The organism is Micromonospora sp. D93 (genome assembly GCF_018070365.1).
In the GTDB taxonomy this organism is placed as follows: Bacteria; Actinomycetota; Actinomycetes; order Mycobacteriales; family Micromonosporaceae; genus Micromonospora; species Micromonospora ureilytica.
The window spans coordinates 1-113955 of the sequence record NZ_JAGPXW010000007.1; the positions used below are offsets into that span (position 1 = coordinate 1).

Sequence of the window (113955 nt, forward strand, 5' to 3'; positions counted from 1 at the left end):
CGCTTACTGCTGTTGACTTGCCCTCTTATGCCACGATTGTCGGGACAGAAAGTGCAAGATCGGCGGCGGGCTTGGGGCGGGGTGGGCAGCACTGCTGTGAGCGTGATGTCTGTGGGTCATCGTGATGACTCACAGACATCACGCTCAATTGGGCAAGACCTGCGGCGCTGACCGGCCGATCGACGTCGCTCAGGACCGGAGGACATGCAGCTGGGACTGATGCTTCGGCAGGTGCACCCGCATGTGCAGGTCCAGGGTGCGGGACCAGGGCAGCGGCTCGTCGACGATGAGGTCGAAGCCCTCGCGTAGGTGCGTCGCGACAGGGGTCTCGGCCGCCAGGCCGAGCTGGTCGACCAGCCCGCACAGCCGATCGCTGGTGCCGTGCAGCAGCGCGGTCAGGCCACGCAGACCACCCTGCTCGGCGGCGAGCGCGTCGAGCTGCGGACGGTGCATGTCCTCTTCCAACTCGTAGTAGGCGAACGGCGACCCGGCCAGCAGCGCCTCGGTGGCCTGGATCATCAGCTCGTCGTTGGCGACCAGGTGCGCGACGATCTGCTCGGCGCTGAGCTGCCCCTCCGGAGCCGGACCGAACCCGCCGGCGTCGACCTCCGCGAACAGGGCACCGTAGGCCCGCCGCAATCCCCCGCTCTCCATCCCCCCAGTCAACCCGCCCCAACGGGAGTTAGCGGCGGGATTGGCGGGAGCGGAGGTAGTCGCTGACCACGTACTCGCCCAGGTCGTCGGTGTCCGGGGTGAACATGCGGCCCCGGCTGCGGCGGGCCACCGCGTCCACGAAGCGCCGCAGACCCGGGTCGTCGCCGAGCATGAACAGGTTGAGCGTGGCACCGTAGCGGCTCAGCCGGTCCACCTCGCGGACCGTCGCCTCGATCGTCTCCGGCAGCGGCGGCCAGTGGAACAGCGCCTCCCCGTCGTCCGGGTCCAGGTGGGCGGTCGGCTCGCCGTCGGTGACCACCAGCACGATCGGCTCGGCGTCCGGGTGTCGGCGCAGGTGCCGGCCCGCCAACCGCAGCGCGTGCTGGAGGTTGGTGCCCTGCTCCATGTCCGGCTCCACGGCCGCCAACTCCTGCTGGGTGAGCGTCATCGCCTCCCGGCCGAAGCCCACGATCTGCAGGGCGTCCTGCGGGAAGCGCGTCTCCATCAGGTGTGCCAGCGCCAGCGCCGTCTGCTTCATCGGCCCCCAACGACCCTGCGAGATCATCGAGTACGACAGGTCGACGCAGAGCACCACCGCGGCCGAGGCCCGTTTCTCGGTCTCCACCACCTCGAAGTCGTCCACCGCGAGCTGCACGGGAACCGTCGGCCCGGCCCGACTGACCGCCCGGGTCAACGTCCGGACCACGTCCAACGGTTGCTCATCGCCGTACTGCCAGGGCCTGGAAGCGCCGCTGACCTCGCCCGCCGCACCGGCCGAGCGGAGGTCGTGCTGGCCGCGCGGCCCGGCCGTCAGATCGGCGAAGACCCGCCGCAGCGCGGTCCCACCGAGCCGGCGCAGCGCCTTCGGGCTCAGCGTGAGCCCCTCCGCGTCCCGGCTCACCCAACCCTGGCGGCGCAGCTCCCGCTCCAGATCGCGCAGTCGGCGTACGTCGTCGGCCGCGTCCCGGCCCAGCGTGCGCGCCACCGCGTCGACGTCCACGTCGTCGAGGGTCGCCCCCGGGTGTTCCTGGTCGAGCTGGTCCAGCAGGTCGTCCAGCTCGCCGATCTCACCCAACGCGCCGGCCGCGTCGGCGTAGTCCAGCGGCTGGTCGCCGCGGACCCGCTCGCCCCGCCCCCAACGCAGATCGGGTCGCAGCGCCCGCAGGTTCGCGTCGAGCGCGGACATCTCGCCCGCGAGGCGGTCGCCGAGCGACTGCTGCATGAGGCCGGCCAGCTCGGCGCGTTGCCGGTCGGAGAGCGAGTTCATCAGCCGCTCACCGGCCGCCGCTCGGCGGGCCAGCACGTCGATCAACTCGTCGACGGTCTCCGGCTTCTCCGGGAAGAAGTCGCCGTGTCGGCGCATGAACTCGGCGAACGCGTCGGTGGTGTCCTCCGCGCGACCGTGCCGGGCCAGCAGGTCGTTCAGGTCGCCCATCATCTCGGCGAGCCGCTGCTGGGCGGCCGGGTCGGCGGAGGCGCGCACCGCGTCGCGCAGTCCGGCGAAGCGCTGACCGAGCACGTCGTCGCGGAGTTGGTCGAGGATCTGCTGGTACGAACGGCGGGCGTCGTCGCTGGCCCACTGGTAGCCGGACAGCTCCTCCACCGCCCGTGCGGTCGAGCGGGGCAGATTGTCCAGCACCGACTCGGCGAACCGCGCGGCGTCGTCGTCGCGACCCCGCAGCTGGTCCCGCTCGGCGGCGAGGGCCTGGTCGAGGAGGGCCTGGGCCCTGGTCACGGCGCCGTCCAGGTCACCCCTGCGCATCGCCTCCCGGCGCAGCCGCCGGGCCCGGGCGGCCAGGTCGTCCAGGCCACCCCGTCCCTGCGGGCCACGGCGCAACAGGTCGCGCAGCGCCTCCCGCAGGCTGCCGCCGGCCAGCACCTCGGCACCGACCGCGTCCACCGCCTCGCGCACGTCGTACGGGGGTGCGAGCGGGTCGGGCCCGCCGTTCCACTGCCCGTAACGGAACCGGTTGCCGGCCACTGTCAGCCCCGGCCGCCGTAGACGGTGCGCCCCGAGTCGGTGACGTCCTTGCCGAGCCGGCGGGTCAGGTGCAGCCCCTCCAGCACGAACTCGACGGCGGCGGCAGCCTCCTCCGAGGTCGGCGCGTCGCCCAGGTCGAGCCGGTCCAGGACCTTCGCCAACCCGGGTACGGTGCCGACCTGGCGCAGCAACTCGGTGGCGCTGACCAACTCGCCGGTCTCGATCGCGGCGCCGTCCTCGACCAGGGCGGTGAACCCGGACAGGTCCAGCCCGGCGAGATGGGCTCGGAACGTCTCGGCGGTCGCGGTGCGCAGCAGATGCGCGAGGATCTCGGTCTCCCGGCCCTCCTCGCCGCTCTCGAACTCGACCTTGCCGCGCAGTGTGCTGGTCACCGACACCGCGTCACCGACGCGGGCAACGGCGGCCTCGGGGCGCCCCTCCGGGGTGTCCGAGGCGGCGAGCAGGCCGGCGCGACGCAGCGCGGCACCGGCGACCGTTTCGGCGGCGGCGATGGCGAAGCGGGCGGAGACACCGGAGCGCGGGTCCACCGACGGCGACTCCCGGACGGCGCGGGCGAAGCGGGCCAGCACCTCCAGCACGTGCTCCGGCACCTCGGCGACCAGGTCGGCCTCCTGGCGGATCAGCGCCAGCTCCAACTCCAGGTCGACCGGGTAGTGGGTACGGATCTCCGCGCCGAACCGGTCCTTGAGGGGGGTGATGATCCGGCCCCGGTTGGTGTAGTCCTCCGGGTTGGCGCTGGCCACCAGGAGCAGGTCCAGCGGCAGGCGCAGCTGGTAGCCGCGAACCTGGATGTCCCGCTCCTCCAGCACGTTCAGCAGCGCCACCTGGATGCGTTCGGCCAGGTCGGGCAGCTCGTTGACGGCGAAGATGCCCCGGTTGGTGCGGGGCACCAACCCGAAGTGAATGGTTTCCGGGTCGCCGAGGGTACGACCCTGGGCGATGCGGATCGGGTCGACGTCACCGATCAGGTCGCCGACGCTGGTGTCCGGGGTGGCCAACTTCTCGGCGTACCGCATCGAGCGGTGCAGCCAGCCGATCGGCAGATCGTCGCCGGCCTCGGCGACCTGGGCGCGGGACGCCGGGGTGAGCGGGTGCATCGGGTGCTCGTTGAGCACCGAGCCGGGCAGAACCGGGGTCCACTCGTCGAGCAACGCGCCCAGCGAGCGGATCAGCCGGGTCTTGCCCTGGCCTCGCTCGCCGAGCAGCACCATGTCGTGGCCGGCGAGCAGGGCCCGCTCGACCTCGGGCAGCACGCTGTCGTCGTAGCCGACGATGCCGGGGAAACGGGTTTCGCCGGAGCGCATCCGGGCGAGGAGGTTGTCGCGGAGTTCCTGCTTGACGGTGCGGTACTGGTGACCGGCCGCCCGTAGCGCGCCGAGCGTGCCGGGCAGGTCGGCCGGTGGAACCGGGATTACCGGGGTAGGCGCAGTCACCCGACCCACGCTAGCTCACATTCGCGGGGGCGCCCCGGGCATCGGGGGCACCCCCGCTCCCACCCTCAGCCCCGGTCGCAACGCCGGCAGGTGCCGCGGCGGCGCAGGTGGTACGTGTAGGTGGCCACGCCGAGCGCCACGCCCCACAGCGGCCAGAGCAGCATCGGCGCCCCGGTCAGGCTGAACCCGCCGGTCAGCTCCCAGAACTTCGGATTGCTGAGCAGCCCCAGCGAGGCGGCGGTCACGGAGATGGCGACCAGGGTGGCCGGCACCACGGCCAGCTTCACCGGCACCCGACGGCCGGCGAGCCCGAGCATCCAGCCCGGGAACCTTTCGCCCCAGCGCTGCACCAGGCCGAGGGTGAGGATCGCGCCGACGGTGGCGAAGGCGGCCAGCCCGAACCCGGCCCAGACCAGCCCGTTGTCCTGCATCTCGGTCAGGAACTCGCGGGAGATGCCGAGCGGGATGCCGGCCGCCCAGGCGAACCGGGTCACCGCGTACGTCAATGGGATGGCCGCGGCGATGCCGGCGGCCCACCGGCCCCAGTGGGTGGCGGCGGCCCGGGTGGTCCACCCCTGGGCGGTGTCGGCGCGGCCGCAGCCGACGCAGGCCCCAGCGGTGCGGCGCTGCCAGACGAGCACCGCCCCAGCCACCAGCAGCCCGCCGGCCAGCGCCGCGAACCGGCCGAACAGCGCCCAGTTGAAGACGTCGGAGTAGTCGATCGGCGGCCAGCCGAACGGCGCCCCGACGATCAGTATCGGCAGGTAGCCGAGAATGACCAGCACTCGGACATCCGGCACGACCAGGACGAGCACGAAGGCGACCGCCCAGCCGTAGCCGGCGAGCAGCGCCCGCAGCGGGCCAGGTGGGCGCGCCGCCGGGCGGCTCATGGCCAGGGCGGCCACCGCGGCGGTGAGCAGCACGCCGGCGAAGAGCGGCGTGGCCACCTCTACCGGCACCAGGCGCAGCAGGCTGACGTCGCCGCCGTGGGGGTCGTTCGGGCCGAACGGGTAGCCGGCGCCGGTGAGCGTGCTGATCAGGGCGAGTACGCCCCACAGGCCCAGCCAACCGGCGGCCAGTGGGGCGAGCCGGTCCGGCCAGCGGGAGTCGGCACGGGGTGGGGAGGCAGTGATCGTTGTCATGCTCTCAGCCTCGACGGACAGCCGCCGGATTCCCTCCCGGCCGGCGGTGAACCCGCTCCCCCGGTGGAGGGACCGATCAGCCGGACGGGGTGACGAAGCCGGACTCGTAGGCGGCGATGACCGCTTGCGTACGATCGCGGACGCCCAGCTTGGCCAGCACGTTGCCGACGTGCGTCTTGACGGTCTCCACCCCGACCACCAGGTGCGCGGCGATCTCCGGGTTGGACCGGCCGGTGGTCATCAACCGCAGCACCTCGGCCTCCCGTTCGGTGAGCCGGGCACCACCCAACCGGTCGCCGCCCGCCGGCCCGTACGCCCCGACCAGCTGGCGGATCGCGGCCGGGAAGAGCAGCGACTCACCCGCCGCGACCACCCGGACCGCCTCCACCACCTCGGCGGGCCGGGCCCGTTTGAGCAGGAACCCGGAGGCGCCGGCGCGCAGCGCCTCGTAGACGTACTCGTCGTTGGCGAACGTGGTGACCACCAGCACCCGGGGCGGGTCGGCGGAGGTGGCCAGCAGGTGCCGGGTGGCCTGGATGCCGTCGATGCCGGGCATCCGCACGTCCATCAGCACCACGTCGGGCCGGTGCCGGGCGACCAGCGGCGGCACCTCGGCCCCGTCGGCGGCTTCGGCGAGCACGCGCAGGTCGGGTTGGGCGTCGATGATGGCCCGCAGCCCGATCCGGATCAGCTCGTCGTCGTCGACGATGAGCACGCCGGTGGTCATCGCGTCTCCTCGTAGGGCAGGCGGGCCCGGATCAGCCACCGGTCGCCGTCCGGGCCGACGGTGAGCCGGCCGCCGAGCAGCAGCACCCGCTCCCGCATGCCGTCCAGACCTCGACCGCCCCGTCCCAGCCGGGTCCGGTCCCTGTGGTTCACGGTGTTGACCAGCTCCAACTCCAGCGCGTCGCGGTGCAGGTCCAGGCGTACCGTCACCGGCCCGTGGCCGTGCCGGGCGGCGTTGGTCAGTCCTTCCTGGACGATCCGGTAGCCCTCCCGGGAGACCACAGCGGGCACCCGTGCCGGGTCGCCGGCGCGATGCGCGTGCACGGCCAGGCCGGCCGCGCGGGCGTCGGTGACCAACCGGTCCAGGTCGGCGAGGGTACGCTGCGGCGCCACCACGGGCCTGTCGCGTCCGTTCTCCCGGAGCAGCCCGAGCACGTGGTCGAGGTCGTCCATCGCGTTGCGCCCGACGTCCTCGATGGCGGTGAGCGCCCGCCGGACGAACTCCGGGTCGGTGTCGAGGACCTCGCGGGCGGCCCCGGCCTGGAGGGTGGCCACTGTCAGCGCGTGACCGACCGAGTCGTGCAACTCCCGGGCCAGCCGGTTGCGTTCGGCGAGCCGGGTGGCGCGCGCTTCGAGGGCGGCGATCCGTTCCGCCTGGGCCGGGCCGAGCAGCACCGGCGCCATGGACCCGGCGAGCGCGCCGAGCCCGGCGACGGCGTAGCCGAGGCCCACCAGCAGGAGCACCCCGGTCACTGTCAGCCATCCGCTGTCCTGCCCGTCCAGTGGCCCGAACTGTTCCCGGCTGGTCAGCTCGGCGCCGATGCCGAACTGCTGGGCGATGAACGCCAGCGCCATCGGTAGGGCGCTGAACAGCGCGAGCATCACCAGCGCGCCGACGATGAGGTGGGTGGCGATCCAGAGCGCGCTGCGCAGCCGGGTCTCCCGGTCGCCGTGGTGGCCGGGCGCGGGGTCGGGCAGGTCGACACCGAGCAGGGCCCGGACGGCGGCGATCTCCAGAGCCCGGCTGCCGTCCAGCAGCAACGGGACGACGGCGATCAACACCGCGATGACCAGCAGGACGTAGGTCAGTGGGCGCGGGATCGCCGAGTCGGCGAGCAGTTGGGCGAAGGTCACCGCGAGGAGCACGTACGGCAGCGCCAGCACGCCGCCGAGCAGCAGGAACACGCCGCGTCGCCAGGTGGTGCCGGCGACCAACGGGGCCAGCGCCGCTCGGAGGGTCACCTCGCCATTCTGCTGCCGGGACCGGTCCCGGCGACTCCCCCGCGTCGGGGAGATGTCAGCGGTGGTCGGCGACGTACTGCTGCGGGTCCTTGTCGCGGAACGGGAGGTTGCGACCGTTCTTGTGTTCGCCGTAGAAGGTCAGCCAGCGTTGGCCCAGCTCGGCGCGGAGTTCGGTGCTGGCGTGCCGGCGGAAGTCGGGCAGCGCCTCGTCCTCCTCCTCGGCCAGGTGCTCGCTGTTCTCCCGGCGGGCCGTGCCGACCGCCTCCCACCACTGATCCGAGCCGACCGGGTGCAGCTTCGCCTCGGCGATGGCGTCGCGGATCTTGTTGTGGTCGCCGATCGCGTCGGCGGTCTCGTCCTCGCCGTCGTCGCCGTGCTTGACCAGGTGCGGGTAGAGGATCGCCTCCTCGGCCTCGGCGTGGATGTCCAGGTGCAGGGCGAGGGCGTCCCAGATGGCGAGCATCTCCTGCTCGTCGCGGGCGTCGTCGAGGCGGGCGAAGCCACGCCGGAAGGCGGCGTGGTCGTCCAGGATCAGCGCGGTGATGTCGTCCACTGTGCTCACTTTCCCGTTGGCCGGCGAACCGGGCACGCGGCATTGAGTCGAAACTACCCCGATGTCCCGGTTTCCACGCCCGATCCCCGCTAGGCTGGGCCGGAGCTAGGCTCATGATCGTGACCTACCTCGCCGCGGATGACCGCTACGACACCATGACCTACCGGCGCAGCGGACGCAGTGGCCTGCGGCTGCCCGCCGTCTCGCTCGGCCTGTGGCACAACTTCGGCCCGGACCGCCCCTTCGAACGGCAGCGCGACATCGTGCGCCGCGCCTTCGACCTGGGTGTCACCCACTTCGACCTGGCCAACAACTACGGTCCGCCGCCCGGTTCGGCGGAGGAGAACTTCGGCCGGATGCTCGCCACCGACCTGAAGCCGTACCGGGACGAGCTGGTCATCTCCAGCAAGGCCGGGTACCTGATGTGGCCCGGCCCGTACGGCGAGTGGGGCTCGCGTAAGAACCTGATCTCGTCGCTGGACCAGTCGCTGGGCCGGATGGGGCTGGACTACGTCGACATCTTCTACTCGCACCGGTTCGACCCGGACACCCCGCTCGAGGAGACGATGGGGGCGCTCGACGCCATCGTCCGCTCCGGCAAGGCCCTCTACGTCGGCATCTCGAACTACAACTCGGAGCAGACCACGAGGGCCGCCGCGATCCTGCGTGAGCTGGGTACGCCGCTGCTGATCAACCAGCCGTCATACTCGATGCTCAACCGCTGGACCGAGTCCGACGGCCTGCTCGACACGCTGGAGCAGGTCGGCGCGGGCTGCATCGCGTACAGCCCGTTGGCGCAGGGCCTGCTGACCGACCGCTACCTGGGTGGCATCCCGGCCGACTCGCGGGTTCGCACAAGCGTCTTCCTCAACGAGAGCGACCTCAGCGAGGAGAAGATGGCAACGATCCGTGGCCTCGGCGCTGTCGCCGAGCGGCGTGGCCAGTCGCTGGCACAACTCGCGTTGGCCTGGGCGCTGCGTGACCCGCGGATGACCAGCCTCATCATCGGCGCGAGCAGCGTCGAGCAGTTGGAGACGAACATCGCCGCCCTGGACAACCTCGACTTCACGGCCGACGAGTTGGCCGAGATCGAGCGCCATCTCGGCTGAACACCTCCGGGTCCCGGGCGGGTCGGGTCACCAGATCCGGCGCCGCCCGGCCCGGTGGTTGCGGACCTCGCACTGCCGGCCCACAGGCGCGGCGGCGCTGCGGCGTCGCCGTCCGGCACCGATCAGCAGCGCCAGGACCAGCACGGCGGCGGCACCGGCCAGCACCGGCCACCGGCCGCTGAGGTCGGTCACCGACGCCACCGGCACGCCGGGATCGGCCGCCGCGGCCACCGCCGACCCGGTGGCGGCCGGCGCACTCGCGGCGGTACGCGGCGCGCTCTTCGTCGCGGCGGCCTTCGACGGGGTGGCCTTCGACGGGGTGGCGCCGGCCTTGGCACCACCGAACACCACGTCCGAGCAGGAGTAGTAGGTGTCCGGGGTGTTGGAGTTCTGCCAGATCGTGTAGATCAGGTGTCGGCCGCTGCGGCCCGCCGGCAGCCGACCCGCCAACTGGTACGCCCCGGCGCGCACGGGCGGGTCGGTCCGGGTCAGGAACGGACGGGACTCCAGATCCGCCCAGGTCAGCTTCTTGCGCGGGTCGTAGTCGGGGGTGGTCACGTAGAGCCGGAAGGTGCCCCGGTGCTCGATGGTGGTCCGGTACCGGAAGGTGAACTTCGCGCCGGTGGTCAGCTCGGTGCTCGGCCAGTCGGTGCGGGGCAGGTCCAGTCCTCGGTACGCCGACAGCCCGCCGCTGCACAGTTCACCGTCCGGGATCCGTTCCCGGTCTCGCCCGTTGATCGCGGCGACGCGTACGTTGTCCCATTCGCGGACGGCGGCGCCCGCTTCGACAGCGGCTCGGCAGGCGGCGGTGGCCGCGTACCGGCCCTCGGGTCCGCAGGCCGCTGCGCGACTGACCGGGTCGGTCGGGGCGCCGTGCGCGGCGGCGGGCGTGGCGGCCAGCGGCACTGTCGCGGCAGCGACCAGCACCGTGGCGAGGAGCCGGCGTACGGGCATGAGGATGACCTCCGCCCAGTGGTACGGCTGAGAGGCGGCAAAGGTTCGACGCTGAGCGGCCGGGAATCCTGCGGGTGGGTGTGGCGTTTCGATACTCGGAACCGCTGAGACCGAGGAGGCAGACATGAAGGTACGTAGCTCGTTGCGTGCGCTGAAGCAGAAGCCGGGTTCGGTGGTGGTCCGCCGTCGTGGCCGGGTGGTCGTGGTCAACCGCGCCAACCCGCAGTGGAAGAGCCGCCAGGGCTGACCCCCGCCCCTACCGGACATACAGTCAACAAACGCCCTGACCGGGTCTTCCGGTCAGGGCGTTTGGCATGTGTGCCCGTCACATCTCGTCATCGGGTCGTGGGAGTTGGCTCTTGTCCGGTTTTCCGCTGGGCCCGAGCGGGACTCGGTCGATGACCGTGACGGTTCGTGGCACCGCGAGGTCGTTCACCTGTGCGGCCACGAGCGCACGCAGCACGTCCGGATCGGGTGTTCTCCCGGCCACCGGCACCACGTAGGCGTGCACGGCCTCGCCGGTCATCTCGTCCGGACCCCCGACGACGTACGCCTCGGCGACCGCGGCATCGGCGGCGAGCGCCCGCTCCACCGGCCCGGCGTGGATCATCTGCGCGTTGACGATGATCACGTCCCGCGCCCGGCCGAGCAGCCGCAGGTATCCGTCGGCGTCCAGCTCCCCCAGGTCACGGGTACGCACCCAGCCGTCCACGAACACCTCGGCCGACTCGTCCGGATCCTGCCAGTACGAGGATGCCTGCGTGGGTGCGCGGACATAGATCTCCCCGTCGCGAACGGAGACGTCCACGGCCGGACGACCGACAGTGGCGAGCGTGGCCGTGTCGGTAAGCATCTCTGCGGGCGTCACCATGGAGATCATCGACGTTTCGGTCTGCCCGTATCCGTGGAAGAGCACCGGGCCCAGCACGTCGAGCGCCTCCGCCAGCCGGCCCGGCGCGAGTGGCGACCCGGAGACCATCAGCGCCCGCAGATGCCGCAGGTCCACCGGGTTGGCGCGCTGGTCCCGGATCAACTGGTGCAGCTTGCCGACGGTGGTCACGCTCGCCGTGGCCCGGTGTTCGACAAGGGCATCCGGGAAGACCGGGCGGGGCGCCACGACCAGGGTGCCGCCCGCCGCGAGGGCGAGGATGCCGTACTCCAGCATCACCTGACTGGCCAGCGAGCCGAAGACCAGGTAGCGCTGCATCCGGGTGGCCAGTTCGGCGATGGCCGGGGGCCAACGGTCCGGGTACGGGACCCAGGCCGCCGACATCGCCGCATAGGTCTGCACCACACCCTTCGGCGTCCCCGTACTGCCACTGGTCCAGGTGATCCGCGCGGGATCCTCGGCCCGTCCGGCCGCGACGAGGGGCAGCCCGTCGTCGGGGTGCTCGGCGAGCGCGGCCAGTTGAGCCGAGTCGACGACGAGGGAGCCGGACAGCTGTGCCGGGCTCAGGTCGGCACGCCACCCGGACACCCGGGCCCCGACGGCGAAGGCGGCAATCGTGGCGGCGAAGGCGGGGGCGGTGACCGGCAGGTCGAGCGTGACGCCCACTCCGGGCCCCGCGCCGGACGAGCGCAGCCCGGCCATGATGCGCCGGATCAGACCCGCCATCACCGAAGCGGTAGTGACGATCGGCCCGTCCTCGAAGACCGGCCGGTCCCCGCCGGCTGCCAGGAGGTCGAGGACGGGCTGCGGCCAGACGTCAGCGGGCATCGGCGAGGACGCCCTTGACGAAGACCTCGAGAGGCTGCCGGTGCACTGTCGGCAGGTCCCACTGATTTTCCAGGTTCTCCGCCAGGTGGTGCGCGGCGACGACCTGCCCGTCGCGCAGCACCCGGACGACGGGGTGGAGATAGCTGGCGTCGTGCGCGGCGGTCGCGTCGTTCTCGGCCGGGCGCGACACGGTGATGTCGAACGGGTCCACCTGGTCGTGGTCGGGGCCGTACTCCAGGGTGACCAGGAACGCGAACACGTCCGGCTCCGCGTCCCGCAGATAGGCGACCGGCACCTCCTCGCGGTAGCGGGCGGCGTCGCCCTCGACGGTGACGACATCGCCGAGCACCGAGAACTGCTGCCACAGTGCGGAACTCACGTTGACCCGGGCGATTATCGAATCGGCGATCGCCTCGGGCGTCGGGGGAATCTGCCGGGACGGCCAGGGCTGCCCGTGGTGCCGCTCGCGGAGGATGTGGTGCAGTGCGCGGGCGGCATAGCGGAAGCCGTGGATGAAGCCGTTCGTGGACTTCTTGAAATCACGCTGCTGGCTGAGGGTGCCGGCGAAGTAGAGACCTGGGACGTTCACCGACTCGAAGGCCGGCGTCTGCGCCGGGAACCGATCATTGATGACCAGCTCCGGTCGGGCCGACTCGGCGAAGATGGACGCGTCGAAGCGGAATCCGGTGCAGAGTATGACCCGGTCGTACTCAAGCTCGCGCAGATTCTCGACCGTCCGGGCGTACCGGAAAAGCACCCGGAATCCGCCGCCCTCCCGCTGGCTGATCTGCTCCACCGTGCCATCCAGAACGGCGTTCTGTGACTTCAGCTGATAGGTGTCCAGGAAGTTGTTGTTCACCGCGCGCAGGTGCCCGACGTAATGGGTCTGCCAGGCCAGCCTGATGGAGTGCGGCCCGGCGACGTGAATCGTGGCGGCGGTCTCGACGAGCGCGTCCGCGGTCTCGAAGGCCGAGTTGCCCTTACCGATGATCAACACCCGCTGATTGACGAAATCGGTGGGGTCCACGCTGACGGTGTCGTAGCGCTCGGCCAGGTCCGCGCCCTCGATCGGCGGCTGGTAGAGCTGGGAGACGCCGGTGGCGACGACGACTCTCCGGGCCGTCCAGCTGTGGTCGCCGGCCCGCACTGTGAACACGTCGTCGGTCTTCGACACCGAGGTCACGCGGGTGTCGTAAACGACGTTCAGACCCCGCGCGAAGTCGGCGAGATAACGCACGAGATCCTCGGCGGCGGGGAAATAGCGCGTGCTGTAGTACTTGAAGAGCATCCCCGGATCGTCGGTCAGCAACGAGTTCCAGTCCGACCGTAGATTGAACTCCGGATCGGTCGACCCGGTCCACACCTTGTTGATCGAGATCAGCTGGCGATGCCGAGGATAGGTCTCGAAGAATGTGCCCGCCCGTGGGCCGCCCTCCAGCACCACGTAGTCGTGACCGTCGCGCTCGAGCAGGGTCGCGAGCTGCAGGCCTGCCGGCCCGGCTCCAATGATCAGGCAATCGTGCGTCATGCGCCGCAATTTACTGAGGCAATTTCAGAGCGCTCTGAGAAATTGCCTCTAGCATCCGCTCCCATGACGAATAAGGTGGATTTGGCAGCGCCGCTGCGCCTCGCCGACCTGCGCGTCGCGGCAGGCCCGGTCACTGTCGTGCTCGGCGATGAGGTGCGGGCCCGTGTGGCGACCGGCCGCACGTTCCTCGGCAAGGCACTCGGCGACGACCGGGCGATCTACGGTGCCACCACCGGCTTCGGGGCGCTCGTCGGCTACGCGGGCCGAGCCGACCAGCGCGACCAGGCCGACAACACCCTCGCCCATCTCGGGGCGGGCCAGGGCCCGGACCTCGCCCCGGATGTCGTGCGCGCGACGCTGCTGGTGCGCGCCTGGTCCCTGGCCCGGGGCGCGTCGGGGGTCTCGCCGCACGTGATCGACGCGCTCGCGGCCATGCTCGGCACGACGTTCACGCCGGCGATGCCCCGATTCGGCTCGGTGGGAGCCAGCGGTGACCTGATCCCGCTCGGTGCCGCCGCCCAGGCGCTGCGCGGTCGCGGGCATGCCTACGTGGACGGCGTCCGGATGCCCGCCGCGGATGCCCTGACGAAGGCCGGCCTGGAGCCGCTGCCGCTCGACGGCCGGGACGCACTCGCGCTTGTCAACGGCACGTCGCTCACCACTGCGGCGCTGGCCCTCGCCCTGGACCGGGTCCGCACCTCACACCGCGTGGTGCAGACGCTCACCTGTCTGCTCGCCGACCTGCTCGGCTGCGATCCACAGTTCCTCGATCCGGCCCTCCTCGCCGCCTACTGTCACCCGGGCGCCATCGAGGTCGGCCACGCCATGCGGGCGGCCTCCGCCGGCCTGCGAGAGTCCGGCACGAGACCGTTGCAGGAGCCCTACAGCATCCGCTGCGCGCCCCAGTTGCTCGGCGCGGCCGAGGACGCCCTGCGCTATGTCGACGGCGTGGTGGCGGCGGACCTCGGCGGGGTGAGCGACAACCCGCTGTTCTTCCCGGCCGACGACAAGGTCGTGCACGGCGGCAACTTCTTCGGCCAACCCGCCGCGTTCGCCGCCGACGTCCTGACCATGGTGATCGCCCAGGTCGGCAACCTCGCCGAGCGCCAACTCGACCTGCTCGTGGACCCCGGGCGCAACGGCGGACTGCCGCCGATGCTCGCGGCGGGACCAGGGCAGCAGCACGGGTTGCAGGGTGTCCAGCTCGCGTCGACCGCGCTCATCGCCGAGATCAGGCGCGACTCCGTGCCGGCAAGCCTGCAGAGCCTCCCCACCAACCTGCACAACCAGGACGTGATCCCGCTCGGCACGCAGGCCGCTCTCCGCGCCCTGGACCAGGCGGAGCTGCTGCGCCTGATCACCGGTTCGCTCGGGCTCGGGCTGCGCCAGGCAGTGCACGTCGGGGCGCGCCGGCCCACGGCGGTGGGCTGTGACCGCACCCTTCGGGCCCTGGAGGAGATCGCACCGATCGACCCGGACCGGCCGCTCGACTCCGACGTGCGAAGAACAGCCGACATTCTGGAAGAGCTTGAAATCTCTCTGATTTCCCACTCGTACGGTGAGCGCCGTGACGCTTGATTACCTGATCATCGGGGCCGGTCCGGCCGGTCTTCAACTCGCCGCCCTGCTCGATGCCGAGGGCAAGGGTGACTATCTGGTGTTGGAGGGTGCCGACGGGCCGGGGGCGTTCTTCGCCACCTATCCGCGGCACCGCCAACTCATCTCGATCAACAAACCGCACACGGGCACCGACGATCCCGAGCTGAATCTGCGGCTCGACTGGAACTCCCTGCTCACCGACGACCCGGCGCTGCTGTTCACGAAGTACACCGAGCGGTACTTCCCCGACGCCGACGTGATGGTGCGATACCTCGCGGACTTCGCGGCGAAGACCGGCGTCAAGGTCAGTTACGGCACCCGGGTGACCCGGGTGTCCAAGCACGACGACGTGTTCACTGTCGAGGCAGGTGACCAGCGCTGGGAGGCCCGCGCGGTGATCGTCGCCACCGGCGTGTCGAAGACCTACCAGCCGGACATTCCAGGATTCGAACTGGCCGAGGGGTACGACGTGATGAGCGTCGAGCCACGTGACTACCTCGACCAGAAGGTGCTCATCATCGGCAAGGGCAACTCCGCCTTCGAGACCGCCGAGAACCTCATGGAGACCACGACGCTGATCCACCTCGCGGGGCCCAGCTCGGTCCGGATGGCGTGGCGCACCCACTACGTCGGGCACCTGCGCGCGGTGAACAACAACTTCCTCGACACCTATCAGCTCAAGTCCGCGAACGCGATCCTCGACGGCACCATCAAGAGCATCGAGCGCGACGGCACGGGCTACAAGGTCACGTTCAGCTTCTCGCGGGCGAACGAGGTCGTGAAGGAACTGCACTACGACCGGGTGCTGGCATGCACGGGATTCCGTTTCGACGACTCGATTTTCGACTCCTCGGCCCGGCCAAAGCTCGCCATCAGGAACCGATTCCCGGCACAGACCGAAGCGTGGGAGTCGGTGAACGTTCCGGGGCTGTTCTTCGCCGGGACGATCTCCCAGGAACGCGACTTCAAGAAGTCCACGAGTGGTTTCGTGCACGGTTTCCGCTACGCCGTACGCGCGCTGCACAGGATCCTCTCCCGCCGCTACGACGCCACGGAGTGGCCGTCCGACAAGCTCGCCGCCGAGCCGGCGGCCCTGACCGCGGCGGTCATCGAGCGGGTCAACCGCACCTCGGCCCTGTGGCAGCAGTTCGGGTTCCTCGCCGACGTGCTCACCGTCGCCGGGTCCGAGGCCCGCTACCACGAGGAGGTGCCGGTGGACTACTTCGTGTCGACCGGGCTCCGCACCGCCGAGCACGACTACGACCAGGCGTTCGTGATCACTCTCGAGTACGGCCCCGACCACGACCAGGTCGACCCGTTCGACATCACCGTGACCCGGGTGGCCCAGGACGTCGTGGGGCAGGCGCACGACGCGGCGTACCTGCACCCGGTCGTCCGTTATCACCGCGAGGGCCAACTGGTCAGCACGCACCACCTCGCCGAGAACCTGGAGAACCAGTGGGACCGGCCGGAGGTCCACGTGCGGCCGCTGCGGGAGTTCCTGGGCCGCTGCCTCGCCGGCGCCGAGGGCTGACATGGACCCGGTTCACCAGGACTTCTTCGAGGGTGGGGCCGGGCGGGAGCGCACCCTGGCCGCCAACGAGCGGGCCTTCGAACGACGGTGGATCGTGCCGCGTGTGCTGCGGGCAACCGGCGAGCGGGACCTGGAAGTCACGGTGGCCGGAACATCGCTTGCCGCGCCGCTCCTGGTCGCCCCGACGGCCTTCCATCGGCTCGCGCACCCGGACGGCGAGGCGGCTACCGCGCAGGGGGCCGCGGCGGCCGGCACGGCGATGGTGGTGAGCATGGCCGCCACCCAGCCGGTCGAGGAGATCGCGGCGGCGGGCGGGACCCTGTGGTTCCAGCTGTACCCGCAACCCGACCTCGACTTCACCGAGTACGTGGTCAAGCGCGCCGAGTCGGCGGGCTGCCGGGCGCTCGTCGTGACAGTGGACTCCCCGGTGTTTGGACGGCGCGAGCGTGACCTGCGCAACGGCTTCACGGACCTGCCGCCCGGCTACGCCTGCGAGAACATGCGCGACGCGACGGGCCGGGTGCGCTCGATCGCGATGGACGCGACGGCAGGCTGGGAGCGGATCGCGTGGCTGCGCGGCGTCACGGGACTACCGATCCTGCTCAAGGGCATCCTGCATCCCGCGGACGCCCGCCTCGCCGTCGAGCACGGCGCCGCCGGTGTGATCGTGTCCAACCACGGTGGACGACAGCTCGACGGGGCCATTCCGACGCTCGACGCGCTGCCCGCAGTCGTGGCGGCCGTGGATGGGCAGATCCCGGTGCTGCTCGACGGGGGTGTGCGCTGCGGCACCGACGTGGTGATCGCGCTGGCGCTGGGGGCGGGGGCGGTGCTGGTGGGGCGTCCGGTGGTGCGGGCGCTCGCGACGGGCGGTGCGGTGGGCGTACGGGAAGCTCTCGAACGACTCACCACCGAGCTGGATCAGGCCCTCGCCCTGGCCGGAGCGCGGCGGCCGGCCGATCTGACGCCCGACCAGGTGGCGACCCGGTGAAGGCAGTTGTCGCCCTCCGGGAGTGGATCTTCGAACGGGTCAACGGGACCGAGGGCGTACCCGTCCCTGGGCCGCTGGTGGGGCCGGAGGACTTCCTTCGGGTCTACAGCGACCCGGCCGCCGACGGGCGCAGCCGCGGGGCCGGCCTGTCGGACCTCTTCTGGTACTGGCTCGCGCCCGGTCCGCAGATGCACCAGGAGCACCTTGAGCCCGGCGAGCGGTACAGGACCGTCGCGCGGACGACCCGACAGGTGCTCGCCGTCCCGCACGCGCGCTCCGACGAGTTGGCGACGGCCGCGACCCGGCGGATCCTCGACGCGCTCCCGGCCGGTCGGGTCAGCCACGTGCGGCTCCGTGACCTGATGATGCCGATCTGGGCCGAGGTCTCGTACGAGCTGGTGTTCGACGCGCCCTGCCCGCGTGCCGTCCGCGATCTCGTCGTGGCGAACGCGGACGACGTGGTGACCGCCCTCAAGGGGATGGGTCTGCGGCACATGTCCCGGCGGGATCGCCTGACCCGCTACCTGTTGGAGCGGATCGAGGCGGGAACGTGCCCGGTCGTGCTGCCGCCACCCTTCACCGCACTGGAGACCGCCTGGTACCTCCAGGGCGCGTTCTTCAACACGGCCGTGGTGCAGATGTCGGAGGCCATGGCGCACATCCTGCTGTGCGCCGGGTCCGTCACGGACACGTCGGACGTGTCGCTCGACCGGATCATCGACGAGACGCTGCGGGTCTACCCGCTCTTCGGCATCGCGCACCGGATCACGTCCGGCCCCATCACGGTCGGCGATCACGTCCTGCCCACCGGATCCGTGCTCCTCTTCAACTATCGGGCCCATCAACGCACCGGTCCCGCCGCGGACGACGAGTTCAACCCGGACCGCTGGCTGTCGTTGCGCCGGCAGGACGCCCACTTCATCCCGTACGGCGTAACCGCCAACCGGGCCTGCCCGGCGCGCGGCTCGGCCCCCGTCCAACTCCGTGCGGCGACCCGGGAGGTGCTGCGGCGTTTCTCGGTCAGCTCGTCGGCAGCACACACCCGCTCGCTGCCGAGTCGCGGTCCCGCGTACCTGACGCCCCGGGGTCTCCCCGGTCCCAGCCGCAACCGGCTCATCCTCATGCGGCAACGCGACCGGATCTTCGACGTGGGGCGCTCGGTCACGCAGCTGGTCTGCGGCACCTGGATGGTCGTCGACGCCCGGCGACAGAAGTTGTGCACCCACTTCTTCGAGGAGGCCAGCGCGTGACCCCCAGCGAACTCGCCCCGCGGTTCTTCATCGCGGTCGCGGTCATTCTGCTCTTCTGCAAGCTGGTCTCCTGGCTCCTGGGCAAGGTGGGCCAGCCTCCCGTCGTGAGCGAGATGCTCGCCGGGGTGCTGCTCGGCCCGTCGCTGCTCGGCCTGTTCTGGCCGGGTGCCCAGGCCGCGCTCTTTCCCGCCCCGCTGCTGCCGATCCTGTACGTGGTCGGCCAGGTCGGCCTGGTGCTGTTCATGTTCCAGGCCGGGTACGCCTTCACCTCCCACCGGGTGACCAAGCTCGCGGGCACGGCGGGAGCGGTGTCGCTCGCGGGTGTCGCCGCTCCGCTGGTGCTGGGGATCCTGCTGGTCCTGGGCATGGCGGGCTTCGTCCCGATCCGCGCGGACGGCGTGTCGCTCGGTGTGTCCGCGGCGTTCGTCGGTGTGGCGCTGGCGATCACGGCCTTCCCGATGCTCGCCCGGATCATCACCGAGCGCGGCCATACCGGCACCCGCCATGGTTTGCTCGCCCTGGCCAGCGGCGCGATCGACGACATGGTCGCGTGGATCATGCTGGCCGCGGTGCTGGCGTTCGCCTCGGGCTCGGTCGGCCCGGCACTGGTCTGCGCGGGTGGTGCGCTGCTGTTCGGGGCGGCGCTGTGGCTGGGTGGGCGGCGGGTGGCCGGCTTCGTCATGGGGCTCCCGGGCGATCGCGCGCGGCTGCTCGGCACCGTGGCGCTGCTCTTCCTGGTCGCCTGGTACACCGACGAGATCGGCCTGTACGCGGTCTTCGGCGCCTTCGCGGTCGGCGTGGTGATGCCGCGCTCGGAGAAGACCGACAAGGTGGTCGACACGCTGACGCCGATCGCCGCGACGGTGTTCCTGCCGCTGTTCTTCACCTACTCCGGGCTGCGCACCGAGTTCGCGCTGCTGGGCAACCTGGCCGTACTCGGCTTCGCCGCCGCGTGTGTGGCCGTGGCGATCGTCGGAAAGTTCGGCGCCTGCTGGGCCGCGGCCCGGATGCGCGGCGAACCGAACGGCGTCGCGCTGCGCGTCGGCGCTCTCATGAACGCCCGGGGCCTGATGCAGCTGATCGCCCTGAACGTGGGACTGGAGGCGGGCATCGTGAACCCGTCGCTCTTCACGGTGCTGGTGGTGGTCGCGCTCGTCACGACACTCATGACGACGCCGCTGCTCACCTGGATCGAGCGACGCGAGGCACGCGCTCCCGCTTCTACACCGTCCCTCGTGCCCGCCGGAACCCCGTAGAATGTTTGTTTGAGGAGACAAATTCTACAGACAACGATGTTCATCTATGTCACGATCACGGTATGACTCGACTCCTGCTCGTCGAGGACGACTCGGAGCTGCGCGGCATGGTGGCCGAGACACTCACCGGCGAGGGATACGTCGTCGACCAGGCCCCCGACGGCCAGCGCGGCCTGCACCTGGGGCTCACCCGACCGTACGACGTCATGGTGATCGACCGACGCCTACCCGCCCTCGACGGGCTGGACCTGGTCATCCGCCTGCGTTCCCGTGCGGTGCTCGCCCGGGCACTGCTGCTGACCGCGCTCGGCACCGTCGAGGACCGGGTCGCCGGCCTCGACGCGGGCGCCGACGACTACCTGACGAAACCCTTCGACCTGGACGAGTTGAGCGCCCGCATCCGGGCACTCTGCCGCCGGACCACCGAGTCCGCCGAGGTGTTGCGGCTCGGGTCGGGCCAGCTCGACCTCTCCGTGCGCGACGCCGTCCTGCCCGACGGCACCCGGATCGCCCTGTCCGCACGCGAGTTCGAGCTGCTGCGGGTCCTCGCGTCCCGGCCGCGCACCGTCCACTCCCGCTCCGAGCTGCGCAGCCGGGTCTTCGACGAGGCGGGCGCGGCGTCCCTGGTCGACACGTACGTCTACTACCTGCGCCGCAAGCTCGGCCGCTCGGTGATCCGGACCGTGCACGGTCTCGGCTACCGGTTGGGAACCCTGTGAGCTTCGAGGACACCATGCTGCGCCGGGCCAGGGCGCGGGTCAGTCTGCTCGTCGGGCTCACCATGACGGCGCTGCTCGCCCTGGGTGCCGCCATCTCCTATGCCGCACTGCTGCGCTACCAGCACGAACAAATCGAACGAGAGCTCAACTACGGCGCGGTCCACGGCACCATCGCAGGCCCGCCGGGCTGCAGCTGGATCATCCTGTACGACGGCAGCCGCACCGACTCGGGCCGGAACCCGCCCCCGGCGGGCTTCCCACTGCGGTCCGCCATCGACGCGGTGGCCCTCGACCGTCAGGTCCGCAGCGACAAGGTCGAACGCAACGGCACGACCTATTACGTCCGCACCCAGCCCCGCGGCACCGGTGTCGTGCAAGCGGTGTTCGACGCCCGCTTCCAGCTCGCCGACCGACGTCACCTCCTCGCCGCCTTCTTCCTCGCCGCGATCGTCGGCCTCGCCGCGGCGGTGCTCACGGGCATCACCGTGGGCCGCCGAGCCGTGGCGCCGCTCGCCGAGGCACTCGGCCGGCAACGCCGCTTCGTCGCCGACGCCAGCCACGAGTTGCGCACCCCCATCGCCCAGGTCCACACCCGCGCCCAGATCCTGGCCCGCCGCGCCGGTGCCGACCACGCCGACTACGACCGTTTGATCGACACCACCCGCCGCCTCGGCGAGATCGTCGACGAGCTCCTGCTCTCCGCCCGCCTCGCCGCCACCCCGGCCGATCGGCACCCCTCCGAGCCCGTCAACCTGACCCTCCTCGCCGCCCAGGCCGTCGACTGCGAGGCCGACCGCGCCGCCGAGCAGGGCGTCCAGCTGCACCTGTCGGTCCCGGACACTCCGATCCTCGTCCCCGGCATCGCCTCGGCCCTACGCCGCATGGTCGGCGAACTGCTCGCCAACGCCCTCACCCACACCCCGACCGGCGGCCGCATCGACGTCGCCCTGCGCACCTCCCGCCGGGGCGCGGACCTGGTGGTCACGGACAGCGGAGCTGGCTTCGACCCCGCCGACGCGGAACACCTCTTCGACCGCTTCCACCGCGGCGCCGGGGCCAAGGACCGGCGCTTCGGTCTGGGGCTGGCTCTCCTGCGCGAGGTGGTGACCAGCCACGGCGGGACGATCTCCACCGACAGCCGGCCCGGCGCCGGGGCGACCTTCACCGTCCGGTTACCGACGATTCCGCCACGGGCCTCCGCCGGCTGACTCCAACGGACGGGCGCCCCCGACGAGGAGGAAAGCAAACGCCCTGGCCGGATATCCCGACCAGGGCGTTTCTCAAGGGTGGAGCCGAGGGGACTCGAACCCCTGACCCCCACACTGCCAGTGTGGTGCGCTACCAGCTGCGCCACGGCCCCTTGCTGTTGTCCCGGTCTCCCGGGCACTGGGAAACTATACACAGACCGGCCCGCATGGTCATCTCGCGGGGTGCCCCGCCGGGCCGGGTCAGTTGAGCGCCACGTCCGGCGGGAAGTGCGCCACGGCGGCCATCATCCCGCCCTGCCGGCGCAGCACCATCGGCCACAGGTCGTCGGGCCGGTCGACGAAGGCGTCCCCGGGCAGCCCGTCCAGCACGAACCAGGAGCCGTCGGCGATCTCCTGCTCCAACTGGCCGCTGCCCCAACCGGAGTAGCCGGCGAAGACACGGATGCCGCCGATGCTCTCCCGCAGCCGCTCCGGGTCGACCGAGAGGTCGATCGTGCCGACCGCCCCGGAAACCTGGTGGAAGCCCTTCAGCCGGCGCATCGGGTGCCGCATCCGGGCGAGGCAGATGGCCGAGTCGGGCTGCACCGGACCGCCCTCGAAGAGCACCGCCGGGTGACGGGCCAGGTCGCTCCAGTCACCGAGCACCTCGGCCACCGGCACCTCGGTGGCCCGGTTCAGCACCACGCCGAGCGCGCCGCCCGGCTCGTGGGCGACCAGCAGCACCACCGTACGGTCGAAGTTCGGGTCCTTGAGCGCCGGAGTCGCGACCAGCAGCCGCCCGGTCATCGACTCCATCGCTCGTCCGCCGATCGCCTGGCCCTCTCCCTGCATGCCACACACCCGTCAACCGTGAGCCCGGACCGGGGGCCGGTCATCGACCGGATCCGCCCGGCGCATCGGGTTCAGCCACGCTGTCAACGCCATGCCTGGCACCATAGCCTGCGTCCTGGGTGCTGGCTAAGGTCTGACCGGCGGGTGATCAGACAGTTAAGACGAAGGGCCGTTGCACCCGACGAGACACCTCCCGGTGATCGACGGATCGGGACCACGGACGGCCGGGAAACGCCCGAAAGGTCCGTCACATCCCGATAGATTCGGCTGATCGGGAGGGCGACCGCGGTCGCCCCTGCCCGCGACACGGAGGCGGGTGGCGATGGCAACTGTCCGGGACGCGACGTACGACGTTCTCCGCACCCTCGGTATGACCACTGTCTTCGGCAACCCCGGCTCCACCGAGGAGCCGTTCCTCCAGGACTTCCCCGCCGACTTCCACTACGTCCACGCGCTGCACGAGGCGTCGGCCGTCGCGATGGCCGACGGCTACGCCCAGGCCACCGGAGCGCCCGCCCACGTCAACCTGCACACCGCCCCGGGCACCGGCAACGGCATGGGCAACCTGGTCACCGCCTGGCACAACAAGACCCCGCTGATCGTCACCGCCGGCCAGCAGACCCGGGAGATGCTGCTCCTCGAACCCCGGCTGGCCAGCCGTCGACCCACCGAGCTTCCGCAGCCCTACGTGAAGTGGGCCTACGAGCCGGTCCGGGCGCAGGACATCCCCGGGGCGATGCTGCGGGCGTACGCGACGGCGGTTCAGCCACCGGCCGGACCGGTCTTCCTCTCCCTGCCGATGGACGACTGGGCCCAGCCAGCCGACCCGCCGCCCGCGCCCCGAACGGTGGCCACCCGGTTCGCACCGGACCCTGAGCGGTTGGACGAGTTCGTTCGGGTGCTGGCCGGCAGCCGCAACCCGGTGCTCGTGTACGGGCCGGGGGTGGACCGCTCCGCGAGCTGGTCGACCGCTGTCGCGCTGGCCGAGCGGCTCGTCGCGCCGGTCTGGTCGGCCCCCGCCACCGAGCGGGCCGTGTTCCCGGAGGACCACCCGCACTTCCGCGGCGTGCTGCCGTACGCGATCGGTCCGCTCGCCGAGGCGCTGCGCGGGCACGACACGGTGCTCGTCGTCGGCGCACCGGTGTTCCGCTACTACCCGTACGTGCCGGGTGGGCACCTGCCCGACGGCGCCCGGCTGCTGCACGTCACGGACGACCCGGACGAGGCCGCGCGAGCCCCGGTCGGTGACACTCTGCTCAGCGACCCGGGGCTGGCCCTGGCCGCGCTTGTCGAACGGGTGCCGCCGAGCGACCGACAACCACCCACCCGTCGGGAAGCGCTGCCACCGCCGGAGGTAGGCACCCCACCGAGCGCCGACGCCCTGTTCGCGGCGCTGGCCGCGCACTGGCCGACCGACGGCGTGCTGGTCCAGGAGTCACCATCCAATCTGTCCGCGCTGCGTCGTCAGCTGCGGATCACCCGCCCGGCGTCGTACTTCACGATGGCCAGCGGCGGCCTCGGCTACGGCCTGCCGGCGGCGATCGGCATCGCACTGGCCGAGCGGGACACCGGGCGTGGCCGCCCGGTGGTGGCGGTGATCGGCGACGGCTCCTTCCACTACTCCGTGCAGGCGCTCTGGACGGCCGCGCGCCTGGCACTGCCGGTGGTGGTCGTGGTCCCGGTCAACCAGCAGTACGCGATCCTCAAGGCGTTCGCCGAGCTGAAGCACACCCCCGGGGTGCCCGGCCTGGACCTGCCGGGGTTGGACATCGTGGCGATCGCGGCCGGCTACGGCTGTGCCACGGAGGTGGTCGAGACCCCCGATCAGCTCGGCGCGGCGCTCGCCGGCGGGTTGCGCGCCGACCGTCCCACTGTGTTGCCGGTGCCGATCAGCACCGACGTGCCCAGCATCCTCTGAACCACGTCAGCGCGATGCGATAGACAGCGGGGCACCGGTGAAGACGTCCAGCACCGGCCGGGCGCCCAGCGGCGCCGCGAGGGTGACGGTGACCGGCTCCAGTTTCAGCACGGCGATGCACTCGCCGGTGGCCCGGGTGACGCCGCCACCGACCACCACGACGTCCGGCCGTTCCCACACCAACGGCGTGATCCCGGTGTCACAGGCGCCGACGCCGAGCCGCACGGTCAGCCGGGCGCCGTCGACCGCTGCCAGGTCCTGGGCCGCCACCAACCCGTCCGGCAGCGGCCGGGCCGGCGCGGTGGGCTCGGGTACGGGAGTGACAGCCGTCGGCGCGACGGCGAGCCGGGCCACCGGCGTGGCCAGCTCCTTGATGGTGAACAGCCAGGCCGGAACCTGCGCCACACCGCGGCTCGTGCGGACCGGCACGGCGCCGAACGTCACAGCGGTGACGGTGAGCGGAAGACAGGCGGTCTGCGTGCTGCTCGTTGCCCACCCGTCGGGCCCTGGTTCGACGGTGGGACCGCCGGGGGTGGGCCGGCCGGGCCGCTTCGGCCGCCCAGGGCAGGGCAGTGGATCACCCTGGTCGAGCTGCCGGTACGCCTCGGCGGCGCTGACCAACGGCAGCGTCAGCCGTCCGTCCGGGAAGTGGATCTCGCCGCCCACCCGGGTGGGCGGTATCCCGACCTGCGCGCTGTACCACCCGGCCCGGAAGGCCGCCTCAGTGTCGGGGGTGAAGCCCGGGTCACCGGTGAGCACTGTCGGACCCTCCAACGGCAGGTAGCCCGTGCGCCAGTCGGGACCGGGCCGCCACGCCTCGGCGACCTGAGCCGCCCGCTGGTCGAACGCCTCCGCGCCGGGCGTCGGGCTGCGCGGGCTGCCGGCCGGACCGGCGTCGGTAGCGGCACAGCCCGCCACCAGCAGCAACGGGAGTACGAGCAGCAGGGCAGGCCGATTCATGTACGGTTCGACGCCTCCGTCGACCGGCCGGTTCCCGACCCGGGTTCAGGTTTCGCCACCCAGATCCGTCTGGTACGCCTCCCAGAGCAGGTCGGCGCCGCGCCGCCGATGCCGGGCCAACCTCCGCAGCAGGTGCCCGGCCCGATGCCGCAGTTCGTCGGGGGGCGCCTCGGACCACTCGGCGATCTGCTGGACCGCCAGGATCGCGGCGACGATCGCCGCGTGCTCCCGGGTCAGCAGCCGCACGCCGTGGTCCAGTCGCGGCGACTGGGTGAGCAACTCCCGGTAGAGGCCGCTGGGGCCTTCGGTGACCCGGACGTGCTCGGCGAAGCCCTGGCGCACCGGACGCAGCCGAAGGAGGACGTCTTCGCGCCAACTCGGCTCGGTGGTGGTGACGGCGACGGCCCGGCCGAGGGCGTGCACGTCACCGGCGAGGCCGGCCGGGCGCGGCTCGCCGGGTAGACCGATGGAGTGTGGGTCGGCGGGGAGCCCCGCCGGATGCGCGACGGGCGGTCGGGCGACGAGTGACGACTGCTGGACCGGACCGGTGACCATGGCACCTCCCGCGCGGCGCTGCTACCCCATACCGCGATGGTGAGCCTGCCCGGCCGGCCCTGTCCAGGGCCCCGGATCGCCTCATCTGCCCCGTTGCACCCACTGACCCCGCCAGCCGCAGTGGTCCGGCCCAGGACGCCGTGCAGCCTCAGTCGGTCGACGAGTGCTCCGCCATGCGGTGCAGGTGGTCGACCACGGCGTGCGCGTCACCGTCCCGCCCGTCGCCCGGTCGAGCCGTCGTGATCGCCTCGGCCAGCGCCCGCAGCTCGGACGGCGGCAGACTGGGCAGCCCCATGCCGCGCAGTGGGATGGTGACCCCCCGCGTACTCCCCGGGTTGGTCACGAGGATTGCCCGCACCTGCGGTCTTCCGGCCGGACCATCGTCGTCCGCCTCGCGGTACGACACCGCGCCCGACTCGATCCGGGCGGTGGCGAGGTCGACGGTGCGGGTGCGCAGCGCACCGCGTACCCGCACCCGGCTGCCGTCCAGCCAGGCTGCCGTGCGGAGCACCCGCAGCACCAGGTAGAGGCCGAGCAGGACGAAGGGCAGCCCGCACAGGCCGATGAACGGGCTGGGACCGGACTGGTTCGGGTCAGCGGAGTCCCGTAGCCCGGGCGGCAGCAACCCCGGTGGCAGGTCGCGAGCCTCCTCATAGGAGGCCAACGCGTCGCCCGGGCCGCTCAGCCGGCGCAGCAACCCGTCGGCGAAGAGGGGCAACGCCACGAATGCCACGCCGACGGCCGCGAGGAGGACGCCCGCCACCACCGCCACGACGCGCTGGCCGGGCGACGCGCCGAGCGACAGGCGTAGCTCCTGATTGGTCACAGGGGGCAGCGTAAGACCCTCCCGGCACAACGAAGCGCCCCGGCTGGTGGGCCGGGGCGCTTCGTTCGAGGTGGTGGAGGTGCCGGGAATCGAACCCGGGTCCTTCGCCGGTTTGTCAGGGCTTCTCCGAGCGCAGCTCGCTGTGCCTCTACTCGGCCCCACCGCTCACGCGAGCAAGTTGGTGTGACGGGCCCAGTCGCTGATTGATCTCGCCGCACGGACCCCGCGACCGGGTCCGATTGGCCAGCCTCCTAGCTGATGCCGGCTACTGGGACGAAGGCGTTCCCAGGCCGACAGACTTAGCTACTCGCCTCAGGCGGCGAGAGCGAAGTCAGCGCGATTTTGCTTGGCGCTTATAAGTTTCCGACGACCGATTCTCGAGACGACGTCGGCTTCCTCGGCTCGCTTCCCCTGTCGCTGCGTACGAAGTCGAAACCAGTCACCCCCTCGACAGACCGCCGATGTGGCGGCACTGACAAGACTAACGCCTGGCGCAACAGCTTTCATCCCGAGCCCCGGGCCGGCACACCGACCCGGACAAACAGGATGAACTAGTCGTCCATCCCCTTGCCTCGTCGACCGGAAACCCGGGCGATCTCCCGGTCCGCGTCGCGCTTGGCGAGGTCCTGACGCTTGTCGTACGACTTCTTGCCCTTGGCCAGGGCGATCTCGACCTTGGCCCAGCCGTCCGAGAAGTAGACCTGCAACGGGACGATTGTGAAACCGCCCTCACGGGTCTTGCCGAGGAGCTTGTCGATCTCGACCCGGTTGAGCAGCAGCTTGCGGGTACGCCGGGGCTCGTGGTTGGTCCAGGTGCCCTGAGTGTACTCCGGGATGTGCATCGAGTGCAGGTACAACTCGCCGTCACGTTCCTGCGCGAACGCGTCGACAAGCGACGCCCGCCCGGCCCGCAGCGACTTGACCTCGGTGCCGGTCAGCGCCATGCCCGCCTCGTACGTGTCGAGGATGGCGTAGTCGTGGCGCGCCTTCTTGTTGGAGGCGACCACCTTGCGCCCCTTTTCCCGTGGCATCGGTGCCACCCCCTCTCCTTCGTCCGCGGCCGGGTTCACCCCGGCCGGACAACCGATCATGTTACCCGAATGACAAGGACCCTCCCGCGCCGTTTATTTCCGGCTGCGGGAGGGTCCCCGGGCGACGACGGGACGACCCGTACGGTGCCTAGACCCGCAGGTAGAAGCGCAGGGTGATCCAGGCGGTACCCGCGCTGACCAGACCACCGATGCCAGCCATCAACGGGAAGATGAACAGGATGTCGCCCCAGGTGATCGGCGAGAGAAGACCTTCCAGAGCGCTCAACGCCCCGTCGAAGAGCAGATACTTCGCCGCGACCAGGGCGGCCAGACCCAGCAGTGAACCGATCAGGCCGGCCACCACGGCCTCCAGCACGAACGGCGCCTGGATGAACCAGTTGGACGCGCCGACCAGCTTCATGACCGCGACCTCACGCCGCTTGCTGTACGCGGCCACCTGGATGGTGTTCGCGACCAGCAGCAGGGCGGCGATCGCCATCACGACGGCGGCGGCCAGGGCGATGTTCTGGATCGCGGTGAGGATGTTGAAGATCTTGTCGAGCAGTCGACTCTGGTCGACGATCTCCTCGACACCCTCGGTGTCCTTGTACTGGTCGTAGATGTCCTTGTACTGCTCCGGGTTGTTCAACGTGAGCCGGAACGACTCGGGCAGCTGGTCCGGCTTGACGGCGTTGACCAGGTCCGGCGCGTCCTGGTACATCGCCTTGAAGCGCTCGTACGCCTGGGCCTTGTCGACGTAGATGACTTCCTTGACCAGGGGGTCGCTCTTCAGCTTGCCGTCCAGGTCGGTGCGCTGCTGCTCGCTCACCTCCTGCTTCATGAAGATCGAGACCTGGATGTTCTTGTAGTAGAGGTCCTTCATGTCGTCGACCTGGCGGTACATGAGACCGCTGGCGCCGAGCATGGTCAGCGAAACCGCCATCGTGATGATCATCGCGATGGACATGGTCACGTTGCGCCACAGTCCGACCAGTACCTCGGACAGGACGTATTTCAACCGCATCGGGATTTCCTCCGGGTCTCCGGCATGAGGTGTTCGTCGTCAGGCTGCGCAGGGGTGGAGCGCCGGCTCACCCGTAGACGCCGCGGGCCTGGTCACGCACGATGCGACCGCTCTCAATCTCAACGACGCGGCGGCGCATCTGGTTCACGATGTTGGAGTCGTGGGTGACCATCACGACGGTCGTGCCGGTGCGATTGATCCGGTCCAGCAGACGCATGATCTCGATCGAGGTGTCCGGGTCCAGGTTTCCGGTGGGCTCGTCCGCCAGCAGGATCAGCGGACGGTTCACGAACGCCCGGGCGACGGCGACCCGCTGCTGCTCACCACCGGACAGCTCGTGCGGGTAGCGGTGCTCCTTGCCACCGAGCCCGACCAGCTCCAGCACCTCCGGCACGACCCGGCGGGCAACCGCCTTCGTCTTGCCGATCACCTCGAGGGCGAACGCCACGTTCTCGTAGGCGGTGCGGTTGGGCAGCAGCCGGAAGTCCTGGAACACACAGCCGATCGAACGCCGGAAGTGGGGTCGCTTCCAGGAGCGCATCGACGTGACGTCCTTGCCGTTGACGACGACGCGCCCCTTGTTGGGGGCCACCTCGTGCAGCAGCATTTTGATGATCGTGGACTTGCCGGAGCCGGATGGACCGATGAAGAAGACGAACTCGCCCTTCTCGATCGAGACGGACACGTTGTCGAGCGAAGGCCGGGACGCCTTCGGGTACGTCTTCGTCACTTGCTCAAGCTGAATCACGGGTGGTGAGTCTACGCGGTGTAACAACTGAGCCAAGCCCACGCCCCGCCGATCCGGCACGAGTCGTCGAATCAGGCTTCTACCTGGAGATCGACGAAGCGCTCCGCCCGCGCGTCGTCACGCACCGTCGCCGGCGATCTGCCGCTGCTTGCGCCAGCGGATGCCCGCCTCGATGAAACCGTCCAACTCGCCGTCGAAGACCGCGCTCGGATTGCCGGTCTCCTGCTCGGTTCGGAGATCCTTCACCATCTGATACGGGTGCAGGACGTAGGAGCGCATCTGGTCGCCCCACGAGCCGGCAGCGTTCTCCTTGAGACCCTCGAGCTTGGCCTGCTCCTCCTGGCGCTTGCGCTCCAGCAGCCGGGCCTGGAGCACCCGCAGCGCGGAGGCCTTGTTCTGCAACTGGGACTTCTCGTTCTGGCAGGTCACCACGATGCCGGTCGGGACGTGCGTCAGCCGCACCGCCGAGTCGGTGGTGTTGACGCTCTGCCCACCCGGGCCGGAGGAGCGGTAGACGTCGACCCGTACCTCGTTCTCCGGGATGTCGATGTGGTCGGTCTGCTCGGTGACCGGCAGGACCTCGACGCCCGCGAAGCTCGTCTGCCGACGACCCTGGTTGTCGAACGGGCTGATCCGGACCAGCCGGTGCGTGCCCGACTCGACGCTGAGCGTGCCGTACGCGTACGGCACCTTGACCGCGAAGGTGGCCGACTTCAGGCCCGCCTCCTCGGCGTACGAGGTCTCGTAGACCTCGGTCGGGTAGCCGTGCCGCTCCGCCCAGCGCAGGTACATCCGCAGCAGCATCTCGGCGAAGTCCGCGGCGTCCACGCCACCGGCGCCGGCCCGGATGGCGACCAGCGCCTCCCGGGAGTCGTACTCGCCGGAGAGCAGGGTGCGGACCTCCATCTCCTGGATGGCCTTGGTCAGCCCGGTGATCTCCGACTCGACCTCGGTCAACACACCCGGGTCGGCCTCGGCCTCGGCCAGCTCCAGCAGCACCTGGGCGTCGTCGAGGCCGGAACGCAGGCTGCCCAGCTTGCTGATCTCGCCGTTGACGTACGACAGTTGCGAGGTCACCTGCTGGGCCTTGGCCTGGTCGTCCCACAGGTCGGGGGCGGAGGCCTCCTGCTCAAGGCGGGCCTTGTCCTCGTGGAGACGGTCGAGGTTGAGGACGGCCTCGATGTTTCGCAGGGTCGCGTCGAGTTCCTTGAGCTGTTCGGCGTAATCGGCAGCGGTCACGACAGACAAGCGTACTGTGCCGCAGCCTGCTCAGCTCGGTCCGTGTCCGTGGACCCGCTGATCGTCACCCGACGGGGGCGGACTTCAACCACGACAGGGCCGCCCGGTGGTAGGCGACGGCGAACTCCAGCGCGCTGGCGTCGTACGTCTCGCCGTCCCGTTTGGCGTTCTTCACCTGCTCCCGGACCTGGGCGAGGGCCTCGGTGTGGTATTCGTTGGCCGAGACGTACAGGCCCTTCAGCTGGCTGGCGGAGTGCAGGTTGCCGAAGGCCATCCGGAGCGCTATCGGGTTGCGGATGGTGTCCCGCCCCGGGTTCTCCGCGAGCCAGCGGGAAAACGTCCGTTTTCCGCTGGCGGTGAGCGAGTACGGCTGACTCATTCGCGGACCCGGCTTGCCGAGCCGCACAAAACCCCGCTCAGCCAGCACCGGCAACTCGCGGTACACCTGACTGCGGGTCATCGACCAGTACGGCGCCAGACGGCGCTCAGCGGCGGCCATCAACTGACCGCCTGTCATCGGGCCCTCGTGGAGGAGGCCGAGCAGGGCCGCCGCCGTAGGGTTGACTCCGGAATCCGCCATGCCCACTACGCTGCCACTTTGCGCACCCGGCGTCCAGGATTTGCCGGTTTGCCACCCAACAGGACTTCCTAAGTGCACTGTCGGCGGCAGACTGTCCGTTGAGGACTATCGATGGATTGGGTCATTCCGGGCGCCCGCCGGCGGCGCCACGCGCGCCGCCGGCGGGTCGTCGCCGGTCAGCCCATGTGGGGGTACGTGTGGTCGGTCGGCGGCACGAAGGTCTCCTTGATCGTCCGCGGGGAGACCCAGCGGACCAGGTTGAGCCAGGAGCCGGCCTTGTCGTTGGTGCCGCTGGCGCGGGCGCCACCGAAGGGCTGCTGCCCGACCACCGCGCCGGTCGGCTTGTCGTTGATGTAGAAGTTGCCGGCCGCGTACCGCATGCGCTCGCCGACCGACTCGACGACCCGGCGGTCGGTGGCGAACACCGAGCCGGTCAGCGCGTACGGGGCGATCGACTCCGCCTGCGCGACCACCTCGTCGAAACGGGCGTCGTCGAACACGTGCACGCCAAGGATCGGCCCGAAGTACTCGGTGGTGAAGGTTTCGTGGGCGGCGTCGCCGCACTCGAAGAGCGTCGGTCGCACGAAGTAGCCGACCGAGTCGTCGGCGGTGCCACCGGCCAACACCCGGCAACTGTCGTCACCGGCGATCAGCTCGAGTGCGGCGGTGTGCCGGGCGAACGCCTTGTCGTCGATCACGGCGCCACCGAAGTTACTGAAGTCGGTCACGTCACCGTAGGTCAGCGAGTCCGCGGTGGCGGCCAGCCGGTCACGCAGCCCACCCTCCCAGATCGAGCGCGGCACGTACGCCCGCGAGGCCGCCGAGCACTTCTGGCCCTGGTACTCGTACGCGCCACGGATCAGCGCGGTGTGCAGAGCGTCCACGTCGGCGCTGGTGTGCGCGACGACGAAGTCCTTGCCGCCGGTCTCGCCGACCAGGCGCGGGTAGCCCCGGTAACTGGCGATGTTGTCGCCCACGGTCCGCCACAACTGCTGGAAGACCTTTGTCGAACCGGTGAAGTGGATGCCGGCCAGATCCGGGTCGGCGAGCACCACGTCGGAGACCTCCTCGCCCCGGCCGGTGACCATGTTGATCACGCCGGGCGGCAGGCCGGCGGCCTCGAACAGCCGCATGGTGAAGTGCGCGGCGAACTGCTGGGTCGGGCCCGGCTTCCAGACCACCGTGTTGCCCAGCAGGGCCGGCGCCGACGGCAGGTTGCCGGCGATGGCGGTGAAGTTGAACGGGGTGACCGCGTAGACGAAGCCCTCCAGCGGGCGGTGGTCGAAGCGGTTCCACACGCCGGGCGAGGACGCCGGCTGCTCCTCGAGCAGGCGGCGCGCGAAGTGCACGTTGAACCGAAGGAAGTCGATGAACTCGCACGCCGCGTCGATCTCCGCCTGGATCGCGGTCTTCGACTGGCCGAGCATGGTGGCGGCGTTGAGGGTGTCGCGCCAGGGACCGGCGAGCAGCTCTGCGGCACGCAGGAAGATCGCGGCACGCTCCTCGAAGGGCAGGGCCCGCCACATCGGCGCGGCGTCCTTGGCCGCCCTGGTGGCGGCGCGCGCGTCGTCGTGGGTGGCGTGCGCGGTCACACCCAGCACGTGGGCGTGCTTGTGCGGCTGCACCACGTTGATCGGCTCACCGCCGGCCATCCGCTGCTCACCACCGATGGTCATCGGCAGGTCGATGCGCTCGGCGGCGAGCTCGGTCAGCCGCCGCTGGAGCCGGTCCCGGTCGGGGCTGCCCGGCTCGTAGTTGCGAACCGGCTCGTTGCGCGGCTCGGGAACGGAGAACACGGCATCCATCAAGGCTCCTGGCGATCTCGACAGCAGTGGCGAAACCGGACCCGCGGGCACCGACCGGATGGCCGGACACCGGACGCCGCACGGGAGGCCGAGCAGCGGCGGGACCTCCCGTGATTCTCCCACGACGGGCCGCGCGACCCACCTCGGCCACCGCCCTGCACCAAGGACCGCCCCACCCCTCCTCCCCTTACCGACCGGTCTCGATCCGTCCCACCGTCCCGGGGCGACAGGCAGCCCAGCGGGCCCGCGTACCCTGAATGGTCGGTGACCTGCCGCCGCGAAGGGGAGACGATGACCAAGCAGCCCGGCCGCGTCCCGGCGGCCAAGCAGCCCGGCCGCGTCCCGGCCGCCGAGTCGGACGAGCCGGCGGTCGACGCGGCCAGTGCCGGCAGTCGGCCGCTGCCCGCGCCCGGCGCCGCGGTGCTCGCGCTGCTGGCGCTCGGGTGGCTGGCCGCCATGCTCTGGTCCACCCGGGAGGCCATCACCTCGGCGGCGGCCGGAGTCACCGCGATCAGCCTCTCCGCGTTCGCCCTGCCCGGCGTCATCTCGGCCGCGCTGGTGGCCGGGGCGGCCGTCGCGCTGGCCGGCGGCAACCTGCTGACCCGCCGGTACGGCGACTGGGCCACCCTGCGCTTCGCCGGGGCGATCGGCGGCGGAATGCTGGTCGGGCTCGCCGCCGCGTTGGCCATCAACCTCACCTACTTCGACACGTCCACCACCAACGTGATCGCCGGCACCACGGCGGCTGCGGCGATCATCGGAGGCGCGCTGGCAGGTGCGCGGACCGCCCCCGCGATCGGTGCTGTGGTCACCGCCGCGCTGGGCACGCTGATCTTCGTGGTCGCGTTCAGCCGCGCCCGGGACCCGCTGTTCGATCTCTTCGGCGCCGGCGACAGCCAACAATCGCTGATCAACGCCGCCAAGTGGGTGTCCCGCACCGAATCGCTCGTCGCCGGGCTGCTCGCCGGGCTACTGGCCTTCGGCTACCTGACCTGGGCACGTCGTCGAGCCGTCCGCCGCGATCCCGAGGCCCCGGCGCTGCGCTGGCCGGCCTACCTGCTCGCCGGCGCCGGCCCGGGCCTCCTCCTGCTGCTCGCCGAGGTGATCATCCGGATCGGCGGCCGATCGTTGCTCGACCTCGCCAGCGCGCTCAGCGAGGCGGACGCCGTGGCGCAGACCTCGCTCGGCACCTCCCGGGTGGACAACGGCATCTGGGTGCTCTTCGTGGGGGCACTGACCGCGCTCATCGCGTTCGGCCGCACGCTCAGCCCAGCCCACGCCGACGACGACGACGAACCAGCCGACAGCCCGAGGCCCGTCGCGGACCAGGTCGACCCGGCGGACGACAAGCCGGGCTACGCCAAGGCGTTCGACGCCGACCCGGCCGAGACGTTCGACGCAGCTGAGACCGCCGACGCGGACCCGGCGAAGGCGGACCCGGCCCGCTGACGCTGGACCGTGCTCGGTGTGCGGCTCAGTCGGTCGCGCGTAGGAGCTGGTCCAGCTCCGTCACGTCGTACCACTCCAGCTCGTGGTCCTCGGCGCCGTCGACGGTGAACTGGGCGTCCGGGTCACCAGCCGCCGCCTCGGCCACCACGTCGGCCGCCGCGCCGACCCCCTCGGCCGCGTCCGCGCTGTCCACGTGAATGGCCGCGACGGCGCCCACCGGCACGGCGTCGGCCAACGTCACAGTGCTGGAGCCCAGCTCACCGTCGCCGCGCCCGATCGCTCCCAACGGCAGGTCGACCGAGACGACGACACGACGGCGAGGAGCGGTCGGGTCGGCCCGGAGCAGGTGCAGGGCGTCCTGGGCAGCCCGGGTGAAGGCGACGTACTCCAACTCCTCCTCGTCACCCTCGGCGTACCACTCGCGCAGCGCCGGGGTCACGGCGTGCGCCTGGTCGGCGGCCAGCCCCTCCTCACGCAGCCGGGCCAGCATCGGTACGGTCGCCGGCACGTACACCCGGACAAGCTCGTCGGTCACCGGTCGTCTCCCCGCGTCGTCCTCCACCGGCGGCCGCCGGCACGGGCGCAGATCATGCCGCACGCCGTGACCGTCATACACCCCACCTCCGGCTGGAGGAAGCTCCCAGCCGGTGTGTCCCGTACGGTCGGCCTGTCACCGAGGCGGTCCGGTGCTGGGCGGCTGGAGCTGTCGGTGGCAAACTAAGCCAAACGACATCAACACCGGGAGTTTCCTGTGGAGCCGAGGTTCCTGCTGCTCTCCGACGTGGCCACCGAGCTCAACGTGTCGGACTCGCAGGTCTACCACATGGTGCGCAGCGGCGAACTGCCGGCGATCAAGATCGGCGGACGCGGCCAGTGGCGCGTCGAGCGCGCCCGCCTGGAAGAGTACATAGCGCGTAAATACGACGAGACTGCAGACTGGGTGCAGAGCAACCCGCTCGTCGACCGCGACCCCGACTAGCAAGCCCACCTGCGCGGCCTACCCCCCGAGTGGATCATGAGCTTTGTCGGCCGAGGCCGCCACGAAGCCATTGACCGAGGCCGTTTCGTCGCCCAGAATCTAGTTTGTCGGAGGCAAACGAAGGCAAACGCAAGATCAAGGAGGCTGCGATGAGCGCAGCGCGACCCGGTCCTTCCCGACCACCCGTGCGGCTGCGCCCCGTCCCACCCTTCGACCCGCCGTACGTTGACGAGACCGACGGGTCGTACTGGCCGGCACCGACCGAAGGTCAACTCGCCCTCGACCTGTTCGCCTCCACCCGACCCAGCCCGGTCCGGCCGTCGGAGCGGCGGGCAGCCCTGCGCCCTGTGCCCACCCGGTCCACCACCACCCGCCCGGTCGCCTCGTTACCGTCGGCGACCGCTCCGGAAACCACCCGAGCCGCGCACCGATTCGTCGGCACCTGCCTGGAGGTGGTCAACGGCTACCGTTCGCCAACCCAGGTGCGAGCGCTGCTCGACCCGGCCCGGGCGGGCGACCTGCTGACCGAACTCGCCCGCGCATCCGGCCGGGCCGGCACATCCCGCCGCCGCAACGGCCGGCCACTGGTCCGGCTGCTACGCCTGCGCGTCTGCGAGCCTCGGGAGACCGCGGTCGAGGCGGCAGCCGTCCTCACCGGCGCGGGTGGTCGAAGCTGGGCGATGGCACTGCGCCTCGAGCATCGCCGGGGCCGCTGGCTATGCACTGACCTCCACGTGCTCTGACCACACCTGCCCCGGTCGTCGGCGGGGCTCAACGACAGCGACGGGCCCCGGCCTGGGTAGGCCGGGACCCGTCGGTCAGACGCTGTCGGTGCAGCTGCTGTTTGTCAGTTGCCGCCGTTGGGGGCGCCGTGGCAGCGCTTGTACTTGCGGCCCGAGCCACACGGGCACGGCGCGTTGCGGGACGGGCCGTTGCTCGCCTCCGCCTGGTTCGGGGCTGGCCGACGGGCGGCGGCCGACGGAACAGCCGGGCCGCGCAGCCCGGATGCCGGCCGCTGCGGAGCGGACGGCGCGCTCTGCCCCGGCGCCGCGGGGGCACCCGGGGCAGGTCGACCCACACCGAGCGCCGGAGCCTGCTGCTCGGCCTGCTCCACGGCGACCGCGCCGGGGCTGGCCTCACCGTCGATGGTGGGCGCGGAGTATTGCAGGCCCTGCCGCCGCGGTGCCTGGTTGAGGCCCTTGGCCCGGATCTCCACCGGCTTGTCGAGCAGGGTGACCTCGTCGGCCCCCGCCTCCGGCTCCGGTTCGGTCACCTGGACGTCGACGTTGTAGAGGAAACCGACGGTCTCCTCCTTGATGCCCTCCATCATGGTGGCGAACATGTCGAAGCCCTCGCGCTGGTATTCCACCACCGGGTCGCGCTGGGCGTACGCCCGGAGGTTGATGCCCTCCTGGAGGTAGTCCATCTCGTAGAGGTGCTCGCGCCACTTGCGGTCGATGACCTGGAGCAGCACCATGCGCTCGAGTTGGCGCACGCCCTCGGTGCCGAGCTGCTCCTCACGCCTGTCGTACGCGGCGTTGGCGTCGTCCTTGAGGCGGGCGACCAGGAAGTCGGCGTCCATGCCGGCCCGGGAGCCGCCGGCCTCCTCCTCCAACTCCTCGATCGTCACAGCGACCGGGTAGAGCTGCTTGAGGCTGGACCACAGCTGCTCAAGGTCCCAGTCTTCGCCGTAGCCGTCGGAGGTGGCACCCCGCACGTACGCCTCGACGGTGTCGTCGATCATGTTGCGGACCTGGTCGGAGAGGTCCTCACCGTTGAGCACCCGGAGCCGCTCAGCGTAGACGACCTGGCGCTGCTTGTTGAGCACCTCGTCGTACTTGAGGACGTTCTTGCGGATCTCGGCGTTCTGGCCCTCGATCTGGGCCTGGGCGCTCTTGATCTGCCGGGTGACCATCTTCGACTCGATGGGCACGTCCTCCGGGATGTTGAAGCGCTCCATCACCGCCTCGACGGCCCCGGCCCGGAAACGCCGCATCAGCTCGTCCTGCAGGGACAGGTAGAAACGGGACTCGCCCGGGTCACCCTGCCGGCCGGCGCGACCGCGCAGCTGGTTGTCGATCCGCCGGGACTCGTGCCGCTCGGTGCCCAGCACGTAGAGGCCACCGGCAGCGGAGACCTCGTCCGCCTCGGCGTCGCAGGCCTGCTTCCAGGTGGGAAGGACGTCCTCCATCGCCTTGGCGTACTCTTCCTCGTTCTCCAGCGGGTCGAGGCCGCGCTGGCGCAGCTCGTTCGCGGCGAGGAACTCGGCGTTGCCGCCGAGCAGGATGTCGGTGCCGCGGCCGGCCATGTTGGTCGCCACGGTGACCGCGCCCTTACGCCCTGCCTGGGCGACGATCTCGGCCTCCCGTGCGTGGAACTTGGCGTTCAGCACGTTGTGCGGGATGCCGCGGCGGCGCAGCAACTGGGAGAGGATCTCGGAGTTTTCCACCGAGACCGTGCCCACCAGCACCGGCTGGCCCAGCTGGTGCCGCTCGGCGATGTCCTCGATGACGGCGTTGAACTTGGCCTTTTCCGTCTTGTAGATGACGTCGGGCCGGTCCTCGCGAACCATCGGGCGGTGGGTCGGGATCGTCACGACGCCGACCTTGTAGACCTTGTTGAACTCGCTCGCCTCGGTCTGCGCCGTACCGGTCATCCCGGACAGCTTCTCGTAGAGGCGGAAGTAGTTCTGGAGGGTGATGGTGGCCAGGGTCTGGTTCTCCTGCTTGATCTCCACCCCCTCCTTGGCCTCGATCGCCTGGTGCATGCCCTCGTTGTAGCGACGGCCGTGCAGGATGCGACCGGTGAACTCGTCGACGATCAGGACCTCACCGTCGCTGACGATGTAGTCCTTGTCGCGCTTGTAGAGCTCCTTGGCCTTGATGGCGTTGTTGAGGTAGCCGACCAGCGGAGTGTTGACCGACTCGTAGAGGTTGTCGATGCCGAGCCGGTCCTCGACCTTGGCGACACCCCGCTCGGTCACCGCGATGGTGCGCTTGGAGTGGTCGACCTCGTAGTCGCCCTCGCCGTCGGTGCCGGCCTGGAGCCGGGCCACCACGCCGGCGAACTCGCCGTACCAGCGGGCGGAGTGCTCGGCCGGGCCGGAGATGATCAGCGGGGTGCGGGCCTCGTCGATCAGGATGGAGTCGACCTCGTCGACCACCGCGAAGTTGTGCCCGCGCTGGACCAGCTCGTCCTTCGACCAGGCCATGTTGTCGCGCAGGTAGTCGAAGCCGAACTCGTTGTTGGTGCCGTAGGTGATGTCGCACTCGTAGGCGGCCTTGTGCTCGGTGGCCGGCCGGTTGGGCAGCACCACGCCGACGGTCAGCCCGAGGAACTCGTGCACTCGACCCATCCACGCCGCGTCACGCTGGGCGAGGTAGTCGTTGACCGTGATCACGTGGACGCCCTTGCCGGAGAGCGCGTTGAGGTAGACGGCCATGACCGAGGTCAGCGTCTTACCCTCACCGGTCTTCATCTCGGCGATGTTGCCGAAGTGCAGCGCCGCGCCGCCCATCACCTGGACGTCGTACGGGCGCTGGCCGAGCACCCTGGCGGCCGCCTCGCGGGCCACCGCGAACGCCTCCGGCAGCAGGTCATCGAGGCTTTCGCCCTCGTCGAGCCGCTCCCGGAACTGTTCGGTCATGCCGGCCAGTTCCTCGTCGGTGAGGTTGACGTAGTCGTCCTCGATCGAGCTGACGGCATTGGCGATGGCCTTGAGCCGCCGCACCATGCGGCCCTCGCCCGCGTTAAGGACCTTTTCCAGAATCGACACGGATCAACGCTCCCCTAGACAGTCTCGAACCATCGTAGGCGCTCCATCGGCGCGATGGTCACTGGTGGCAGTGCTCGACCCCGCCGAACCCGACATAACTCGCGTCCTGCGCTCGCCCCAAACGTTATCCGGTTACGCCGTCGGCGAACGCTGCGGCAGGATGCACGAGTGGAGCCCGTGGAGATCATCGAGGACGGCGTGCTGCTGCGGCCCTGGCGAGAGTCGGATGCCGTGGCCGTGCACCGAGCCTGCCAGGACCCGGACATTCAGCGCTGGACCACCGTACCGCGCCCGTACCGGCCGGAACACGCGCACGGATTTGTCACCGAGATGAGCAGGAAGTCGTGGGCCCAGGGCACCGGGGCACCGTTCGCTGTGTGTGACCCGGGCACCGGCGAGCTGCTTGGCGCAAACGGCCTGATCTCCATCGGCAACGACCGCACCGGCGAGATCGGCTACTGGACGGCGCCCTGGGCGCGTGGTCGGGGAGTGATGGTCCGTGCCACCCGGGCGGTCGCCCGCTGGTCCTTCGACACCCTCGGGCTGCGCCGGCTCATCTGGCAGGCCGAGGTGGGCAACCACGCCTCCCGGCTGGTGGCCCTCCGGGCCGGTTTCCGGATCGACGGCCGGCTGCGGCTGCCCAAGCCGGCGCCGCACTGCGGCACGGACGGCTGGATCGGCTCGCTGCTGCCCGGCGAGGTGCCCGCCGCCGGGTCGACCGGTCCGGCCGGTCCGGGCACCCTCGCCGCCCGGCGGGCCGCCGTCTTCGGCCGCCCGCAGCCCGTTCTGTTCGCCACGACCGGGGCCGCCGAGCTGCGTCTGCGGCCCATGGAGGAGCAGGACCTGGACGCCGTGGTGCAGACCTGCCAGGACCCGGAGTCGATCCGCTGGACGACGGTGCCGGACCCGTACGATCGCGCCGACGCGCAGGATTACCAGGCCCACAACCGGGACGCCTGGGCTCGGGGGGACGCCGCCGGCTTCGTGATCGCCGATTCCGACGACCGGTACGTGGGCTCGCTCGACCTGCGACTCTCCCCCACGGACCCGCTGGTGGCCGACGTCGGCTTCATGACCGCACCGGCGGCCCGGGGCCGGGGCTATCTGTCCGCCGCGTTGGTCGCGCTCAGCGCCTGGGGCTTCAGCACGTTGGGCCTGGCTCGGATCGAGTGGAAGGCGAATGTGGGCAACACCGCCTCCCGTCGGGCGGCGGAGAAGGCGGGCTTCCGGTTCGAGGGGACCGCTCGGGGCGGTGTGCAGCACCGGGGCGAACGGGTGGACGTGTGGGTCGGTGCGCTTCTCGCCAAGGATCTGGGATGACTCCGCTGCCGGTGATCGAGGCGTACGGGGTGCGGCTGCGCCCGTTTCGCGCGGAGGACAGCGCCGACGTGGTGGACGGCTGCGCGGATCCGCTGACTCAACGGTTCGTGTCGAACCTGCCGATGCCGTACACCGAGACCGATGCCCGGTGGTGGATCGGCGTCGGCGCCCCGGCGGCCTGGACCGGCGGCGGCGCGGCGTACGCCGTCGCGGACCCCGCCACCGATCGGCTGCTCGGCGCGGTGGGACTGAACAACCCGGTGCCCGCCCGAGGTCAGCTGGAGATCGGCTACTGGATGCGGCCGGCGGCGCGCGGACGCGGACTGGCCACGGCGGCGACTCGCGCGCTGAGCGAGCACGCGTTCGCCACCGGGACGGCCCGACTGGAGCTGCTCGCCGAACCGGACAACGGCCCGAGCCAGCGGGTCGCGCTGGCCGCCGGCTTCCGCTACGAGGGTCTGCGCCGGTCGGCAGGTGCGTCCCGCGACGCGGGCCGGCACGATCTGCTGGCCTGGGTACGCGTCGACGGTGATCCGCCCGGCCCGGCCACCCGGCTGCTGCCCGACCTGCCCGCAGGGGTGCTCACCGATCAGGTGGTGGCGCTGCGCCCGCTCGCGCCGGACGACGCGGCGCTGATGTACCGGCTGCACAGCCGACCCGAGGTGGTGGCGAACCAGGCACCGCCGGTGCCGCCGACGCGCGAGGCGATGGAGCGGCGTTGTCGACTGGCGCAGAGCGGATGGCTGACCGGCGAGATCGCCAGGCTGCTGATCACGGATGTGGCCAGCGGGGAGCCGGTGGGCAGTTGCGGCTTGTCGTACACCGATGTGGCCGCTGGCGAGGCGTCGGTCGGCTACGCGTTGCTGCCCGACTGGCGCGGCCGGGGGTACGCGACGCGGGCGGTCCGGTTGCTCGCGGCCTGGGCGTTCGGCCCGGCCGGTATCGCCCGACTGTCGGCCGGGACGGTGCCGGACAACACCGCGTCGCACCGGGTGCTGGAGCGGGTCGGTTTTCGGCGCGAGTCCGTTCAGCGCGGCCGGCTGCCCGGGCTGGCCGGCGCCCGCCTGGACGATCTGACCTTCGCGCTGCTCCCCGCCGACCTCCGCTGACAGATCATGGGGTTGTGGTGGGCATTCCCCACCACAACCCCCATGATCGACGTGGGTCGGCTACCTGTCAGTGGCGAGGGAGATGATGCCGTAGTCGTACGCGTGGCGCCGGTAGACGACGCTGGGGCGGCCGGACTCCTTGTCCTGGAAAAGGTAGAAGTCGTGGCCGACAAGTTCCATCTCGAACAGCGCGTCGTCGATGGTCATCGGCTCCGCCGGGTGCACCTTTTCCCGGGCGATGTGCCACGGCTGGTCGTCGTGATCCTCTTCGACCCGCTCCGCGACGGCGGTGCCGGCGCGGGCGCCGTCGCTCGGTGCGCTCAGCGCGCTGGGCACCAGGTCCGCGACCGGCAGGCCCGCGGTGGCCTCGGCGACGGAGATCGGCGCGTGCCGACCCCGGTGTACGCGGCGGCGGTCGGCCGCGCGGCGCAGCCGGGTGTCGAGCTTCGCGATGGCCGCGTCGAGCGCGCTGTAGAAGTCGTTCGTGCATGCCTCGGCCCGCATCACCGGGCCCCGGGAAACGCAGGTGATCTCCACCCGCTGGCAGTGGTCGGCTTGGCGCGGATTGCGCTCGTGAAACAGCTCGACATCGACGCGAATAAGTTTGTGGTCGTAGCGTTCGATCTTCGCGAGTTTCTCGGCTACGTGTACCCGGTAATGGTCCGGCACTTCGACGTTTCGGCCCTTGACCACGATGTCCACGTGACCTCCCTTGTTCGGACGGTCTTCGATCCGGTTACCCGGCCGCGCGCCGTGGGGAGACCCGCTGGCGTCGACCGGTTGGTACGGCTACGCCTCCTCTCACCGCCAGGGGCGGTTGGAACGACCTCCTACCCCCGACAGCGAAACGCTAACTCCTGTTTGCCCGGCAGTCACCCCATGTTGCCGAGACGGCCCAGGATTTTTCGCAGCTCATACACCAACGGGTGAAACGGAAACACGATGGGTTACGACTGGTGTCTTTTCTCGGTCGCCGCGAGCACCGCCGCGACGCTCGGCGCCCATCCCGTCGCGGTCAGCACCCTGCTCGCGGCGGCGAGGGTCACGCCGGTGGTGACGATGTCGTCGAGCAGCACCACGACCGGCGCCGCGCCCGCGGCACCGGCCCGGACCGGTCCGGTCGAGCGGGGCTGGAAGGCCGCCTCGGCCGCCGTCGCCCGCCCGGCGCTGTCCAGGGTGACCGAGTCGGGCCGGGGCAGCGCCCGCAGCGGACGGTGCACCCGCACCGCCCAACCGCCCCGGTTGAGCCGGGCCGCGCAGTGCCGGGCCAGCCGGTCGAGGTGGTCCCCGTAGCGGGACCGGGCCGCCGCCGCGGTGTCCGGGACCGGAACCAACGCCAACGGACGAGCCCCGCCGACGGCCGCCGCGACGACCTCGGCGAGCAGGGCACCGAGCGGGCGGGCCAACCCGTGTCGGCCGTGTTCCTTGTACGCCAGCAGAGCCTCACGCAGCGGACCCGCGTACGGGCCGAGCGCGACGCAGGACGGCAGGCCCGGCGGGGCGGGGGTGGGACGGACCGCCCGTGGCCGCAGTTCGCCAAGCGCCGCGACGCAGGCGGGGCAGACCCCGTGCCGCAGGCCGGGTCGGCGCTCCCGACAACCGGCGCAGTCGGCGGGCAGCACCAGGTCGGCGAGGTCAGCCCACAGCCCGCTCACCGTGTCAGTAGAGGAAGAACGGCGCCGTCGGGTTACTCGGCCGCACGCCGGCCGGCACCGGGGCGATGTCGCGTACCCGGCCGGGCTCGATCCGTTCGAACGGGCTGCTGCGGTAGGCAACCCCGTTCGCCTCGTACATGTAGGCCCCGCTGGGCACCCGCACGCTGCGGTTGGCCGGGTACGCGGTCAGGTGGTTGACCTTGGCGCCGAGGTCGGTCCGCAGCGGCGTCTCCAGGGCTCCGTCGACACTGATCTCGTAGATCGCCGGCTGGCCTACCGACCCCGCCACCACCAGTTGGTCCTCCGCGCCCCAGTCGACCGCCGTGGGGTTGGTCAACGAGGTGACCAACTCCCGGGGCGGGCCGACGGAGACCCCGGCGCCGTCGAGGTTGACGGCGGCGACGTAGAGACGGCCGCCGGCGATCAGCGCGACCCGCTGGCCGTCCAACGCGGCGGCCACCGCGGTGACCCCGGCGGAGGGCAGGTTGAGCGGGACCGGAAACATCTGGGCCGTCTCGTCGAACCGGTAGAGCTGCCCGTCGGCCACCACCAGGCCACGCCCGGGGCGGGAGTCGACAGCACGTAGCCAGACCGGCCGGCTGATCGAGGAGTACTCGGCGCCGCTGCGGTTGAACACGGAGACCGGATCGGCCCCCGTGCCCACGGCGAGTCGGTACCGGGTCTTGCTGCTGCCGGTGACCACCATCGCGGCGAAGATCCGCCGGTCCTTGGCCAGTCCGAGGCTGGCCGAGACGACGTTGTGGTTGGCTTCGGGCACCAACGGCACCGGGCCGCTGGGCTCGCCTTCGAAGTCGAGTGGGTGGATCACACCGTCGTACACGCCGTACCGCTGTGGACTGGCGGTATGCGGGTAGAGCGCCTGGGAGTCTCGTCGCTCGCCCAGGTCCACCACGGGTTGCGCGTTGTTGCGGATCTTCAACTCCAGCTGGCCGGGCAGGTCCCCCAACGACCAGGCGATCTGCGTGATCAACTGGTCGATCCCGTTCTGGTCGTCACCGGACATGTCCAGGTTGACCTCCCACCGACCGTTACCGCCGGTGGCGTTGTTGATCAGCTCGGTGCGGTCCGGCAGCCCGACGACTGCCGGGCGCAGCCAGTCGGAGGGGCCACCGACCAGCCACTTCACCACCTCGTTGACCCGCCGCTCGGCCGGCACCGCCTGCGGCCGGTAGCGCTGGTCGGGCACCAGGCGGGTGCGGTCCGAACTCCAGAAGTAGATCGTCTCGTCCTGGTAGTACTGGCGAAGGGCGGTGTCGCTGAGCAGCAGCACGTTGGGCGGGTTGATGACGTAGAGGCCGGCCCGATCATCGTTGATGCCGCCGTTGAACGACGCGCTGCGCAGGCCGAACTCGTACTCCGTCTCGGTCGCCACCGGTGGGGCCAGGGTGCCGTCGGCCCGCAGCACCCCGATCTGCTGCACGGCGATCTTCACGGTCGTGGTCGAGTCGCTGTTGAGGGTGTAGACCGCCTCGCGCAGCCGGACCACGTTCAGCGCGACCTCGCTGCCCTTCTTGTCCTGTAGCCGGATCTTGTCCTCCGGGGCGACGAACGCCTTGACCCGCTCGTACGCCCGATCCGGCTCGCCGGCGGCGGCGGACAGGAAGTTGCGGACGAACGCCTCGTTGACGCTGCCGCTGGCCGTCCGCGTCGGCGGCTCACTGCCCCGGCTGATCACACCGGCCTCGGTCGCGGCACCGCCCTTGCCGTCCACCCGCACGTCGGACGCGGCCGGAATGCCACAGCCGGCGCCCAGCAGCACCAGCGCACCAAAAGCCCCGAGGAGAAGATTCGGCCGTCTCACGAGCGCACCTCCGTCCGCTGCCCGTCCCCGACCGGAGCCGGGCCGATCGCCAGTGCCCCGCCGGTGCCGGGGCCGATGGCCAGTGGCCCACCGTCGCGGGGGCCCCCGAACGGCAGCGCGGCGTCGGCCGGCACCAGCCGCAGCGGTGACGTGGTCAGCCGGTCACCCGCACGGGCCGGCAGGGTGAGCCGGAACTGAGCGCCCTGCCCGGGAGCGCCCCACGCCTCCAGCCAACCGCCGTGCAGCCGCGCGTCCTCCAGGCTGATCGACAGGCCCAGCCCGGTGCCTCCGGTCTGTCGAGCCCGGGACGGGTCCGCCCGCCAGAATCGGTTGAACACCAACTTCTCCTCGCCCACCTTCAGCCCCACCCCCCGGTCGCGGACGGTGATCGCCACGGCGGTCTCGTCGATGCCGAGGGTGATCAGCACCGGGCGGGCCTCGCCGTGCTCGACGGCGTTGCCGACCAGGTTGCGCAACACCCGCTCGACCCGGCGCGGGTCGACCTCGGCGATCACCGGCGTGCCCGGCAGGTCGAGTTCGATGGGTACGCCCACCCGCTCGGCCAGGCCGGCCAGCCGCTCGACCACCCGGTGCACCACGGGCACCAGGTCGGTCGGCTCGGAATCCAGCATGGCGAAGCCCGCGTCGAACCGACTGATCTCCAGCAGGTCGGTGAGCAACTCCTCGAATCGGTCCAGCTCGGCCTGGAGCAGTTCGGCGCTGCGGGCGACGGCAGGGTCGAACTCGTCGCGCTCGGCGAAGATCAGGTCAGCGGCCATCCGGACCGTGGTCAGCGGGGTACGCAACTCGTGGGAGACGTCCGAGGTGAAACGGCGCTGCAACCGGGACATCTCTTCCAGGCGCAGGATCTGCCGTTGCAGGTTGGTGGCCATCTGGTTGAACGACGCGGCCAGCAGGGCCAGGTCGTCCTCGCCGTTGACCACCATCCGCTGGTCGAGCAGGCCCGCGGAGAGCCGCTGGGCGGTCCGTGCGGCGACCCGGACCGGGTTGACCACCAGCCGGGTGACAAGCGCAGCGAGCAGCCCGAGCAGGATCACCAGCGCCACCCCGGTGGCCACCACTGTGGCTCGGGCGTCGGCGGCGGTGACGTCCTGCCGGCCCAGCGGCACCAGATAGTAGAGCTCGATCTGGCCGAAGCTGGTGGGCACCGGCGAGCCGTAGACCAGGTATTTGGTGGTCTCGCCGGTGAGTCGCCCGGTGCGGATCTGGCTGGCCACCTTGCCGTCGGCGATCGCGGCCCGCAGCTCGGGGCTGATCAGCGGCTGCACGTTCGCCGACGGGGAGGTGCGCGTCTGGATGTCGGTGGGATAGTCGTCGGCGGTGATCGCCACCACCACCCCGCTGGTCTGCTGGGGGTCGCCGCCGGCCAGGTAGTTGACAGTGCCGTCGATGGTCTCCTGGAGCTGTGCCTCCTGCGGCTGCCCGTAGAAGGAGACCTGCTTGGCCGCGTAGCTGGCACCAGTTGTCACCCGCTGCCGGACGTCGCTGCGAGCGCTGTCGAGCAGGATGGTGGTGATCTTGTCAGCGATCAGGAACGCGAACCCGCCGACCAGCAGGCTGGACGCGACGAGCGTGATGGTCACGACCCGGACCTGGAGCGAGCGGCGCCAGGTCTGGTGCGCCCGACCCACCACCCGGGCGACCCGCCCGCTCAACGCACGCCAGAGCTCCCCGCCGGCGCTGGGCCGGTGGGTAGCCGTACTCGGGGAGGGTGGGGGCGGCGAGGTCGACACAGTGCGACCAGGCTATCCGGTCCCCGCCTTGTAACCCACGCCCCGCACGGTGAGGATGATTTCCGGTCGCTCCGGGTCCGGCTCGATCTTGGCTCGCAACCGCTGGACGTGCACGTTGACCAGCCGGGTGTCGGCCGCGTGCCGGTAGCCCCAGACCTGCTCGAGCAGCACCTCGCGGGTGAAGACCTGACGTGGCTTGCGGGCGAGCGCGACCAACAGGTCGAACTCCAGCGGAGTCAGCTTCACCTCCTCGTCGTTGCGGCTCACGGTGTGCGCGGGAACGTCGATGGTGATCTGGTTGTCGGGCGGCCCGATGGTGAGCATCTCGGGGGCCACGTCCTCACCTCGGCGCAGTCGGGCCCGCATCCGGGCCACCAGCTCCTTGGGCTTGAACGGCTTGACCACGTAGTCGTCGGCGCCGGACTCCAGGCCGAGCACGACGTCCACGGTGTCGCTCTTGGCGGTCAGCATGACGATGGGCACGCCGGACTCCGCCCGGATCGACCGGGCCACGTCGATACCGCTCATACCGGGAAGCATCAGGTCAAGCAGCACGATATCGGGACGACTGTCGCGAAAGGCGGCCAACGCCCGCTCGCCGTCCGCCACAAACGAAGGCTGGAAACCCTCACTGCGCAGCACGATGCCGAGCATCTCGGCGAGCGCGGGGTCGTCGTCGACCACCAGTACGCGGGCTCTCATGGGATTAATATTGCATCCTCATTCAGTTCGGTGGGACCGGCGTCCGCCGGTAACGCTTCGCGCCGCCGTCAAACCGGCTGTCCGCGGTCCGCGGTCCGCGGCGGCGGCGCCACGTGCTGCGGTGCCTGGCCACGGATGGGCCGTGGGCCAGGCTGCCACCATGATCCCCCTTCGGCGCCGCCCGGCGCCACCGCAGGCCGGGCCGATCCGACTGTCGCCCATCCGGACGACGGTCAGCCGAACAGCCCACGCCCCCAGTGATCCCCACCGTCGGTTACCCCGGGTGGGCAGGCGAACACCCCGCTGGAGACGTGTCGCAGATATTCGTTCATCACGTCGTGCCGTGCCAACTGGGTCTGGATCGGCACGAACTGGCGGCGTGGATCGCGCTGGTAGGCGATGAAGAAAAGGCCCGCGTCGAGCCGGCCGAGGCCGTCCGAGCCGTCGACGAAGTTGTAACCCCGGCGCAGCAGCTGGGCACCGCTGTTCCGACTCGGGTGGGCCAGCGCGACATGGGCGTGCTCGGCGATCACCGACTTCCCGTCCGCGCCGCGCGCGGCGAAGTCGGGCTCGTCGAACTCGTCGCTCCGACCGAGTGGTGCGCCGCTGCCCTTGGTCCGGCCGACGATCTCCTCCTGCTCGGCGAGGGAGGTCCGGTCCCAGGTCTCCACGAGCATCCGGATCTTGCGGGTGACCAGGTACGAGCCTCCGGCCATCCAGTCCGGCCCGTCGCCCGGCTGCACCCACAACTGCTCGCGCAGCAGGTCGGTGTCCTCGGCCTTGAGGTTGGCCGTGCCGTCCTTGAACCCGAAGAGGTTGCGCGCGGTGGCCTGCTCCCGCGAGGTCGACGAGGTACGGCCGAAGCCGAGCTGCGACCAGCGGACACTCACCACTCCCATGCCGAGCCGGGCCAGGTTGCGGATCGCGTGCACCGCCACCTGCGGGTCGTTGGCGCAGGCCTGGACGCAGAGGTCGCCACCGGAGAGCTGCGGCTGCAACGCGTCGCCGGGGAACTTCGGCAACTCGGCGAGGGCGGCGGGCCGCCGGTCGGCGAGGCCGAAGCGGTCCCGCCCGTCGGCGTCGCGGAACAGCGTCGGCCCGAAGCCGATGGTGAGCGTGAGCTGCGAGGGAGGCAGGCCGAGCGCCTCGCCGGTGTCATCCGGTGGTGCCTCCGGCATCCCGCCGACCGCGCCCAGCACCCCGGCGTCGCGCCCCGCGGTCATCCGGGCGGCGGCGGCCGTCCACTCCTCCAGCAGTTCGACCAGCCGGGCCCGGTCCTTGGTGATCACGTCGAAGGCCACGAAGTGCAGCCGGTCCTGCGCCGGGGTGACGATGCCGGCCTGGTGCTCACCGTGGAACGGCACCGCCCCGGCCGGGTGGTCGCTCGCCGCGGCCGGGCCGTGCGAGCCGTTCAGCAGCGCCCCCGCGCCGGCCGCCACCCCGGCGACACCGGCCACCCCGGCGCCGGCCAGGGTGATCGCCCGGCGCCTGGTCAACCTGCTTCCGCTCATCGAATCGACTCTTTCTGCCATCCGGTCATTTCGCGACGGCCGCGGCGACCTTGCTGATCGGCTCCGCGAGCGCGTTGATCCCGTCGGAGAGCTCCTTGAGCTCGGCCTTGCTCAGCCCGGTGTGCAGCTTCCACCCGTCGCCGACGCGGTGCTTGCCGAGCAGCCCCTCCACGTTTGTGAACTCGGTGTCCAACTGCGTGACCAGCTCCGGCGAGCGCTGCTGCAACGCGGGGCGCAGGGCGGACACGGCGGCCTTGGAACCTTCGAGGTTGGCGGCGAAGTCCCACAGGTCGGTGTGCGAGTAACGGTCCTCCTCGCCGGTGATCTTGCCGCTGGCGACCTCGTCGAGCAGCTCCTTGGCACCGTTGGCGAGCTGCAGAGGGGAGAGCTTCTCGGCGTTCGCCTTGGCCACGATCTCCTTGACGTCGACCAACAGGCGGTCGGCGATCGGGCCGTCCTTGCTGATGTCACCGGACTGCCAGAGGTCCTTTTCGATCCGGTGGAAGCCGGTGAACTCCATCCCCTCCTCGATGACCTCATCACGGCCGTCGATCTTGGGGTCGAGGTCGCCGAAGATCTCGGCGACCGGCTCGATCCGCTCCCAGTAGGTGCGCGCGACCGGGTAGAGCGCCTTGGACTTCGCGACATCGCCGGCCTTGACCGCGCCGACGAACTCCTCGGTCTTGTCCAACAGCGCGGCGGTCTGGCTCTTGACGTAGCGCTGGTAGTTGTCGGTGGCGTCAGCCAGCGCGGCGTCGGCGGTGAGCGGCTGCGCCGACCCGCTGACCTTGAGCGCGCCCCGGATGCCCTTGCCGCTCATCCCCGGCTTGCAGGCCGTCTGGTAGGTGCCGGCCGGCAACTCCACGTGCAGCTCGCGGCTCAGCCCGGGGGCGATGTTCTCCACCTCGCCCATCACCCGGTCGCCGTCGGCGTACACGTAGAACTCGGTCACCTTCGCGCCCGAATTGGTGATCTTGAAGGTGGCGGTGCCGGCGCCCAGGTCGGTCGAGCCGACCTCACAGGCGGTGTCGCTGGCCTTGACCACGATCGGTCCACCGGCGGCCGGGTCACCCTTGTCGGAGTCGGAGCAGGCGGCCAGACCGGCCGTCGCCAGCACGCCGGCGGCGGCCAGCGCGAAGAACTGGGTGGTACGCATCTGAGCTGTCTCTCCTCGTGGGTCAGGCACGCTGCGGCGGGGACGCCGCCTCGGCCTCGGCGCCGGTGTCGGCCCCGCGCTCGGTGACGGTGGTGGTGGTCGCGGTGGGCGCCGGCCTACGCCGGGCCGGTCGCAGGAAGAGCAGGAGAACCGGGACGGCGTACGCGACCCAGGCGATCGTCTCCAGCACGGTGGGCGCGGGAGTCACGTTGAACATGCCGGCGAGCAGGGCCGCGTACCAGGTGCTCGGGTCGAGCGCGGCGGTGATATCGAAGGCCAGGTCGTTCAGGCCGGGCAGGACGCCGGCCTCCTGGAAGTCGTGCACGCCGTACTTGAGGATGCCGGCGGCGACCAGGATCAGCAGCGCGCCGGTCCAGGTGAAGAACCTGCTGAGGTTGATCCGCAGGGCGCTGGCGTAGAGCAGCACGCCGAGGACCACGGCGGTGACGATGCCGCCGATCAGCGCGAGCAGCGGGCCACTGTCGCCGGCCGCGCCCTGGGCGGCCGAGTAGAAGATCAGCGCGGTCTCCAGGCCCTCCCGGATCACCGCGAGGAAGGCCATTCCGGCAACCGCGAGGGATCCGACGGCCAGCGCCTCGGTGAGCTTGCCCCGCAACTCGCCGGCGATGCTCCGGGCGGCCCGGCGCATCCAGAAGATCATCCAGGTGACGAAGACCACGGCGGCGACCGACGTGATCGCCTCGAACAACTCTCGATCCTCGGAACGGGACAGCAGCGAGGTCGACGTGTACTCGATCAGCCAGCCGAAGAGCACCGAGAGCGCCACGGCCAGGCCGACGCCGGCCCAGACCTGCGGCAGTCGGTCCCGGCGCTGCGACTTCACCAGGAAGGCGACCAGGATGCTGACCACCAGGGTGGCTTCCAGCCCTTCCCGCAGACCGATCAGGTAGGTGGCGAACATCAGGGCTCCGAGTAGGTTAGGTGTGCCTCAGTTAAGTAAGGGCAGGCATACCTTGCGCCTGGTCCGACCGGGCGTCAAGTCGTTCACGGCAACCTCACTCTTCACCGCGCACGGCAGCTCCGGAGGCTTCCCGCATCGAGGTCGATATGGTGGCCTGAGCCACTGCGACGGGGACCAGATGACCGACGAATTCGACGCGGCCGACTTCGGCCGGCAGTTTCAACAATTCATGCGGGTGATGTCCCGGCTTGCGCCGGCTCCGCCACCCGGGCCTCTGTTCGATCGACTGGAGCGTCATCTGGGTCGGAGTCCGCTCGACATGCCCGTGGTGACGGCGACCTTTCCGCCGCACGAGCACGCCAACGTGGCGATCGCCCTGGACGCGCTCACCTCTGCCAGGAGCGAGCCGGCCACCCTGATAGGGGTGCGAAGCCCTGGCCGCGAGTACGCCGGCCTGGGTGACATCGTGGACGGTGCCGCACGGCACCAGTACGGACTGGGCGCCGCCGACTACCAGAGCCTGCCGGTCGACGTCGACGCGCAGCGCAGCTGCGTCTCCTTCGGGATCTTCCTGACCACGGCTGGCGACCACCCGGTAGCCGTGCTGCTGCGCGTGGGTAACCGACGTACCGGAAAGCCCAGCGTCCTGGTCGAGATCCTGGCCCCCGAGCCCGACGTCGGCCAAGAGGTGCTCGCGGAGCTACGAGCGCACCTCGATCGCGACAACATCTACCAGGGACACCTGATCTCGTTCGACGCGGCTCGGGACGGGGAGCTGACCGGGTCCGTCCGGTTCCACCGGCGCCAGGTGGTGCCCGCCACGTCCGTCGTCCTGCCGCATGGCACCCTCGCCTCGCTCGACCGACAGGTGCACGGAATTGGAGAGCACCGATTGGCGCTGCTCGCCGCCGGGCACCGCCTCCGGCGTGGGGTGCTGCTGCACGGTCCACCCGGCACCGGCAAGACGCTCGTCGTGCGCCACCTGCTCTCGCGCCTGCCCGGTCACACTGCTGTCGTCCTCAGCGGTCGGCAACTCGACCTCGTCCGGGAGGCGTGTTACCTCGCCCGTAGGGCGGCACCCTCGGTGGTGGTGCTCGAAGACGTCGACCTGGTGGCCCAGGATCGGCGGTCCGGCGACCGCAACCCGGTCCTCTTCGACATCCTCGACGAGATGGACGGCACCGCTGAGGACGCCGACCTGACCTTCGTGCTCACCACCAACCATCCCGGCACTCTGGAGGACGCCCTGGCACGTCGGCCCGGACGCATCGACCTGGCGATCCAGGTACCGCTGCCCGACGCCGACAGCCGCCACCGGCTGCTGACCGTTCACGGGAGCAGTCTCGAACTCTCCGAGACCGAACGCGCCGAGGTGGTGGCAATGACCGCCGGGGCGACGGGAGCGTTCTTCCCGGAATTGGCCCGCCGCGCCACTGTGACGGCACTGAATGACGGCCTCCCCAGAGCACGGTACATCCAGGTTCGCCAAGCGGTGGTGGACATGTTCTCGCATCAGCTCTCAGCTGATCAAAGAGATTGACGCATCACTCGGCCAAGCATTACCGAGGAAGTTGCAAGGATGCATGGACGCTACTAAGGTGAGGGTGGTCCACACGGGGAGGCTCAATGTTTCAACAGTTGGACCACCATGATCGCATCATCGATGAGAGTCAATCTGATGATCATCAGCGCAATCATCGAAATATGGGTGCAAAAGCTGTACGGCTCCGCTCCCTGACCGAGCGCGAGCGGCAGGTCTTCGACCTGCTCGGTGGCGGGCTGGGTAATCGGCAGATCGCATCCCGACTCGGCGTTGCGGAAAGAACAGTCAAGGCCCACGTCACCCAGGTCATGACGAAAGTCGGCGTCAACCGCACCGAAGCCGCAATCCTGTCATTCATGGCCAGCAGATCCTGCCACTGCGGAAACCGCATCGCCCAATCGGGCTAGCACCATTCGACGGTTGTGAATGCAGTGGCGCGTTGGCAAACTCGGACTCACATCGCAACCGCGACAGGAGGACCGAGATGGGCAGAACCGCAAAACGCGTCGCCGCAGTTGCCGCCGCCGCACTGGCGTTCGGTGCGGTACCCACGACGCCGGCCAGCGCCGACACTGTCACCAACGGCAACGACGTCTGCGTTTACGACTGGGGCGACACCGCGTTCTGGGTGGACTGCCAGGGCGACGGTCAGTTCAAGGCCACCGTCGACTGTGACTGGGGATTCCAGCACGACAGCGGCTGGACGAACATTCCCGGAAGCTGGCGCTACGAGTGCACCTGGGGCGTGATCAGCGGCTGGGTCGAGATGCAGTAGGCCGCACGGTGGTGGCCGGGCACTCCGGCCACCACCGACCGGCACCTCGGAGGGATGACCAGTGACCGCACCAATCGTTGATGCCCGCGCTCTTGAGGTCAGCTTCGGTAGTCGGCGTGCCGTCGCCGGCGTCGACCTGCAATTCCACCGGGGCATACTTGGGCTGCTAGGCCCGAATGGCGCGGGAAAGACCACTCTGCTGCGCATACTCACTACAGTTATCACCCCCAGCGCGGGGGAACTGAGACTCTTCGGGCGGCCGGTCGACTCGGCGGACGCACTTCGCGAAGCCCGACGCAGGACTGGATTCCTGCCGCAGACCTTCGGATACCATCCCGGCTTCACCGTCTACGAATTCGTCAGGTATTGCGCCTGGCTCCGGGAGGTCCCGTCCGACGTCATCGACGACGCCACACGCTCCGCGATCGACGACGTCGGCCTCACCGACCGGTCCGACGAGCGGATGAAAAAGTTGTCGGGCGGGATGATCCGGCGATGCGGCATCGCCCAGGCCATCGTGGGAAACCCTCCACTCGTCGTACTCGACGAGCCCACGACCGGCCTGGATCCCGATCAACGGTTGGACTTCCGTGATCTGCTGGAAAAATTGTCCGCGAATTCCTCCGTCATCTTGAGCACTCACCTCGTGGAGGACGTCGCCGCAGTCTGCGACCGCGTTGTCGTGATGAAGCACGGGCGGCCACTCTATGTCGGTACGCCGGACGAACTGGCCGAACTCGGGACCGCGAATCAACGCGGAGGAAGCCGAATCGAGCGCGGTTACGCCACGGTCGTCAAAAATGCCAAGGGCGCACGCTGATGATCCGACAGGCACTGATCGAGATACGTCGCTCACCGCTGCTTTGGTGTGCTCCGGTGTTCATCGCCCTCGAACTGCTGCTGGTCTTCGGTCGGCCAGGCGAGTGGACGACGGTCTGGTCTCAGGCCAGTGCCCGGGCCCAGTGGCCGGTGCTGATCATGGGGCCGGCCCTCGCCGCAGTAGCAGCCTGGTCCGGCGGCCGAGCACGTCGCGACGGCATGCGGGAACAGGTGAGCCGCGCCGCTCGCCCCGCCTGGCACATCGAGTTGGCCCGGTTCGCGGTCGTGGTTCTGCTTGGGCTCCTCATCTACGCGGTTGCCCCGCTCGCGGTCCTCGCGACCGCTGCGGCGAACGGAGCACCGGGCCGGCCGTGGCCCGGCTACGTCCTGCTCGGAGCAGGCACGCTCGTGATCTGTGCGGCCATCGGCCACCTGGCCGGCACCCGCTTCTCGTCCCGCGCAGCACCTCCGCTCGTGGCCATCACGACCTTCACCGCCCTGTCCTGGCTCCAGGACGACCCACGCTTCGCCATGTCCGTACTCTCCGGTCATCCGCAGGTGGCACTCGCGCCCAGCGCGCTTGCTGTTCGTCTCGCCCTGGCCCTCGCTGCGACGGCGGCTGCGGTGGCCGGAGCAGCTGTGCTTGGCCGGCGGACGATGGGCTTGGACATCCGGTTCGAGCGGGTGCTTCTTGCCGGTGGTGTCGTCGCCACGCTAGCCCTGGCGGGGGCCATGCCGGTGACCGGACCGTTACGCGTCGAGCGCCCGGCTCCCGCCCGCCCCGCGTGTGCTGGCGAACAGCCGGAAGTGTGCGTCTGGCCAGAGGAGCAGCGCCATCTGGAGGACGCCGTGCAGACTTCCCGGCGGCTGGCCGCAGCCACCGCGAATGCCATACCGCTACCTGTGACACTGCACGAGGAGGGGCTCAGCGGAACCGGTCCGCAGAGCGGATTCTGGGTCGGGTACGGAGAACGCGCCATGGCAACATCGATGATCTCTGCTGTGCTGCCCGCCCGTTGGACATGCGACACCATGGCTGCCGAGCAGCGCAGAGCCTGGGCCGAAAACAGCGTGATGTTGCGCACCTGGCTCGCCGTCCGGGTCACCGGCGATGACGGGATCCTTGAGCGGACGCCGCCCCAGGTGCAGAGCAGGGTCCGCGAGGTACTCAGCCGCGAGCCACTTCAGCAGGCGTCATGGGCGCGAGACCGCTACGAGGTCGTCAGTGACAAGAACTGTGCGCAGTAGCGACCTGGGTCGGTATCTCCGCGCCAGGCGAATCGGCCGGGCAGTTCCCCTGCTGGGGTTACTGGCTGCGGCTGTGGCGCTCGTCGGTCGGCAGACGGTCTATCTCCCGGCCGTCAGTGTCCACTCCGCCCCGGTCAACGCCCTGGTCCTGATCTCCTTGGCATTCGCCGTGACGCTGTCGGTGCATCTGCACAGCGAGATGGCGGATGTCGAAGGTTCGTCGGCCAAGCCGCTCTGGCGGTGGGAGATGCTGCAGACGGTCGTGGGCGGCCTGTTCGGTGTGGCCATCTTCCTCGGCCTCACCCACGTCACCGGTGCCGGGCATCTGGCGCTTGGTTCCGCTCGCGACTTTCTCTTCTGGTTAGGCGTCGCGCTGCTGTCCGGCCGGGCGCTGAGCTGGGAACTGTCCTGGGTGCTGCCGGTCGTACTCGCTGTGGCCGTCGGGGTGGCCGGCACGGCCTCCTCGGGTCAACCCCGGCCCTGGGCTCTTCCGCTGCTGCCGGCGGATTCCACGCCGGCCGCCGTCGCGTCCGGGCTCGTGCTGGCCGTGGGCCTACTCGTCCTCAGCAACGCCGGGCGGAATGTGCACCGGTGACGGGCCGGATCGTCCCGTCACCCGCGAGTCGGCGCTCCCGGGCCGGGCGAACGCCCGACCCGGGAGCGGAACTCAGTAGCGGTAGTGATCCGGCTTGAACGGACCCTCCGTGGAGACGCCGAGGTAGGCGGCCTGCTCCTTGGTCAGCGTGCTCAGCTTGGCGCCGAGCGCGCCGAGGTGCAGCCGGGCCACCTTCTCGTCCAGGTGCTTGGGCAGCACGTAGACGCCGATCGGGTACTCCTCGGTCTTGGTGAAGAGCTCGATCTGGGCGATCGTCTGGTTGGCGAACGAGTTCGACATGACGAAGCTCGGGTGCCCGGTCGCGTTGCCCAGGTTCAGGAGGCGGCCCTCGGAGAGCACGATGATGGCGTGCCCGTCGGCGAAGCGCCACAGGTCGACCTGCGGCTTGATGTTGACCCGCTCGACGTCGGAACGCTTGGCCAGCCCGGCCATGTCGATCTCGTTGTCGAAGTGGCCGATGTTGCCGACGATGGCCTGGTGCTTCATCCGGGCCATGTGCTCGTTGGTGATGACGTCGAAGCAACCGGTGGCGGTGATGAAGATGTCGGCCTGCGCGACCACGTCGTCCAGGGTGGCGACCTGGTAGCCGTCCATCGCGGCCTGCAACGCGCAGATCGGGTCCACCTCGGTCACCACGACCCGGGCGCCCTGGCCGCGCAGCGACTCGGCGCAGCCCTTGCCCACGTCGCCGTAGCCCATGACGACAGCCATCTTGCCGCCGATCAGCACGTCGGTGGCGCGGTTGATGCCGTCGATGAGCGAGTGCCGGCAGCCGTACTTGTTGTCGAACTTGCTCTTGGTCACCGAGTCGTTGACGTTGATGGCCGGGAAGAGCAGGGTGCCCGCCCGGTGCATCTCGTAGAGCCGGTGCACCCCGGTGGTGGTCTCCTCGGTCACGCCCTTGATGCCTGCGGAGATCCGGGTCCAGCGCTGGCCGTCCTCGCCGAGCGAACGGTGCAGCAGCTCCAGGATGACCGCGTACTCCTCGGAGTCGGCGGACTCGACCGGCGGGACCGCACCGGCCCGCTCGAACTCGGTGCCCTTGTGCACGAGCAGGGTGGCGTCGCCGCCGTCGTCGAGGATCATGTTCGGGCCCTGCCCGTCCGGCCACGCAAGAGCCTTCTCGGTGCACCACCAGTACTCCGGCAGGGTCTCGCCCTTCCAGGCGTACACCGGAACCCCGGCGGGAGCCTCGGGGGTGCCGTCCGGGCCGACGACGATCGCCGCGGCGGCGTGGTCCTGGGTGGAGAAGATGTTGCAGGACGCCCAGCGCACCTGCGCGCCGAGCGCGACAAGCGTCTCGATCAGGACGGCGGTCTGGATGGTCATGTGCAGCGAGCCGGTGACCCGCGCGCCGGCGAGCGGCTGCGCCTCGGCGAACTCCCGACGGATCGCCATCAGGCCGGGCATCTCGTGCTCGGCGAGCTGGATCTCTTTACGCCCGAATTCGGCGAGCGACAGATCCGCCACCTTGAAGTCGCCGTCGGCGAGCGTGCTCGGCCGGGCCTCGGACGGCGTGCCGCTGGCGGCTGCCGGGAGGGTGCTGGTCATAAAAGCTCCTGTCGAACGATGTCTGCGCCGACCCTCCACCTTACGCGCGTCGGCTACGGGCAGCAGGCACGGTCCGCGGACAGCGCACGGGGCGGCCGGTAATGGGCGGACCTTCCCGCCCACGTCCCGCCCGCCCCGTGCATCCCCCCGGTTTGGTTCCCCCGCACGTTCTCGGACCGTCGTCGCGATAACGCTGCGTACTCATAGAGTCACATTCAGGCAGGGCGACGTCAAGCTATTCCGGGAAAGTCGGACTTGTGTCGTTCTCTCGCTTGGAGATCAGCCCAGCCCGGGCGTCGCCACGAACGCCACACCGGCGCCGTCGATCCGCAGCGGCGCTCCGGACGCCGTGCCGATCGCCGCCTCGCCGGAGGCCAGCGTCAACGCGCCGACGCCGTCGTCCACGGTGATCGCGCCACCGGCGCAGAGCACCACCCGGGGGCCGGGCAGCGGCAGCGTCACCGAGGGCACCGCAGCGTCGACCCGCACCCGGTGCAGTGCGAAATCGTCCACCGGCACCGGCCACCAGTCCACGCCCGGGCCGACCGGCTGGGCTGCCCGCACCGGATCGACGAGCACCTCGAAGCGCAGCACCCGCAGCAACTCGTCGACGTCCACCCGCTTCGGGGTCAGACCGCCGCGGAGCACGTTGTCGCTGGCGGCCATGATCTCCACTCCGCAGCCGCTCAGGTAGGCGTGCAGGTTGCCGGCGGGCATCCAGATCGCCTCCCCCGCCTCCAGCCGCAGGTGGTGCAACAGCAGCGCGACAAGCGCACCCGGATCCCCCGGGTACGCCTCGGCCAGCCGGCGGGTCAGCTCCGCGTCCGGGCTGTCGGCCGGCGCTGCCAGCACGGAAGCCAGCAGGTCGTGACGCTGGGCCACCGGCCAGCCGAGCAGCGTCCGCACCGCCGTCCGCAGCCCCGCCGGCCCGGCCCGCAACGCGGCGACCACAGGCGTCAACGCCGGTACGCCGAACGCGGCGAGCGCCTCGGCCGACTCCGCCGGGTCCCGGAACCCGCACAGCGCCTCGAACGGGGTGAGCGCGACAAGCAACTCCGGCTTGTGGTGCGGGTCGGAGTAGTTGCGCCGCCCCTCCGGGCGCCCCTCCTCCGCCGCGTAGCCGGCCCGCGCCTGCTCGGCGTCCGGATGAGCCTGCAGGCTCAGCGGAGCATCGGCCGCGAGCACCTTGAGCAGGAACGGCAGCCGACTACCGAACCGCTCGGACACCCGCTGGCCCAGCCACTGGCCTGGTTCGTCCCGCACCAGGTCACAGAGGCTCACTCGCAGGCCGGCGCGATCCACGTGGGCCGGTGCGCCCGGGTGGGCGCCCAACCACAGCTCCGCCTCCGGACCCGCGCTCGGCACCGGCCGCCCCTGAAGGAGGGCGATGGCCGAGCGGGAGCCCCAGGCGTAGTCCCGGATCGGCCCGTACAGTGGCTCCACCCGTCAGCCCCCGGGCCGCCCGGTCGCCTCGCCCGACGCGTCCTGCGGCTGCGGCACGGCGGTGTCGGCGGCGGCACCGGTGCCGGCCTCGGCGGCGGCGGCGCTGTAGACGTCCGGCTCCAGATAGATCACCCGGGCGGTGGGCACCGCGGCGCGGATTCGGGCTTCGACGGCGTTGATGCCGCGCGCCAGGTCGTGGGCGCTCTCCCACTCCGGCACAGCGATCTTGGCGGCCACCATCAGCTCTTCCGGACCCAGGTAGAGCGTCTTCATGTGGATGATCCGCTCCACCTCGGGGCCGTCGGTGACGGCCCGCTCGATGGTGGCCAGGTCGGCCGGCTCGGCGCCCTCACCGAGCAGCAGGCTCTTCGTCTCGATGGCCAGCACGACGGCGATGACGACAAGCAGGATGCCGATCATCGCGGTGCCCGCGGCGTCCCACCGGCCGTTGCCGGTGATCAGCGTCATCCCGACGCCGAACAGGGCGAACACCAGACCGACCAGGGCGCCGAAGTCCTCCAGCAGCACCACCGGCAGCTCCGGCGCCTTGGCCCGGCGGATGAAACGCACCCAGGACTGGTTGCCCCGGACGTGGTTGGACTCCCTGATGGCGGTCCGGAAGGAGAACGACTCCAAGATGATCGCCGTCACCAGCACCACCACCGGCAACCAGTGCCAGGACGTGATGCCCTCCTTGTGGTCCCACTTGTGGTACGCCTCATACAGCGCGAACAGGCCACCGATGCTGAACAGCACGATGGACACGATGAACGCGTAGATGTAGCGCTCCCGGCCGTACCCGAAGGGGTGTTCCGGGGTGGCCGCGCGCTTCGCCCGCTTGCCGCCGAGCAGCAGGAGGCCCTGGTTGCCCGAGTCGGCGACCGAGTGGACCGCCTCGGCCAGCATCGACGACGAGCCGGAGAGCAGGAACGCGATGAACTTGGTGACGGCGATGCCGATGTTGGCCAGCAGGGCGGCGACAATCGCCTTCGTCCCACCGTTGGCGCTCATGCCACCGCTCCGCTTCGCCGCACGAAGCCGCCCGGTCCGCGCATGACTCGCCGCCGCCCCCTACGTTCGTTCACTGGTTCGACAGCTCCTTCATCTCGGTGATGGCCGGGACGGCCATCGGGTCCAACCCGTGTGCCAGAGCAAGGTAGATCGAGGCGAAGTCCGGAACGGCGATCAGCGACGCCAGCCGCTCCAGGGCGGAGCCGCCCTCGGCGGTCACCACGTCACACCGCACACCACGGCGCTCCGCGAGGGTCTGCACCGCGTCCGCGCGGCGCTCCTCGACGGCGAGCGGCTCGTCGGTGTCGTCCTCGGCGTTGAGCCCGCCGTCGCGCAGCAGCACCAGCCGCAGCCGGGTGCCCTCGCCGTCGTCGTCCTCGGCCCGGTCGGCGAAGATGTCCCGCTCCCCCTCGGCCAGGCCGCCGAAGACGCCGTCGAGCAGCCCGACGCGACCCCGCCCGGCCTCACCCAGCGCTCCGGTGACCACCGGGTAGCGGGCGTTGGCCGACAGCGTGTCGCCGAACCGGCGGGCCGCCACCGTGGCCAGCGGGGACGAACCCCAGACGATCGGGATCGAGCCGGCCAGACCCAGTGCCAGTGACTTCGCCGGGTTGACGAAGGACTCGGCGGCGGAGCGGCAGCGGTCGGCGTCCGCGTCGAGCCGGGCCGCGGTCTCCGCCAGGTCCGCCTCGTTGACCTTCACGAGCCCGAGGGAACGGGCGGCGAGCAGGACCGGCACGGTGAGTGCCCAGAGGCTGGCCCGGGCCGGGGCACGCCGGGGCACCGGGATGAACGGCGCCCGGGCCTGCTCGGCGATCGACTGCAACTGCGAGTCCGGGGCACCCACGGCGACGAGTCGGGCACCACGCCGGTGGGCCGCCTCGGCTGCGCCGAGGGCCTCCGGGCTACGTCCGGAAGCGCTCACCGCGATCACCACGTCGGCCGCTCCCACCCAACCGGGGACGCCGGCGCTGCGGTGCCCGATGATCGGGACCGGGCAGCGCGGCCCGGCGACCGTGGCCAGCACGTCCCCGGTACGCCCCGCCGTGCCGATGCCGGCGATCACGACGGCTCGGGGCCGCCCGTCGTCGGCGAGCACCGCGAGGTTCGCCTCGGCCGCCAGCGCGGCGCTCTCCCGAACCTGCGCACCGGCCGACGCCGTGTGCCGGAGCATGCCGCCCGGGTCGGCCTCGGCCAAGGCCTGCGGGTTGTCGAGCAGGGCCTCGTCGGCGTCACGGCGCCCGCTGACCCCGGCCGTACCGTCGATCATGAGGACTGCCCGGGGCCGCCGCGCGCCTCGTCGAGCAGCAGCACCGGCACGTCGTCGCGGACCTCGAAGATCCGGCCGCACTCCGTGCAGGTCAACGTCTGCGCCTCGGCGTCATAGGTGAGCGGGGCGTGGTGCGTGTCCGGACAGGCAAGGATCTCGAGCAACTGCGGATCCAGGGCCATGGCGCGGCTCCTTCCACGTGTGCGGCTTGACCGGCGGCGGTGCCGACCGGCGCAGGCGATCTTATCGGCGAACGCGGTCGAGCACGTCGTCCCGGAGCGAGACCATCCGATCCCGGGTGGGCGCCTCGACGTTGAGCCGCAGCAGCGGCTCGGTGTTGGAGGCGCGCAGGTTGAACCAGGCGCCGTCGGGGAAACGCAGCGTGAGCCCGTCCATCTCGTCGGCCACCGCGTCGGGGTACGCGGCGCGCACCTCGGCCACCGCGGCAGCCTGGTCGGCCACCGTCGAGTTGATCTCGCCGGAGGCGATGTAGCGCTCGTACTCACCGGCGAACACGGACAGCGGCAGCGACTGCTCGCCCAGCGCTGCCAACGTGTGCATCGCCGCGAGCATCCCGGTGTCGGCGAACCAGAAGTCCCGGAAGTAGTAGTGCGCGGAGTGCTCGCCGCCGAAGACGGCGTTGGTGCGGGCCATCTCCGCCTTGATGAAGGAGTGCCCGACCCGGGCCACGACCGGCTTCCCACCGTGCTCCCGGATGATCTCCGCGACGGCGCTGGAGGTGATCAGGCCGTGGATCACCGTGGAACCCGGGTGCTTGGCCAACTCACGGGCGGCGACGAGAGCGGTGATCGCCGACGGCGAGACCGGCTCGCCGCGCTCGTCCACCACGAAGCACCGGTCGGCGTCACCGTCGAAGGCCAACCCGATGTCGGCCCCGTGCTCGACCACCGCGCGCTGGAGGTCGACCAGGTTCGCCGGGTCAAGAGGGTTGGCCTCGTGGTTGGGGAAGCTGCCGTCCAACTCGAAGTAGAGCGGCACGATCTCCAGCGGCAGCGGCGACAGGGCCGCGTCGCCCAGCACTGTCGGAACGGTGAAGCCACCCATGCCGTTGCCGGCGTCCACGACCACCTTCAACGGTCGGATGCCCGAGAGGTCGACCAGCTTGCGCAGGTAACCGGCGTAGTCGGGAAGCAGGTCGCGCCGCTCGGCGGGCCGGGTCGGCGCACCGGCGGGACGAGCGTCGCCCGAGTCCAGGAGGGCCTGGGCCCGCTCCCGGATCTCGGCCAGACCGCTCTCCTGACCGATCGGGCGGGCGCCGGAGCGGCACATCTTGATGCCGTTGTACTGCGCGGGGTTGTGGCTGGCGGTGAACATCGCGCCGGGCAGGTCGAGCGAGCCGGACGCGTAGTAGAGCAGGTCGGTGGAGGCGAGGCCGATCTCGATCACCGAGCGCCCCTCGGCGCGTACGCCAACGGCGAAGGCGGCGGCGAGGCCGGGCGAGGTGGCCCGCATGTCGTACCCGACGACTACCGCGTCGCCCGGCTCGTCGGTGGAGTTGAGCAGTTGGGTGAAGGCGGCTCCCAGTGCCTCGGCGGCCCGTTCGTCCCACTGGTCCGGCACCGTCCCGCGGACGTCGTAGGCCTTCACAATCTGGGACAGATCAGACACGTGTTCCACTCCTCGGCCGCAGGTTAGACACCGATCCTGAGCCTAACGGAGGGGCCGGGTCGTACTCCGCTCAGCCGGGGAGCCGGGGTATGAACACGGTGTGGCCGCCGTCGGTGGGCGGGTCACCGGGCGGCCGACCGTCGGGCCGGCCCGGCATCGGCTGCGTCGCCTCCGGTGCCGGAGCGGGGGTGTCCGGCCGGGCGCCGTAGACCCCGCCGGTGGCGGGACGCGGGGACGGAACCGCCCCCCAATCGGCGGCCGGCGGCTGCTGGCCGTACACCTGGCCGGGGCGACCGGGCGCGGCCGGCAACCCACCCCCCGCGCGGTAGGTGGTGCCACCGGGGTTGCCCGGCAGGGCGCCGGGCCCGTCGTCGGACGTCTTCCGGTCCTGCCGCGAGCGGCGGAACAGCAGCACGATGAGCAGCAGTCCGACCGCCACCAGCACGATGCCGAAGTACATCACTGGTGACCCTCCTCCGGACGATTCGGCGGCGGTCGCCGTGGTGTTCGGCGCGCCGGAGACGCCGCCCAGCGCCGCCGGGTTCACCGCCTCGTCGACGGTCGCGGCCTCGGTCGGGCTCGGGGAGGGCGTGGGCGACTTCGACCGCGACGGGGTCGGCGACGGAGTCACCCGCGCTCCGGTCAGCCGCGCCGCGTCGCTGGCTTGACCCAGCCTCTGGCCGGCGGCGCTGAGGCCCGCACCCGTGACCACGAGGCGGCCGCCCGGAGCACCCTCCGCGAACGCCACCCGGTAGCGCACAGTGATGCCCTTGCCCTTGCACAGCGTCGGCTTCGACGGTGACGTCTGCGCTGTCGACACGTTGCCGTTGCCGCCGCCGACGGCCACCGGGAACCAGCGCCCGCCCGCGTTGACCTCGACCTTCACCTGGCTCGACTGGAGACCCTCCAGCCTGAAGCCCAGCGCGGTACGCAACAGGACGCACCCGTCAGTGCGCTTGCGCACTGCGACGTTCACCCCCTGCGCGGAACCACCGGCGGCGAAGCTGCTGGCCGCACCCACCCGGACCGAGTCCTCGTCGGCCAGCGCCGGCGACGCACCGAGCATCACCAGGCCGCCCGCCAGACCGCAGACCGCCGCGAGCCGTGCCACGCGTCGACGCACTGTCATGATCACCTCGCCGTTCTCCCCGGGTGGGGTCCGCTGGTCAGGCTACTACCGGCCCACTCACCCCATCGGTCATAGAGCGGCCCGGATGTGTGCGGCGTTACGGTTTACGACCCGACCCGCCGACCTGCGGTTGACCGGACTGACCAGCAGATCAGCCGGCCGATCCGGCCGATCCGTCGGCCTTCTCCGCCAACCGGCCGGCCTGCTCCGCCAACCGGCCCGACTGCTCCGCCTCGGCCAGGGCGTCGCGGCACAGTCGGTCGGCGGTGCGGGTGGTCTCCGGCAGGCGGTAGCGCGGAGTCAACGCGAGCACCTGCGCGGTCGCGTTCCCCAGGCTCATCCGATGACCGACGCTGACGAAGACCGGCCTGACCCCGTCCCGGGTCCGCAACACCCGACCTACCACGTCACCACCGTCGCGCAACGACGACCAGGAACCCCGCTCGGCGGACGGCGGATCCCACGTCCCGACCAGTGGCGTCTTCCCCACCCCGATCGCGGGCAACCCGGTGACCACCCCGAGATGGCACGCGAGCCCGAACCGGCGCGGATGAGCCAACCCGTGCCCGTCGCAGACCAGCAGGTCCGGAATGGTGGTCAGGCGGTCGAGCGCAGCGAGCAACGCGGGCAACTCACGAAAGGCGAACAACCCCGGCACATAGTCGAACGCGGGTCGACCCACACCGACCGCGGAGTCCACCACCGCCAGGGTCCGGGCATCCAGGACCGTCACGGCCGCCGCCAGAAGGTCACCACCGGCCGCGTACGCGACGTCCAGGCCGGCCACCGTCGCGGGGGCGCTCGGCCCCGGCCCGACCAGGTCCACCAACGGCCGCAACTCCTCCTGTACGGCCACCGCCTCCGCAACACTGCCCGGCGAGGCGGGTGTGCCCGCCGTGCCCGCGGTGCGCACGGCGCGCGCCGCCCGGCATGATCCACTCGGGTTCACGGAAGTCGGGCTATCCCTCGGACCGGGATGCCCCGACTTCAATGAACCGGAGTCGATCACCCTCGACCTGCGGCCTCGGCACCATCCCCGGCGGCCCTACCGTCCGGGCCACCCCGGGCAGGGTCGCCTTTGGCCCGGCTCCTGATCGCACCCAGGCCCAGCACGAAGGCAATGCTGAGGGCGACACCAAAGGCGACACCACCCTTCGCCCCGAACACGGGAATGCCGATCGCCAGGCCGACCAGGATGCCAACCGGCCAGGCCCAGAGATAGAACCTGTCGCCCTGCTTAGCGGATCTCGCCATGCGTCGATCTTATTCGGCGCTTCCAGGGCCCACCGATCGCCATTCGCGACCAAAGCCCCACCGTCAGGCAAGCCCCAACTCGCCACGGGCCTCCTCGACCCACCGGCCAACCCCGTGCGCGCCGCTGTCGGCCGCGAGCCAGGCCGCCTCGTCGAGCAACTCACGGGCACCTTCCCGATCACCGTCGCCCGCCGCTAGATCCGCCAGACCGATCAGATTCGCCGCGACTCCCGCGGTGAAGGACAACTTCCGGCGCAACCGGGTCGACTCCGTCAGCAAATCCCGCGCCCCATCAACACGACCGGCGGCCTGCTCGCCGAAACAGAGGTGCCGCAGCACGTACGACAGCGTCAGCTCATCCCCCGCCGCGGTAGCCAACTCGCGCGCCCGGACGAAGGCCGGGCCGGCGGCCGCCTGGTCCTGCCGAATGACCTGGTGGACCGTGCCCACCCAGAAAAGGGACTCCCCCTCACCACGGGCATCACCCAACTCCCGGTACAGCCCGGCGGCCCGCTCGAAAAGCGGCAACTCCTCCGCGTCCTCCAAGCCGGTATCGAGGAAACGCGCGTGCAGAAGCCGCCCCCGGGCCAACGCCACATCCGCGTCCAGCGCGGTGAGATCCCGCTCCGCCTCGTCCAACGACTTCGCGTCGCCACCGAAGACCGCCTGCTCGTACCGCAGGTGCGCCCGTACCAGCCGCGCATCCAGTCCTTCGGCCATCACTGACTGCCCCTCCGTCTGTCCATCCGCGAACCACGCCTATGCCGCTCTCGCGATATCGGGGTCCGCGCCAGGATCACCGGCCGCGCGGAGCTGCTCCTCGAACATGACGAACGTCCGCTGCCGGATCCCACGAATGAGCGCCTGCTCCTTCGGCGTCTCGTGACGCGCCTCGGCGTCCGCCAGAAGCTCGATCGAACGCACCGTCTCGTAGAGCGCGAAGATTGGCCCTTCACCCTTGAGATAGTGAGTCCGGAACGCCTCGACCTCCTGAACGAAGTCCTCTGCCGTACGACGGAATATGTCACCTCCGACGCCTAGCGTTATCTCCACAAAGATGTCGTTCTTCTCGTGCCAACCCCCAGAGTCGATAGACAGCCGCCAGACCCTGGCACCGCCGTCGGGAGTCTCGACGATCTTCACCGGTGACTGGTAGTAGAGGTAGTAGGAGGGAAGCACAAGACCCGACATCTCGGTCATTCAGACTTCTCCTCGAAAGTTGACTGTAATGCCGTCCAGAACAGCTGCTGCTCACGAAGACGAATGCCGTCCGTGATCGCTCGCTCCCGACGCGTCAAAGCTCGGCCCTCTTCCTCGGCGAGAGCCTCCACGTCACGTCGGACCTCATAAAGCACATGCTCCCAGACCGCGACGGCGTCAAGCGCAGCCAGGTGTAGGCGGAATTCGGCAAGGTGACCGTTCCGCATCCGAAGCACGATCTGCACGTCCCGATAGCCACTACTCATCGGCGACACAAACCGATCTTCACAGCTCACGACGACGATGCCGGGGTGCCCCTTGACTCGCCCGAGTGCGGCGTAGAGGTCGCCAAGGTTGCGGAACTCGACCTTCGCGGCGGCCAGGTCGAGCAGCTTGGAAGCATCGCCCTGGTGTTTGTTCACCTTGTCCTCGGCTCGACGACGGTCCTTGGGCTGAGAACGCCAGCCGGGCTCTCCGACGGGAAGACCACCGACATGGGCTAGGGACACTGCTAGCTGATTCAGGTCTGCCTGCGCCTCTATCGCCGCCGAATAGAGGTTGTCGAGGTAGTGCTTCCGGTAGACGGCGTCGTCGCGTCGGACCTCGTCGAACCCTGCCTGCGCGACCGGCCCCCGACGCACCTGGATACTCGCGCTGATCCTCAGCTGCTCGCCGGTGAGGGGTGTCGGCTCCGGTAGGGGCACTTGCGGGCGGTCCGAATCCTGTCGCATGGCCTCCTGTTGGGCGACGTCGTCGAGCACCTCGGCGAGGACGTCGATGGCCTGTTGGTGGCTGGCCAGGTGATAGAGGGTCAGCGGCCGGGCCGTCAGCGACTTCGCGAGTTCGGGCGTGGACTGGATCATGCGCGCCAGGTCAGGGTGCTGCACCAACTGCCGCACCAGGTGCTCGGCCAGGTCCGGTTCGTTAGGGGGCGGCTCTCGCCGGGCGCTGTCGAGCATGTCCCGGACCCGGTCGTCGGCGAACAGTCGCACAAGATCCCGTGCCGAGGCTTCGTCCAGGTCCGGCATGAGCCGACGAAGGGTGGGCGGGTCGACCGCCGTCGCGAACTCAACGGGAGTCACGCCGGCCGCGAAGACCTCGTCAACGGTGTTGGCCGACGACACGGCGCGGGCAGGAGCGCCACCCGGTGTGGGCTGGTCGAGATCGGCGCTCGATGGATTGTCGGCGTCGGGCGACCACGGGGCCGAGCCTGGGCCGTCGAGGAGCAGGTACATCCGGTTGATGTACGGGTCGCCGTGTCCGCCGTTGTCATGCGTCGGCGGGTGATCCAGCAGGTCGGGTCGCTCACTAAACCGCCCTCGGGGCAGTCCGCCGAGCGGCATCGGCCGGCCGTCTCCGCTCAGCACCAGCGCGTCGATGCCGACCACGTCGGGGTAGAGCGGCCGGTCCCGGACCACGCCGTTCTGCGGGTCCACGTAGAGCACCGTGCCGTTCTGGTTGAGCGCCACCCAGGCGTGCGAACCGCCGTGCGCCCACTCGGTGACCAGGAACGAGTAGCTGCCGTGGCCGCCCAGTAGCAGTTGGTCGTGCAGGTTGCGGTAGCCCCGGTCGGCGGCCTGCCGCGCCTGCGCGGCGTCCGAAGGGTGGCCGGGCGCGAGGAGTTTCTGGAAGCGCCCGCCGGTCACGTCCTCCACCCGACCGGGGCCGCCCGCCTCGCCACGGATGGGGCGCCGGATGTCACCGTCCAGGTAGCCGTCGAAGGTACGAGGCGCCGACACGCGGGGCCGCCCGTGCACCCACGTCTCGAACAGTGACAGCGTGCAGTCCAAGCAGTTGATGCCTCGGGTGGCGTCGGCCGCGGGACCGCCGTCGTTGAGGAGCCGGAACCAGCCGCCCTGGCGGGGGTCGGCGGTGCGGGCGACGGCGCCGTTCGGCTCGCGGGGCATCTGCCGTTCGACGTCGACCTGGTGCAGGGCGAGCGGTGGACGGAGTCCTCCGGGCTGCCCGTACGGCCGGGAGTCGTCGATGGGCGGCGGACCGTCGTCGCCGGTGAGCCTGGACGGGCCGGCTGTCTCCACCGCGCCGAGCGCGAGCGCGCCCACGTCCCGGTTGGCGTGCTCGAAGGTGGCGGTGATGTCCACGACCGGCGGGGCAGTGGTGCCAGCCAGCACCGCATCCGCCAGGTCACGCCATTCGGTGTACGCGCGAGTCTCCTCGTTCGCGGCGCGCTGCCAGCCGTCGGCCCACTGCCGGTTGCCGGCTTGGTGCAACTGCCGGGCGTAGGTGGCGTACTCGACGGCTCGGCGATCGTGCTCCACGGCACGGGTGCGCAGGCGGGCGGCCTCGGCCTGCCGGCGGTTGTTCTCGAACGCGATCCGCAGCGATTCGTAGTGGTCCTGGTAGCGCCGCCGCTCGGCGGCTTCCGCCGCGGCTGCCCACTGCGCCGCGTACGAGTCGTTGGTCTCGGGCTCGCGCACCGATGGGGCACCGAACGCGGCCACGTCGACGGGGATCGACGCCCTTCCCCGGGCCGGATGATCGGGTGCTCGCACCGGGGCGGGCGTCTCCCGCGTCGGAACGCGCGACGGTACGGCGAATCGACCCACCACCGGTGGGGTTGAGGCGACCGGCAGCGCTCCGTTGGTGGTGGTCGGGACGCCGAAGGTGACCGGCGCCGCTGGGCCGGGGGTGATCGTTGGTACGGAGGGTCCGGTCGCCGGAGTCCAGGCGGTCGGTCCGGAGGTGGTGGTGTGCGGCGAGCTGCCGGGGTGGGTCGGCGGCACACCGGTGGCAGCCGGCCCACTGCCCGATTCGAGCGGACCGACCACGGGCGAGGCCGCCACCGAAAGCCGCGGATCAGCACCGACCGCCGACGTGGCCGGATCGGCACTCACCGCCGGAAACACCGGATCGGCTCCGACCGCCGACGTGGCCGGGTTGGTGGTCGTCGACGAGAGCGTGGGGTCTGCCGCTACCTGGTGCGGTACGCCCGTTCCCACCCCGATTGGCCCGCCCGTCGACGGCGTCGCCTCGGACGCGCTCACCGGGCGGTCCGCCACGTCCACGTCGGACACCGCATCAACAGTCGTCGCTGACGACAGGTGCGCGTCGGGCACGACAGGAGACGCCAGCCCGGCTCGCCCTGACTGCTCGATGCCCGGAGACGTCTGCGCAGCCACCTGGTTCGTCGGCGACGCCGCGCCGGCCTCCGTCGCCTGCACGGGAACGTCAGCAGACGTGACGAGACCACCCGAAGCCACACCACCCGAAGCCCCCACTGCGGGCGAGACCGCCGCGGACGGGACCCCCGCGGAGGACGACGCTCCCGCATCCCCCGCGACAGGCAGCACAGACGGAAGGGAGGGACCCGCGAACGACGTGCCGGCGAGGGCGTTGGCCTGCGCGTCGAGCCGGGCGCGTAGCGCGTGGTCGGTCTGGCCGGTCGCCGAACCGGTGGCCCCGGACGCGGCGGCGCGCGCCACGTTCTCCATCGAGGTCAGGCCCTGGCCGGTGGCCAGGCTCGCCGCGCCCTCGGCCAGCACCTCGCCGGTCATCTCCCGCCCCAGGTGCTCCCCGACCTTCGCCGTTCGCCCGGTCGCGTGCCGGCCCAGGCCGGCCAGCGGCGCCACCGCCCCGCCGGCGAGCCCGCCGACCGCCGAGGCACCGAGGTCGGTCAGGTCCAGGCCGTGTGCCCGCCCGGTGGAGTTCTGGTACGCCTGGGTGGCCAGGGTGACTCCGGCCTCCTCGGTGGCTTCCTCCAGCCCTTCCCGGGCGGCCCGCTTGGCGAAGCCGCGTGCACCACCTCGGGCGGCCTCCTTGGCGGCCCGCTCGCCGGCCTCCTTGAGCCCGTGTTTGAGGGATTTGCTGGCCAGCTGGCCCATCAGCCGCTTGAAGATCTGTTGAACCAGGAGCCGCGTCGCGGTGATCGCCACGCCGGCGGCCGGGGTTGCCGCACCGGCGGTGAGCACCGCCGCGACCGCCACGGAGAGCAACTCGACGACCAGGATGCCCAGCTCGATCCAGACTTCCAGCTTGGCGCCCTCGATGTCGCAACCGCACTCCTCGACCAGTCGGCCCAGGTCCGCCGTGACCGCGAGCAGCACGGGCAGCGGGGCGTCGGCGCCCTCGGCGATCCCCCGCCAGGCCGCCTCGAACGCCGCGTCGACAGCCCCGACAGCGCCGTACCCGTTGTGCACCTCGATGGCGGCCGCGGCGGCGTCGGCGTGCGGCCCGGCGAGTACGGAGGCGACCGCGTACCACTGGTCGGCGAGGTCCCAGACGGCCCGCTCGTTGCCCTCCGGCCACTGCACACCGACGACCCAGTCGAGGGCCTCGTAGATCCAGCCGGGCACGTCCCACGGTGCGTGGTCCAGTGGGTGCGGGATGGGACTCGGCAGCACGCTCATCTCAGATCGCCGGCCGTCAGCGCCGGTCGGCGGCCCGGCCGACCCGGGCGGCGTTGGCCCCGTCGGTCTGCACGCTCGCGTCGACCGCCTCGACCACGTCGCTGCCCAGTTCGGTGAGCCGGTGCCCGACGCCGGCCCAGGCTCGCAGCACGGTCTGCTCGAACCCGCGGTAGTTGCGCTCGAAAGCCGCGCCCATGTCGTCGCGGCCCCACGGCCGGGCACCGCTGGCGGCCTCGATCGCGCCCCCCTCCGCCACACGACGGGCCGTCACCGCCTCGCCGGCGAGCGCCAGGTCGGCACCACCCCGGCGGGCCCGGGAGGGATCAAGCCAGAGCTGCCCGTCGGTCATGCCTTCGCCTCACCTTTGCCGAGTGCGGCGTCGGCCCGGCCGAGCAGCGCGGCGTAGTCGCCGGTCTTGAGGAAGTCGGTCGCTCCGGAGCCGGCCGGCATGCTCTCGGCGACGAGGTCGCGGGTGGCGTCGGCGGCGGCGGTCGCGGCCGCCCGGATCGTTTCGGTGATTTTTCGGCCGAGCGCGCCAGCGTCGCGGTCCCGGTAGATGGCCGGCGTCAGCTCGACCTCGATCAACTGGCCCTGCGCGCTCACTGTCGCCGTCACCTGCCCGTCGGCGGACCGCCGGGTCACCCGTAGCGCGGCAAGCCGCGTCTGGAGGGTGTCCAAACCGGACCTGAGCTGCTGATATTGCCCGTACACGTCGTCGAATCGGGCCCGTAGGTCGCGATTGACGCCCCGGTCCGCCTGTTCGTCCACCGCCGCCCCTCCCGTCACCGTCGGTAGAGCGAAACAATACCGGCCGCCATCGATCCGTGTAGTCCGGTAGTTTCAATGCGTGATCGACCGTCAACAGGCCGAGCAGCTCGCGGCCACCTGGGCCCGCCGTGACTCGCAGCGCCTCGGCCACGAGTGCACCGCGATGGTCGACGAGTTCGACCTGGGTTACGTCATCACGTCCGTCGTGCCCACCGAGGTGCGCACGGTGCCGGGTGACCTGCCGACGACAGTCATCGACAAGCAGACCGGCAAGGTCACCACCTGGCCCCGGGTGCCGAGCACTGTGGTGGCGGAGCTGTACCGGCGCAGCCAGCCGGCCGGGCCGACCGCTCCCCGCACCGTCGACCCGTCGAGCCTGCTGGTCCGGGAGATCCACCGGGGCGCCACCCCGAACACCGCCGCGCACCTGACCATCGACGGGCGGATCTGGACGGCCCAGGGCACGAGGGCCGACGTGCCACTCAACCATCACCCGCTCGTGCGCGACTATCTCCAGCAACTGCCCCCGGGCGAGCTGGTCCGCGGCGGGGCGGCGCACGCGGAGCTGATCGTGGTCTCCGACGTCCTGCACGAGTACGACCACCGCCGCGCCGCCGAGGGCATCGCGCCGATGGGGCGGGCCGAGGCAGCCGCGCTCCTGGAGGACGCCCGCTTCGAGATCTTCCGGATCCGTGAGCCGGGTGATCCCGCGGGTGGGCCCGCCGAGCGGCCCTGCGACTCGTGCATCAGCTTCCTGGTGCGGGCGAACGTCCTGCCGGAGTCGGCTCGCGCCTACACCGAGACCTGGAACGCGCCGGAGGCACCCGACTCCGATCCTGGGCGCTTCCCGGCGGAGGTCGCCAACGCGCTGGTCGCGGCGGGTTGGCGGCCACACATCGGGGATCAAATCATGGCCGCCGCCGCGGTACGCGACGTCACGTCGGTGGCGGGGCGGAACCATCGGCACGAGGTCTTTCCCGCCGCCGTGGAGGCGCTCACCGCGTTCCCCAGTCTGGTCGGCGCGCGGCGCGGTCGGGGCGAGCAGGTGTGGATCTCCCGTTTCGACATCCGCCCGCACACCATCGCGCACACCGCCGACACCCTCGCGGACTTCGGCGCGGTCCTCGGCGTACGCCTCTTTCCGATCGGCACCGAGCAGCAGGACAGCATCCTGGCGGTGGACGAACGCGGTCGGGTCTTCGCGCTCGATCAGGCCGGTGAGTGGTTCCTCGGCGACACCATCGACGCCGCGTTGATCACTCTGCTGCTCGGCCGCTCCCCCGCCCGGGTTCGCGACGACGGCACCTGGCAGGCCGACTAGCCCGCCGAGTAGCCGGAGGGAGTCTCACTGGCTGCGCCTCAATCTACGTCGCTAGCGACTTCGTCAAGTCCCTGAGCTGCGGGTAAGCGGTAAGGTCAGGACGTTCATCGCGCCGAACTCTCGCAGGCGGCCACGGGCCAGCCCGGCTGAGCCGATCGCCGCGGCTCCCACGGCTGCCGCCAGCCGTACGACGCGCGGGCGGGTTCGCATACCCGCGAGGGCTCCCAGGCCCCAGCCGGACGCCACTGCGAGCGGTAGCCCACCCCGACGAGCCCGCACGACTGAGGTGGCCACCGCGGCGGAGACCGCGAGCAGGCCCGCCGTCGCGGGCCCCACCACCTTTGGCGTGTTTCGATCCGCTCGTGCGGCAACGACGTTGACGGCGCTTGCCAGGACCGTCCACCCCAGCAGTAGCCCGGTGCTGACCGGCGTGACAGCGTTCAGGCCCGTCGCCCGGGGTGCCTGCTGAAGCTGGACGTGGGCGGTCGCGGCAAGGCCCGCGGCGACCGGCAACAGGTACGGGGTGAGCGCGAACCGGTCGGTCTGGGCGGCCAACGACCATGCGGCGTTAACCGCGTACGCGCCTGCCAGAGGCCAGCCTGTCCGGCGGCTCAGCGTGCTGATGCGGCCTGCCGGTAGGCACTGGCCCAGCGTCGACGCGACACAGCTTCCGAAGATCGGCGCCCAAATGGCGAAGGCGTAAGGCGGTGGGGTGATCACGGTGTCGTACCGATCGGTCCGCTCGCCCTGGCCGATCACCGCGCCCAGGGTGGGCACCGCGACGAAGGCGGCGCACGTGGCGGCCAGAGCGATCGAACGTTCGTTGTCCATCGGGGCCTCTCGCAATATAGCTTAGTTTCTAAGCTACCTTACGATGGGCGGCGTGAACCAGCAACCGCACCAACTGGCGTGGGCGGTGCACCACCTGGCAGCCGCCGCGGCCGAGGTGGACGCCTCGATAGCCCGCCGGATGAACTTGAGCGCCGGCGACTACCTGGCGCTCAAGCACCTGTTCGTCGCCGACGACCCACTCGGCCCGGTGGAACTGGGCCGCCTGCTGGGCCTTTCCTCCGGTGCTGCGACCGGGTTGGTGAACCGCCTGGAGCAAGCCGGTTGGGTCCGCCGCGAACTGCGCACAGACGACCGCCGGCGCCAGACCCTCACGACAACGGTGAAGGCGAGCGAGACGCTGTTACGCGAACTCCGGTCATTGACCGAGGACATCGACCGCGCGGCCGGCCGCCTGGCACCCGACCAGCGCCGTCTGGTGACCGACGCGCTCCTTGAGTTAGCTCAACTGCACCGTAGGCACGCCCGGTGACCAGCCGATCCGAAGATCGCCCCACCGGGGTGACGGCAGCGTCGACCTGGTCGGGCGCGGCAACTGTGGCACGCCCCACCGGGCGGCGTCGTACGCGTGGTGGACTGTCAACTCCCCCCTCGCCGGTGGCGGGGCGGGAGGCGACGAAGAAGGGTGCGGGCACCACGCCGAGCAGCGAAGCCACGTGATGGGTCGACGGAAACAGTCGCGATAACCCTTGTCTGCCGCGAATTCAGTAGCGAAGATGGCAGAGAGATTGCGATAACCGCCGTAGAACCGCGCCCCCGGCCCCCTTCGGAGTGATCCCGTCATGAGTGACCAGCAGCAGCTGCGCAACTTCGTCAACGGCGCCTACGTCGACCCGGCCGATGGCGGTTACGCCGACCTGGTCGACCCCTGCACGGGTGAGGTGTTCGCCCAGGCCCCGATCTCCGGCCCCGCCGACGTGGACGCGGCGATGAACGCCGCCGCCACGGCCTTCGAGAGCTGGCGGGAGGTCACCCCCGCCGAGCGGCAGCGGGCGCTGCTCAAGCTCGCCGACGCCGTGGAGGCGCGCGCCGCCGAACTGGTCGACGCCGAGGTGCGCAACACCGGCAAGCCCCGCCAGCTCACCGCGGAGGAGGAGCTTCCCCCGGCGGTGGACCAGTTCCGGTTCTTCGCCGGCGCCGCCCGGATGTTGGAGGGGCGGTCCGCCGGGGAGTACCTGGCCGGGCACACCTCCTACGTGCGGCGTGAGCCGATCGGCGTCTGCGCGCAGGTCACCCCCTGGAACTACCCGCTGATGATGGCGGTCTGGAAGATCGCCCCGGCGCTCGCCGCCGGCAACACTGTGGTGCTCAAGCCGTCGGACACCACTCCGGTGTCGACGCTGCTGCTCGCCGAGATCGCCGCCGAGTTCTTCCCGCCGGGGGTGTTCAACGTGGTCTGCGGCGACCGGGACACCGGTCGTACCCTCGTGTCGCACCCGACCCCGCAGCTGGTGTCGATCACCGGCTCGACCCGCGCGGGCATGGAGGTGGCCGCCGCGGCGGCCCCCGACCTGAAGCGGACCCACCTGGAGTTGGGCGGCAAAGCCCCGGTGGTGATCTTCGACGACGCGGACGTGGCGGCGGCCGCCGAGGCCATCGCGCTGGGTGGCTACTTCAACGCCGGGCAGGACTGCACGGCGGCCACCCGGGTGCTGGCCGGCCCCGGCATCCACGACGACTTCGTGGCGGCCCTCGCCGAGCAGGCCCGCAACACGAGGACGGGCGCCCCGGACGACGCCGACGTGCTCTACGGTCCGCTGAACAACGCCAACCAGCTCACCCGGGTCAGCGGCTTCGTCGACCGACTGCCGGACCACGCGGCGATCCAGACCGGCGGGTCCCGGCAGGGCGAACGCGGTTACTTCTACGCGCCGACAGTAGTCTCCGGGCTGCGTCAGGCCGACGAGATCATCCAGGACGAGGTGTTCGGGCCGGTCATCACCGTGCAACGCTTCGCCGACGAGGACGAGGCGGTGCGCTGGGCCAACGGCGTCGACTACGGCCTGTCCGCGTCGGTCTGGACGCGGGACCACGGCCGGGCCATGCGGATGACCCGTCGACTGGACTTCGGGTGCGTCTGGGTCAACACGCACATCCCGTTCGTCTCCGAGATGCCGCACGGCGGCTTCAAGCACTCCGGGCACGGCAAGGACCTCTCGGTCTACAGCCTGGAGGACTACACCCGGATCAAGCACGTCATGCACAACCTGGAGAGCTGAGCCATGCCGTCGAGCGAGGAGCTGCACAAGCGGCGCGGCGGTGCGGTGGCCAGGGGCGTCGGCAGTGTGATCCAGTCCTACGTGGACCGCGCGTCCGGCGGGACGGTCACCGACGTCGACGGCCGGGAGTGGATCGACTTCGCCGCCGGCATCGCCGTGACAAGCGTGGGCAACTCGGCCCCGAGGGTCGTCGAGGCGGTCCGGGCGCAGGTGGAACGGTTCACCCACACCTGCTTCATGGTCGCGCCGTACGAGTCGTACGTGGCGGTGTGCGAGCAGCTCAACGCGTTGACGCCCGGCGGGTTCGAGAAACGCTCGGCGTTGTTCAACTCCGGCGCGGAGGCGGTGGAGAACGCGGTGAAGGTCGCCCGGCACGCCACCGGGCGGCCGGCGGTCGTGGTGTTCGACCACGCGTACCACGGCCGGACCAACCTGACCATGGCGTTGACCGCGAAGAACATGCCGTACAAGCACCGGTTCGGGCCGTTCGCCGGGGAGATCTACCGGGTGCCGATGTCGTACCCGCTGCGCGACGGCGGGCTCTCCGGCACGGACGCGGCGGCACGGGCCGTCGAGATGATCGAGAAGCAGGTCGGCGGGGAGAACGCCGCCGCGCTGCTCATCGAGCCGATCCAGGGGGAGGGTGGCTTCGTCGTACCCGCGCCGGGTTTCCTGCCCGCGCTGCGTGCCTGGGCGACGGCGGCCGGGGTGGTCTTCGTCGCCGACGAGATCCAGACCGGTTTCTGCCGTACCGGTGACTGGTTCGCCTGTCAGCACGAGGGCGTCGAACCCGACCTGGTGACAGTGGCCAAGGGCATCGCCGGTGGCCTGCCGCTGGCCGCGGTGACCGGCCGCGCCGAGCTGATGGACGCGGTGCACGTGGGCGGGCTGGGTGGCACGTACGGCGGCAACCCGATCGCCTGCGCCGCGGCGCTGGCCACCATCGAGACCATGCACGAGCTGGACCTGGCCGGCGCGGCCCGACGGATCGAGTCGGTGCTGGTCCCCCGGCTACGGGCCATCGCCGAGCGGGACGCCCGGGTCGCCGAGGTACGCGGCCGGGGCGCGATGCTCGCCGTGGAGCTGGTGCTGCCGGGCACGCTCACCCCCGACCCGGTCACCACCGCGGCGATCTCGGCGGCCTGTCACGCCGCCGGCCTGCTCACCCTGACCTGCGGCACGTACGGCAACGTGCTGCGCTTCCTGCCCCCGTTGGTGATCTCCGACGGGCACCTCGGTCGGGGTGCCGACCTGCTCGACGCCGCCTTCGGGTGAGCGGCAGAGCAGGCTGAGCCGCTGAGCCGCTGAGCGGCGGAGCAGGCTGAGCGGCGGAGGGGCCCGGTGCACGGGCCCCTCCGCCAATGTCAGCGAAGCACCTCGACCGTGTTGCGGCGCACCAGGTTCTTGCCCGGCTCGCGGATCTGCTCCATCGCGGCGGAGTTGAGCAGCACGCAACTGCCTGACGGGCCGGTCACCGTCACAGTGGTCGCCCGGTTGTTGTCCAGGTTCGTCACCCGCAGCCGGGTGCCCACCGGGAACTGCCCGCTGGTCGCCGCCGGCCCGGCCGCCTCCTCGAAGAAGGTGATCGCCCCCGAGCACACCGATTGCGGTGCCGGGCCGGACGCGCCGGGCGACGCGGCACCCGGGCGGACGGTGCCGGGGGCCGGTGCGCCGGCGTTCGGGGCCGCGCCGTCGACGCGTTCCACCACGTTGCGGCGGATCACGTTCTTCCCCGGCTCGCGGACCAGCTCCATGGCCGCCGCGTTGAGCAGCACGCAACTGCCAGACGGGCCGGTCACCGTCACAGTGGCCGCCCGATTGTTGTCCAGGTTGGTCACCCGCAACCGCGTACCCACCGGGAACCGGTCGCTGGTCGCCGCCGGCGCCCCGCCCTCCGCCGAGAAGGTCACCGAGCCGGAGCACACCGACGACCGTGCCGGGGCCGTGTCGGCGAACCCGAAGCTGGTCCCCACCGACACGCCCACCGCGGCGAGCACCGCCACACTCGCCGCCAGCACGTGCCTGCGCTGCACCCTCATCGCCGTCACTCCCGTCCTCGGTGGTGTCCTTCACTCACCGGTACGGACCGGAGCGCCCTACCGTTCAGCCGGCACGGGTATCGATCGTGCGGCGGCCAGGTCCACCGGCCCGTACCGGGTGTGCGGCGCCCCGGTGATCAGCGCCCAGTAACGATCGCCGTACGACCAGTGCCACCACTCGGTCGGGTAGTTCACCATCCCCGCGCCGCCGAGAGCGTCCACCATGATCTGCCGGTGCCGCCGGGCGGTGCCGCCGATCGTCGGCGCGTCGGTGAAGCAGGCGTCGGCGCTGTCCTCCGGGGTGGCGTCGATGGCCGTGCCCAGATCCAACTCCACACCGTCGTCGGTGCAGAGCGTCAGGTCCACAGCGCCGCCCGTGCTGTGCGGGGCAACCTCGACCGGTGAGACGAACTTCGTGGTCTCCCGGTGCAGCCGCTGCGGCGACCAGTCCGGGTGCCGTCGGCGCAGCTCGTCGCGGTAGCCGGTGAAGATGGCCAGTTGCGCCTGGTAAGGCCGGTAACCCTCGACCACCAACAGGCGCAGCCCACCCGGCAGGGCACGCTGCGCGGCCAGCAGGCGGTCCACGACACCGGCGCGCAACCGGGCGTACGCCCCGGCCGGGTCCACCGCCCGGCCGTCGAGCCGCAACTCCGGCAGCTCACGCAGGTCCACGAACTCCTCGCCGTCGTCGGCGCTGGGCACCGCCGCCACCCGGGGGTCGGAGAGCAGGATCATTTGACGCTCCCCGCCGTGCTCGCGGACCGTTCCGCGTGCCGGGCCCGGGCCAACTCGACGAGTCGGTCCACCACCTGCCGATAGCTGACCCCGATGGCGGCCCACACCTTCGGGTACATCGAGTGCGCGGTGAAGCCGGGCATCGTGTTCAGCTCGTTGACGTACAGCTCACCGACCGTCTCGTCGTAGAAGAAGTCGACCCGGGCCAGACCCCAACCGCCGATCGCGGCGAACGCGCGCAGCGACAGCTCACGGACCCGCGCGGTCACCTCGTCCGGCAACACTGCGGGAACGATCATCGGGTCGGCGTCACCGAAGTACTTCTGTTGGTAGTCGAACCAGCCGCCGCTGACCTGCACCTCGCCCACCGCCGACGCCTCGGGACGCCAACCACCGAGCACAGCGCACTCCAACTCCCGGCCGGCGACCCCCTGCTCAACCATGACGAGTTGGTCGTGGCGAAGCGCCTCCTCCACGGCGGCGGCCAGGTCGTCACCCTCTCCGACGCGGGAGATGCCGATCGACGAACCCATGCTGGCCGGCTTGACGAACAGTGGCCGGGTCAGCCCGGTCACCAGCTTCTCCGGGTCGTCGACCGCCCGGTAGGTGTGCGCGTCGAACGACACGTACGGAGTGACGGGGATGCCCTCGGCGCGCAGCGCCCGCTTCATCGCCACCTTGTTCATGCCCACCGCCGAGGCGAGGATGCCGCACCCGACGTACGGCACGTTCAGTGACTCCAGCAGCCCCTGCACCACACCGTCCTCGCCGTACGGGCCGTGCAGCACCGGGAAGACCACGTCCAGCTCGGCGTGCACAGCGCCGGGGGCGTTACCGGCGGACACCTGCACAACGCCCGGACGCGGACCGGCCCGCAGCTCGACGGCCGGCCCGGTCACCACCAACTGGTCGTCGATGGCCCGCTCGCCGGCCGGCCGGTCGCGCAACTCGGCCAGCAGCGCGTCGGGCATCAACCGAAAACCGCCGCTGCGGGTGACGCCGATGGCGACAGTTCGGTAGCCGCCGCCGGCGAGCGCCCGGGCCACCCCGAGCGCCGAGGCACAGGAGACCTCGTGCTCTGCCGACGGTCCACCGAACAGGATTCCGATCCGAACTGGCGCGCTCACGCGGCGACCCCTTCCCCGGTCACGTCGGCGGATTGCGGGGCCATCAACCGGGCCACCAGCGCCGCCTCCACGTTTCCGCCGGTCAGCACCACGCCGACCGTCCGCTGCCGGTCGCTCGCCGGTGCCGTTCGGCTTTCGCCGGCCGGCGGAAGCCGGAGGGCGCCGGCCAGGCCCGCCGCCCCGGACGGCTCGGCGAGCACCTTGAGCTCCGTCAGGATCAGCCGGAACGCCGCAGCGATCTCGTCGTCGTCGACCCGGACGACCCCGCGCAGCGTGTTCCGCACGATGGCGAACGGCAGCTCACCCACGCAGGACGGCCGCAGCCCGTCCGCGATGGTGGGCGCCGGCACGACCGGCACCCGAACACCGGCCGCCAGGCTGCGGGCCAGCGAGTCGCAACCCACCGGCTCCACGCCGTACACCTCGATGTCGGAGCCGGCGGCGGCCAGGCACGCGCCGGCAACCCCGCCACCACCACCCACCGGTACGACAAGCGCGTCCAACGGCGTCCCCGCGCGCTCGGCGTCCTCGATCAATTCCAGGCTCGCGGTGCCCTGCCCGGCGATCACGTCCGGGTGGTCGTACGCGTCGATGACCGGATGACCGCTCTCGTCGCTGAGCCCGTTGGCCATCGCCATCCGCTCCTCGACGCCGGTGCCCGCGAAGACCACCCGCGCCCCCGCCGCGCGCGCCCGGTCGACCTTCGTCGGCGCCGCGTCGACCGGCAGCACCACTGTCGCCGCGAGCCCGTGCTGCCGGGCCGCCAACGCCACCGCCACCGCGTGGTTGCCGGTGCTCTGCGCGATCACTCCGGTGTGGCCGGCCGCGGCGAGGCGACCAACGGCGCGCAGCGCGCCCCGCATCTTGTACGAGCCGCCGTGCTGAAGGTTCTCCGCCTTCAGCAGCACCCGCGCACCGGCGAGTTCGTCGATCACCGGGGACCGCAGCACTGGTGTGCGGACCACGCGACCGGCAAGCCAGCGGCTGGCCTCCTCGACATCGGCCCGGACCTGGCCAACGGTGCGTGTCATCGTCTCTCCTTTTCGGGCACACCACAGGCGGGATCCAGCGGTACGTGGACCCCGGAAAAGGTGGGTGGACGTGTCAGTTCACTGTGGGTAGCTGGACGTCGACCCGCAGGCCGCCGTACTCGGCGGGCCGGGCCGCGATGATGCCGTCGTGGGCCTGGGTGATCGAGCGGGCGATGGCCAGACCCAGGCCGGCCCCGCCGCCCTGCGAGGTCCGGTCCCGGGCGAGCCGGCGGAACGGCTCGAACAGACCGGCCACCGCCTCGGCCGGCACGGGCTGGCCGGTGTTCACCACGGACAGCGCGGGCACGCCGCTCACCACGACTGTCAGCGAACCGCCCGGCCGGTTGTACTTGATCCCGTTCTCCACCAGGTTGGTGACCAGGCGTTCCAGCAGCACCCGCTCGCCGACGACGATCCTGGGTTCGAGATGGGTGTCCACCGTGACTTCGGCTTCCCGGGCCCGGTCCAGGTACCCGGCCAGCACCGCCTCCACGATCGTGTCCAACCGCTGCGGAATCCGCGAACGGAGGCCCTGGTCACTCTCGCTGAGCGCCAGCAGGCCCTCGATCAGGCGTTCGTTGCGCTCGTTGGTCTCCAACAGCTGACTGGTCAACAACTCCAACTGCTCGCCGGTGAGCGCCCTGGCCATGCCGACCTCGATCAGCGTCCGCTGCACCGCGAGGGGCGTCCGCAACTCGTGCGAGGCGTTCGCGGCGAACCGCCGCTGCCCCTCGTACCCGGCGGAGACGCGTTCCATCATCTCGTCGATCGCCCGGGACAGCCGGGCCAACTCGTCGCTGCCCCGGGGCCGGATCCGGTGACCGAGATTCTGCGGGCCGAGGTGCCCGATCGGCCCGGCCAGGTCAGCGACCGGGCGCAGGCACCACACCGCGGCGAACCAGAGCGCCACCAGGACGGCCACTGTCACGAACAGGACGGCCGCCAGGGGCAGCATGAACGCGCCCGGCCGCACGTCGCGACACACAGCCGACAACCCGGGCATGGGCAGGTCACAGAACTGCTGCCCCCAGGTCCAGGTCACCGCCGACAGCCACTTGCCCATTGCCGGCAGCACCGGGCCGGCCAGCAGCGCCAGCAGCCCCACCAGCAGCACCCGACGTCGGGGCGTCCAGCTCACGCCGTACCGCCGATGCGGTAGCCGGCCTTCGGAACGGTGTGGATGATCGCGGGACCGCCGAGCTTCTTGCGCAGCGTCATCACGGTGACCCGTACGGCGTTGGTGAACGGGTCGGCGAACTCGTCCCAGGCCTGCTCCAGCAACTCCTCGGCGCTGACCACCTGACCGTCCGCGCGCAGCAGCACGTGCAGCACCGCGAACTCCTTCGGACTCAACGCGAGCGGGCGGCCGTCCCGGGTGGCCACGTGCCGGCCCACGTCCAGCGCCAGGCCATCCTGGGCGAGCACCGGCGGCAACGCCGGCGTGGACCGTCGCCCGAGAGCCTGCACCCGGGCCACCAACTCGGCGAAGGCGAACGGCTTGGTCAGGTAGTCGTCCGCGCCGAGGCCGAGGCCCTCCACCCGGTCCCGGATACCGGCCGCCGCGGTGAGCAGCAACACCCGGGTGCCGACCTGCGAGTCGGCGATGCTGCGACATACCTCGTCGCCTGTGTGCCCCGGCATGTCCCGGTCCAGCACCGCGACGTCGTACCGGTTCACCCCGACCCGCTCCAGCGCCCCGTCACCGTCGTAGCAGACGTCGACGGCCATCGACAGGCGGCGCAGCCCTTCGGCCACCGTGTCCGCCAACAACCGCTCGTCGTCCGCCACCAGCACCCGCACGTTTTTCCGCTCCCCCAGTTCGGCTTGCCCGGCCATACCGTCGCAGGCCCGGGTTAAGGGTTCTGTAAGCACCCGCCGCAGCCATCCTCCACGCGAGTGTCCAGCGGGCAAACCATCGCAAGCCAGACCCGATCAACTTCGTACCCGTGTCACCCCACCTGCGCAGTCCGTCCCCCCGGCCACGAGAGGTGCCACGCAAAGGTGAGCTGCATCACGAGCAACGGAGCAGATCTCCCCTGCGCTCACCCTGGAGTTCCCCGCCCCACCCCGCCCCGCGCCGCCCCGCCCCGCCCCCGCCCCGTCGATCTTGCACTTTGTGTTGCCCAAATGTCCCTAAGGCGTTATCTGTCGGGACAGGAAGTGCAAGATCGACGGAGGTGAGGGGTGCAGGCGTGGTTAGGCGAGGGCGGCGCGGATGGTGGCTTCGATGTGTTGGGGACGGCCATAGAGGTCACGGTCGGTGAAATAGCGCATCCGCCAACCGGCCGCATCCAGCCAGTTGACACGTTCCCGGTCGTGCCTGAGTCGGTCACGGTCCAGGTGCGACAGTCCGTCGTACTCGATGCCGATTCGGTGTTCGCGGTAACCCAGGTCGAGCCGGTACAGAGGGATGCCATGGCGGTCGGCCACCCATAGCTGCGGCTCCGGCGGGGGCAACCCTCCGTCGATCAGGATCAGCCGCAACTGACTTTCCTGTCGGCACTCCGCCCTACCGTCCGCCAGCGGTATGAGTTGCCGGGCCTGACGGACACCACGCAAGGCGTCGTGTGCCGCAACCTCGGCCAGCAGGTCATCCTGGGTGACCAAGCCCGACCGGAGCGCGGCGTCGAGCACCGGGAGCGCGTCGAGCCGCCGAACGGCGCGAGCCAGGTCGACTGCACAGCGAGCCGCCGGTACGCAGGGCAGACCTCCGACAAGGACCGGCCGAGCGGGTAGAACCGTCCGGTGAACGACCACCCCGGGCAGACGCGGCTTTGGCACCTCGGCGGGCAGCTGGATGTGGATCAGATCGTCGCGCAGTACCCCGAAGCCGTATCGGCGAGCGGCACTCTGCCTCGCCAACATCGCTCCATCGGGTAGCCGGAGCATCAGGGCACGCAGTTCGTCATCATCGCTGCAGGGTTTGTCGGCGTAGACCCCTCTGCGCACGCGCAGCAATTCGGCGTGGTCGAGCCGGGTACGGATCCGTCCAACGGTGAGCTTCCGCATCAGCGCGTCGGTACGCCACAACTGAGTAGCCATGACGGCAGGCTGACCAATCCAGGACCTCAGCGATGCCCCGCAATGACCACCTGTGGAAAACCGCGCCCCCTGTGGAAACCCCCAACCCCAACCCCTCCCGTGCTAGCGCCCCACCCCGAAATCCCCACCCCGGACCCCCACCCCCGCGATCTTGCACTATCTGTCGCCGATACGCCCGATAAGAGACGAAAAGTGAGCACAGAAAGTGCAAGATCGCGGGGGCCGAGGGGGCGCGGGCCAGGGGTGAGGGGCGGGAGTTAGTCGCAGGCTATGCCGTCGCCGTCTCGGTCCAGGTCGTAGATGTCGTTGCCGATCACTCTGATCGGTCCCCTTACGTAGGCGGGGCCGTTGCCGCTGCCACCCGCGCAGTCGACGTCGCTGGCGATCGGGACGCAGCCGCTGTAGTTCGGGTCGCACTTGGACGACTGCGGCTTCTTGGTGCCGACGGCGGCGACCTGCGCCACCGGCTGCTTCGTCACGACGGACTTGACCAGCTTCTTCGCCGTCCGCACGCCGTCGGTGGTGGTCACCTCGTACGTCAGGGTTCGTACGCCGTTCACGCCCTTGGTCCGGACGACCCGCTTGCCCTCGGCCAGGGACGAGTCCTTGACGGTCCGCTCGCTGTACCGGACCGTGGCCTGCTCCGTCACGGTTGTCACCTGCACCACGGGCGCGGGCGCCGCCGACGACGACGCCGTGGCGGGCACCGACGAAGGCACCGTGGAGGGCACAGCAACGGGCGACTCGGTCGGTTCGCCGGGCGCCGCCAGGATCGGCTGCTGTGCCGCCTCGGCGGCGGTGCCGGTTTTGGTCGGTTCCGGCTCGCCGGTCAGCGCGCCGACGATGGCCGTGCCGGTGCAGCAGAGCAGCAGGATCGACAGGGTCACCGAGCCGAGGATCACGGCGACCCGGCGGGCGGGGGTGGCCCTGCGGAACCAGTTCGGTCGGGGCGTCTGGTCGAACGTTGGCGGGTACGGCGGCCCCGGGTTCTGTGGTGGTTGCATCGTCACGGCGATGAGTGTCGTCGCAAACACGGCCTGCAATATCCACCGTCGCGCTCGTCACCTGCGCCTTTCGCTCACCGCGGAAGATCGGTGGGCACGCTCGCGGTCGACGAGTCGACAGGCGCGGCAACCCGGCAGGTCACCAGGGCAGGGCCGATCGTGCGTGTGTCGGCATCAACAAAAGCCGCGAATCAGCACGCACCGGATCGACAGGCGATCGATTGTCCAACGGCGACGGCAAAACTGTCGCGATGCTGTCAGCGGGTCAGCTCACCGCTCCTCCATCGCCCATGGTGACCCGTAACCAACCAGCAGGTCGAGGAAGGGCAGCGGGGGCAGCGCCTCCGGTCCGAGCACGCCGACACCGGTCCAGGCGCCGCTGGCGAGCAACTCCAACGCGACGACCGGGTTGACGGCGGTCTGCCAGACCACCGCCTGGTGCCCGTACTCCCGCATCGACCATTCGTTGTCGACCACGTGGTAGAGGTAGACCTCGCGGGGTTGCCCGTCGGGGCCGAGGCCGCGTACCCAGGTGCCGGCGCAGGTCTTGCCGCGCATCCGGGCGCCGAGCGTGGCCGGGTCGGGCAGACTCGCGGCCACCACGTCACGCGGGGAGACGTCGACTCCGCGTACCCGCACCGGGGAGACCGCGTCGAGGCCGAGCTTGTGCAGTGTCCTGAGCACCTCGATGAACTCGTCGCCGAGGCCGTACTTGAAGGTGACCCGCCGGGCCTTGACCCAGCGCGGGATGAGCAGCACCTCCTCGTGCTCGACGTTGACGCACTCGACCGGCCCGATTCCCTCCGGAAAGTGGAAGATCTCCGGCTCGGAGAACGGTTCGGTGGTGAACCAGCCCCGGTCCCTCTCCCAGACGACAGGTGGGTTGAGGCACTCCTCGATGGTGGTCCAGATGGAGAACGAGGGCGCGAAGTCGTACCCGTCGACTGTGAGGTTCGCGCCGTCCCGGACACCGATCTCGTCGATCTCGCTGAACAGTTCGTCGGCGGCGTACCTGGCGAACACGTCGGAGAGGCCAGGCTCGACCCCGATGCCGCAGAGCGCCAGCCGACCGGCCGCCGACCAGGTGTCGGCCAGCGCGAACTGTTCGTCGCCGAGCTTCACCCCGGTCCCCGCGTGTGACAGCGACATGGCCATGTCCAGGTAGTTCGCGCCGGCCGCGAACGCGCCGTTGAAGATCGGCATGACGAACCGCGGGTCGACGGCGTTCAGCACGTGCGTGATCTGGTGCTCCCGGCACAGCGCGGCGACCGCGTCTTCCGAGGAGGCGTCCACCTGGGCGGCGACGAAACGATCACCGTGCCCGGCGACCGCACGTTCGGCGCGAACGGGGTCGTGGTCGGCGACCACAACGATCTCGAAGAAGGTCCGTCGGGCGGCGATGGCTACGGCGGCGGAGCCGACGCCACCGGCGCCGACGAGGAGGACACGCATCAGGAATCAAACCCCAAACCGAAACGATCGAGAGTACGGAGCCAGAGGTCGCGCCGACCCTCGCGCGCGTCGGCGCGGGCCAGTGACCAGCGGGTGAGATTGATGCCGACCGCGCGGACGGGTTCCGGTGGGAACGGCAGTGGTTTGCGGCGAACCAGGTCGAGCCGGGTCAGCGGGGTGTTCCCGCCGTCGAGCAGGTCGAGCAGCACCCGGGCGCCGAAGCGGGTGGCCCCGACGCCGAGGCCGGTGTAGCCGGCCGCGTACGCCAGCCGACCGCCGTGGGCGGTGCCGAAGAACGGGCAGAACCGGGTGCAGGTGTCGATGACACCGCCCCAACGGTGGCTGAATCGCACGGCGGCGAGCTGCGGGAACGTGGTGAAGAAGTGGCGGGCGAGGGTGGTGAAGGTGGCCGTTCGTTGCTCCAGCTCGGGTGCGACCCGGTTGCCGTAGTGGTAGACGGCGTCGTAGCCGCCGAAGAGGATCCGCCCGTCGGCGGTGATCCGGTAGTAGTGGAACTGGTTGGCGGTGTCGGCGAGCCCCTGCCGGTTGCGCCAACCGATGGCGTCGCGCTGGGCCGGGGTGAGTGGCTCGGTCATCAGCACGTGGTCGTAGACCGGCACCAGGTAAGCCCGCAGCCGGCGCAGCAGCGGCGGGAACGCGTTGGTGGCCAGCACGACCCGTCGCGCCCGGATCGAGCCGGGTCGGCCGGCGGCCCGGGTGTCGGCCCGGTCGGGGTCGGCCGGGTGGTCGGCGGGATCGGTGCCGAGGGTGCTGGCGTGCAGCGTGGCGGTGTCGGCGCGCAGGCCGGTGACCCGGGTGTGCTCGTGCACGCGTACGCCGAGGTCGAGGCAGGCGCGGCGCAGCCCCCAGGCCAGCTTCGCCGGGTCCACCATGGCCACCCGGTCGGCGTCGAACATCCCACCCAGGTACGTCGGTGAGTGCACCTCGGCGCGCACCTCGTCCCGGTCGAGCAGCCGCACCCGGTGGCCGTACCGGCGGGCCAGGTCGGCGTCGGCGGCCAGCCCGTCGAGTTGGTACGGCTCGACGGCGACGGCCAGTTCACCGGTGCGCTCGAAGTCGCAGTCGATGTCGAACGTCGCGACGGTGGCGGCGATGGCATCCAGGTTCTCCCGGCCGAGGCGTTCCAGTTCGCCGACCTCGTCGGGGAACCGGTCGACGCCGTTGGCGAGGCCGTGGGTCAGCGAGGCGGCGCAGAACCCGCCGTTGCGCCCGGACGCGGCCCAACCGCAGGTGCCGGCGTCGACGAGCAGCACATCGCGGTCCGGGTCCGCCTGTTTTGCCAACAGTGCGGCCCACAGTCCGCCGTAACCGCCGCCGATCACCAGCAGGTCGGTGGAGTGCCGGCCAGCCAGTGGCGGCAGCGGGTCGGGGCGGTCCGGGCGATCGAGCCAGTACGGCACGGGTGCCACGTCGGCCAACGCCCGGCCGGTATGCGGGAGCGTCATGAGGGCCCACTGGTCGGAAGACCCGCATCCCGGAGGTTCATGTCGACCGACACGGGTGACCTGACGGGCCGCCCAGCAGGTTGGCCCGACGGGCCTGTCGGCCGCGCAGCATGCTGAGCCCCACGAGCAGCAGCGCAACCGCGAACATCGCGGTGCCGATCACGTTGACCTGCGGGGGGATGCCACGCTGGGCAGCGCCCCAGACGTACATCGGGAACGTGACTGTGGTGCCGGCGTTGAAGTTCGTGATGATGAAGTCGTCGAAGCTCAACGAGAAGGCCAGCAACGCGGCGGCCACGATGCCGGGCAGCACCAGCGGCAGGGTGATTCGTCGGAAGGTCTGCCACTCGCTGGCGTAGAGGTCCATGGCGGCCTCCTCCAGCCGCCGGTCCATCCCGGTGAGCCGCGCCTTCACGGTGACCACCACGAACGACACGCAGAACATCACGTGCGCGATCACGATGGTCCAGAAACCCTGCGGTACGCCCGCCGACACGAACAGCGCCAGCAACGACGTGCCCATCACCAACTCCGGGGTGGCCATCGGCAGGAAGATCAGCACGTTGATTCCGGATCGGCCACGGAAGCGGTGCCGGACCAGCGCGAACGCCATCAGGGTGCCGAGCACTGTGGCGACGACTGTGGCGATGAAGCTGATCTGCACGCTGCGGACCACCGCGTCACACATGTCCGAGGTGGCGCACGGCTGCCGCCAGTTGTCCAGTGTGAACTCGTTGAAGTCGTACGACAGACGGCTCGACGGCCGATTGAACGACAGCGCGGCCACCACCAGGATCGGCAGCGCCAGATAGCCGAGCACCAGCAACGCCACGATCATCACCCAGCGGTCCGCCAACCAACGCGAGAGCCGCATTAGAGGACCTCCTCCGTGCCGGCTCGACGCAAGTAGCCGAAGACCACCGCGAGGATCGCCGCCATCAGCAGGAACGACAGCGCGGCGCCCTGCGGGTAGTCCAGTCGGACCAGGAACGCCGAGTCGATGACGTTGCCGATCATGTATTCGTTCGGGGTGCCGAGCAGTTCCGCGTTGATGTAGTCGCCGCTGGCCGGGATGAAGAACAGCAACGTGCCGGCGACCAGGCCGGGCATGGACAGCGGCAGCGTCACCCGACGGAACGCCTGCACCGGGCTCGCGTACAGGTCGGTGGCCGCCTCCAGCAACCGGGGGTCCAGCCGCTCCAGGCTCGCGTACAGCGGCAGCACCAGGAACGGCAGGAAGTTGTACGTCAGGCCGAGCACCACAGCGAACGGGGTGGCCAACAGCCGACCGTCCGGGGCGAGCAGGTGCACGTCCCGCAGCAGACCGACGAGCGCGCCGTTGTCCGACAGGATCGTCTTCCAGGCCAGCGTGCGGACCAGGAAGCTGGTGAACATCGGCGCCACGACACACACCAGCAGCAGGTTCTTCCACCGGCCGGCCTTCTGCGCGATCGCGTACGCCAGCGGGTAGCCCAGCAGCAACGCCAGCACCAGGGCCAGCCCGGCGTAGCCGAACGAGCGCAGGAACTGCGGCCAGTACGCCTGCACCACGTCCGGGTAGTTGCCGACCGCCCAGGTCATCGCGTACCCGGTGGAGAGCGAGCCGCTCGGGTCGTACAGGCTGGCCGCCGCCAACTGCACAAGCGGCACACCGAAGAAGACGAGCAGCCAGGCCGCGCCGGGCAACAACAGGAGGTACGGCAGGAGTCGGCGTCGCCCGGACCGGGCTGCCGGTGGCGCGGGCGGCGGGTGCCCCGCTCCGGTGGGGGCCAGGAGGGTCACGACGACGCACCCACCGGCTCGTCGAGCACCGGCGACGTCCGGTCAGTGTCGGCGGCGTCGCGGGGCAGCAGAAACGCGTGCTGCGGATCCCAGTACGCGACTGCCTCGCTGCCGACCGCCACCCGCGTCGCCGTCCCGCTGTTGGCGGCGAAGACCGACAGCTCGGTGCCCCAGCCGGTGCGCAGCAGGTACTGCGTGCTGACTCCCACGTAGGAGGCGTCGGTGACCACCCCGGTGACGTGCTGATGCCCCACGGGCACCTGGTCGGCGGAGCCGACCAGAATCAGCTTCTCGGGGCGTACCCCCAGGTGGACCGGGCCGTGGTCGGCCCGGGACCGGCCCACGGGCACCGAGAAGCGCGTGCCGTGCGCCGTCACCGCGACGTCGCCGCCGCCGACGCCGGTGGCCTCGCCGGCGAGCAGGTTGGACTGGCCGAGGAAGCTCGCCACGAAGGCGGTGGCGGGAAACTCGTAGAGGTCGGCGGGAGGACCGAGCTGCTCGATCCGGCCGGCGTTCATCACCGCGACGGTGTCGGCCATGGTCATGGCCTCCTCCTGGTCGTGGGTGACGTGGACGAAGGTGATGCCCACCTCGGTCTGGATGCGCTTCAGCTCGATCTGCATCTGCCGGCGCAGCTTCAGGTCGAGAGCGCCCAGCGGCTCGTCGAGCAGCAGCACCTGCGGCCGGTTGATCAGCGCGCGGGCCAACGCGACCCGCTGCTGCTGACCGCCGGAGAGCTGGGCGGGACGGCGGTTGCCGTAGTCGTCGAGTTGCACCAGCGAGAGCATCCTGGTGACCTCGTCGTCGACCGAGCGGATGCCGCGTCGGCGCAGCCCGAAGGCGACGTTCTCGAAGATGCTGAGGTGCGGGAAGAGCGCGTAGCTCTGGAAGACGGTGTTGACCGGCCGCTTGTACGGTCGCAGCCGGGCGATGTCCCGGTCACCGAGCAGCACCTGGCCGCCGGTCGGCTCCTCCAGGCCGGCGATCATCCGCAACGTCGTGGTCTTGCCGCACCCGGACGCGCCGAGCAGCGCGAAGAACGAGCCCTGCTCGATGGTCAGGCTCAGGTCGTCGACAGCGGTGAAGACGCCGAACCGTTTGGTGAGGTTGGCCAGGCGCAGGTCGCCGGCGGGTGTCTCGCGCGCCATCCTCATCACGCCCCGATGACCTGTTGGAACTTGCCCTCGTACTCCTTCTCCTGCTTCTCGTCCAGGGCCATGAACACCTTGGACTTCGACAACAGCGCTTCGTCGGGGAAGATCAGCGGGTTGGCGGCCAGCCCGGGGTCGATCTTCTCCATCTCGGCCTGCGCGCCCTTGACCGGGCAGATGTAGTTGACGTACGCGGCGAGCTTCGCCGCGACCGCCGGCTCGTAGTAGTAGTTGATCAGCGCTTCGGCGTTGCCCTTGTGGGTGGCCTTGTTGGGGACCATCATGTTGTCGCTGTAGAGCATCACGCCCGAGTCCGGCGCGACGAACCGCACCTTCTCGTCCTCACCGGACAGTTGGATGACGTCGCCGGACCAGCCGATGCACGCGGCGATGTCACCCTTGGCCAGGTCGGGCGCGTAGTCGTTGCCGGTGAACCTGCGGATCTGCCCGGAGTCGACGGCCTTCTTGAGCTTGTTGAGGGCGTCATCGAACTGGGCGGCGGTGAAGTTCGCCGGGTCGTGCCCGTTCGACCCGAGCAGCAGGCCCATGGTGTCGCGCATCTCGCTGAGCGCTGTCACCTTGCCCTTGAGGTCGGGGCGGGTGAGCAGTTCGTCGACAGTCCGCAGTTCCTTGGTGACGTTGCCGTTGTACGCCAGTCCGGCGAGGCCGGACTGCCACGGGATGGAGATCCGGTTCTCCGTGTCGAAGGGGCGGTTGAGCAGCGACGGAAGCAGGTTGGCCTGCACGTTCGGGATCTTCGCCAGGTCCAGCTTCTGGATCCACCCGAGTCGGATCATCCGGGCCGCCATCCAGTCGGTCAGCACGATGATGTCCCGGTCGGTGCTCTGGCAGGCGGCGAGTTGGTTCTGCACCTTGCCGAAGAACTCGTTGTTGTCGTTGATGTCCTCGGTGTAGGTCACCTGGATGCCGGTCTTCGTGATGAACTCGTCGAGGCTCGGTCGCTTGGACTCGTCAGCGTCGTCCACGTCCATGTACTGCGGCCAGTTCGCGAAGGCGAGTTTCTTCTCGGTGCCGGAGAGATCCTCACTGATGCAGCCAGCTTCGGTCTGCTGCGCGCCCTTGGTGCCGCAGCCCGCGAGGCTTCCGCCCATGGTGAGCAGGGCGGCCGAACCGAGAGTGCCGGTGAGCAGTCCACGCCGGGAGAGGGGCCGGAGGGGAGTACGCATGACGACTCCTAGGGGTCAGTGCCATGGACGACTGATCCTGACATGAGGTGACCTCCCTTACAAGGGATTCCGTTGCGGGAATAGCGATGTACGACGAAATACGCCAGACTACGCGGGGATACACGCGCGACATCATGATTCGGGACATGGGGAGCGGTCAATGACAAACCGGCAGCACGAGAACAGCAATGGCGGTCGACGCGTCGCTGTCCGTGACGGCGCCAATCACGCTCTGCTGGATGACGTGGCCAAGCAGATCATCGAGCAACTCCAGGAGGACGGCCGCCGCCCGTACGCGACGATCGGCAAGGCGGTGGGGCTGTCCGAGGCGGCGGTCCGTCAGCGGGTGCAGCGGCTGCTCGACTCCGGCGTGATGCAGATCGTGGCGGTGACCGATCCGCTCCAGCTCGGCTTCAACCGGCAGGCGATGATCGGCCTACGTACCGACGGCGACCTGGAAGCGGTCGCGGACCGGCTCGCCGAACTGGACGAGGTCGACTACGTGGTGATCACCGCCGGGTCGTTCGACCTGCTCACCGAGGTGGTCTGCCGCAACGACGACCACCTGCTGGAGATCCTGCAGCGGCTGCGCGCGGTGCCCGGGGTGCTCTCCACCGAGGCGTTCGTCTATCTCAAGCTCCGCAAGCAGACCTACACCTGGGGTACGGCCTGACCGACCGCGCCGACGAATGACGCCCAGGCGGTCGGCGCGAAGGTCAAAGTGCCGCCGTCGCGGTCCTTGCTGTCGCGCACCAGCACCCGGCCGGGCAGGTTGTCGGCCACCTCGACACAGTCACCGCCGTTGTTGCTGCTGCGGGTCGCGGTGTGCCAGCGGGCGTCGGTCATGTCCATGTCGTGGCCACTTCCCTGATCAGCTCGATCGACCGTCGTCGGGGGAACGCCTCGCCGGTGACGCTCTCCCACCTGCGTCCCAGGCTAGCGACGTCGAGGGGATCGGTCACGACCTGACCGCGGAGCTGGTTGTCGAGATACGCCAATTCGGTCCCGTCGGGCAGCCGACCCAGCACGAAGGGGCCGGCCAGCCCGGTGTGCCACGGGCTCTCGACCGGGATGACCCGGACCTGCACGTGCTCCCACTCGGCCACTCGTGCGAGGTGGGCCAGTTGGCCGGCCATCACGGCGGGGTCACCGACCGGCCGGCGCAGCACCACCTCGTCGCGAGCAGCGGCTGGTAGGACCGGAGCGAGATGGCGTCCTGCTCCAGTTCGGCCCACGGCCGGAACCACGGGAGGTCACGACGGCGGAACGGCTCCGGGCAGAGGTCGGCCGCCTCTCGACGCAGGACCTTGGCCACCGCAACCCGGGTACGCGAATGCGGGATGCGCCCCGACGCGAGCCACCGCGCCGCCGTCTTGGGGTCGACGCGAACCTTCTCGGCCAACGACTCGACCGTCTCCCCCGCCTCGGCCATTGCCACGCGCAACGCCTCGTTCGCCACCGGACCCTCCCGCCGCCCCTCGTGCCGTGGCGGACGATCCGGGATCCCCCACCCAGCAGGCGTGCTGCGACGCCGCTTGATGCACGTTGCGGCGGACGATAGCCACGCTGCGTGTCCGTGTCTGCGATCTACCGGCGTGTTGCGGTGTGACGTGTTGTCGCGCATTCCGGACGCCCCCCGACCGCCCCCGAAGTGCCCCACCAGCGTCCCAACGCCCGCGCCTCGCCTCCCCGACCCCGCGTCACCCCGACACCCGGCCCGCGTCACGCGACCCACAACCCGCGCCTCTCCGACCCCCGCGTCACCCCCGCCCTCCGCGTTGGTCCACTCGACTTCATCGATATCGCGGTATCAACCTCGCCCAGCCACCGCGATTACAGCGAACCGGAGTGGATCGAGCCGGCGGCCGAGGGAGGCGCTACCACCAGGCGGGCCCTTTGGAGCTGATGTCGCAAACGAATCGGCAGCCGGCAGGGCCAACGTTGCCGCGACGCACACCGCGACGGCGGCTCGACGGCGCCATCGAACTGCGGACCGGCTCGCCCACCGGCACGCGACCTGGGTAGCCGAGCGCCATCCCAGCCAACGGCCATGATGTCGCAGACGATTCAGCTCCAAAGGCACCCACCAGCACACCTCCGACCCCTGCCGACGGCCGAACCAGCAGTCCGGGGGGCAGTGCGGATTCCGTTGCATCCACGACACCTGCACGCTAAATCCGTCGCCAACCGACCGTGATACCGCCGATAACACTTGCCTCCAAGGTTGGGACTGTGCGATAACCGTTGGCAGAGCGGCCGGCCTCACTCCTTTGACCGGCCCCGACGACGATGGGGCTGACATGGCCAACGCCACCGACCACCTCTGGATGCACTTCACCCGGATGGCGAGCTACTCCGCCGGCGAGGTGCCGACCATCGTGCGCGGCGAGGGAGCGTACGTGTGGGACGCGCAGGGTCGCCGCTACCTGGACGGGCTCGCCGGGCTCTTCGTGGTCAACGCCGGTCACGGCCGCACCGAACTGGCCGAGGCTGCCGCCAAGCAGGCCGGCGAGCTGGCCTACTTCCCGCTCTGGTCGTACGCGCACCCGAAGGCCATCGAGCTGGCCGAGAGGATCGCGGCGCTCACGCCCGGCGACCTCAACCGGATCTTCTTCACCACCGGAGGCTCCGAGGCTGTCGAGGCGGCGTGGAAGCTGGCCCGCGCCTACTTCAAGCGCACCGGCAAGCCCAACAAGTACAAGGTGATCAGCCGATACATCGCCTACCACGGCACCTCCATGGGTGCCCTGTCGATCACCGGCCTGCCGGGCATCAAGAGCGACTTCGAGCCGCTGGTGCCGGGGGCGATCAAGGTGCCGAACACGAACTTCTACCGGGCGCCCGAGCACGGCGACGATCCCGAGGCGTTCGGCCGCTGGGCCGCCGACGAGATCGGTCGGGCCATCGAACGGGAGGGGCCGGACACTGTCGCCGCGGTCTTCCTGGAGCCGGTACAGAACTCCGGCGGATGCTTCCCACCCCCGCCCGGCTACTTCGAGCGGGTACGGGAGATCTGCGACCTGCACGACGTACTGCTCGTTTCGGACGAGGTGATCTGCTCGTGGGGGCGGTTGGGCGAGTACTTCGGCGCCGCGCGCTACGGCTACCAGCCGGACATCATCACCACCGCCAAGGGCATCACCTCCGGCTACGCTCCGCTCGGCGCGATGATCGCCAGCGACCGGCTGATGGAGCCCTTCCTCACCGAGACCGGCATGTTCGCCCACGGGGTGACCTTCGGTGGGCACCCGGTCTCCTGCGCGGTCGCCCTGGCCAACCTGGAGGTCTTCGCCCGCGAGGACCTGGTCGGGCACGTACGCGCCAATGAGGACGCGTTCCGGGCCACCCTGGAGAAGCTGTACGACCTGCCGATCGTCGGCGACGTCCGCGGCGACGGCTACTTCTACGGCATCGAACTGGTCAAGGACAAGACCACCCGGGAGACCTTCACCGAGGCCGAGTCGGAGCGCCTGCTGCGCGGTTTCCTCTCCACCGCCCTGTTCCAGGCGGGCCTCTACTGCCGGGCCGACGACCGGGGCGACCCGGTCATCCAGCTGGCCCCACCCCTGATCGCCGAGCAGCAGCACTTCGACGAGATCGAGCAGATCCTCCGCACGGTCCTAACCCAAGCCTGGACCAAGCTCTAACCCCGCCAACCCCCTGTTGATCATGAAATTATTGCCATGACACGCCGAGGCGAGTGGCAATAACTTCATGATCAACGCCGGCAGGGCGGGGCCGGGAGGCCCGAGGGGCCGGGGTTAGTGGTTGGGGGGGATTACTCGTAGGTGGCCTCGGCGGCCGGTTTGGTGGGGGCTCTCGGGACGGTTCTGGTCCGGTTCCGGGGGGCGGGGAGCCGGGCGGGCGGCCTCGCGGACCGCTTCGGCCAGCGCGACCAGGTCGTCAGTGGTGGGTGGCGGCGGCTCGAACTCGCCCTCGTGCCGGACGACGTCCCAGCCCCGCGGAGCCGTGAGGCTGCGGGCGTGCGGCTCGCACAGGTCGTACGTGTGCGGCTCGGCGAACGCCGCCAGCGGCCCCACCACCGCTGTCGACTCGTTGTAGACATAGGTCAATGTGGCGACCGCTTGCCGGGGGCAGCCGTTACGGGAGCAGCGCCGTGGTGACCTCACGTGCGGCAGGGTATCTCCATTACCGGGTCCGGCGCATCGCTTCGCGTTGCGACACGCCCGTCATGGTGATCACAGTCGACCGTCCTGGGCGCGCCGCGCCACGGGAGTGGCGCTGCCGCTGGCCAGCCTGAGACGGGCGCTACCCTTTGCCTCATGACGAGCCCGGAACACCGCCGCCCCGGCTCCGGCCGGCGTGCGCATCGTGACCGGCACGGGCGCGGCCTGCGTGGGCGGCTGGTGCCGGCCACCGTGCCGCTGGCGCGGACCAAGGCCGAGGTCTTCGACGACCTGGTCCTGGACACCGTGGAGACGCTGGAGCGTCGGTTCGCCAAGGAGTTGGCCGGGGTCGAGTTCGCGGTCGAGGACGTCCCGCCGGACCTGAACGTCTACGACTCGGATGTGCTGGAGGACGGCGAGGTCCCGCTGGCCCGGCTGCTGCCCGGCCGCCCTGGCCGGCAGGAGGTGCCGCCGCGGATCGTGCTGTACCGACGGCCCCTGGAGTTCCGGGCGATGGACCGTGAGGACCTCGCCGATCTCGTCCATGACGTGATCATCGAACAGGTGGCGAACCTTCTCGGTGTGGACCCGGACGAGCTCGCCTGAGCCAACCCCAAGCGGAGAGTCGGGCGGCCCCCACCGCCTCGACCTCACACCGCCCGGGCGGCCCCCCGCCCAGACCTGCACCGCCCACGCGGCCCCGCCTCGACCTGCACCGTTCAGGCTGCGCGCCGCTTCAACTTGCGCCGCTCCCGCTCGGAGAGCCCACCCCAGATGCCGAACCGCTCGTCGTGCCCCAGAGCGTATTCGAGGCACTCGGTCTTGACCTCGCAACGCGAGCAGATCCGCTTCGCCTCGCGGGTCGAGCCGCCCTTCTCGGGAAAGAACGCCTCGGGGTCGGTCTGCGAGCACAACGCCCGCTCCTGCCACTCCGGCGCGTTTCCGAGCAGGTCGGCCACCTCAAGCTGGCCGTCCATCAAATGCCTCCTTGTCGCGCACCGGCGTCATCGCCGCTGCAACCCCCCACGCGAAAGGCGTGCTTGTCCGTCCGGTCCCGTTTTGTTGCGTTCCGTGCGAACAACCCCATTCAAATTACACGCGTGTAATGCGTGCGCCGTCAAGCCAAACTTGATAATGGAGTCGCCCTCCCGACACCCCCGGACGGCCACTCGGGTCGTCCAGCCTCGCAACCTGCCCTATCGATTCAGACCCCGGCCGAGTAACGCCCTCTCCGGCGAGTTGCCCGACTTTTCTGCCGTGGCGCTCCCCCGACGAGTCGCCGACCGGAGGGCACCAGACATCTCCACCCCTAAGCTGATCTTGGTGGGGGACAGGTTAACGCGACGCGGCGCAGACTGCCCGTCGAGCTGCGGACAGCACTTGCGCCCCGTCCACATTGTGGACGGGGCGCGGCGGTAGAACCCTTGAGTCGAGGTCAGCCAGCGACCCCGAACCCGCTGCTCGGCCAGGCAAACTCGGCTATCGCTCCACCATGGACAGAAATCGTGCCGGCGGACGTACGGTCGTCCCACCAGACGGTATAGATCCCACTCGGCAGATCGGGATAGACCGCACTGTGGAACGAGCCGTCCCGCACCCGACGCTCGCGCACCGCCGAGTGGACCCGCCGGTCGTCGTCGCGACTGATCTCGATCTCCCTGCCGTGCAGATCCCGACCCGTGTAGATGATCAGGGCACCGGTGTCGCCGCCCAGATCGAGGACGACGGTCCCGGTCTCCGACGGTCCGTACGCGTGTTCGTGCATCCGCTCGCTCCCCGCGCCGATCAGGACGCCGCCGGCGGGTTGTTGAACCCGTCGTACGGCGTACCCAGGTAGGGGAAGTTTGCGAGGAACGGCGCGGTCACGTCGGCGGCGCTCAACCCCGGGGTGACCGCGGCGGCCGCCGCGTCCGGTCGGAACGTCTTGTCCACGAGCGGGACGGTGACCCCGGCGATCGCCCGCAACGCGATGCTGACCACGTCGTCACCGACCCGCCGCCCGTTCGGGAACCCGGCCAGGTCGCCGCCGAGCACCCCGAACCGGTCCGGACGCTTGGACGGCGGGATCGCGGTGTTCAGTCGCAGCATGTCGGCCTGCACGTCGCCGGTGGCGTTGGTGAAGCCGTCGATCAGCCCGGCCGGCACGCCGGTGAGCAGGATCGCCACCAGGTCGGCGCGGGCCTTCTTGGCCTTGGTGAGCTTGTCCAGGTTGGGGAAGACGTCCGGGTAGAGCGCCGGCAGCAACGCGGCCAGTTCCGGCTGCTCGACGAACTGGGCGAACCGCTTGTCCTCCGTCGGCGGCAGCGAGTTCCACAGGTCCTTCTTGGACATCGGCACGATGACCTCGTTGAACAGTGGATTGCCCAACCGCGAGACCTGGGTGAACGGGCCGGTGGAGGTGTCCGCCCCACCCCGGTCGCCGAGCACCCGCACCTGCCGGCGCGACGCCGACGTCCACACGCCGATCACCGATGCCTGATCGGCGGCACCGTACCGGTTGGCGCGCCGACGCACCCGCTCCAACGGCACCTGCACCGCGATGCTGTGCACGTTCATCCGGTCGGTGGCGTTGACCGGTTCGCCCTCGGCCTTGAAGATCTTCTTCCCGGCGACGTGCAGCTGCTGGAACGGCCGCAGCGTGCCGAGGTCGAAGATCGCCCCGAGGTCGACGAAGAACCCGTCGGCGCGCTGCCCAGCGAAGACCCGCTCCCCCGTGGAGAGCGAGTAGGTGGCCTGCCGCACCAGGTCGGCGTACTTCGGGGTGGACAGCGGGCCGACGTTGCACGGCGGGCACTGCAGCTTGTGCGCCAGCCGGTGCTCGCGGCCGTCGGCCACGCGGGTCAGGCTGTAGAACTGCCGCCGGTTCCAGTTCTTGCTGTCCAGCGAGTCGATCGGGCCGGTGTTGTAGAGAAAACTGTTCGGATTGGTGATCTCAGTGGTGAATTCGAACCGGTAGGTCACATCCGGACGACCGTCGCCGTCGTTGTCGATATGGATCTCGTACCGCACGTCGTCGCCGAACTCGAAGAAGTTCGGGCCCCCGGAGGGGAGCTGCAACGGCACGTAGTTGGCGATCAACGTGACCGTGTCGCGTTTGTCGGGGCTGACGAACGCGTACAGGTCGGAGCTGTCGGCGACCGGATCCTTGGCTATCTCCGGGGCCTCGCGGTGGGAAGACATGGCGGACCAACCTCACTGGGCGGGGAACAGGACGGCGGGGCAGGGCGGGGTGCCGAGGTCAGCGCCGGGCGGCGCGCCGCAGCCGGTCCGCCAGGCCGCGGTCGCGTACCTCGATCCGCCTCTCACCGACGAAGACGTCCATCGTTCCGGAGTCGGCGTCACGCAGGTGCACGACGATCGGTTCGTCGGCTCGTCCGGCCGTACCGGGGGCGTTCTGCGCGGCCGACAGGCCCGGCACTGTGAGCGCGGCGGCGCCAAGTGTGGCGCTGGCCGCAGCGGTCAACGTCTGCCGGCGGGTCAGACGCGGCCACTGCCGCTTCCGCTGATCACTGGTCATGCCGCGTGGTACGGCCGGCGACGGGGAAAGGTTCGACGTCAGGGCCGAGCGTGACCGTACGCGGTCGTTCGCTTGCGCGCCGGACGACCGGCGGCCTTCGCGATGGCCCGCAACTGCTCCTCGGTACGCGCCGAACCGTTGTCGGAGCCGGCCATCCGGGAGATCGTCTCCTCCATCAGCGTGCCACCGAGGTCGTTGCAGCCGCCCTGGAGCATCGCGACAGTGCCCTCGTCACCGAGCTTCACCCAGGAGCACTGGATGTTGTCGATCCGGCCGTGCAGCAGCAACCGGGACATGGCGTGCACCACCCGGTTCTCCCGCCAGGTCGGCCCCGGTCGGGCGATACCCGCCAGATAGATCGGAGCATTGGTGTGCACGAACGGCAGCGCCACGAACTCGGTGAACCCGCCGGTGCGGTCCTGCACCCCGGCCAGCACCCGGAAGTGCGCCAGCCACTGCCCGGGGTGGTCGACGTGGCCGTACATCATTGTGGAGCTGGACCGGATGCCCAGCTCGTGGGCGGTGCTGACCACCTCGACCCAGGCGGCGGCCGGGAGTTTGCCCTTGGTCAGCACCCAGCGCACGTCGTCGTCGAGGATCTCGGCGGCGGTGCCGGGGATGGTGTCCAACCCGGCCTCGCGCAGCTGGAGCAGCCACTCGCGGACCGACACCCCGGCCTTGGCGGCGGCGGTGACGATCTCCATGGGCGAGAACGCGTGCACGTGCATGTCGGGCACCCGGGCCTTGATGGCGCGCACGATGTCGGCGTATCCGGTGACCGGCATCTTCGGGTCGATGCCGCCCTGGAGGCACACCTCGCTGGCGCCGGCCGCCCACGCCTGCTCGGCCCGGTCCGCGACCTGGTCGACGGAGAGCCGGTACGCGTCGGCGTCCCGCTCACGCTGCGCGAAGGCACAGAACCGGCAGCCCACGTAGCAGACGTTACTGAAGTTGATGTTGCGGTTGACCACGTAGGTGACGTCGTCGCCGACCGCCGCGCGGCGCACGTCGTCGGCGAGGCGGCACAACTCGTCGAGCGCCGGCCCGTCCGCGCCGAACAGCGCCAGCGCGGCGTCTGTGTGCCCTGCGTCGAGCAGCGCCGCCGGGTCGTCGGCGGCGAGCTTGAGCCCGGCCGCCAGGTCACGGTCCGTGTCACTCCCGGCCGGTGCCGGGGGTACGCCCGCCCGGCGCGCGGTCGCCTCGGGGCTGACCTTGCCGGCGACCTCGGCCCAGTCGCCGTAGACGCTGTCGAAGTCACCGCGCCGGTCGTCGGTGCGGCCGGTGGTGTCGATGGTGGCGTGCAGGTCGACCCGCCCGCCGAACACCTCCTCCGGCTCCTGCCAGGGTCGTCCCTGCGGCATCGCCGACTCGACAGCCATGCCGGTGCTCGGGTCTGCCAACGCGTTCACGTGCGGCAGCAGCCGTGGGTCGAGCCACGGGTCGCCCGCGCGCACGTACTCCGGGTAGATCGTCAACCGCTCCCGCAGCGTGAACCCGGCCAGCTCGGTGTGCCGGGCCAACTCCTCGATCTGCGGCCAGGGGCGCTCCGGGTTGACGTGGTCGGGGGTGAGCGGGGAGACGCCGCCCCAGTCGTCGATGCCGGCACGCAACAGCAGGTCGTACTCACCGGAGATGAGATTCGGCGGGGCCTGGATCCGGGCCTTCGGGCCGAGCAGCAGCCGGGCCACCGCCACTGTGGCCGCCAGGTCGTGCAGCTCCGCGTCGGGCATGCCGCGCATCGCCGTGTCCGGCTTGGCGCGGAAGTTCTGCACGATCACCTCCTGGAGGTGGCCGTACTCCCGGTGGGCGCGGCGGATCGCGAAGAGCGCGTCCACCCGCTCCGCCGGAGTCTCCCCGATGCCGATCAGGATGCCGGTGGTGAACGGCACCCCCACGCGGCCCGCGTCCTCGAGCACCCGCAACCGGACCGCCGGCTCCTTGTCCGGTGAGCCGTAGTGCGGGCCACCCGGCTCGGACCAGAGCCGCGTCGCTGTCGTCTCCAGCATCATGCCCATGCTCGGCGCGACCGGCTTGAGCCGTTGCAGCTCCGACCAGGACAACACCCCCGGGTTGAGGTGCGGCAACAGGCCAGTCTCCTCCAACACCGCCACCGCGCAGGCCCGCAGGTAGTCCAGGGTCGAGTCGTAACCGCGTTCGTCCAACCAGGTCCGGGCCGCCGGCCAGCGTTCCTCCGGCCGGTCACCCAGGGTGAACAGCGCCTCCTTGCAGCCCTGCGCGGCACCGGCCCGGGCGATCGCGAGGACCTCGTCGCGGTCCAGGAACGGCGCCGGCAGCCGGTGCGGCACTGTCGCGAAGGTGCAGTAGTGGCAACGGTCCCGGCAGAGCCGGGTCAGCGGGATGAAGACCTTCTTGGAGTACGTGACCACGCCCGGCCGCCCGGCGTCCCGAAGCCCGGCGTCGCGGATCCCACCGGCCAGCCGGAGCAACTCGTCGAGCGCGTCGCCACGAGCGGACAGCAGCGCGGTCGCCTCGTCGACGTCCAGCGCCCGCCCGTTCGCGGCCCGGCCCAGGGCCCGCCGCACGCTCGCGTCACTAGGGCCGGAGTGGGTGCGATCAACCATCCACTCACCCTATGCGCAGCGCGACCCTCACCCGCCGCCCCACCCGGCCCCCACCCGGCCCCCGTCCCGGTTGATCATGAAGTTATTGTCGCGACACGCCGTGTGATCGAGCAATAACTTCATGATCAACGAGGGTCCGTGGGGGCCGACGGGGTTGGGGGAACTTAGCGGGGCTGGTCGGGGTGGTCGTTGGGCCTGATGTGCTGGGTACGGTCGGTGTCCGGGTCGGCGGGGTGCGAGATGACCTCGGTCGGATCGGCGGACTGGCGCGGGATGGCCTGGGTGGGGTCGGCCGACGGCGGCTGCCCGAACGGCGGCGCGGCCGGGGACGGGGTGGCCAGGGACGGCGGCGCCGACTGGGGGGTGGGGGTCGCCGGCGGCGCGGACTGCGGGGCCTGGAACGGCGGCGCGGACTGCGGCGTGGCCGGGAACGGCGGGGCCGACTGGGGGTGCGGCGGCGCGGACTGCGGGAACGGTGGGGCCGACTGCGGGGGCTGGAACTGCGGCGACGGCTGGCCGTACTGCGGGTAGCCGCCCGGCTGGCCGGCCTGCGGGTGCCCGACGCCCGATTGACCGGCCTGTGGGTAGCCGCCCGGCTGGCCGGGAGCGGGCCAACCGCCCTGCGGCTGGCCACCGGGCTGACCCGGGGCCGGCCAACCGCCCGGCTGCTGCGGCCAGCCCGCCTGCGGCTGACCGTAGACGCCCGGCTGGGGCTTGGGCCGCGGCACGTAGTAGTGGGCACGCCAGATGGTGTAGACCACCCAGGCGGCGATCGCGAAGATCACCATCCAGGCGAACCGGGTGAGCACACCGAGCAGCGCGTCGAGCACCTCGGCCTCGGCCAGCCGGCCCACCGTCCAGATCAGCATGGTCAGCGTGCCGAACACGGCGCTGACCGCGTACTCGATGAGAGCTGCCTGCGTGATCAGCTTCGCCTTCGCCAGGACCGGCGAGATGTGCGTGGCCAGCAGCACCGCCAGCAGTGGGAGAACCACCGCCTCCACCCCGATGAACGCGTAGAAGGCGCTGCCCGCGCGGTCGGTGAAGGAGCTGTAGTCGTTCGGGGCGATGAACCGGAGCAGGCCCACGAAGAGGAACACGGCGTTGGCACCAAGCAGCGCGAGCGCGGCTAGCTCACGTAGTGGCTTGGTCAGCTGGCGGGCCTGCGTCGCGTCGGAGGACGCGGGCTCGGCGGGGCTGGTCACGAGCTCCCCCTCGGGGCATGAACGGACAGGGCGCACGTGAGCCTAGTCTCTAGGGCCACCCAGGGATCGCAGGCGTCACGTGCGCGAGGATGGTCGACATGCGCATCGTGGTTCTGGCCGGCGGCATCGGCGGCGCCCGGTTCCTGCTCGGGGTCCGGGCGTACGCCCGTGACGTCGGCGCGGAGGTGACCGCCGTGGTCAACGTCGGCGACGACCTGTGGTTACACGGGTTGAAGATCTGCCCCGACCTGGACAGCGTCATGTACACGCTCGGTGGGGGCGCCGACCCGGAACGGGGTTGGGGGCGGGTCGGCGAGAGCTGGACGGTCAAGCAGGAGCTGGCCGCGTACGGGGCACAGCCGACCTGGTTCGGCCTCGGCGACAAGGACATCGCCACCCACCTGGTCCGCAGCACCATGCTCAACGGCGGTTACCCGTTGAGCGCGGTCACCGAGGCGTTGTCCAGCCGCTGGGAGCCGGGCGTACGCCTGTTGCCGGCGACGGACGACCGCCTGGAGACCCATGCCGTGGTGGAGGACGACGAGGGTCAGCGGGCGATCCACTTCCAGGAGTGGTGGGTGCGGTACCGGGCCGACATTCCCACTCACCGTTTCGTGTTCGTCGGTGCGGAGACGGCGAAGCCGGCACCCGGGGTGCTGGACGCGATCGCCTCGGCGGACCTGGTGCTGATCGCCCCGAGCAACCCGGTGGTGAGCGTCGCGCCGGTGCTGGCCGTACCGGGGCTGCGTGCGGCCGTGGCGGACGGCCCGGCGCCGGTGGTGGGCGTCTCCCCGATCATCGGCGGCGCGCCGGTCCGGGGGATGGCCGACCGGTGCCTGGCCGTGCTCGGTGTGGAGTGCAGCGCGGCGGGGGTGGGTCGGCTCTACGGCGGCCGGGCGAGCGGTGGCCTGCTCGACGGTTGGCTGGTGGCCGAGGAGGACGCGGGCGCGGTGGTGCCCGAGGTGACGGTCCGCGCGGTGCCGCTGCGGATGACCGACGAGGCGGCGACGGCGGCCATGGTCCGCGCCGCGGTGGAGTTGACGTGAGGCTGGAGATTCTGCCGGTGCTCGGCATCGGTCACGTGACCGAGGGTGACGATCTGGCCGCGGTGATCGCGACCGCCGCGCCGTGGCTGCGCGACGGCGACGTGCTGGTGGTGACCAGCAAGATCGTTTCCAAGGCGGAGGGGCGGCTTGTCGACGTGCCGGCGGACGGGCCGGAACGGCTGGCCGCACGGGACGAGGTCCTGGCCGGTGAGACCGCCCGGGTGGTCGCCAGCCGGGGGGCTACCCGGATCGTGCAGACCCATCACGGCTTCGTGATGGCCTCGGCGGGGATCGACGCGTCGAACGTGGACAAGACCCAACTGGTGCTGCTGCCGGTCGACCCGGACGCCTCGGCGCGGGCTCTGCGCGACGCGCTGCAGGAGCGCTACGACCTGGACCTGGCCGTGATCATCACCGACACGATGGGCCGGCCCTGGCGCAACGGGCTCACCGACGTGGCGCTCGGCGTGGCCGGGATGCCTGCCATCCGGGACCACCGGGGCGAGGTCGACCCGTACGGCAACGAGTTGCAGTTGACCCAGATGGCAGTGGTGGACGAGCTGGCGGGTGCCGGTGAGCTGATCAAGGGCAAGTGCGATCAGGTCCCCGTCGCTGTGGTGCGGGGTTACCTGCCCGCCACCAGCCCGGACGACGCCGGTGGTGCGCGGGCGCTGATCCGCGACGCGGCACAGGACCTGTTCTCGCTCGGTAGCGCCGAGGCCCGCGCCGCCGGGCTGGCCGACGCCGCAACCCTGGCCGATGGTCCCGGTCCGACGCCGGCCGACCTGACCGTGGTACGCCGGGCGATCGACGCGGTAGCCGGGGTGGTCGCCCCCGGCACGGTCTTCACTCTGGTCGACGAGGCCGAGGTACGCGCCGGACTGGTCGCCGAGATGCCCGGGTGGCCGGACGGCGCCGCCCTGCTGCTCGGTTCGGCCCCGACGCCCGTCGAGCCGATGGGTCTGGTCCGTTTCGGCGCCGATCTGCACCGACTGCGCGCCGCCCTGGCCGCCGAGGGCGTCGGATCGACACTGTTGCCGCCACCGCCCGGCAGCCCGGCGAGCGCCGCGCTCGCGCTGTAGCCGGTGCGGAACGGCCGGGTCACGCGTCCAGCATGGCCCGGCCCAGCGGGGTCAGCGTGTGCAGCACGCTGTTGCGTTCGCGGTGGCTGACCAGCAGGCCAGCGTTGCGCAGCACTGTGGCGTGCTGGCTCGCCGCCGCCGGTGAGATGTTGAGCTGGCGGGCGACCTCGCCGGTGGTGCAGCCGTCGTCGCTGGCCTGCAACACCGCCGCCCTGGTGCGGCCCAGCAGCGCGGCGAGTGAGTCGCGGGCGGCACCGGACGCGGCCGCACCGCTGGCGTCGGCCGACACCAGCCCGCCCAACCGGTCCACCGGGTAGACGAGGACCGGTGGCAGCGCCGGGTCGAGCAGTGCGACAGGGGTGGCCGCGCAGAAGAACGACGGCACCAGCAGCAGCCCACGGCCGTCCAGGTGCAGCTCCCGGCTGTGCGGGTAGCTGCGGACCTCCAGGACCCCGCTCTCCCAGCGCATCGCCGGCCGGAGACTGGTGAGCAGGCCCTCGACACCACCGTCGAGCAGTGCCCGCGCCCGCCGCGCGCGGTCCGCCGCCACCGCGGCCTGGATCCGGCTCCAGTACGGGCTGATCGCCAGCGACCGGTACTGCTCCATCGACTCGGCCAGGTGGTGCAGCGCCGACACCTCGCCCCGGGCCAACGCGGACGCCGAGGAGGGCAGCTGATTCTCCGAGGCCAGCACGCTCAGGTCCCGGTGCAGCAGCTCGGCGGGGGTGCGGCGGAGCGCGTCCAGCCCGGCCTCGAAGCCTTCGACGCTGGCGTACGGGGTGAGGAAGTCGGGGAAGTAGCCACGCGGCGGGTTCAACGCGAAGAGCAGACGGAGCTGCTCGGAGGCTGAGTCCTGGCGCAGGTCCCGGGCCACGCTGCGCCGCCAGTTGGCGGTCAGCGGATCGCGGGTGCGGCCGCGCAGCACGTGCAGGCTGAGGACCAGCTCCCAGACCGGGTCCGCCGCCGGCGCCACCCGGGTTCGGAGGATGTCCTCCCCAGAAAAGTGGATCTTCAGCATGGAGCACTCCCGTGTCGCCAGCAGGGGGATGCCGGTTGACCGTTCGACTCTACCTGGCCGGCACTAATCTCCATCTTTAAGCCTGGACTGAAAAACCTCGACGCCCCCGGGGCCGGTTCGGCATGCTTCCCATGCCCGAACACGGCGCCGCGCGTCCTCGACGCCCGTGCTGCCGGGGCACCGGGACCGGGGAGGCCCCGGTGATCGGACGGCACCACGAGGGTCTGCGGCCCTTGCTCCGCAGAGGTGCCGTCCGGTCATCCCACCCCGCGCCGGTTCAGCCGACCCAGAGCGCAACCCGATGGTCCTCGTCCGTGACGTAGAACGGTCGCCCGTCCACCTCGGCCAGCCCTTCGACGTGGTGAAACGGCGCCAGGTCCGCCACTGTCTCCCCGACGAGCCGGCGTTCGTCGCCCGACTCGACACCGGGTAGCCGGAAGCGGACATGCCGGGAGGTGACCTCGCCCCCACCCGGATGGTCGTCGAGCAGGACCGACCCCTTGCCCAACGCGTCGATCGAGCCGATCACGGCCGCGTACCCGCCGTCCACGGTCGGGGTTATCGCGCGGAAGCCGGTCAGCTGCCCCGGCGGGGTGACAGCGGTCAACACGTACGCGCCCAACGCCCGCGGCCACGCCGGCTCGGCCGCGAACATGCCCGGCACACCGGCCACCTCGACCAGGATCGGCTCACCGGCGTCGGTGACCGGGAAACGCAGCCCGAGCAGCACCGTCCCGGCCGGGGTGAAGGCCGCCGCCTCCACGTTCAACGGCAGGTCGTCCGGGGCCAACCGGCTCACCCAGCTCTTCTCCCGGACGGTCCCCCGCGCCAGCGTCTCCACGATGAACCGTTCCCGCACCCGCTCCCCCGCCGGCAGGACTGTCAACGGCGACGCGGCGAGAGCGTCGTTCACCGCCCGGTGCAGTCGGAACGAGTTCCGCACCACGTGCACCGGCACCGGCCCCGCCGCCGCGTCGTCCTCGCGGAACCGGGCCACGAAGGCGCGCCGAGGTCGCAGCGGGCCAGCCTTCGAGCCGAAGTGGGAGCCGAAGACGTACACCCAGCCGTCGTGGTGGGCGAGCGCCTCACCGTCCTCGGTCCGCCCGTTCTCCACACCGGCGTCCGCCCGCACGTGCCGGGCCGTCCACTCGCCGTCATCCCGCTCCAGCAGCAGCGCGAGGCAACGCTCCACCGGCCCCTCGTCCAGCACCGTCCAGAAGCCCCGCCGGGCACCGTACGCGCGCAGCAGCGCCGCCGACCGCACCGGCAACAGATCGCTGGCCTCGTTACCGGCCACCACGAATTCGACGAGTCGTAGGGTCACCGAGCCAGCGTACGGAGCACACGCTCGTACAGTGGCGGGGTGCCCGACACCGTGATCACCGGCCCGACCGCCCACACGATCGACCCCGAGGGGTATGCGGCGCTGCACGCCGACGCCACCGCCCTGCTGGAGGGCTGGCAGCCCACCAGACCGGACGCGGCCAGCGCGCGGGACCGGACCCTCGCCCTGCTCGCCGCCGGCCCGATAGCGATGAGCCGGCAGCACCGGCCGGGGCACATCACCGCGAGCGCGTTGGTGCTGGACTCCACCGGCTCCCGGGTGCTGCTCTGCCTGCACGTCAAGTTCGGGCGGTGGGTGCAGCTCGGTGGTCACTGCGAGCCGATCGACCAGACCCTGGTCGGCGCCGCGCTCCGCGAGGCCACCGAGGAGTCCGGGATCGCCGGCCTGCGCATCGACCCGGTGCCGATCGACGTGGACGTGCACCAGGTGCAGTGTCAGGGCGGCTCGGCGCACTACGACGTCCGGTTCGCCGTGCTCGCCCCACCCTCGGCGGTGGAGCAGGTCAGCGACGAGGCCGAGGAGCTGGGCTGGTTCCCACCGGACCAGCTGCCCGAGCCGCTGGCCGGCGGGACCGTCCAACTGATCGCACCGGCCCTCGCCGCCCTCAGACGTAGCCCTCTTCGCCTCGCTCCTTGAGCTCGTCGACCAGGGCCTTGACGTCCTGCGCCCGGTCGCGCGGGCAGACCAGCACCGCGTCCGGGGTGTCCACCACGATCAGGTCGCGCAGACCGAGGACGGCCACCAACCGACCCGACTGCGGCACGACCACGAGGTTGCTGCTGTCCCGTAGCAGCACGCCCGGCTTGGCCTCCGTGCCGAGCACCACGTTGCCCGCCTCGTCGGCCGGCAGCACGTCGCCCAGGGTGTGGAAGTCACCGACGTCGTTCCAGCCGAAGTCGCCAGGCACCGTCGCGACGCGACCCGCCGTGGCCGCGCCCTCCATCACCGCGTAGTCGACGGAGATCTTCGGCAGGGTCGGCCAGATCGCGCCCAGGACCTCGTCCTGCTCCGGGGTCCCCCAGGCGGCGGCGATCGCGGTGACGCCGGCGTGCAGCCCCGGCTGCTGGCGGGCCAGTTCGGCGAGGAAGACGTCCACCCGCCACACGAACATGCTCGCGTTCCACAGGTGCCGGCCCGAACGGACGTACGCCTCGGCGACCTCGGCGGCCGGCTTCTCCTTGAACTCGGCCACCGGCCGCCACGGCACGCCCTCGGTCGGGTCGCCGGTCTCCAGGTAGCCGTAGCCGGTCTCCGCGCGGGTCGGGGTGATGCCGACGGTCATCAGCATGCCCTGCTCGGCCCCGCGGACCGCCTGCTGGACCGTGCCGACCCAGCTGTCCGGGTCGCGGATCAGGTGGTCGGCCGCGAAGCTGCCCATCACCGCGTTCGGGTCGCGCGTCGCGATCACCGCGGCGGCCAACGCGATCGCCGCGCAGGAATCCCGGGGGGAGGGCTCGACCAGGATGTTGTCCTCCGGCAGCACGGTCAGCTGCCGTGCCACCGCCGCCACGTGCGCGGCACCGGTGACCACGAGGGTCCGGTCCGGTGTGGTCAGCGGCGCGAGCCGTTCCACTGTCGCCTGGAGCAGCGAGGCGCTGGTGCCGGTCAGCGGGTGGAGGAACTTGGGATGGCCAGCACGGGACAACGGCCACAACCTCGTGCCACTGCCACCTGCCGGAATGACCGCATAGAGCATCCGCACATCATGCCCGACGTTCCCGCCCAAAGTGGCACGGGTCACCGGCAGTGGCGCGAAGGGTCAGGAGCGGGCGCGGCTCCACGCGGCGATGTGCACCTCGGCGCTGGACTCCCAGGTGAACTCCTTGGCCCGGTCGAAGCCCGCCTTCGCCAGCGACAACCGCCGCTGCTCGTCGTCGAGCAGGGCGGCCAGGTCGGTGGCGATCTGCTCCGGGTCCTCCGAGGTGTACGCGACGGCGTCGCCGCCCACCTCGGGCAGTGAGAGCCGGGGCGTGGTCAGCACCGGGGCGGCGCACGCCATCGCCTCAAGGATCGGCAGCCCGAAGCCCTCGCCGTAGGACGGGTACGCGGCGACCAGGGCGCCACCGAGGAAACCCGGCAGGTCGGCGTAGCGCAGGTAGCCGGGACGCAGCAGACGCAGATGCGACGGAACCTCGGCCACCGCCCGGTCGATGTCTTCGTCGTGCCCCTGCCCACCGGCGATCACCAGGGCCGGCGGGTCGACCCGATCGGCCACCGCCCGCGCCCAGCCACGGATCAGGTTGGGCACGTTCTTCCGGGGCTCCTTGGCGCCGAGGAAGGCGACGTAGCTGCTGTTGCCCAGCCCCAGACGGGCGCGTACGCGGGCTTTCTCCTCCTCGGTGGGAGCGTGGAAGGCAGCCTGGTCGACGCCGTGGTAGGCGACGTCGATACGGGTCGGGTCGGCGTCGAGCAGCCGGATCAGCTCGTCGCGGGTGGCCTTGCTGGGCACGATCACCCGGTTGGCGCGGCGCATCGAGGTCTTGATGGCGCTGCGGAAGAACGTGCGGCGGGACTTGTCGTAATGCTCCGGCTCGGTGAAGAACGTCGCGTCGTGCACGGTGACCGTGACAGGACACCCGGCCCGCAGCGGGCAGGTGTAGAAGGGCGAGTGCAGCACCTCTGCGCCCACCTGTTGGGCGAGCAGCGGCAGGCCGGTCTGCTCCCAGGCGAGCCGGGCCGGGCGGTGCGCCACGGCGGCGGGGGCGGGGATGATTTCCGCGCCGGGCAGCATGCGGGTGTAGCGCTCCAGATCGGTGCGGAGACTGACCACCGCCAGCTCCACCCCCGACCCGCACACCTTGCCGAGGGCACCGAGTAGACCGTCGACGTATCGACCGACACCACCACGGTCGGTGGGGACACTCGTGGCGTCGATGAGCACGCGGGGCGGGCGACCGGCGGTCACGGGGCGACTCCTTGTAATGGCGGGTCTGTGGGGAACAACACTCCGGGGCAAGCCTACGCCGGAGCGCGGGGCCGACGCTGACTGCGACCCGACGGTACGCCGACTTGTCACCGTCATCGAGTACGGCCCGCAGGGGCGTATCGTTCGCGCCGATGGCCGACAACATTGCCCGGGTGTTCGCCGACGCGATCGCGACCGACCCGACCCGACCGCTGCTCACCTGGTACGACGACGCCACCGGCGACCGCACCGAACTTTCCGGCGCCACCCTGGCGAACTGGGTGGCGAAGACCGCCAACCTTCTCGTCGACGAGGTCGGCCTCGCGCCGGGCACCCCGGCCGGCGTGCTGCTGCCGCCACACTGGCAGACCGCGGCGGTGCTGCTGGGCTGCTGGTCCGCCAAGCTGAGCGTCGTGGACACCCCGGGCGACGTGGGGGTGATCTTCGCCGCCGCCGACACGTTCGACGAGGCGCAGTCCTGGTCCGCCGACGAGCGGTACGCCCTCGGGCTGGCCCCGCTCGCCGCCCCACTACGGCAGGTGCCGCCCGGGTTCGCGGACTACGTCGTCGAGGTACGCGGACACGGTGACCACTTCACGGCACAATCTGGTCCGGGCCCCACCGACGCGCACCTGCTGGGCCGCGCCGACGCCCGCGCCACCGAGTTGGGCATCGAGCCCGGCGCACGGATCCTCATCGACGCCACCCGCTACCCCGACCCGGTCGACTGGCTCCTGGCCCCGCTCACCCGAGCAGCCACCGTGGTCCTCTGCGCCAACCAGGACCCGACTCGCCTGCCAGCCCGCCTGACCGCAGAAAAAGTCACCCACCCCCTCCCCTAACCACCCCACCCCGCCGATCTTGCAGTTTCGGTTGTCGGGATGCGTGGAATGCCCCTTAGGTCGGGACAGAAAGTGCAAGATCGCGGGAGGGTTGAGGGTCAGGCTGGGGTCCGGGATTTCGCCAGGGCGGCGAAGGCCGTCAGGGACTCGGGGTTGGCCAGGGCCCCCTTGGCCGCGGCCTGGTCGACCGGAGTGCCGGTGAGGATCTTCTTGACCGGCACCTCCAGCTTCTTCGCCGAGAGGGTACGGGGCACCGAACGCACCTGATGGATCTCGTCGGGCACGTGCCGGGGTGAGAGCGCCGAGCGCAGTTCACGGCAGATCTTCGTGCGCATCGGGTCGTCCAACTCCAGACCCTCGGCCAGCACCACGAAGAGCAGCAGCTCACCGGCACCGCCCTCGTCGTCCTCCAGGTGCACGACGACCGAGTCGACCACCTCGTCGAGCCCTTCGACGACCGAGTAGAACTCGGCGGTGCCGAGCCGTACCCCACCACGGTTGAGGGTGGCGTCGGAGCGTCCGGTGATCACGCAGCCACCCCGCTCGTTGATGGTGATCCAGTCACCGTGCCGCCAGACGCCCGGGTAGACGTCGAAGTACGCCTCGAAGTAGCGGGTGCCGTCCCTGTCGTTCCAGAAGCCCACAGGCATGCTCGGCATCGGTTCGGTGATCACCAGCTCGCCCAGCTCGCCGATGACCGGCGTGCCGTCGGCGGAACGGGCCTCCACCTTCGCGCCCAGCGCCCGGCAGGCGATCTCACCGGCGTACACCGGCAGCAGCGGCACCCCGCCGACGAAGCCGGTGCACACGTCGGTGCCGCCGGAGAGCGACTGGAGTTGGAGGTGCTCGCCGACGGTCTCGTACACCCAGCGGAAGCCCTCGGCGGGCAGCGGCGCACCTGTGGAACCCACGCCGCGCAACGCCGACAGGTCGGCGACGTCCCGGGGGACCAACCCGGCCTTGCGGCAGGCCAGCAGGTACGGCGCGGAGGTGCCGAAGTACGTGGTGCCGGTCTCCGCCGCCAGCCGCCACAGCCCGCCGAGATCCGGCTCGGCCGGCTGGCCGGGCTCCGCCCGGACCCCTGGGTTGCCGTCGAAGAGGACGATGGCCGCACCCACCGCCGGGCCGGAGACCAGGAAGTTCCACATCATCCAACCGGTGGTGGTGAACCAGAAGAACCTGTCGGTCGGGCCCAGGTCGTGGTGCAGGGCGAGCATCTTCAGGTGCTCCAGCAGGATGCCGCCGTGGCCGTGCGCGATCGGCTTCGGCAGCCCGGTGGTGCCCGAGGAGTAGAGCACGTAGAGCGGGTGGTCGAACGGCACCGGCGTGAACGTCAACGGCTCGTCGGTGGGCGCAGCCAGCTCGGCCCAGCCCAGCGCGCCCTCGGGCGCGGTGCCCGTCGGGTCGAGGTAGCCGATGCTGACGGTGTGACGTACCGACGGCAGGGCGGCCCGGATCGCGGCGACCTCGGCACGCCGGTCCACCGGCTTGTCGCCGTACCGGTAGCCGTCCACGGCGACCAGAACTGTCGGTTCGATCTGCTGCCAGCGGTCGGTGACACTGCGGGTGCCGAACTCGGGCGCGCAGGACGAGAAGATCGCGCCCAGGCTGGCGGTGGCCAGCAGCAGGACGTACGTCTCAGCGATGTTCGGGGCGTACGCCGCCACCCGGTCACCGGCGGTGACGCCGAGCCGGCGCAGCCCGGCCGACGCCCGGCGGACCTGTTCGCGCAGCTCACCGGCGGTCAGCGTGACCGGCGGGCGGGTCTGCCCGTGGGAGATCACCACCGGGTCGTCGTCGGCCCGCCCCGGCATCCGCAGCACGTTCTCCGCGTAGTTCAGCGTGGCGTCGGGGAACCACCGGGCGCCCGGCATTTCCCGCTGGGCCAGGGTGGCGGTCGGCGGGGTGTGCGCGATCACCTCGAAGTGGTCCCAGATCGAGCGCCAGAACCCGTCCAGGTCGGTGGTGGA

106 protein-coding genes, 1 tRNA gene and 1 other RNA gene (1 of these 108 only partly in view) are annotated in these 113955 nt (G+C 70.8%); 32 read left to right on the forward strand and 76 right to left on the reverse strand.

Features of this window, described 5'->3' with window-relative positions; genetic code table 11:
* Window positions 1-189: 189 nt before the first annotated feature.
* The 7 genes from KBX71_RS10820 to KBX71_RS10850 form a co-directional block, all read right to left on the reverse strand.
* Window positions 190-654: a hypothetical protein gene (locus tag KBX71_RS10820; RefSeq protein ID WP_124821484.1), complete on the reverse strand. Its 465-nt coding sequence runs from the start codon at window positions 652-654 to the stop codon at window positions 190-192.
* A gap of 28 nt (window positions 655-682) precedes the next feature.
* Window positions 683-2635 (reverse strand): VWA domain-containing protein, encoded by a 1953-nt coding sequence (locus tag KBX71_RS10825; RefSeq protein ID WP_210817825.1) that lies wholly within the window; start codon window positions 2633-2635, stop codon window positions 683-685.
* Between the two features lie 2 nt (window positions 2636-2637).
* Window positions 2638-4098, reverse strand: coding sequence for a sigma 54-interacting transcriptional regulator (locus KBX71_RS10830; RefSeq protein WP_210817826.1), 1461 nt, complete (start codon window positions 4096-4098; stop codon window positions 2638-2640).
* Between the two features lie 56 nt (window positions 4099-4154).
* Window positions 4155-5231 (reverse strand): hypothetical protein, encoded by a 1077-nt coding sequence (locus KBX71_RS10835; RefSeq protein ID WP_210817827.1) that lies wholly within the window; start codon window positions 5229-5231, stop codon window positions 4155-4157.
* A 76-nt stretch (window positions 5232-5307) separates the two neighbouring features.
* Window positions 5308-5958 (reverse strand): response regulator transcription factor, encoded by a 651-nt coding sequence (locus tag KBX71_RS10840; protein WP_210817828.1) that lies wholly within the window; start codon window positions 5956-5958, stop codon window positions 5308-5310.
* Window positions 5955-7199 (reverse strand): sensor histidine kinase, encoded by a 1245-nt coding sequence (locus KBX71_RS34405; protein WP_210817829.1) that lies wholly within the window; start codon window positions 7197-7199, stop codon window positions 5955-5957. The genes KBX71_RS10840 and KBX71_RS34405 overlap by 4 nt, the downstream gene beginning before the upstream one ends.
* Before the next feature lie 55 nt (window positions 7200-7254).
* Entirely contained in the window at window positions 7255-7752 is a 498-nt protein-coding gene (locus tag KBX71_RS10850; RefSeq protein ID WP_030331463.1) for a hemerythrin domain-containing protein, read from the reverse strand.
* A 113-nt stretch (window positions 7753-7865) separates the two neighbouring features.
* Here KBX71_RS10850 and mgrA point away from each other — a divergent pair, with 113 nt between their 5' ends.
* Complete coding sequence (gene mgrA / locus KBX71_RS10855) at window positions 7866-8861, forward strand: L-glyceraldehyde 3-phosphate reductase (RefSeq protein WP_091393918.1); 996 nt, start codon at window positions 7866-7868, stop codon at window positions 8859-8861.
* Window positions 8862-8888: 27 nt separating this feature from the next.
* On the opposite strand, the gene KBX71_RS10860 is transcribed toward mgrA, so the two are convergent.
* Complete coding sequence (locus KBX71_RS10860; RefSeq protein ID WP_210817830.1) at window positions 8889-9815, reverse strand: lytic polysaccharide monooxygenase; 927 nt, start codon at window positions 9813-9815, stop codon at window positions 8889-8891.
* A 124-nt stretch (window positions 9816-9939) separates the two neighbouring features.
* On the opposite strand from KBX71_RS10860, the gene KBX71_RS10865 reads away from it, so the two are divergent.
* Window positions 9940-10062 carry a 50S ribosomal protein L36 gene (locus KBX71_RS10865; RefSeq protein WP_030490864.1) on the forward strand — a complete coding sequence of 41 codons (123 nt, stop codon included), beginning with the start codon at window positions 9940-9942 and terminating at the stop codon, window positions 10060-10062.
* 78 nt (window positions 10063-10140) lie between these two features.
* On the opposite strand, the gene KBX71_RS10870 is transcribed toward KBX71_RS10865, so the two are convergent.
* Window positions 10141-11532 (reverse strand): class I adenylate-forming enzyme family protein, encoded by a 1392-nt coding sequence (locus KBX71_RS10870; RefSeq protein ID WP_210817831.1) that lies wholly within the window; start codon window positions 11530-11532, stop codon window positions 10141-10143.
* Complete coding sequence (locus tag KBX71_RS10875) at window positions 11522-13060, reverse strand: NAD(P)-binding domain-containing protein (protein WP_210817832.1); 1539 nt, start codon at window positions 13058-13060, stop codon at window positions 11522-11524. The genes KBX71_RS10870 and KBX71_RS10875 overlap by 11 nt, the downstream gene beginning before the upstream one ends.
* A 63-nt stretch (window positions 13061-13123) precedes the next feature.
* Between KBX71_RS10875 and KBX71_RS10880 the strand changes: the two genes are divergently transcribed.
* From KBX71_RS10880 to KBX71_RS10910, 7 genes are all read left to right on the forward strand, one after another.
* Entirely contained in the window at window positions 13124-14638 is a 1515-nt protein-coding gene (locus tag KBX71_RS10880) for an aromatic amino acid ammonia-lyase (protein ID WP_247683285.1), read from the forward strand.
* Window positions 14628-16193 (forward strand): NAD(P)-binding domain-containing protein, encoded by a 1566-nt coding sequence (locus tag KBX71_RS10885; protein ID WP_210817833.1) that lies wholly within the window; start codon window positions 14628-14630, stop codon window positions 16191-16193. Before KBX71_RS10880 ends, KBX71_RS10885 begins: the two co-directional genes overlap by 11 nt.
* Window position 16194: 1 nt before the next feature.
* Window positions 16195-17184 (forward strand): alpha-hydroxy acid oxidase, encoded by a 990-nt coding sequence (locus KBX71_RS10890; protein ID WP_210817834.1) that lies wholly within the window; start codon window positions 16195-16197, stop codon window positions 17182-17184.
* The gene (locus tag KBX71_RS34545) at window positions 17181-18434 is read left to right on the forward strand and encodes a cytochrome P450 (RefSeq protein WP_210817835.1); all 1254 of its coding nucleotides are present in this window, start codon (window positions 17181-17183) and stop codon (window positions 18432-18434) included. The genes KBX71_RS10890 and KBX71_RS34545 overlap by 4 nt, the downstream gene beginning before the upstream one ends.
* On the forward strand, window positions 18431-19690 hold the full coding sequence (locus KBX71_RS10900) for a cation:proton antiporter (protein WP_210817836.1): 1260 nt from the start codon (window positions 18431-18433) through the stop codon (window positions 19688-19690). Before KBX71_RS34545 ends, KBX71_RS10900 begins: the two co-directional genes overlap by 4 nt.
* Before the next feature lie 62 nt (window positions 19691-19752).
* Window positions 19753-20409, forward strand: a complete 657-nt coding sequence (locus KBX71_RS10905; RefSeq protein ID WP_210817837.1) for a response regulator transcription factor — start codon at window positions 19753-19755, stop codon at window positions 20407-20409.
* Window positions 20406-21617 (forward strand): cell wall metabolism sensor histidine kinase WalK, encoded by a 1212-nt coding sequence (locus KBX71_RS10910; RefSeq protein WP_240639311.1) that lies wholly within the window; start codon window positions 20406-20408, stop codon window positions 21615-21617. The genes KBX71_RS10905 and KBX71_RS10910 overlap by 4 nt, the downstream gene beginning before the upstream one ends.
* A 79-nt stretch (window positions 21618-21696) precedes the next feature.
* Here KBX71_RS10910 and KBX71_RS10915 read toward each other — a convergent pair.
* Together KBX71_RS10915 and KBX71_RS10920 are read right to left on the reverse strand one after the other, a co-directional pair.
* Window positions 21697-21769 (reverse strand) — tRNA-Ala (locus KBX71_RS10915).
* An 88-nt stretch (window positions 21770-21857) separates the two neighbouring features.
* The gene (locus tag KBX71_RS10920) at window positions 21858-22448 is read right to left on the reverse strand and encodes a YqgE/AlgH family protein (protein WP_030490862.1); all 591 of its coding nucleotides are present in this window, start codon (window positions 22446-22448) and stop codon (window positions 21858-21860) included.
* Between the two features lie 322 nt (window positions 22449-22770).
* Between KBX71_RS10920 and mdlC the strand changes: the two genes are divergently transcribed.
* Window positions 22771-24366 carry a benzoylformate decarboxylase gene (gene mdlC / locus KBX71_RS10925; protein WP_210817838.1) on the forward strand — a complete coding sequence of 532 codons (1596 nt, stop codon included), beginning with the start codon at window positions 22771-22773 and terminating at the stop codon, window positions 24364-24366.
* 6 nt (window positions 24367-24372) lie between these two features.
* Here mdlC and KBX71_RS10930 read toward each other — a convergent pair whose 3' ends face one another.
* The 10 genes from KBX71_RS10930 to pruA all read right to left on the reverse strand — a co-directional run bounded on the left by KBX71_RS10930 (window position 24373) and on the right by pruA (window position 33134).
* Window positions 24373-25326 (reverse strand): hypothetical protein, encoded by a 954-nt coding sequence (locus KBX71_RS10930; protein ID WP_210817839.1) that lies wholly within the window; start codon window positions 25324-25326, stop codon window positions 24373-24375.
* Between the two features lie 45 nt (window positions 25327-25371).
* On the reverse strand, window positions 25372-25881 hold the full coding sequence (locus KBX71_RS10935) for a hypothetical protein (RefSeq protein WP_247683286.1): 510 nt from the start codon (window positions 25879-25881) through the stop codon (window positions 25372-25374).
* Window positions 25882-26029: 148 nt separating this feature from the next.
* Window positions 26030-26707, reverse strand: a complete 678-nt coding sequence (locus tag KBX71_RS10940; RefSeq protein WP_210817840.1) for a hypothetical protein — start codon at window positions 26705-26707, stop codon at window positions 26030-26032.
* Between the two features lie 71 nt (window positions 26708-26778).
* Window positions 26779-27154, reverse strand: a transfer-messenger RNA (tmRNA) gene (ssrA, locus tag KBX71_RS10945).
* Between the two features lie 104 nt (window positions 27155-27258).
* Entirely contained in the window at window positions 27259-27738 is a 480-nt protein-coding gene (smpB, locus tag KBX71_RS10950; protein WP_124821485.1) for an SsrA-binding protein SmpB, read from the reverse strand.
* 148 nt (window positions 27739-27886) lie between these two features.
* Entirely contained in the window at window positions 27887-28762 is an 876-nt protein-coding gene (ftsX, locus tag KBX71_RS10955) for a permease-like cell division protein FtsX (RefSeq protein WP_210817841.1), read from the reverse strand.
* Window positions 28763-28829: 67 nt separating this feature from the next.
* Entirely contained in the window at window positions 28830-29510 is a 681-nt protein-coding gene (ftsE, locus tag KBX71_RS10960) for a cell division ATP-binding protein FtsE (RefSeq protein WP_030331491.1), read from the reverse strand.
* A 117-nt stretch (window positions 29511-29627) separates the two neighbouring features.
* Window positions 29628-30749: a peptide chain release factor 2 gene (prfB, locus tag KBX71_RS10965; protein WP_210817842.1), complete on the reverse strand. Its 1122-nt coding sequence runs from the start codon at window positions 30747-30749 to the stop codon at window positions 29628-29630.
* A gap of 64 nt (window positions 30750-30813) precedes the next feature.
* Window positions 30814-31329 (reverse strand): PadR family transcriptional regulator, encoded by a 516-nt coding sequence (locus KBX71_RS10970; protein WP_210817843.1) that lies wholly within the window; start codon window positions 31327-31329, stop codon window positions 30814-30816.
* Between the two features lie 176 nt (window positions 31330-31505).
* Window positions 31506-33134, reverse strand: coding sequence for an L-glutamate gamma-semialdehyde dehydrogenase (gene pruA / locus KBX71_RS10975; RefSeq protein ID WP_210817844.1), 1629 nt, complete (start codon window positions 33132-33134; stop codon window positions 31506-31508).
* A 291-nt stretch (window positions 33135-33425) separates the two neighbouring features.
* On the opposite strand from pruA, the gene KBX71_RS10980 reads away from it, so the two are divergent.
* The gene (locus KBX71_RS10980) at window positions 33426-34583 is read left to right on the forward strand and encodes a hypothetical protein (protein WP_247683287.1); all 1158 of its coding nucleotides are present in this window, start codon (window positions 33426-33428) and stop codon (window positions 34581-34583) included.
* Window positions 34584-34608: 25 nt separating this feature from the next.
* Here the strand turns inward: KBX71_RS10980 and KBX71_RS10985 are convergent, their stop codons facing one another.
* Complete coding sequence (locus KBX71_RS10985; protein WP_210817845.1) at window positions 34609-35118, reverse strand: hypothetical protein; 510 nt, start codon at window positions 35116-35118, stop codon at window positions 34609-34611.
* 216 nt (window positions 35119-35334) lie between these two features.
* Between KBX71_RS10985 and KBX71_RS10990 the strand changes: the two genes are divergently transcribed.
* Together KBX71_RS10990 and KBX71_RS10995 are read left to right on the forward strand one after the other, a co-directional pair.
* Entirely contained in the window at window positions 35335-35562 is a 228-nt protein-coding gene (locus KBX71_RS10990) for a helix-turn-helix domain-containing protein (protein ID WP_196928235.1), read from the forward strand.
* Window positions 35563-35711: 149 nt separating this feature from the next.
* Window positions 35712-36305: an Rv3235 family protein gene (locus KBX71_RS10995; RefSeq protein ID WP_210817846.1), complete on the forward strand. Its 594-nt coding sequence runs from the start codon at window positions 35712-35714 to the stop codon at window positions 36303-36305.
* Window positions 36306-36409: 104 nt separating this feature from the next.
* On the opposite strand, the gene secA is transcribed toward KBX71_RS10995, so the two are convergent.
* A complete protein-coding gene (secA, locus tag KBX71_RS11000; protein ID WP_210817847.1) occupies window positions 36410-39337 on the reverse strand; it encodes a preprotein translocase subunit SecA in 2928 nt (975 codons plus the stop codon).
* A gap of 168 nt (window positions 39338-39505) precedes the next feature.
* Here secA and KBX71_RS11005 point away from each other — a divergent pair, with 168 nt between their 5' ends.
* A complete protein-coding gene (locus tag KBX71_RS11005; RefSeq protein ID WP_210817848.1) occupies window positions 39506-40657 on the forward strand; it encodes a GNAT family N-acetyltransferase in 1152 nt (383 codons plus the stop codon).
* Window positions 40654-41766 (forward strand): GNAT family N-acetyltransferase, encoded by a 1113-nt coding sequence (locus KBX71_RS11010; RefSeq protein ID WP_210817849.1) that lies wholly within the window; start codon window positions 40654-40656, stop codon window positions 41764-41766. Before KBX71_RS11005 ends, KBX71_RS11010 begins: the two co-directional genes overlap by 4 nt.
* A gap of 60 nt (window positions 41767-41826) precedes the next feature.
* Here KBX71_RS11010 and hpf read toward each other — a convergent pair whose 3' ends face one another.
* The 8 genes from hpf to efeU all read right to left on the reverse strand — a co-directional run bounded on the left by hpf (window position 41827) and on the right by efeU (window position 51288).
* Window positions 41827-42468 (reverse strand): ribosome hibernation-promoting factor, HPF/YfiA family, encoded by a 642-nt coding sequence (gene hpf / locus KBX71_RS11015; protein ID WP_196928240.1) that lies wholly within the window; start codon window positions 42466-42468, stop codon window positions 41827-41829.
* 245 nt (window positions 42469-42713) lie between these two features.
* On the reverse strand, window positions 42714-43421 hold the full coding sequence (locus KBX71_RS11020; protein ID WP_210817850.1) for a ComF family protein: 708 nt from the start codon (window positions 43419-43421) through the stop codon (window positions 42714-42716).
* A gap of 4 nt (window positions 43422-43425) precedes the next feature.
* Window positions 43426-45243, reverse strand: a complete 1818-nt coding sequence (locus KBX71_RS11025; protein ID WP_307847038.1) for an LpqB family beta-propeller domain-containing protein — start codon at window positions 45241-45243, stop codon at window positions 43426-43428.
* Window positions 45240-46997 (reverse strand): MtrAB system histidine kinase MtrB, encoded by a 1758-nt coding sequence (mtrB, locus tag KBX71_RS11030; RefSeq protein WP_210817851.1) that lies wholly within the window; start codon window positions 46995-46997, stop codon window positions 45240-45242. The genes KBX71_RS11025 and mtrB overlap by 4 nt, the downstream gene beginning before the upstream one ends.
* Before the next feature lie 12 nt (window positions 46998-47009).
* A complete protein-coding gene (mtrA, locus tag KBX71_RS11035; RefSeq protein ID WP_110564421.1) occupies window positions 47010-47699 on the reverse strand; it encodes an MtrAB system response regulator MtrA in 690 nt (229 codons plus the stop codon).
* 233 nt (window positions 47700-47932) lie between these two features.
* Complete coding sequence (efeB, locus tag KBX71_RS11040) at window positions 47933-49210, reverse strand: iron uptake transporter deferrochelatase/peroxidase subunit (protein ID WP_210817852.1); 1278 nt, start codon at window positions 49208-49210, stop codon at window positions 47933-47935.
* A gap of 25 nt (window positions 49211-49235) precedes the next feature.
* A complete protein-coding gene (efeO, locus tag KBX71_RS11045) occupies window positions 49236-50366 on the reverse strand; it encodes an iron uptake system protein EfeO (RefSeq protein WP_210817853.1) in 1131 nt (376 codons plus the stop codon).
* 22 nt (window positions 50367-50388) lie between these two features.
* Window positions 50389-51288, reverse strand: a complete 900-nt coding sequence (gene efeU, locus KBX71_RS11050) for an iron uptake transporter permease EfeU (RefSeq protein WP_247683289.1) — start codon at window positions 51286-51288, stop codon at window positions 50389-50391.
* Window positions 51289-51466: 178 nt separating this feature from the next.
* On the opposite strand from efeU, the gene KBX71_RS11055 reads away from it, so the two are divergent.
* The 6 genes from KBX71_RS11055 to KBX71_RS11080 all read left to right on the forward strand — a co-directional run bounded on the left by KBX71_RS11055 (window position 51467) and on the right by KBX71_RS11080 (window position 56268).
* Window positions 51467-52828, forward strand: coding sequence for an AAA family ATPase (locus KBX71_RS11055; protein WP_210817854.1), 1362 nt, complete (start codon window positions 51467-51469; stop codon window positions 52826-52828).
* An 86-nt stretch (window positions 52829-52914) separates the two neighbouring features.
* Window positions 52915-53238 (forward strand): helix-turn-helix transcriptional regulator, encoded by a 324-nt coding sequence (locus tag KBX71_RS11060; protein ID WP_210817855.1) that lies wholly within the window; start codon window positions 52915-52917, stop codon window positions 53236-53238.
* 77 nt (window positions 53239-53315) lie between these two features.
* Window positions 53316-53606, forward strand: coding sequence for a hypothetical protein (locus tag KBX71_RS11065; RefSeq protein ID WP_210817856.1), 291 nt, complete (start codon window positions 53316-53318; stop codon window positions 53604-53606).
* Window positions 53607-53667: 61 nt separating this feature from the next.
* Window positions 53668-54426, forward strand: a complete 759-nt coding sequence (locus KBX71_RS11070) for an ATP-binding cassette domain-containing protein (RefSeq protein ID WP_307847039.1) — start codon at window positions 53668-53670, stop codon at window positions 54424-54426.
* Window positions 54427-54482: 56 nt separating this feature from the next.
* Entirely contained in the window at window positions 54483-55673 is a 1191-nt protein-coding gene (locus KBX71_RS11075) for a hypothetical protein (RefSeq protein WP_210817857.1), read from the forward strand.
* Window positions 55674-55746: 73 nt separating this feature from the next.
* The gene (locus tag KBX71_RS11080) at window positions 55747-56268 is read left to right on the forward strand and encodes a hypothetical protein (protein WP_210817858.1); all 522 of its coding nucleotides are present in this window, start codon (window positions 55747-55749) and stop codon (window positions 56266-56268) included.
* 72 nt (window positions 56269-56340) lie between these two features.
* Here KBX71_RS11080 and ahcY read toward each other — a convergent pair whose 3' ends face one another.
* The 14 genes from ahcY to KBX71_RS11150 form a co-directional block, all read right to left on the reverse strand.
* On the reverse strand, window positions 56341-57840 hold the full coding sequence (gene ahcY, locus KBX71_RS11085) for an adenosylhomocysteinase (RefSeq protein WP_210817859.1): 1500 nt from the start codon (window positions 57838-57840) through the stop codon (window positions 56341-56343).
* Window positions 57841-58119: 279 nt separating this feature from the next.
* On the reverse strand, window positions 58120-59283 hold the full coding sequence (gene manA, locus KBX71_RS11090) for a mannose-6-phosphate isomerase, class I (RefSeq protein ID WP_210817860.1): 1164 nt from the start codon (window positions 59281-59283) through the stop codon (window positions 58120-58122).
* A gap of 3 nt (window positions 59284-59286) precedes the next feature.
* Window positions 59287-60294 carry a cation diffusion facilitator family transporter gene (locus KBX71_RS11095; protein WP_210817861.1) on the reverse strand — a complete coding sequence of 336 codons (1008 nt, stop codon included), beginning with the start codon at window positions 60292-60294 and terminating at the stop codon, window positions 59287-59289.
* A 70-nt stretch (window positions 60295-60364) separates the two neighbouring features.
* Entirely contained in the window at window positions 60365-61564 is a 1200-nt protein-coding gene (locus tag KBX71_RS11100; RefSeq protein ID WP_210817862.1) for an SIS domain-containing protein, read from the reverse strand.
* The gene (locus KBX71_RS11105; RefSeq protein ID WP_091394023.1) at window positions 61561-61746 is read right to left on the reverse strand and encodes a Trm112 family protein; all 186 of its coding nucleotides are present in this window, start codon (window positions 61744-61746) and stop codon (window positions 61561-61563) included. Before KBX71_RS11105 ends, KBX71_RS11100 begins: the two co-directional genes overlap by 4 nt.
* A 61-nt stretch (window positions 61747-61807) precedes the next feature.
* Complete coding sequence (locus KBX71_RS11110) at window positions 61808-63193, reverse strand: phosphomannomutase/phosphoglucomutase (protein ID WP_210817863.1); 1386 nt, start codon at window positions 63191-63193, stop codon at window positions 61808-61810.
* 70 nt (window positions 63194-63263) lie between these two features.
* A complete protein-coding gene (locus KBX71_RS11115) occupies window positions 63264-64322 on the reverse strand; it encodes a hypothetical protein (protein WP_210817864.1) in 1059 nt (352 codons plus the stop codon).
* Window positions 64323-64473: 151 nt separating this feature from the next.
* Complete coding sequence (locus tag KBX71_RS11120; protein ID WP_307847040.1) at window positions 64474-65235, reverse strand: endonuclease V; 762 nt, start codon at window positions 65233-65235, stop codon at window positions 64474-64476.
* Between the two features lie 92 nt (window positions 65236-65327).
* Complete coding sequence (locus KBX71_RS11125; RefSeq protein WP_210817865.1) at window positions 65328-65576, reverse strand: hypothetical protein; 249 nt, start codon at window positions 65574-65576, stop codon at window positions 65328-65330.
* Between the two features lie 63 nt (window positions 65577-65639).
* Complete coding sequence (locus tag KBX71_RS11130; protein ID WP_210817866.1) at window positions 65640-66296, reverse strand: tetratricopeptide repeat protein; 657 nt, start codon at window positions 66294-66296, stop codon at window positions 65640-65642.
* Window positions 66297-66335: 39 nt separating this feature from the next.
* A complete protein-coding gene (locus tag KBX71_RS11135; protein ID WP_210817867.1) occupies window positions 66336-66776 on the reverse strand; it encodes a hypothetical protein in 441 nt (146 codons plus the stop codon).
* Window positions 66773-71143 carry a toxin glutamine deamidase domain-containing protein gene (locus KBX71_RS11140; RefSeq protein WP_210817868.1) on the reverse strand — a complete coding sequence of 1457 codons (4371 nt, stop codon included), beginning with the start codon at window positions 71141-71143 and terminating at the stop codon, window positions 66773-66775. Before KBX71_RS11140 ends, KBX71_RS11135 begins: the two co-directional genes overlap by 4 nt.
* A 16-nt stretch (window positions 71144-71159) precedes the next feature.
* On the reverse strand, window positions 71160-71492 hold the full coding sequence (locus tag KBX71_RS11145) for a hypothetical protein (protein WP_210817869.1): 333 nt from the start codon (window positions 71490-71492) through the stop codon (window positions 71160-71162).
* On the reverse strand, window positions 71489-71911 hold the full coding sequence (locus KBX71_RS11150; protein ID WP_210817870.1) for a YbaB/EbfC family nucleoid-associated protein: 423 nt from the start codon (window positions 71909-71911) through the stop codon (window positions 71489-71491). Before KBX71_RS11150 ends, KBX71_RS11145 begins: the two co-directional genes overlap by 4 nt.
* 79 nt (window positions 71912-71990) lie before the next feature.
* Here KBX71_RS11150 and KBX71_RS11155 point away from each other — a divergent pair, with 79 nt between their 5' ends.
* On the forward strand, window positions 71991-73232 hold the full coding sequence (locus KBX71_RS11155) for an SUKH-3 domain-containing protein (RefSeq protein ID WP_210817871.1): 1242 nt from the start codon (window positions 71991-71993) through the stop codon (window positions 73230-73232).
* A 63-nt stretch (window positions 73233-73295) separates the two neighbouring features.
* Here the strand turns inward: KBX71_RS11155 and KBX71_RS11160 are convergent, their stop codons facing one another.
* Window positions 73296-74063 carry a hypothetical protein gene (locus KBX71_RS11160; protein ID WP_210817872.1) on the reverse strand — a complete coding sequence of 256 codons (768 nt, stop codon included), beginning with the start codon at window positions 74061-74063 and terminating at the stop codon, window positions 73296-73298.
* Between the two features lie 43 nt (window positions 74064-74106).
* Between KBX71_RS11160 and KBX71_RS11165 the strand changes: the two genes are divergently transcribed.
* The 3 genes from KBX71_RS11165 (at window position 74107) to gabT (ending at window position 77575) form a co-directional block, all read left to right on the forward strand.
* Complete coding sequence (locus KBX71_RS11165; RefSeq protein ID WP_210817873.1) at window positions 74107-74553, forward strand: MarR family winged helix-turn-helix transcriptional regulator; 447 nt, start codon at window positions 74107-74109, stop codon at window positions 74551-74553.
* A 310-nt stretch (window positions 74554-74863) separates the two neighbouring features.
* The gene (locus KBX71_RS11170) at window positions 74864-76300 is read left to right on the forward strand and encodes a gamma-aminobutyraldehyde dehydrogenase (protein ID WP_210817874.1); all 1437 of its coding nucleotides are present in this window, start codon (window positions 74864-74866) and stop codon (window positions 76298-76300) included.
* Window positions 76301-76303: 3 nt separating this feature from the next.
* On the forward strand, window positions 76304-77575 hold the full coding sequence (gene gabT / locus KBX71_RS11175; RefSeq protein WP_210817875.1) for a 4-aminobutyrate--2-oxoglutarate transaminase: 1272 nt from the start codon (window positions 76304-76306) through the stop codon (window positions 77573-77575).
* A gap of 89 nt (window positions 77576-77664) precedes the next feature.
* Here the strand turns inward: gabT and KBX71_RS11180 are convergent, their stop codons facing one another.
* The 14 genes from KBX71_RS11180 to KBX71_RS11245 form a co-directional block, all read right to left on the reverse strand.
* Window positions 77665-78339, reverse strand: coding sequence for a hypothetical protein (locus KBX71_RS11180; protein ID WP_124815590.1), 675 nt, complete (start codon window positions 78337-78339; stop codon window positions 77665-77667).
* A gap of 57 nt (window positions 78340-78396) precedes the next feature.
* Window positions 78397-79074, reverse strand: coding sequence for a M15 family metallopeptidase (locus tag KBX71_RS11185; RefSeq protein ID WP_210817876.1), 678 nt, complete (start codon window positions 79072-79074; stop codon window positions 78397-78399).
* Window positions 79071-80201, reverse strand: a complete 1131-nt coding sequence (locus tag KBX71_RS11190) for a D-alanine--D-alanine ligase family protein (protein WP_210817877.1) — start codon at window positions 80199-80201, stop codon at window positions 79071-79073. Before KBX71_RS11190 ends, KBX71_RS11185 begins: the two co-directional genes overlap by 4 nt.
* Window positions 80198-81232, reverse strand: coding sequence for a threonine/serine dehydratase (locus KBX71_RS11195; protein ID WP_210817878.1), 1035 nt, complete (start codon window positions 81230-81232; stop codon window positions 80198-80200). The genes KBX71_RS11190 and KBX71_RS11195 overlap by 4 nt, the downstream gene beginning before the upstream one ends.
* A 73-nt stretch (window positions 81233-81305) precedes the next feature.
* Window positions 81306-82370, reverse strand: a complete 1065-nt coding sequence (locus KBX71_RS11200) for a HAMP domain-containing sensor histidine kinase (RefSeq protein WP_307847041.1) — start codon at window positions 82368-82370, stop codon at window positions 81306-81308.
* On the reverse strand, window positions 82367-83032 hold the full coding sequence (locus KBX71_RS11205; protein WP_210817879.1) for a response regulator transcription factor: 666 nt from the start codon (window positions 83030-83032) through the stop codon (window positions 82367-82369). The genes KBX71_RS11200 and KBX71_RS11205 overlap by 4 nt, the downstream gene beginning before the upstream one ends.
* Window positions 83033-83428: 396 nt before the next feature.
* Window positions 83429-84274: a DUF559 domain-containing protein gene (locus tag KBX71_RS11210; RefSeq protein WP_210817880.1), complete on the reverse strand. Its 846-nt coding sequence runs from the start codon at window positions 84272-84274 to the stop codon at window positions 83429-83431.
* Window positions 84275-84531: 257 nt separating this feature from the next.
* Window positions 84532-85278, reverse strand: a complete 747-nt coding sequence (locus KBX71_RS11215) for a G5 domain-containing protein (protein WP_247683320.1) — start codon at window positions 85276-85278, stop codon at window positions 84532-84534.
* Window positions 85279-85548: 270 nt separating this feature from the next.
* Window positions 85549-86730, reverse strand: a complete 1182-nt coding sequence (locus KBX71_RS11220; RefSeq protein ID WP_210817882.1) for a saccharopine dehydrogenase family protein — start codon at window positions 86728-86730, stop codon at window positions 85549-85551.
* Complete coding sequence (locus KBX71_RS11225; RefSeq protein WP_210817883.1) at window positions 86730-88196, reverse strand: FAD-binding oxidoreductase; 1467 nt, start codon at window positions 88194-88196, stop codon at window positions 86730-86732. The genes KBX71_RS11220 and KBX71_RS11225 overlap by 1 nt, the downstream gene beginning before the upstream one ends.
* A gap of 37 nt (window positions 88197-88233) precedes the next feature.
* Window positions 88234-89070: an ABC transporter permease gene (locus KBX71_RS11230; RefSeq protein ID WP_210817884.1), complete on the reverse strand. Its 837-nt coding sequence runs from the start codon at window positions 89068-89070 to the stop codon at window positions 88234-88236.
* Entirely contained in the window at window positions 89070-89978 is a 909-nt protein-coding gene (locus tag KBX71_RS11235) for an ABC transporter permease (protein ID WP_210817885.1), read from the reverse strand. The genes KBX71_RS11230 and KBX71_RS11235 overlap by 1 nt, the downstream gene beginning before the upstream one ends.
* Window positions 89975-91132 (reverse strand): ABC transporter ATP-binding protein, encoded by a 1158-nt coding sequence (locus tag KBX71_RS11240; RefSeq protein ID WP_210817886.1) that lies wholly within the window; start codon window positions 91130-91132, stop codon window positions 89975-89977. Before KBX71_RS11240 ends, KBX71_RS11235 begins: the two co-directional genes overlap by 4 nt.
* A complete protein-coding gene (locus KBX71_RS11245; RefSeq protein WP_210817887.1) occupies window positions 91132-92316 on the reverse strand; it encodes a spermidine/putrescine ABC transporter substrate-binding protein in 1185 nt (394 codons plus the stop codon). Before KBX71_RS11245 ends, KBX71_RS11240 begins: the two co-directional genes overlap by 1 nt.
* A gap of 160 nt (window positions 92317-92476) precedes the next feature.
* On the opposite strand from KBX71_RS11245, the gene KBX71_RS11250 reads away from it, so the two are divergent.
* Window positions 92477-92989: an Lrp/AsnC family transcriptional regulator gene (locus tag KBX71_RS11250; RefSeq protein WP_091394101.1), complete on the forward strand. Its 513-nt coding sequence runs from the start codon at window positions 92477-92479 to the stop codon at window positions 92987-92989.
* Here the strand turns inward: KBX71_RS11250 and KBX71_RS11255 are convergent.
* Genes KBX71_RS11255 through KBX71_RS34810 form a run of 3 tightly spaced genes read right to left on the reverse strand, consistent with a single transcriptional unit; the run spans window position 92968 to window position 93775 of the window.
* Window positions 92968-93168, reverse strand: a complete 201-nt coding sequence (locus KBX71_RS11255) for a DUF397 domain-containing protein (RefSeq protein WP_210817888.1) — start codon at window positions 93166-93168, stop codon at window positions 92968-92970. The two genes, KBX71_RS11250 and KBX71_RS11255, sit on opposite strands and share 22 nt — an antisense overlap.
* Window positions 93159-93452 (reverse strand): Scr1 family TA system antitoxin-like transcriptional regulator, encoded by a 294-nt coding sequence (locus KBX71_RS34805; RefSeq protein ID WP_247683290.1) that lies wholly within the window; start codon window positions 93450-93452, stop codon window positions 93159-93161. The genes KBX71_RS11255 and KBX71_RS34805 overlap by 10 nt, the downstream gene beginning before the upstream one ends.
* Entirely contained in the window at window positions 93452-93775 is a 324-nt protein-coding gene (locus KBX71_RS34810) for a helix-turn-helix transcriptional regulator (RefSeq protein WP_247683291.1), read from the reverse strand. The genes KBX71_RS34805 and KBX71_RS34810 overlap by 1 nt, the downstream gene beginning before the upstream one ends.
* Before the next feature lie 841 nt (window positions 93776-94616).
* Between KBX71_RS34810 and KBX71_RS11265 the strand changes: the two genes are divergently transcribed.
* Window positions 94617-95963: an aspartate aminotransferase family protein gene (locus KBX71_RS11265; RefSeq protein WP_210817889.1), complete on the forward strand. Its 1347-nt coding sequence runs from the start codon at window positions 94617-94619 to the stop codon at window positions 95961-95963.
* Between the two features lie 114 nt (window positions 95964-96077).
* Here KBX71_RS11265 and KBX71_RS11270 read toward each other — a convergent pair whose 3' ends face one another.
* The gene (locus KBX71_RS11270) at window positions 96078-96446 is read right to left on the reverse strand and encodes a DUF3499 domain-containing protein (protein ID WP_210817890.1); all 369 of its coding nucleotides are present in this window, start codon (window positions 96444-96446) and stop codon (window positions 96078-96080) included.
* 153 nt (window positions 96447-96599) lie between these two features.
* Here KBX71_RS11270 and KBX71_RS11275 point away from each other — a divergent pair, with 153 nt between their 5' ends.
* Window positions 96600-97049 carry a metallopeptidase family protein gene (locus KBX71_RS11275; RefSeq protein ID WP_074316962.1) on the forward strand — a complete coding sequence of 150 codons (450 nt, stop codon included), beginning with the start codon at window positions 96600-96602 and terminating at the stop codon, window positions 97047-97049.
* 113 nt (window positions 97050-97162) lie between these two features.
* Here the strand turns inward: KBX71_RS11275 and KBX71_RS11280 are convergent, their stop codons facing one another.
* The 6 genes from KBX71_RS11280 to KBX71_RS11305 form a co-directional block, all read right to left on the reverse strand.
* Window positions 97163-97420, reverse strand: coding sequence for a WhiB family transcriptional regulator (locus KBX71_RS11280; RefSeq protein ID WP_007455784.1), 258 nt, complete (start codon window positions 97418-97420; stop codon window positions 97163-97165).
* A gap of 458 nt (window positions 97421-97878) precedes the next feature.
* Complete coding sequence (locus KBX71_RS11285; RefSeq protein WP_210817891.1) at window positions 97879-98208, reverse strand: phospholipase; 330 nt, start codon at window positions 98206-98208, stop codon at window positions 97879-97881.
* A gap of 20 nt (window positions 98209-98228) precedes the next feature.
* Window positions 98229-99623 carry a DUF4331 domain-containing protein gene (locus tag KBX71_RS11290; protein ID WP_210817892.1) on the reverse strand — a complete coding sequence of 465 codons (1395 nt, stop codon included), beginning with the start codon at window positions 99621-99623 and terminating at the stop codon, window positions 98229-98231.
* Window positions 99624-99681: 58 nt separating this feature from the next.
* Window positions 99682-99960 carry a hypothetical protein gene (locus tag KBX71_RS11295; RefSeq protein WP_210817893.1) on the reverse strand — a complete coding sequence of 93 codons (279 nt, stop codon included), beginning with the start codon at window positions 99958-99960 and terminating at the stop codon, window positions 99682-99684.
* Between the two features lie 38 nt (window positions 99961-99998).
* Complete coding sequence (locus tag KBX71_RS11300) at window positions 99999-102542, reverse strand: bifunctional FO biosynthesis protein CofGH (protein ID WP_210817894.1); 2544 nt, start codon at window positions 102540-102542, stop codon at window positions 99999-100001.
* A gap of 164 nt (window positions 102543-102706) precedes the next feature.
* On the reverse strand, window positions 102707-103747 hold the full coding sequence (locus tag KBX71_RS11305; protein ID WP_210817895.1) for a hypothetical protein: 1041 nt from the start codon (window positions 103745-103747) through the stop codon (window positions 102707-102709).
* A 98-nt stretch (window positions 103748-103845) separates the two neighbouring features.
* Here KBX71_RS11305 and cofD point away from each other — a divergent pair, with 98 nt between their 5' ends.
* Window positions 103846-104793 (forward strand): 2-phospho-L-lactate transferase, encoded by a 948-nt coding sequence (gene cofD / locus KBX71_RS11310; protein WP_210817896.1) that lies wholly within the window; start codon window positions 103846-103848, stop codon window positions 104791-104793.
* Complete coding sequence (locus tag KBX71_RS11315) at window positions 104790-105875, forward strand: coenzyme F420-0:L-glutamate ligase (RefSeq protein ID WP_210817897.1); 1086 nt, start codon at window positions 104790-104792, stop codon at window positions 105873-105875. Before cofD ends, KBX71_RS11315 begins: the two co-directional genes overlap by 4 nt.
* Before the next feature lie 19 nt (window positions 105876-105894).
* Here KBX71_RS11315 and KBX71_RS11320 read toward each other — a convergent pair whose 3' ends face one another.
* Together KBX71_RS11320 and KBX71_RS11325 are read right to left on the reverse strand one after the other, a co-directional pair.
* Window positions 105895-106893 carry a helix-turn-helix transcriptional regulator gene (locus KBX71_RS11320; protein ID WP_210817898.1) on the reverse strand — a complete coding sequence of 333 codons (999 nt, stop codon included), beginning with the start codon at window positions 106891-106893 and terminating at the stop codon, window positions 105895-105897.
* Between the two features lie 277 nt (window positions 106894-107170).
* Window positions 107171-108217 carry a hypothetical protein gene (locus KBX71_RS11325; RefSeq protein ID WP_210817899.1) on the reverse strand — a complete coding sequence of 349 codons (1047 nt, stop codon included), beginning with the start codon at window positions 108215-108217 and terminating at the stop codon, window positions 107171-107173.
* A gap of 39 nt (window positions 108218-108256) precedes the next feature.
* Between KBX71_RS11325 and KBX71_RS11330 the strand changes: the two genes are divergently transcribed.
* On the forward strand, window positions 108257-108874 hold the full coding sequence (locus tag KBX71_RS11330; protein ID WP_210817900.1) for an NUDIX domain-containing protein: 618 nt from the start codon (window positions 108257-108259) through the stop codon (window positions 108872-108874).
* Here KBX71_RS11330 and KBX71_RS11335 read toward each other — a convergent pair.
* Together KBX71_RS11335 and KBX71_RS11340 are read right to left on the reverse strand one after the other, a co-directional pair.
* Window positions 108843-109934 carry a mannose-1-phosphate guanylyltransferase gene (locus KBX71_RS11335; RefSeq protein ID WP_124822199.1) on the reverse strand — a complete coding sequence of 364 codons (1092 nt, stop codon included), beginning with the start codon at window positions 109932-109934 and terminating at the stop codon, window positions 108843-108845. The two genes, KBX71_RS11330 and KBX71_RS11335, sit on opposite strands and share 32 nt — an antisense overlap.
* Window positions 109935-109997: 63 nt before the next feature.
* Window positions 109998-111143, reverse strand: coding sequence for a glycosyltransferase family 1 protein (locus KBX71_RS11340; RefSeq protein ID WP_196928281.1), 1146 nt, complete (start codon window positions 111141-111143; stop codon window positions 109998-110000).
* 152 nt (window positions 111144-111295) lie between these two features.
* Here KBX71_RS11340 and KBX71_RS11345 point away from each other — a divergent pair, with 152 nt between their 5' ends.
* Window positions 111296-111985 (forward strand): TIGR03089 family protein, encoded by a 690-nt coding sequence (locus KBX71_RS11345; protein ID WP_210817901.1) that lies wholly within the window; start codon window positions 111296-111298, stop codon window positions 111983-111985.
* Between the two features lie 98 nt (window positions 111986-112083).
* Here the strand turns inward: KBX71_RS11345 and KBX71_RS11350 are convergent, their stop codons facing one another.
* Window positions 112084-113955 carry the 3' portion of an acetoacetate--CoA ligase gene (locus tag KBX71_RS11350; RefSeq protein WP_210817902.1) on the reverse strand. The gene runs 126 nt beyond the window's last position, so 1872 of the gene's 1998 nt are visible here — the last part of the coding sequence; its start codon lies off the right edge, out of view; its stop codon occupies window positions 112084-112086.

What these genes read in the sequence shown, in the direction of transcription:
- KBX71_RS11245 (WP_210817887.1), bottom strand. Translation starts at nt 92,316, where the DNA reads ATGCGTACTCCCCTCCGGCCCCTCTCCCGGCGTGGACTGCTCACCGGC.
- KBX71_RS11100 (WP_210817862.1), bottom strand. Translation starts at nt 61,564, where the DNA reads ATGATCGACGGTACGGCCGGGGTCAGCGGGCGCCGTGACGCCGACGAG.
- KBX71_RS11335 (WP_124822199.1), bottom strand. Translation starts at nt 109,934, where the DNA reads ATGCTCTATGCGGTCATTCCGGCAGGTGGCAGTGGCACGAGGTTGTGG.
- KBX71_RS11065 (WP_210817856.1), top strand. Translation starts at nt 53,316, where the DNA reads ATGGGCAGAACCGCAAAACGCGTCGCCGCAGTTGCCGCCGCCGCACTG.
- KBX71_RS11160 (WP_210817872.1), bottom strand. Translation starts at nt 74,063, where the DNA reads ATGGACAACGAACGTTCGATCGCTCTGGCCGCCACGTGCGCCGCCTTC.
- mtrA (WP_110564421.1), bottom strand. Translation starts at nt 47,699, where the DNA reads ATGAGAGCCCGCGTACTGGTGGTCGACGACGACCCCGCGCTCGCCGAG.
- pruA (WP_210817844.1), bottom strand. Translation starts at nt 33,134, where the DNA reads ATGGATGCCGTGTTCTCCGTTCCCGAGCCGCGCAACGAGCCGGTTCGC.
- KBX71_RS10875 (WP_210817832.1), bottom strand. Translation starts at nt 13,060, where the DNA reads ATGACGCACGATTGCCTGATCATTGGAGCCGGGCCGGCAGGCCTGCAG.
- gabT (WP_210817875.1), top strand. Translation starts at nt 76,304, where the DNA reads ATGCCGTCGAGCGAGGAGCTGCACAAGCGGCGCGGCGGTGCGGTGGCC.
- KBX71_RS11345 (WP_210817901.1), top strand. Translation starts at nt 111,296, where the DNA reads ATGGCCGACAACATTGCCCGGGTGTTCGCCGACGCGATCGCGACCGAC.
- KBX71_RS11280 (WP_007455784.1), bottom strand. Translation starts at nt 97,420, where the DNA reads ATGGACGGCCAGCTTGAGGTGGCCGACCTGCTCGGAAACGCGCCGGAG.
- KBX71_RS10860 (WP_210817830.1), bottom strand. Translation starts at nt 9,815, where the DNA reads ATGCCCGTACGCCGGCTCCTCGCCACGGTGCTGGTCGCTGCCGCGACA.
- KBX71_RS11170 (WP_210817874.1), top strand. Translation starts at nt 74,864, where the DNA reads ATGAGTGACCAGCAGCAGCTGCGCAACTTCGTCAACGGCGCCTACGTC.
- KBX71_RS11060 (WP_210817855.1), top strand. Translation starts at nt 52,915, where the DNA reads ATGTTTCAACAGTTGGACCACCATGATCGCATCATCGATGAGAGTCAA.
- KBX71_RS11295 (WP_210817893.1), bottom strand. Translation starts at nt 99,960, where the DNA reads ATGACCAGTGATCAGCGGAAGCGGCAGTGGCCGCGTCTGACCCGCCGG.
- KBX71_RS10920 (WP_030490862.1), bottom strand. Translation starts at nt 22,448, where the DNA reads ATGCAGGGAGAGGGCCAGGCGATCGGCGGACGAGCGATGGAGTCGATG.
- KBX71_RS34805 (WP_247683290.1), bottom strand. Translation starts at nt 93,452, where the DNA reads ATGGCCGGCCAACTGGCCCACCTCGCACGAGTGGCCGAGTGGGAGCAC.
- KBX71_RS10980 (WP_247683287.1), top strand. Translation starts at nt 33,426, where the DNA reads ATGACCAAGCAGCCCGGCCGCGTCCCGGCGGCCAAGCAGCCCGGCCGC.
- KBX71_RS10820 (WP_124821484.1), bottom strand. Translation starts at nt 654, where the DNA reads ATGGAGAGCGGGGGATTGCGGCGGGCCTACGGTGCCCTGTTCGCGGAG.
- KBX71_RS11145 (WP_210817869.1), bottom strand. Translation starts at nt 71,492, where the DNA reads ATGACCGACGGGCAGCTCTGGCTTGATCCCTCCCGGGCCCGCCGGGGT.
- efeO (WP_210817853.1), bottom strand. Translation starts at nt 50,366, where the DNA reads ATGCGTACCACCCAGTTCTTCGCGCTGGCCGCCGCCGGCGTGCTGGCG.
- KBX71_RS11010 (WP_210817849.1), top strand. Translation starts at nt 40,654, where the DNA reads ATGACTCCGCTGCCGGTGATCGAGGCGTACGGGGTGCGGCTGCGCCCG.
- KBX71_RS11180 (WP_124815590.1), bottom strand. Translation starts at nt 78,339, where the DNA reads ATGAGGGTGCAGCGCAGGCACGTGCTGGCGGCGAGTGTGGCGGTGCTC.
- KBX71_RS10880 (WP_247683285.1), top strand. Translation starts at nt 13,124, where the DNA reads ATGACGAATAAGGTGGATTTGGCAGCGCCGCTGCGCCTCGCCGACCTG.
- KBX71_RS11320 (WP_210817898.1), bottom strand. Translation starts at nt 106,893, where the DNA reads ATGCTGAAGATCCACTTTTCTGGGGAGGACATCCTCCGAACCCGGGTG.
- KBX71_RS11230 (WP_210817884.1), bottom strand. Translation starts at nt 89,070, where the DNA reads ATGCGGCTCTCGCGTTGGTTGGCGGACCGCTGGGTGATGATCGTGGCG.
- KBX71_RS11105 (WP_091394023.1), bottom strand. Translation starts at nt 61,746, where the DNA reads ATGGCCCTGGATCCGCAGTTGCTCGAGATCCTTGCCTGTCCGGACACG.
- KBX71_RS11275 (WP_074316962.1), top strand. Translation starts at nt 96,600, where the DNA reads ATGACGAGCCCGGAACACCGCCGCCCCGGCTCCGGCCGGCGTGCGCAT.
- KBX71_RS11130 (WP_210817866.1), bottom strand. Translation starts at nt 66,296, where the DNA reads ATGGCCGAAGGACTGGATGCGCGGCTGGTACGGGCGCACCTGCGGTAC.
- KBX71_RS11265 (WP_210817889.1), top strand. Translation starts at nt 94,617, where the DNA reads ATGGCCAACGCCACCGACCACCTCTGGATGCACTTCACCCGGATGGCG.
- KBX71_RS11290 (WP_210817892.1), bottom strand. Translation starts at nt 99,623, where the DNA reads ATGTCTTCCCACCGCGAGGCCCCGGAGATAGCCAAGGATCCGGTCGCC.
- KBX71_RS10905 (WP_210817837.1), top strand. Translation starts at nt 19,753, where the DNA reads ATGACTCGACTCCTGCTCGTCGAGGACGACTCGGAGCTGCGCGGCATG.
- cofD (WP_210817896.1), top strand. Translation starts at nt 103,846, where the DNA reads ATGCGCATCGTGGTTCTGGCCGGCGGCATCGGCGGCGCCCGGTTCCTG.
- ftsX (WP_210817841.1), bottom strand. Translation starts at nt 28,762, where the DNA reads ATGCGGTTGAAATACGTCCTGTCCGAGGTACTGGTCGGACTGTGGCGC.
- efeB (WP_210817852.1), bottom strand. Translation starts at nt 49,210, where the DNA reads ATGAGCGGAAGCAGGTTGACCAGGCGCCGGGCGATCACCCTGGCCGGC.
- KBX71_RS10935 (WP_247683286.1), bottom strand. Translation starts at nt 25,881, where the DNA reads ATGGTCACCGGTCCGGTCCAGCAGTCGTCACTCGTCGCCCGACCGCCC.
- mgrA (WP_091393918.1), top strand. Translation starts at nt 7,866, where the DNA reads ATGATCGTGACCTACCTCGCCGCGGATGACCGCTACGACACCATGACC.
- KBX71_RS10835 (WP_210817827.1), bottom strand. Translation starts at nt 5,231, where the DNA reads ATGACAACGATCACTGCCTCCCCACCCCGTGCCGACTCCCGCTGGCCG.
- KBX71_RS11225 (WP_210817883.1), bottom strand. Translation starts at nt 88,196, where the DNA reads ATGACGCTCCCGCATACCGGCCGGGCGTTGGCCGACGTGGCACCCGTG.
- KBX71_RS11300 (WP_210817894.1), bottom strand. Translation starts at nt 102,542, where the DNA reads ATGGTTGATCGCACCCACTCCGGCCCTAGTGACGCGAGCGTGCGGCGG.
- mdlC (WP_210817838.1), top strand. Translation starts at nt 22,771, where the DNA reads ATGGCAACTGTCCGGGACGCGACGTACGACGTTCTCCGCACCCTCGGT.
- KBX71_RS11220 (WP_210817882.1), bottom strand. Translation starts at nt 86,730, where the DNA reads ATGCGTGTCCTCCTCGTCGGCGCCGGTGGCGTCGGCTCCGCCGCCGTA.
- KBX71_RS11095 (WP_210817861.1), bottom strand. Translation starts at nt 60,294, where the DNA reads ATGAGCGCCAACGGTGGGACGAAGGCGATTGTCGCCGCCCTGCTGGCC.
- KBX71_RS10870 (WP_210817831.1), bottom strand. Translation starts at nt 11,532, where the DNA reads ATGCCCGCTGACGTCTGGCCGCAGCCCGTCCTCGACCTCCTGGCAGCC.
- KBX71_RS11250 (WP_091394101.1), top strand. Translation starts at nt 92,477, where the DNA reads ATGACAAACCGGCAGCACGAGAACAGCAATGGCGGTCGACGCGTCGCT.
- KBX71_RS10865 (WP_030490864.1), top strand. Translation starts at nt 9,940, where the DNA reads ATGAAGGTACGTAGCTCGTTGCGTGCGCTGAAGCAGAAGCCGGGTTCG.
- KBX71_RS11165 (WP_210817873.1), top strand. Translation starts at nt 74,107, where the DNA reads ATGGGCGGCGTGAACCAGCAACCGCACCAACTGGCGTGGGCGGTGCAC.
- KBX71_RS11195 (WP_210817878.1), bottom strand. Translation starts at nt 81,232, where the DNA reads ATGACACGCACCGTTGGCCAGGTCCGGGCCGATGTCGAGGAGGCCAGC.
- KBX71_RS11255 (WP_210817888.1), bottom strand. Translation starts at nt 93,168, where the DNA reads ATGGACATGACCGACGCCCGCTGGCACACCGCGACCCGCAGCAGCAAC.
- KBX71_RS11115 (WP_210817864.1), bottom strand. Translation starts at nt 64,322, where the DNA reads ATGACAGTGCGTCGACGCGTGGCACGGCTCGCGGCGGTCTGCGGTCTG.
- smpB (WP_124821485.1), bottom strand. Translation starts at nt 27,738, where the DNA reads ATGCCACGGGAAAAGGGGCGCAAGGTGGTCGCCTCCAACAAGAAGGCG.
- KBX71_RS11185 (WP_210817876.1), bottom strand. Translation starts at nt 79,074, where the DNA reads ATGATCCTGCTCTCCGACCCCCGGGTGGCGGCGGTGCCCAGCGCCGAC.
- KBX71_RS11215 (WP_247683320.1), bottom strand. Translation starts at nt 85,278, where the DNA reads ATGCAACCACCACAGAACCCGGGGCCGCCGTACCCGCCAACGTTCGAC.
- efeU (WP_247683289.1), bottom strand. Translation starts at nt 51,288, where the DNA reads ATGTTCGCCACCTACCTGATCGGTCTGCGGGAAGGGCTGGAAGCCACC.
- KBX71_RS10970 (WP_210817843.1), bottom strand. Translation starts at nt 31,329, where the DNA reads ATGGCGGATTCCGGAGTCAACCCTACGGCGGCGGCCCTGCTCGGCCTC.
- KBX71_RS11285 (WP_210817891.1), bottom strand. Translation starts at nt 98,208, where the DNA reads ATGCACGAACACGCGTACGGACCGTCGGAGACCGGGACCGTCGTCCTC.
- ahcY (WP_210817859.1), bottom strand. Translation starts at nt 57,840, where the DNA reads ATGACCAGCACCCTCCCGGCAGCCGCCAGCGGCACGCCGTCCGAGGCC.
- KBX71_RS11055 (WP_210817854.1), top strand. Translation starts at nt 51,467, where the DNA reads ATGACCGACGAATTCGACGCGGCCGACTTCGGCCGGCAGTTTCAACAA.
- KBX71_RS10840 (WP_210817828.1), bottom strand. Translation starts at nt 5,958, where the DNA reads ATGACCACCGGCGTGCTCATCGTCGACGACGACGAGCTGATCCGGATC.
- KBX71_RS11135 (WP_210817867.1), bottom strand. Translation starts at nt 66,776, where the DNA reads ATGACCGAGATGTCGGGTCTTGTGCTTCCCTCCTACTACCTCTACTAC.
- KBX71_RS10890 (WP_210817834.1), top strand. Translation starts at nt 16,195, where the DNA reads ATGGACCCGGTTCACCAGGACTTCTTCGAGGGTGGGGCCGGGCGGGAG.
- KBX71_RS11125 (WP_210817865.1), bottom strand. Translation starts at nt 65,576, where the DNA reads ATGGCGAGATCCGCTAAGCAGGGCGACAGGTTCTATCTCTGGGCCTGG.
- KBX71_RS10930 (WP_210817839.1), bottom strand. Translation starts at nt 25,326, where the DNA reads ATGAATCGGCCTGCCCTGCTGCTCGTACTCCCGTTGCTGCTGGTGGCG.
- KBX71_RS11140 (WP_210817868.1), bottom strand. Translation starts at nt 71,143, where the DNA reads ATGAGCGTGCTGCCGAGTCCCATCCCGCACCCACTGGACCACGCACCG.
- KBX71_RS10995 (WP_210817846.1), top strand. Translation starts at nt 35,712, where the DNA reads ATGAGCGCAGCGCGACCCGGTCCTTCCCGACCACCCGTGCGGCTGCGC.
- KBX71_RS11240 (WP_210817886.1), bottom strand. Translation starts at nt 91,132, where the DNA reads ATGAGGATGGCGCGCGAGACACCCGCCGGCGACCTGCGCCTGGCCAAC.
- KBX71_RS11210 (WP_210817880.1), bottom strand. Translation starts at nt 84,274, where the DNA reads ATGGCTACTCAGTTGTGGCGTACCGACGCGCTGATGCGGAAGCTCACC.